Raw genomic sequence first — 92,203 nt, 5'->3', positions numbered from 1 at the left:
TGCAAAAGCATCATTGGCCCTAAAAAAGTTGCTTTTGACTTTAAAAAATCACTTCAAAAATCAATTTTTTGAAATATCACTACCAAAAACCTGCTTTAAGTCTAATTCATTTTTTGTAACATTAAATACCATTTAAAAACTGATAAAAAAAAGCTGCCCTCTTTTAGGACAGCTTCTTCTGTACAGTACCTGAGGCCGGAATCGAACCGGCACACCTTGCGGTACACGATTTTGAGTCGTGCGCGTCTACCAGTTCCGCCACTCAGGCATCAAAATCGGGTTGCAAAAATAGTAGTCCTTTTCATTTACACTAAAATTTTATTGCAAAATCTTGCGACTTTCGCTGTACTTTTGTTTTTTAATCAAGTGCGTATGAAAAAACTTTTATATATTGTTATATCTTCAGTTTTGCTGCCTTTTGCATATGCGCAGTCTTTGCAGATAGTTAGTTTTGATTCTGTTGTCATGGGCAATGCTTTTACCAGCGATGATATTTATGCCAAGGCAGCTGTAAAAAATGTTTCTTCCTCGGCTAAGATGGTAAAGGTAAAGCGGTACTACAATGCTAGCAATGCACTGGTAGACAGCAACGCAATATGCTGGGGATTTTGTTTTGAGCCGAAAGTGAGTGTGAGTCCGAACGCAATAAACATAGCGGCCGGTGCTACCAACAGCGTGGATTTCTCAGGTCATGTGTATCCAGATAAGGATGGTGTGGCTCGCTCAGGCCAGATCATGTATACTTTTTTTGTAGACGAAAGTCCGAATGATTCGGTATCAATTGTAGTAACATATGAGGTGACTCCTACCTTTAGGGTTGCTAAGTTTCAGAACGGTAACAGAGTGGGTAGCCTGTTTCCAAATCCGGCTGGTGATGTAGTGGAATTACACTTGGAGCTTAAGGGAAATGAACAGGGTAGAATCGCTTTTATGGATATAACTGGAAGGATCATAAAATCAGTTCAGTTGTCAAATATTGATGCTGTACACAGAATAAATGTGCATGATCTTAAACCCGGTGTATATCTGTATACGGTGTACATCAATGAAAGGGCAGAAGTAACTCGTCGATTGACTGTAAGGAGGTAAAAAGACGGACTCTGGGAGAAAATTTTACTAATTATCAAGCCTGCCTTTCCATAAAAGTTTGAACAGAATTTATCTCTCCTACAATTTATGAAGAGATAATTTAAAAACTTCAGGCAATTGTTTGCCTAATATTCAGTTTTAGCTTTGGTAGACGAAGGCTACTTTGCAAGGTGAAAGAATAAATGATAAAACTTTTCAACTGATCTAAGGTCATTTCTACCTTAGGGTAGAAACCATGAGTTCATAATCCGACCTTGTGTAAGCTCAACAGCTCACTACCAGCGAGACGTCAAAAAAACAACTGCCAAAATTTGAAAAGTTTAAAGGGTGCCATCTTTTGCTACTTTGCGAATAAGGGTTAGGAGTTTGTCTTCGTCTCCGGGTATGTAGCCTGTGTGTTGCCAGAGCACTTCGCCTTTGCCATTGAGCAGAAAGGTATGAGGGATGTTGTTCACGTTCATGGCACGGCGCAAATCAGAATTTTCGTCGATGTAGATGTCGTATTCCCACATTTGGCCTTTAATAAAGGGCTTTACTCGAGCGGCATTTCGGGGGTCGTCGATAGAGATGGCTATCAGCTTGACGCCGGTTTCGGCTTGCCACTCTTCATATACTTCTTTGATAGCATTCAGCTCAGTGACACAGGGTTTACACCACGTAGCCCAGAAACTGAGTACGATGGGAGCTTCGCCGTTTTGGATTACATCGGTAGATGTTACAGTTTGACCGTTGAGGTTTTTGATTTCAACGGCGGGTATTTTCTTGAAGTTGCCCGATTGAGCAATGGCTGTGAAGGCAAATAGAAGGGCGATGGCTGAGAGAAGGTGTTTCATCTTTGGTTAAGATATCGGATTGAGTACGACACTGTAAATGGTGATAGAGTTTGGATCGCGGCCGTAGTAGAGTTTTTCGATAGCTTCGAGTATGTCTTTAGCGCGGAAGTAGGAGGTGTGCAGTTCGTTTTCGCCGGTTACTGCCCACTGAATGGTATAGGAATTTTCTTTAGTGCGGTAGTTTTTTACGTAGTCAAGCATTTTCACCAGGCAGTCCTTTTTGTCGATGCCTTCGGTGCTGTGAAAAAGGAAGCTCTGGTTATGACGGGGATTGATGGTGATGACGTATAGTTTAACATGACCGTTGCGCTCTTTGTATTCGAAAATAATACTTGTATTGCCGAGATTCAGATAGCTTTCTATTTCTTTTTGTAATCTGGCTACTTCCAGATTGATGTCTTCCATAGTCAAATAAAATTTTTAGGATTAAAACAACAAAAGTATACCAAGGAAAAATACCACTAGGCCGATAAGCATGATAAAAAATGTGTAGCCTATCAGGTCAGAGGCCTTAATGCGGGTGATGTAGAGCAATGGTATGGCCCAGAAGGGCTGTAGCATATTGGTGAGCTGATCGCCATAGGCAAAGCTAAGAATGGTTTGTTCGGGCGATATACCGAGTAGCGACCCTGCCTCAAGAATGATAGGCCCTTGTACTGCCCACTGTCCACCTCCGCTAGGTATTAATAAATTGACGATGGAAGAGCTCAAAAAAACGAATATCGGGAAGAGTCTTTGGTCAGCAAGCGAAACGAACCACTGTGTGATGTCATGCGTAAGACCACTGTAGCGCAGTAATCCGATAATGCCGAAATAAAATGGAAAGAGCAGTAAAACGCCAGAAGCACTTTGTATAGCGCGGTCGATAGAGAGCATATAAGCTCTAAGGCTGCCATGGAGTAAAAGACCAAAAGCCAGCAAAAAAGTAATAACAACATTGGGGTTAAAAAAATTGAGGCTTGCTTCGGTGACAATTCTGCTCGCCAGGTAAAAGATGAGCAAAACGGCTACGGTGTGTGCAGGCCAGCGTTTGAATTCGAGCACTTCGGCGCCCGAGGCTCGCTCTGCACGCAGATCAATATCCGGATGTAGGGGTGGGATATCAAATGAAGTAGAATCTTTGGGAAAGCGAAGGGCTAAAAGCGCTACGAGAGCAAGTACGCTAATGCAAGCCAAAAGGGTAATCAACGAGTTGGAGAGGCTAAAAATGGTATCTGACACGGCTACTGCGTCAGGTAAAGAGAGATTTGTTGATACTAAGCTTTTGAGATGTCCGCTTTCTGCTGCCTTTAGCGTGGCTGAGCCCGAGAGGCCTCCATGCCATATCATCATGCCAGAGTACCCGGCTGCACCGAGCAGTGGATAGTTAAAGGTAATTTGTCGGCGCTGCAGGGAATGGCCTAACAGGCGTACAAAGATGGCGCCGGCCACAAGGCCCAAACCCCAATTGAGCCACGAAGCAGCCATCGACACTGTGCCCGCCAAAAGGGCTGCTTGGAGACCAGATGATGGAATCTCAGCCATCTTTTTTAAATACTTGTACACAATAGGGCTTATAGCTATGGAATAGCCGAAGACTAAAATCAAGATCATTTGCAAGGTAAAAATCATGAGATTGCCGTCCCAAAAGCCCCTTTGCCAGTGTTCCAATGTGGTGATGAAACCGGTGATACTTAGTCCGTTCTTGCTTAAATCAGCGATAAAAGCTACCGCTGTAATGACGAAAGCTAATCCGAATTGACCTGGTATTATTTTGTGAAAAAGTCTTTCAGCCAACACATTCGACCGCATCGCAGCTAAGGTTGTTGTGTTAATTTTCTGCAAAACAAATTATTATCATGGTTTAGAAAAAAAAATCATCGCTTCTTGAGGCCACAAAAAGTAACTTGATGAAACCTTATCAGGCTGATATTGGCGAAATTTTCAAAGAGTTTGGTACAAATGAGCAAGGTTTATCGCATGCTGAGGTAATCGAACGGTTAGAAAAATTTGGATACAACGAATTGCCTGAAAAAGATCGCGTACCGGTGTGGAAGCGCTTTTTGGCCCAATTTCACAATTCGCTGATTTACGTATTGCTTGCTTCATCGGTACTTACTGCATTGCTACAAGATTGGCTGGATACAGGTATCATTTTAGGTGTAGTCATCATCAATGCCATTGTGGGCTTTGCTCAGGAGGGCAAAGCAGAAAAGGCTCTTGAATCCATTCGAAAAATGGTGAAATACGAAGCTACTGTGGTGCGCGGGAGGCTCATAATAAATGTAGATAGCAGAGAATTAGTACCCGGCGATGTAGTGATACTGAAATCAGGCCAGCGAGCAACAGCTGATATCCGATTGTTTGAGAGCCACTCCCTCAAGATGGAAGAAGCTATTCTGACCGGTGAATCAGTACCAGTAGAAAAGCATACACGCCCCCTTGAAGGAGATTTGTTGCCCGGCGACCAAAAGAATATGGTTTTTTCGGGCACTTATGCCACCTATGGAAGGGGTAGGGGGGTGGTGGTGGCTACGGGCACCAATACGCAGTTGGGTCAAATCAGCACTTTGCTCACCGATATTTCAAAAAGCTCCACTCCATTACTTCAAAAGATTGAGGATTTTTCAAAAAAATTGTCCTTCTTCATTTTGGCTGTATCTGTCTTGTTTGGGGTTGTATCTTGGTACTTGCATCGCTTTGGTTTTCAAGATATTTTGGTTAATACGATTGGAATAATTGTAGCTGCCATTCCCGAGGGTTTGCCTGCTATTATTACCATCACCCTTGCTCTTGGGGTACAACAAATGGCGCTGAACAAAGCCATTGTGCGCAAACTGCCCGCTGTAGAGACCTTAGGCTCGGTGACCGACATATGCTCTGATAAAACCGGCACGCTTACCAAAAATGAAATGACCGTATTAGAAGTAGTCACCGATGCAGAAACCATTACTTTCGACGGATCGGGTTACGACATTACAGGAACTGTAACCGGCAATATTGATCATCCGGTAGTGCGCAATGTGTTCATGATTTTCGATCAATGCAACGATGCACAAATTCGCTTTGAATCGGATCAAACCCTTCTTAATGGAGATCCTACAGAACTCGCCCTTAAAGTGATGGTGTTAAAAGCAGGGATACATCAGTCCACCTTAGAACGTTTGGCCACCATTCCCTTTGATTCAGCTCATAAGTACATGGCTGTGAAGGTGAAAGACGGAGATTCAATCAAGCTGCTCGTAAAAGGGGCACCTGAAAAAATTTTGGAGCTTTCGGATCTTTCGGTGGAAGCAAAAGCAAAACTTAGAGCGTTGTTTAATCATAAAGCGTCGAATGGCTATCGGCTGATAGCAGCTGCATGGAAGGAACTCAAGGACAAGAGTCGCACACTTACAGAGGCGGATGTAACAAATCTCAACTTTGCCGGGATAGCTTGCATTATTGACCCACCTCGGCCAGAAGCTGCAGAAGCAATTGCCAAATGCCATCGAGCGGGGATCACAGTAAAAATGATTACCGGTGATCACATAGAAACCGCTGGAGCCATTGCTAAAAGCCTTGGCTTGAAAAATCCGGAGCAAAAAATCGACGGCCAAAGTCTCGAAAAACTCACGGATGAAGAATGGAAGAAAGTGGCCTTGGAATATAACATTTTTGCTCGTACTACTCCTCTGCACAAGCTTAAGTTGGTAGAAGCCCTGCAGTCACAACAGAGAATTGTAGCCATGACAGGTGACGGCGTGAACGACGCCCCTGCGCTCAAGAAAGCAGATATCGGCATAGCTATGGGCATTAAAGGAACTCAAGTAACCAAAGATGTTTCAGACATTATTCTTACTGACGACAACTTTGTGACCATCTCAAATGCAGTAAGGCTAGGCAGAGGCATTTTTGACAACATCCGAAAAGCCATAATCTTTATACTGCCTACCAATGCAGCTGAAGCACTTTCGATTCTAGTGGCACTTGTAGTAGGGGGCACTTTGCCGATATCGGCTCCTCAAATATTATGGATAAATATGGTAACAGCCGTTACACTGGCTATATCTCTAGCCTTCGAACCCGCTGAGGAGAACGTGATGAAACGTCCGCCTCGCAAACCCACTAAGCCAATTCTCGATACTTATCTGGTGTGGCGCATCCTTTTTGTGGGAGCTGTGTTGGCTGTTATAGTCTATACCTTGTTTTATTACGCAATGTATACCTACAATTCACTCGAATTAGGACGTACCATAGCCGTGAATGCCTTAGTAGCAGGCGAAGTGTTTTATTTGCTCAACTGCAAACACATTCGACACAATGTGTTTTCGCGCGATTTTTTTAACAACAAGCACATTTTTCGAGCCATTGGCACACTGGTGCTTTTGCAAATAGCATTTACCTATCTGCCCGTTTTTCAGCAAATCTTTCGCACGGTGCCATTAGAAATGTATCACTTTGCTCTGGTTTTGGCCGGCGGTCTATTGTTGTTTTTAATTGTAGAGCTTGAAAAATTTATCGTAATTCGAGCTTTTAGAATAAGTAAATAGTTTCCACAAAGCTTTTTAATACTGTTCTTTACAATGTTGAAAAATAAGCTTTTTAAGATTCAATCAATTGTAGCTTACTTTGAAGCTGGGAAAGTGCCAAGATGATAGACACCGAACGCCATAAAGGAAAACGAAGACTTCTGCTCGATTCTTTGAGAGAGAAAGGTATCTGGTGCGAGCGAACGCTCGAGGCAATGATGAAGGTGCCCCGTCACGTTTTTCTCGACTCTAGCCTTGAAGACCTTGCCTACAGTGACCAAGCACTGCCCATCGCTGCCGGGCAAACCATCAGCCAGCCATACACAGTTGCTTTTCAAACGATGCACCTCGACATACAGCCGGGCGATAAAGTACTCGAAATTGGAACAGGTTCAGGTTATCAGGCTGCTGTGCTCTTTTACATGGGGGCTAAAGTCTTTACCATTGAGCGCCAACTCGAGTTGTTTAATTTTTCAAAACTCATTCTAACCAAACTCGGCATCAGATATACAGGTAAGTATGGCGATGGCAACGAGGGTATGCCGGCTTACGCGCCTTTTGACAAGATTATCGTAACAGCCGGTGCATCGCGCATCCCTCCGCAACTACTTCACCAGCTTAAACCCGGTGGAAGGCTCATTATTCCCATTGGCGAAGGCGTACAGAAAATGACCTTGATATACAAAAAGTCGGATAAAATCTTTACTGCAAAGGCCTTGGGCGATTTCAAATTCGTGCCTCTGTTAGAAGATAAAACCGTTTAAAAGCCTTTTTTTTATTTCACAAATAAGTACAGAAGTACGCTGAAGAGTAGGATACTGACTGCATTGAGCAAGAGTCCTAACCTCATCATTGTCATCATCCGAATTTGGCCGGAGCCAAATGCCACAGCATTCGGTGGGGTAGCGATTGGCAACATGAATGCACAGCTCGACGCCATAGCAACTGACATTCCGGTGTAAAAAAATACGTGTATATCGCCGGAGGCCAAAGCTGCCACAGCTGGCATCATTAGACCTGTAAGCGCTACGTTTGACATAAATTCCGTGGAAAATACTGTAAAAGCTACTATTAAAACCGCCAATAAAACTTTTGAAGAACCCGATTGCTTAAAAAAGTCGCTTATCATAGCCGAAAGTCCTGTTTTTTCGAACATCGACGCCATGGTAAGTCCGGCACCGAAAAGAAGCAAAATTCCCCAGGATAAGTCTTTTGTGTCTTGCCACTCAAGTAATCTCGGCGATGACTCTTGACCCGATGGCAGCATAAACAGCACAACAGCACCAGCCATAGCTATGGATGTGTCGTTTAATACAGCTACTTCTATAAATGGAGCGGTGAACCAAAGTAAGGCAACGATCGAAAAAACTATCAACACACGCTTCTGAGCACTACTCATTTTAGGTAAACGTCTATATTCAGCCCTAATCCGTTCTCGAATGTCTTCTTGAAAAAGCTTTTTATCTTTAGGTACTAATACAATAAACAATAAGAGCAGAAGCAGAACGCTTATAGGAAAACCAACAATAAACCAGTCGATGAAACGGATGGATTGATGAAACGTTTCATTCAAAAACCCTGAGAAAACCAGATTCGGCGGAGTACCTATTATAGTAGCTATACCGCCTATGTTCGCCGAGAATGCGATGGTTAAAAACATTTTTTCTACATCGCGATCTGCGATGGGTATTTGTGAGCGAATGGTTGTAACCAGAGCCGTAGCTAAAGGCAGCATCATAATGGCGGTGGCTGTATTGCTCATCCACATACTTAGGAAGTATGACGATATGGTAATGGCCATAAAGACAGAAGGTAGATTTTTGTTGAAATTCAACAGGAGCCAAAGAGCGAGTCTTTTGTGAATATCCCATTTTTCAACGGCTAATGCTAACAGAAAGCCACCAAAAAACAAGTAAATCACTGGATTAGAGTAATTCGTTGTCACCTCTTTAAGCGAAGCTACTTCAAATAGAGGAAGAACCACGATGGGCAGTAGAGCAGTGACGGAGTAATGAACCACTTGATTCGTCCACCAAATAAGCATCCACGCAAATAAGGAAACAACCACTGACTGTGCCGATGAAAGGTGGCCCTGAAGGAGGACATAAACAACTCCAAAACCCAAAAAACCAGCTCCAATATTTAACAAATTCTTCATCGTAAAAGATAATTAATCAACATTGCAAGATTGCGCTAAAACCCTGATTTAAAAAAAGACAACCAATTTGTTTAGACTGATTTTAAATTGTAAAAGCCAAATTAAACCTGCAACGAAAAAAAATAGTTAAGAATATAAATTTGCCAGCAGAGTATTAATGTACCGAAAGACATTATGAAAATTATGAAAACAAGTTTTAACAGGCTCAATATGTTGCTGTTGGTAGCAATGATGCTGTGGAGTAGCCTGTCTTTGTTTGCACAAGACGGCGCAGCAAATTTGCCTGGCGATCCGGAGTTAGGAAAGAAGCTTTTTAATGCTCAGTGTGCCGCCTGTCATAAGCTTGATAAGAAGTTGGTAGGTCCGGCAATGGCTGGAGTGACAGAGCGCAGATCACAAGAGTGGCTTATCAAATGGATCAGAAACAACGCAGAACTTCGGGCAAGTGGCGATAGAGATGCGATAGCCATCTACGAAGAGTACAACAGATCAGCAATGCCCGCCTTCCCGTTGCTGTCAGATCAAGATATTCTCAACATTCTGGCATACACCATAGTTGGCGACAAGCCAGCTGCAGCTCCTGCCGCTGATCAGGGCGCGCCTGCAACTGGTGTGGCTCAGCCAAAAGAAGGATTAAACATTTGGGTATTGGTAGCCCTTTCCTCTTTCCTTCTTGTTTTGCTGCTCATTCTTGTTAAAGTTAAGAACACCCTTAAAGTTATAAAAGGTGAAGAACCCACCAGCGTTTTGGAGGATTTTTCAAAAGGTGTTCAAGTAGCGGTCAAGAATCAAAAGCTAATAGTTTTCCTCACCATTGTTGTCTCTGTATTTCTTTTAAAAGAGCTGTACTGGGGGCTGATGTCTATCGGTGTAGAGCAAGGATATATGCCTGAGCAGCCAATAGCCTTCTCTCACAAGATTCACGCCGGCGACAATGGCATTGATTGTAAGTATTGCCACTACGGCGCTGAAAAGGGCAAGCATTCGAATATTCCTTCAGCCATGCTGTGCATGAACTGCCATACATACATTCAAGAAGGTCCTAAATACGGTACAAAAGAGATCGATAAAATCTACGCGGCTGTAGGATTCGACAGAGAATCAAACTCTTACATTCCAGGCTACGAGCAAAAGCCTGTAAAATGGGTGCGCGTTCACAATCTTCCCGACCTTGCCTATTTTAATCACGCTCAGCATGTAAATGTTGCCGGGCTTGAATGCCAGACATGTCACGGACCCGTGCAGGAAATGGAGGTACTTTATCAATATTCAGAGCTCACTATGGGCTGGTGCATAAATTGTCACAGAGAAACAGAAATCAATGTTGAAAACGGTTACTACAAAGACTTACACGACAAGCTGAAGGAAAAATACAAGTCTAAAAAGGTAACCGCTGAAATGATTGGCGGTCTGGAATGTGGTAAGTGTCATTACTAAAAAATTTAAGGCTACATCATGGCATCTAATAAAAAGTACTGGAAATCAGAAGAAGAGCTTCATAATCCCTCACTTGTAGAAAATCTTGCGGCCAATGAATTTCCGAATAGCACAGAATCCCTCTTTGCCGCTTCAGAAAAATTGTTGAATGCTACAACCACCACAAGGCGTGACTTTTTAAAATATCTTGGTTTTAGTACCGCTGCTGCTACACTTGCTGCTTGTGAAGCGCCTGTGATTGAATCTATTCCCTACGTCACAGCTCCCGATAAACTCGTTCCGGGTATAGCTACATATTTTGCTTCGCTCTACGACGATGGAAATGACTATGCAGCTATACTGGTGAAAACCCGAGAGGGAAGACCTATAAAATTCGAACCCAATAAGGACGCCAAGATAAATTCAGGTACTAACGCCCGCGTGCAGGCGGCCGTACTCAACCTGTACGACGGCACACGTCTTAGAAATCCAAAAAAAGACGGCAACGACATCGATTGGGATCAGTTTGACAGAGAGATAGTTGATGGCATTAAAAAAGCCGCTGACGCCGGAAGGATCTTTGCATTAGTCACACCTACCATCAATAGCCCTGCTACCCGTTCATTAATTGAAAAGTACAGAAGCTCATATAACAATTTTACACATATTGAAATCGATGCCTTCTCGGCGTCAAAAGCTCTAGATGCATGGGAGCAAGCAACCGGTGTACGCAAATTCCCATTGTATCATCTCGACAAGGCAGATGTAATTGTTTCTTTTGGCTGCGATTTTCTCAACGGAATTCATGGACAGTCAGTGGAATCTGACTACGCATCCAGAAGAGTTCCCGGCCCTGAGATGTCAAAGCACATCCAAATTGAAGCCAACATGTCGCTTAGTGGGGCTAATGCTGATAAGCGCATCAAGCTCAAAGCTTCAGAAAACACTGCAGCCTTACTAGCGCTATACAACGCCATTGCGAAAAAAATCGGTGCCGAGAGCGCCAAGACCGTTTCTACATCCATCGACGGTGAGATTGTCAAAATTGCTGAACTACTTGTTTCTAAGAAAGGCAAGTCTTTAGTATTAAACGGATACAACGATAAAGACGCTGAAATGGTGGCAATAGCCATCAATTTGCTTCTTGAAAATTTTGGTTCTACTATTTCAAAGTCGCAATACAACAACCTCCGCACGGGCGATGACAAGAAGTTCATCCAGCTGGTTGAAAATATGGAAAAAGGCCAGGTCGGTGCGGTGATTTTTGCTGGAGTTAACCCCGCATATAACAAGGTAAATGCAGAAAGGCTTAAAAACGCATTAGCAAAAGTGCCAACCACCGTCTGCTTTGCTGATAAAATGCACGAAACCGCCTCAATCGTGCAGTACGTAGGCGCAGCCAATCACATGTGCGAATCGTGGGGAGATGGTTCACCATGTACCGGCGTTACGCACTTTATGCAACCTACCATCAGCAATTTGTTTAATACTCGTCAGTGGCAGCAGTGCCTTTTGAGCTGGATGGGACAAGACCCAAATTACTATGCGTATCTCAAGTCTTTTTATTCCAACTACAACTTTAACGAAGTTCTGCACGACGGCTATTACATTTCAAGTGAAACTGCTTCAATAAATATTAATCTTACTCCCGCGGCATTGGCGTCAGTAGTTTTGCCAAAAGACGCTTCTAATGGTTTGGAATTAGTTGTTTATCAAAAAACTTCGCTTGGAACTGGCGAACTCGCCAACAACCCATGGCTTCAGGAAATGCCTGACCCCATCACGCGTGCATCATGGGACAATTATGTGACTATGAGCCGCACAGATGCAGAAAAGTTGGGCGTTATTAACCGAAATGTTTCGAATGGTGCCCTTAATGGCAGTTATGTGACCTTAACATACGGCGATGTAAAACTTGAAAAAGTGCCTGTGATCATTCAGCCCGGTCAGGCCGAAGGTACAATCGGATTAGCCGTAGGTTATGGTCGCTCAGGCATGGGCAAGGTGGCTGATGGTGTGGGAGTAAATGCCTATGCTCTGACTGGAACTGAGCATTATCTTACAGGTGTAATTATAGAAAAAGCTGAAGGCGAGCATGAATTTGCATGTGTGCAGCTACATCATACTATGATGGGCCGCAACATTGTAAAAGAAGTTTCTCTTGAAGATTACATCAATAAACCCGCTCAAGACGGAGGCAACGGTTGGAATGAAAAGCCAAAATTTGAAACTTATAAAGGCCCGTTAACCGCTAAAGAGACCAGTCTTTGGACAGAATTTGACCATGAAACCGGTCATTTCTGGAACATGTCGATCGACCTAAACCTGTGTACAGGATGTGGTGCATGCGTTATCGCCTGTCATGCCGAAAATAATGTGCCCGTTGTAGGTAAAAAAGAGGTTCGGGTATCTCGCGACATGCACTGGCTGCGCATTGACAGATACTATTCGAGCGATATGACTGAGGAACTTGCAGAGGAGAAAGGTCTCTCTGCTATTAAGAAGTTTGAGGAAATGGAAAAACCCTCAGACAATCCTCAGGTAGTTTTCCAACCTGTGATGTGCCAGCACTGTAACCATGCACCTTGCGAAACCGTTTGCCCGGTAGCCGCCACAACCCACAGTGCCGAAGGTCTGAACCACATGACTTACAACAGATGTATAGGTACGCGCTACTGTGCTAACAACTGTCCGTATAAAGTTCGTCGCTTTAACTGGTTCTTGTACAGCGAAAATCCTGAACAATTTGAAATAAACTACGCAATGAACGACGATCTGGGTAAGATGGTACTCAATCCAGATGTTACCCTTCGTTCACGTGGTGTAATGGAGAAGTGCTCTTTCTGCATTCAAAGAATTCAGCTTGGCAAGCTGCAGGCAAAGAAAGAAGGCAGAAAAATTATGGACGGCGAAATTCAAACAGCTTGTATGAGCGCTTGCAGCACTGGTGCCATTGTATTTGGTGATGCCAACGACAAAGAAAGCCATGTAGCTGCACTCAAAGCTGATAAGAGAATGTACTACCTTCTCGAAGAGGTTGGAACCAATCCATCAGTCTTCTATCAGACTAAAGTCAGAAATCTTGTTTAACAATTGTAACGCGAAGAGGAAATATGCACTACGAATCATCCATTAGAGAACCTCTTATCTTAGGTGATAAGACCTATCACGATATTACAGTAGAGGTTGCTCGTCCAGTAGAAACGAAAGCTCCAAAATCCTGGTGGATCGTTTTTTCAATTTCTTTGTTTGCCTTCCTGTGGGGCGTCGGATGCATTCTCTACACCATTGGTACAGGTATCGGTGTATGGGGGCTCAATAAAACGGTAGGTTGGGCCTGGGACATCACCAACTTCGTATGGTGGGTTGGTATTGGTCACGCAGGTACGTTGATTTCTGCAGTTCTGTTGTTATTCCGCCAGAAATGGAGAATGTCTATTAACCGTTCAGCTGAGGCTATGACAATTTTTTCAGTCATACAGGCTGCGCTCTTCCCTGGAATCCACATGGGTAGAATATGGTTAGCCTATTTTGTATTCCCCATTCCTAACCAGTTTGGACCGCTCTGGGTGAATTTCAATTCACCACTTCTTTGGGATGTATTTGCAATTTCTACCTATTTTACAGTTTCGCTTGTCTTCTGGTACACAGGATTGATTCCAGATTTTGCGATGCTGAGAGATAGAGCTGTTCGTCCAGTTCAAAAGCATATTTACAGCATCCTGAGCTTCGGATGGGGCGGAACGGCAAAGAGCTGGCAACGTTTTGAGGAGGTTTCGCTTGTACTTGCCGGTCTTGCTACCCCTCTTGTGCTTTCAGTACACACCATAGTGTCGATGGACTTCGCCACCTCCGTAATTCCGGGTTGGCACACCACCATCTTCCCACCCTATTTCGTAGCCGGTGCTATTTTCTCAGGTTTTGCAATGGTGCAAACACTGCTCATCATTATGCGTAAGATGTTCAAAATGGAGCACTACATTACTATTCAGCATATCGAGCTCATGAACATCATCATAATGATCACAGGCTCTATCGTGGGTATAGCTTACATCACAGAGCTCTTTATCGCCTGGTACTCAGGGGTTGAATACGAACAATATGCCTTCTTAAACCGCGCTACCGGCCCTTATTGGTGGGCATATTGGAGCATGATGACATGCAATGTGATCTCTCCACAAGTAATGTGGTTCAAAAAAATCAGAACGAGCCTGATTGCTTCTTTCATCATTTCAATAGTTGTAAATATCGGGATGTGGTTTGAGCGCTTTGTAATTATTGTAACGTCTCTGCACAGAGACTACTTACCCTCCTCTTGGACCATGTTTAGCCCCACATTTGTCGATATTGGTATATTTATAGGCACAATTGGATTCTTTTTCGTTCTATTTTTATTATACGCCCGTACATTCCCCGTAATTGCTCAGGCAGAATTGAAAACTATTTTGAAATCTTCATCTGAAAAGTATAAAAAATCTCACCTGAAGTATGAGCACAGCCACACAGACACACACTAAAACAATCGTATCAGCTTTGTTTGACGATGACGATGTTCTGCTTCATGCCGTAAAAAAGCTGAGAGGCAAGGGCTATTACATCAGAGAAGCATATACACCCTTCCCAGTTCATGGCCTTGATCATGCTATGGGATTAAAGCCTACAAATATTGGTACAGCAGCCTTCTTCTATGGATTATTGGGTTTGTCGCTGGCTATTTGGCTTACCTATTATACCATGATCCATGACTGGCCAATGAATATTGGTGGAAAGCCTAGTTTTACATGGGGCAAAAACATGCCAGCTTTTGTACCGGTAATGTTTGAGCTTACTGTGTTTTTCGCTTCGCATCTCATGGTGTGGACATTCTTTGCTGTAAATGGATTATTTCCCGGACGTAAAGCCATTAACCCAGATCCACGCACCACTGACGATAAATTTATGATTGAAGTGGAAGCTAATGGAGATACCGATGCAATTATTGAGCTTTTGAAAAATGAAGGTGCTATTGAAATCAATAAAAAGGAAGAAGAAACCAATGGAAATCACCACTAATATTATTTTGAAGACTGCATTCAAACTTTTGATTGCAGGTGGACTATTAATAGCTGTTTCTTGTAAAAGAGACCCTTCTCAACCAGGAAGAGAATACATGCCTAATATGTATAGAGTGGCCTCATACAAGACCTATGAACCAAATCCAAACTTTAAAGATAGTTTAGGTGCTCGACCCATAGTACAAGGTACTGTTCCACGCGGTTATTTTGCGTACGACGCGCCAAATACACCTGAAGCCTACGAGGCCTCTTTGAAAATTGCTGAATTTCCAGAAAGATACAAAACCATTTCTGAGAAAGATTTTGAAGAGGGCAAGAGACAATTCAATATTTACTGTGCTGTTTGCCATGGCGAAAAGGGCGATGGCAATGGAGTTCTTGTTGAAAAAGGCAAGTTTGCTGGTGTGCCCTCATACTCTTCGGCGAGCAGACCCGGCCTTACGCCCATGTCTATTTATCACGTGATAACTTATGGCAAAGGTGTTATGGGTTCTCATGCGGCTCAGGTACTTCCGCACGACCGCTGGAAAGTGGTTCACTATGTTTTGCATCTGAGAAACGAACTTGATAACAAAAATTAATTCAAGGTCAAATGAATTTTAAATTACATCCTACCCTCCGAAATACTGGCATAGCACTGCTATTAGTTGGGATAATCTCTCTGGTTTATGCTTTCTTCATAGATGATTACAGTCATGCTGCGCATCACGAGAGCATGGCACATGCTGCAGGCGCACACGGCAGTGAACATGCAGATCACAGTGCTCACAACCGTCCATGGGCAGCACTTATGGTCAATACCTTCTTTTTCTTAGCTATTTCCTTAGGCGCGCTCTTTTTCTTAGCTATACAATATGCAGCTCAGGCAGGTTGGTCTGTGGGAATTAAAAGAGTGCTAGAAGCTATTGCCGGATTTTTACCGGTTCCAGGTATTGTTATGCTTATTATTGTTTTATCTGGAGTACTCCTACACAAGCACCACATTTGGCATTGGACTGTGGAGGGGATTTCTGATCCCAATAGTCCAAATTATGATGCCATTATTGCTGGTAAGACGCCTTATCTAAATGCTCCTTTTTACTTAATCAGAACCATTGTATATATTGTCGGTTGGTATATTTTCTTACATTTTCTGAAGAAGAATTCTTACCTCGGCGATCAATCCAATGACTGGAATTGGTGGCGTAAAAACTGGAAATTGTCTGCTGGCTTCTTGGTTTTCTTTGCTGTTACTTCCTCTACATCAGCCTGGGATTGGATCATGAGTATTGATACTCACTGGTTTAGTACACTTTTTGGCTGGTATGTATTTGCAGGTTTGTTTGTAACTTCTGTTACCGTTGTCACCCTCACAGTTCTGTACCTTAAGAGCCAAAATTATTTGAGCTGGGTTAACGAAAATCATTTACAGGATTTGGCAAAGTTCATGTTTGCTTTTTCTATTTTCTGGACATATCTGTGGTTTAGCCAATATATGCTCATTTGGTATTCTAACATTCCGGAAGAAGTAACTTACTACATGCCCCGCTTCACAGTTTATAAAGTACCTTTCATTACAATGCTTGCGTTGAATTTTGCTTTCCCGATTCTTGTAATTATGTCCAGAACTACCAAGCGCATCGGAGCATTTGTGGTAATTGCGGGTATTTCAATTTTGATAGGTCACTGGCTTGATACCTTTAACATGATCATGCCTGGTACAGTTGGCGAGAACTACTCATTTGGTATTGCAGAAATAGGAATCTTTTTAGGATACGCAGGTGCTTTTATCCTCGTGGTAGGCCGAAATCTGGAAAAAGCACCGTTGCTCATGAAGAATCATCCAATGCTGTTGGAAAGTAAACATCATCACATATAAAATAATCGTTGCTAAAATGACACTACTAGCTATACTTACCGTTCTATTGGTCATTCTGGTTGCCTGGCAGCTTATCCGAATAAGTGAATTATCTGCAGCAATTAAGAAAGAAGACGTTACAGGGCTTCCCGATCACAAGGAAAACGATATACAAGGCAAACTCCTACTAGGTTTTCTGGTGCTTTTTATCATTGGATTTGTTTATACCGTGGTTGAATGGGGACCTAGAGTATTGCCCAAACCTGCTAGTGTTCACGGAGAAAAAACAGATTTTCTTTTCTACCTTTCGCTGGGTATCATCACCCTTGCCTTTTTAATAACCCAGCCATTGCTGTTTTATTTCTCTTATAAATATCGCGGAATCAAAGGGCAAAAAGCTTCTTATATGGAGCACAACAACAAACTCGAACTTATCTGGACGCTGGTCCCTGGCTTTGTACTCGTGGTTCTTATTTCTTATGGATTATCAACTTGGGTAAAAATTATGAATCCCAAGTTTGAGGAAGATCCGATAGTAATAGAACTCTACGCAAAACAATTTGGTTGGACAGCCCGCATAGCCGGTGAAGACAACAAACTTGGTTATGCTAACGTTCGTTATATCGAAGATGTAAACATATTGGGTATTGATAAAAATGACCCTAACGGCCTAGATGATATAGTGGTTCAAAACCTGATCAAAATACCGGTAAATAAGCCTATCAAGTTAAAAATGAGATCTCAGGATGTAATCCACTCAGCTTATTTGCCTCACTTCAGAGTTCAAATGAACTGTGTACCTGGCGCTGTTACCGAGTTTTCATTTATACCTACCAAGACGACTGCAGAAATGCGTCAGGATCCGAAAGTGATTAAACAAGTAGAGCACATCAATAAGCTACGTGAAGCTAAAGGAGAAGATAAATACGAATTCAATTATGTACTCCTTTGCAATAAAATTTGTGGTTCTGCTCACTACAATATGCAAATGATTTTCGAAGTAGTTTCAGAAGACGAATACAAAAACTGGCTCAAAGAACAAAAGACTTTTGCTCAAAGTTTATAATGTAAAATTCTAAATAGATTACTATGGCTCATGAAGTAATGACACCCGAAGTAGCTCACCACGAGGAGCACCACCATCACAAGGAGACATTTCTGACAAAGTATGTCTTCTCCATGGATCACAAGATGATTGCTAAGCAATTCTTGATCACTGGTATGGTGATGGGGACAATCGGAATGCTGATGTCGATTTTATTCCGTTTACAACTTGCTTGGCCCGAACAGCCTTTTCCAATTCTCAAATTCTTTTTAGGAAAATGGGCCAGTGAAGGTGTGATGGATCCGTCGATGTATCTCGCCCTTGTAACTATACATGGTACCATCATGGTATTCTTTGTATTGACTGCCGGCCTCAGTGGTACTTTTTCCAATCTATTAATCCCCTTGCAGATCGGTGCGAGAGATATGGCTTCTGGCTTCTTGAACATGCTTTCTTACTGGTTCTTCTTTGCCAGCAGCCTTGTTATGGTTATTTCTCTTTTTGTGCCTGACGGACCTGCTGCAGCTGGTTGGACGGTATACCCTCCTCTAAGTGCCCTGCCACAGGCTATGCCTGGATCAGGAATAGGTATGACCCTATGGCTCGTGTCGATGACCTTGTTCATCGTTTCATCTCTGTTGGGCGGCATTAATTACATAGTTACAGTGCTCAACATGAGAACTGAAGGTATGTCTATGACTAGATTACCTCTAACCATTTGGGCATTTTTAGTAACAGCTATCCTTGGCGTTTTGTCTTTCCCTGTGTTGCTCTCTGCGGCTCTTCTTCTCCTGTTTGACAGAAGCCTTGGTACAAGCTTCTACCTCTCAGACATCATGATTCAGGGCGAAGTCCTATCCAATACAGGTGGAAGCCCCATTTTGTATGAGCACTTATTCTGGTTCCTCGGTCACCCTGAGGTATATATCATCTTATTGCCTGCATTGGGTATCACTTCAGAAGTAATCTCAACCAACGCTCGCAAACCAATCTTCGGATACAGAGCGATGGTGGGTTCTATCATGGCTATTGCCTTTTTGTCTTTTATTGTCTGGGGCCACCACATGTTCGTAACTGGTATGAATCCTTTCTTGGGTTCTGTTTTCACCTTTACAACTCTTTTGATTGCTATTCCATCCGCAGTTAAAGCGTTTAATTACCTCACAACTCTTTGGAAAGGCAACTTACAGTTTACTCCAGCCATGTTGTTTTCTATTGGTTTGGTTTCAACTTTCATCACCGGTGGTTTAACGGGTATCATCTTAGGTAATTCTGCTTTGGATATCAATGTGCACGATACCTATTTTGTTGTTGCTCACTTCCACATTGTGATGGGTCTATCGGCTATCTTCGGAATGTTTGCCGGTATTTATCACTGGTTTCCTAAGCTCTTTACAAGAATGATGAACCGCAAGCTTGGATACTGGCACTTCTGGCTCACTTTCATTTCTGCCTATGGTGTATTTTTCCCAATGCATTTCCTCGGCATGAGCGGCCTGCCTAGAAGATATTACACAAACACTGCCTTCCCGATGTTTGATAACTTAGCAGATATCAACGTTGTGATATCAGTATTTGCAATAGCCGGTGGAATTGCTCAGTTGATTTTCTTCTACAACTTTATTTACAGCGCTATCAGGGGGCCGAAAGCTCCTCAAAATCCTTGGAGATCAAATACTCTTGAATGGACTACCCCTGTGGAGCACATTCATGGCAACTGGCCAGGTGAAATACCCAAAGTTCACCGCTGGGCTTATGACTACAGCAAACCTGGAGCACCCGAGGATTTTGTTCCTCAAACTGTGCCAATGAGTGAAGAGGAGAAAAATACCTTCCATCATTAAAAAAGTCTGAACGAAATTTAAACCCGCCTTTTGGCGGGTTTTTTTATTGTCACATTTTTATGTACGGAAGCGATTTTAATATTGAATTATTAAGCAGGGGATTTAAAGGCGAAGTTTACGATGATATACTGCGCAGGGCTCTTTATGCTACTGACGCGAGTATCTATAAAGAGTATCCACTGGCTGTGGTTTATCCACGCGATGAGCAAGATGTAAAAATTTTGGTAGATACCTGTAGAGAGAAAAGCATATCAATCATTCCTCGTACTGCTGGAACTTCACTTGCAGGTCAGTGTGTCGGCAGTGGAGTGGTGGCCGATATGTCAAAATATATGACTCGAGTGTTGCACCTTGATTTGAAAAATGGAATAGTGAAGGTTCAACCTGGAGTGATACGCGATTCACTAAATGAAATGCTCAAACCATATGGTTGGTTTTTCGGTCCAAATACTTCTACATCTAACAGGTGTATGCTCGGTGGTATGGTGGCCAATAATTCTTCAGGCTCCACTTCTATTAAGTACGGTGTGACGCGCGATAAAGTATTGTCTATCAGAGGTGTTCTTTCTAATGGGGAGGTAATTGAACTTTCAGAGGGTAAAGCTCCCCATTCCATTCAGAGTTCAATGATTGAACTTCTATCTGATACAGCCTTGGTAGATGATGTTCAAAAAAATTTTCCAAAAAGAACAATTCATCGCAGAAATACTGGATACGCATTGGATGTTTTGATCGATCAACTAGACTTTGGAAAAGGAACAGATCGGCTAAATCTCGCAAAACTGATCTCAGGATCAGAGGGCACCTTACTATTAATGACAGAAATTACTCTGAAGCTGGATCGGCTTCCACCAAAAGAAGTTGCTGTGATTTGTGCGCATTTTACTACCATTCGGCAGAGCATGGAGGCAGCCAAAGAGGTGATGAAAGTAAGCCCATATGCCTGTGAATTGGTTGATAAAATCATTCTTGATTGCACAAAAGAAAATTTAGAACAACGCGAAAACCGATTTTTTATAGAGGGCGATCCTGAAGCGATTTTGGCCGTTGAGCTAAGAGCGGATGAAATGGGGGAACTGCAAAAAGCAGCAGAAACGACTATCGCGCGCCTCAAAGAAGCAAATCTCGGCTATGCCTTTCCGGTATTATGGAATGAAGATGCTGAAAAAATCTGGTCGCTAAGAGCTGCGGGACTCGGACTACTTTCAAACATCCCTGGACCGGCAAAGGCCATAGCTTGTATTGAGGACACTGCTGTTGATATCGAAGACCTGCCTGACTATATCGACGAATTCGACCAAATGATGGAAAAATTTGGCCAACGTTCGGTTCATTATGCACACGCCGGGGCTGGAGAAATTCACTTAAGACCTATTCTCAATCTGCGAGAACTCCAGGGATATAAACATTTGCGGCAGATCAGTACAGAATCAGCTAGATTGGTGAAAAAATACAACGGATCCCTCTCCGGTGAGCACGGTGATGGCCGTGTAAGGGCTGAGTTTATCGAAGAGTTTTATGGCTCTCGGATCTATGAAGCTTTCTTGAAAGTAAAGCAAATTTTTGATCCATACAATTTATTTAATCCCGGCAAAATAGTAAATGCCCCACCTATGGATACCTCGCTACGCGAGGATCCATCAACTCCACTCCAGACCATCGACACCTTTTTTGATTACGGAAATGAGGGGGGATTTCTGGCAGCGGTAGAAAAATGTAATGGGTCGGGAGATTGTCGAAAGCCCTTTTCGACGGGAGGCACGATGTGCCCTTCGTATCAAGCCACACTCGATGAAAAGGATACAACCCGAGCTAGAGCAAACGCACTCCGCGAATTTGTTTCAGGTGCTGCTAACGGCAAAAAGGGTTTTGCACATCCGGAATTGAAAGAGGTGATGGACTTGTGTTTGGCGTGCAAAGGGTGCACGCGCGAATGCCCGAGCAATGTGGATATGGCCTCTATGAAGAGTGAATGGCTCTATCAGTATCAGAGCGTTCATGGCAAATCGCTAAGCACTTTGTTTTTTGGGCATTTTGACCTTCTAGCGCGCTGGGCATCGCTGTTGCCTAGCTTTTCAAATGCTCTACTTGAGAACCGAATTACCGGTGATTTGATTAAGAGGTTGGTTGGAATAGCCACGCAAAGGAAATTACCCACATTTGCTAAAACACCTCTCCAGAAACAGATCAACAAAACACTGCAGAAAAATCCAAAGGATCCGGTAGGTTCAGTTTACTTTTTTCTAGATGAATTTATTAATTACAATGAGCCACGTATTGGTATAAAGGCCATTGAACTTCTGCAGCGATATGGGTATGAAGTAAAATTTGTGAGACACGCGTCGAGTGGTAGAGCGATGATTTCCAAAGGGCTACTCCCAGAGGCTAGAAAAGTGGCAGAACGAAATGTGAAAATATTCTCAGAGATTGTGAATGAAAATGTTCCGCTTGTAGGCATAGAACCATCGGCCATTTTGTCTTTTAGAGATGAATATCCGAGGATTGTTCGCCAACGATTATGGGAAAAGGCAAAAAGATTGGCACAAAATGTTTTGCTTTTGGATGAATTTTTCGCACGAGAGATTAAGGCGGGCAGATTAAAAAAGCTGTATGAGGAAAAGGACGTAAAAACGGTGCATGTGCATGGCCATTGTCATCAGAAGGCGTTGAGCTCGTTGCGTTATACGCGTGAAGTTTTGGAGTTTTTTGGTTATAAGGTAAAAATTATTCCGAGTGGATGCTGCGGAATGGCTGGCAGCTTTGGGTATGAAAAAGAACACTTCGATTTGAGCATGAAGATCGGCGAAATGGTATTATTCCCATATCTGCGTAGTTTGAATGATATGGAGCTTGTAGTGGCAGTGGGGACCTCGTGCCGGCATCAGATCGCTGATGGGGTGGGTAGAAAGGCTCTACACTGGGTGGAGATTGTGAATTAATCTCTGCGCATCGGCAGTTAAAGATCGTGGTAAAATGTTGTGATTCGAAATTGACTTTAATAACAAACTTGAGAATGTACAATAACTTCTTAAAATATGGTGATCAAATGGGCCATTATCACTTAGTTTTTTGGATGAAGTTAATTTATAGAACATAGAATTTCTTGATCTTTTATGGCTACAAAATGAAAATCTGATCGGTGTCAATTCCATAAAAATTTGTGTTTATCTGTGTTCTTTTAATGTGGTCCATGGCCAATGACGAGTGAGGCATTGGAATGGGTATTCACAAATGAAGTCAAATTTCGATGCTTTGTTTGGCCAAGCACGAACTACTGGGCAAGGCAAAGAAGTCAGGAGCCCCCAAATAAATAAAATCAAAAGAATAAAACTACTGGGGCAGAAAGGATTAAAGAGGACTCTGCTAAGGTTTAGAGACTGATTCGGGCGCGGAGATTATTGAAAAATTCATACAACACTATGCCAGCGCATACGGAAATGTTGAGCGAGTGCTTAGTGCCGTATTGCGGCAATTCGAGGCAATAGTCGCACTGGTCGATGGCTTCTTGGCTTACGCCCAAAACTTCGTGACCGAAGATGAGAGCGAATTTCTGATGCTGAAGGCAGATATGCGGTACATCAGCTGGAGTAATGGCATCGGTGGCCTGCTCGATGGCTATAAGTGTATAGCCAGCTTTTTTTAAATTACCTAGGGTCTGTAGGATGTCAGGATAGTAAGCCCATTCAACCGATTCAGTAGCACCAAGCGCGGTTTTGTGTATTTCGCGATGGGGTGGGGTGGGGGTAGTACCGCAAAGCAGAATTTTTTCGATGCGATAGGCATCGGCCGTGCGGAAGATGGAGCCTACATTGTGCATAGAGCGCACGCTGTCTAATACGATGGTCAGTGGTATTTTTGGAGCCTGTTTGAATGTTTCTACATCAAGCCTGCCCAGGGCTTCGTTTGGAATCTTCTGCATACTGAAAACGCTGAAACATTGAGCAAAGGAGCTGACACCCCGCTGATGAAGCAATATTACAGCATTAAGGCAAAATACCCGGATGCGATATTGCTCTTTAGAATAGGCGATTTTTATGAGACGTTTGGCGAAGATGCCATTAAAACGGCACGAGCGCTCGACATAGTGCTGACCAAGCGGTCGAACGGGGCAGCAGCGGAGGTGGAGTTGGCTGGTTTTCCGCACCATTCGTTGGAGGTTTATTTGCCACGACTGGTGCGCGCAGGCTATCGCGTGGCAGTGTGCGACCAACTAGAAGATCCCAAGATGGCCAAAAAAATTGTGAAGCGGGGCGTAACTGAGCTCGTAACTCCTGGTCTTGCGCTTAGCGATAATCTACTTCCCTCGCGGTCAAACAATTTTTTGGCTTCGATCGTTGCCGGCGAAACAGAAATAGGCTTAGCCTTGGTCGATATATCGACTGGGGAATTTTACTATGCACAAGGCAGCGCTACTGATATAGAAAAAATTCTCTCTTCAACAAAGCCGGGGGAGATCTTGTATCCAAAAAAAGCCTTCGAAAAACTAGAACCGCTGATTTCGTTGGTAGGCTTTCAGTACTGTCTTGACGATTGGATCTATAGAGGCACTTATGCCGAAGAGCAGGTACTGCAGCAGTTTAAGGTAAGTACTTTAAAAGGCTTTGGACTCGATCAATATCAAGCAGCTGCTGTGGCGGCTGGTGCAGCATTACACTACATGCGCGAAGCACAGCAGAAAGATCTATCACACATTTCATCTATTCAGCGCATCGGAAATGAAGATCACCTGTGGCTCGATCGCTTTACGTTTCGCAATCTGGAGGTTTTTCAATCCCTCTCGCCAGACGGCACTTGCCTGCTCGATGTAATCGACCGCACGCACACCCCAATGGGTTCGCGCATGCTAAAGCGCTGGGTTTCGTTTCCGCTCAAAAATTCAGACAAAATCAACGAGCGGCTCGACATGGTAGAGTGGTTTGTAAACCATGTGGACAGCTTGCGGCAGTTGGGAGAGAAACTTTCGCAGCTCATTGATATCGAGAGGATCGCTTCAAAAATTGCCACTCAAAAAGCCACCCCAAAAGAGCTGATGATCTTAGCCCGTAGCTTAGCTGTGGCTGAAGAAATCACTTCTCTTCTCTCTGTAGAGGGGGCAGCTACTCAACGCCTGGCAAGGAGAATGCCACACACATCGGGTGTGCGGCAGTTGTTGTTGAGCCGCCTGCACGAAGACGCTCCTGTAGCTGTGAACAAGGGCAATGTGATAAAAGAGGGTGTAGATGCTCAGCTCGATGAACTGCGAAGGCTTCGCGAAAATGCCCAGAACTTCTTACTCGACTTGCAGCAGCGCGAAAGTGCATCTACTGGAATATCGAATCTAAAAGTGGCTTTCAACAATGTGTTTGGCTACTACATTGAGGTGCGAAATACGCATAAAGACAAAGTGCCTGCGCATTGGATTCGAAAGCAAACCTTAGTAAACGCCGAGCGATACATCACAGAAGAGCTGAAAATCTTCGAAGAAAAGATTCTAACAGCTGAGGAAAAAATTGCAGCCATTGAAACTCAGCTCTTTTCTGAGTTGATCGAGCAATTGATGCTCTCGTTGCCAGCATTGCAACAGTGTGCACGGGTATTGGCTGAAACAGATATTTATGTGGCTCTGGCCCAGCTGGCACTAGAAATGAACTATGCCCGACCTGTGTTGACGGAGAACACAGTAATCGACATTAAGGCGGGTCGCCATCCGGTAATTGAGCAAAAACTACCACCCGGCAAAGATTATATTCCTAACGATGTTCTTCTCGACAAAGAAAATTGCCAGGTGATGATGATTACCGGACCGAACATGTCGGGCAAATCAGCCTTGCTTAGGCAAACTGCCTTAATTTGTCTCCTTGCACAGATTGGCAGCTTCGTTCCCGCTGAAAGTGCGACACTTACACCTCTTGACAGAATATTTGTGCGTGTGGGTGCCTCTGACAACATTTCGCAGGGCGAGTCCACCTTTATGGTAGAAATGATTGAGACATCGCTCATTCTAAACAATATATCTGAAAAATCGCTTGTACTGCTCGATGAAATAGGACGCGGTACAAGTACCTACGACGGCATATCAATTGCTTGGTCTATTGCCCGCTACCTACATGATCATCCTCACAGGCCTTTCACCTTATTTGCCACTCATTACCACGAGATGAATGAGATGGAGAGCCAGTTTGAGCGCATCAAAAATTTTTCTATCAGCGTAAAAGAAGCAAAAAATACCATCGTATTTCTTCGCAAGCTAGTACCTGGTGGTAGCGAACATTCTTTTGGAATCCATGTGGCCCAGATGGCTGGTTTACCAGCACTTGTCATACAGCATGCCCGCCAGATGCTTGAAAAGCTCGAAGAGCGATCTAAAGAACACACTAAACAGATGCCCCGCGAAATACAGCTTTCCCTCTTTCAGCTCGAGGATACCGTGCTCGAAGAAATACGAGCCTCACTGCGCAACCTTGACCTCAATGCTATCACACCTATAGAAGCACTTATAAAGTTGAATGAAATCAAAGGTGTTGTACTAAAAAAATCATAATATAGAACTATTCTAAATAAAAGATTTTAATAGGCTTCTAAGTCATTAAAAAGTACCTTTGACCTAAAATCAAAAAATTATGGAAAATCTGAATATTATTGGAATAGAAAAGGAAAAAGCAAAAGTTTTAGCAGAAAAACTCAATAAGTTGTTGGCCAATTACTCTGTTTTTTACATGAATGTTCGCGGATATCATTGGAATATTCGTGGTGAAAAATTTTTCGAATTGCATATGAAATTTGAAGAATTATACAACGATTTAATTGTGAAAATTGATGAAGTAGCAGAGCGCATTCTTACCCTGGGGCAAACACCCTATCATTCTTATGCTACTATTCTAAAAAATGCTACTATTAAACCAGATGAAAACGTGTTCGATGGAAGAGAATGTGTAAAAGGAATACTTGAAGCATTTAAAATACTTATTTCCAGCCAGCGTGAATTGCTCGACCTCTCTGCCGATGCCAACGATGAAGGCACCAATGCGCTTATGAGTGACTATATTCGCGAGCAGGAAAAACTTAGCTGGATGTATTCAGCTTTCTTAAATAAGTAATGCCCCCTCATAACGCAAATTATTATGGAAAATAACGATATTTTTGGTATCGTACGCGAGCTAAAAACAGCTTCGGGTACATTTAAATATTATTCTCTTAAGGCATTGGAGCAAGCAGGCCACAAAGTTTCTCACTTGCCGTATTCGATCCGAATTTTATTGGAAAATGCCCTGCGCAATTTCGACGATTTCGGGATTACACGCGAGAACATCGAAACTATCCTGCATTGGCAGCCCACACCGCCGGATAAGGAAATTCCCTTCAAACCCGGTCGTGTTCTGATGCAAGATTTCACCGGTGTGCCGGCGGTAGTGGATATCGCTTCTATTCGCGATGAAGTTGCCCGTCGTGGCAAGTCGCCTGACACCATAAACCCGCTTATTCCTGTTGATTTAGTCATTGACCACTCCGTAATCGTTGACTTTTTTGGTACAAGCTACGCATACAAGAAAAACGTCGAAGTAGAGTACGAGCGTAACCGCGAGCGCTATCAGCTGCTCAAGTGGGCACAGAAGTCTTTTAAAAACTTCTCGGTTGTGCCTCCGGGCATGGGTATATGCCACCAGGTAAATCTGGAATACTTGGCTACCGGCGTAATTGTGCGCGATGGTGTAGCCTTCCCCGACACCCTGGTAGGTACAGATTCACATACCCCGATGGTGAATGGTATTGGCGTTGTTGCCTGGGGTGTAGGCGGTATCGAAGCCGAAGCAGCATTGCTCGGTCAGCCGATTTACTTTATTACGCCTGAAGTAGTGGGTCTTAAACTCACAGGTAGCCTACCCGTAGGCACTACAGCTACTGATTTGGTGCTTACCATTACTGAGCTGCTCCGTCGACATAAGGTAGTCGGCAAGTTTGTAGAGGTGTTTGGACCTGGCTTGGCCAATCTTTCAGTACCTGACCGCGCTACAATCTCTAACATGTCGCCCGAGTTTGGCTGTACCATTACCTATTTCCCCATCGACGATCGCACGCTCGAATACATGCGCACTACCAACCGTAGCGAAGAAACGGTAAAGCTGGTTGAAGACTATTGCAAAGCCAACCTCCTCTGGCGCGACGACAACGCTCAAATCCAATACTCGCAACTCATCGAGCTCGACCTCTCCACTATTGAACCTACTGTTTCCGGACCGAAGCGTCCGCAAGACAAAATCTTGCTCAAAGAATTTAAGAGTAAATTCATTTCACTTCTTGAAACCAACTACGGCCGCAGGTATCTGCCAGTAGAAGAGCGCGGTGAGCTTGTGGAAGTAGATGCAGATATAGCAGTGACTGAGGATGTGAAAACCCTCCGCACGGCTGCAGTGAGAATTGGCACGGAAACCGAACAAATATCCGACGGCAGCGTGGTGATAGCAGCCATCACATCGTGTACCAATACTTCGAACCCTTCCGTAATGATCGGTGCTGGTATTCTCGCGCGCAAAGCTCGCGAGCGTGGTTTGAATGTAAAGCCCTGGGTAAAGACTTCTTTAGCACCCGGCTCTAAAGTAGTAACCGACTACCTCGAGCGCTCAGGTTTGCTCACTGACCTGGAAGCACTTCGATTCCACGTAGTCGGTTATGGCTGTACTTCTTGCATCGGAAACTCCGGTCCACTTCCAGCTCCAATTGCTAAAGCCATTGACGAGAACGACCTTGTCGTAGCCTCAGTGCTCTCAGGTAACCGCAACTTTGAAGCCCGGGTACACCCTCAGGTCAAGATGAACTTCCTTATGTCGCCCATACTGGTAGTTGCGTATGCTATTGCCGGTAGAGTGGATATTGACTTACTTAATGAACCCATTGGGTATGATCCCAATCTCGAGCCCGTCTATTTGCGCGACATCTGGCCCTCAGAAGAGGAAATTCGCGCTACCATTACCCGCGTTATTACACCAGAGGATTTCAAGCGCAGCTATTCAACCATCTTCGAAGGCGATGAGCAATGGCAAGCCCTCGATGCACCCACAGGAAAAACCTTCCAATGGGATAGTTCATCTACCTACATCAAAGAAGCACCCTTCTTCAAAAATCTACCCGACACACCTTCTACTCCCACAGATATCGAAGGTGCACGTGTTCTTCTCTGGCTCGGCGATAGCGTCACTACCGACCATATTTCGCCTGCCGGTTCTTTTAAAGAAGATTCTGCCGCCGGCAAGTACCTTATTTCTCGCGGGGTAGAGAAAAAAGACTTCAACTCCTATGGATCACGTCGCGGTAACGACGAAGTGATGGTGCGCGGTACTTTTGCCAACGTTCGAATCAAAAACCGCATTGCAACTCGTGAGGGAGGGTACTCCGTACACATACCCTCAGGCGTGGAAGACACAGTGTATGACACAGCCATGCGTTATAAAGCTGAAAATACACCCCTTATCGTACTTGCTGGCAAGGAGTACGGTTCTGGTTCTTCCCGCGACTGGGCGGCAAAAGGCACCTATTTACTCGGTATTCGCGCCGTAATTGCAGAGAGCTATGAGCGAATCCATCGCTCAAACTTGGTAGGAATGGGTGTAATGCCACTTCAGTTCCTCGATGGTCAGAATGCTGACTCCCTTGGCCTCACCGGTCGTGAAACGTTTACTATATCTGGAATAACTGAGGGTCTTACACCGGGTAAACTGCTCACCGTAACGGCTACTGACCACGCTGGTGCCCAAAAGATTTTCCAGGTCATGTGCCGCCTCGACTCAAAAATCGAAATTGCCTACTATACACACGGTGGTATCTTACAATACGTTCTCCGTCAGTTCTTGGCAAATTAATTCACTCATATTGTTCTCAAATAAAGCCGCCTTGCGAGGTTTCGCAAGGCGGTTTTTTTAATTTTGATATCTCACGTATGTACTTACCAGGTTTCAGCTTCTGTGTAATTCAATCCACATACAGTGGCTCGTTAGCATCCTCTTACCAGTAAACTATCGATTCAGTGTTTTGTTGTGGAGCAAAATTTTAATCGTATGTATTTAATGAATTAAAAAATTCAAAAAAGCTATAATCAGTAATGACTTTTGGCTGACAATTTTTAATTATAAGAAAATCAATTTTTTAAAAGGTTTAGAAAAGATACTTTATTGGCATTTCTGCCAAAAGCATACATTTTTTAAGCGATTTATTTAAAAAGGAAAAGTTTTAAAATGAAAAAGGTGCCCGAAAAATATCGGACACCCTTTAAATAACTGTGTTTTTCTTTGAATTACATTACCACAAACTTGCCCTTCATCATGCTGTAATGACCGGGGAAGGTGCAGATAAAGTCGTAAATACCCTTTTCAGGAGCATCAAACTCAATAGTAGTTTCTTGACCACCGCCGATCATTTCAGTTTTTACGATTACTTGATCAGCCTTGGCAGGGTCGATGTATCCGTTGTCTTTGTGGTTGATAGCAGCTGTTGCAAATTCAGCCACATCAGTACCTTGCTTTAGCAATACCCAGTTGTGACCCATTGACTCTACGGGTAATTGTCCTACGTGCTTTAGGGTCAATTTTACCTTTTGACCGGCTTTCACATCGATGCGGTCGAGGTTATACTTCATTTGGTCGTTGGCCTCGATTACCACTTCTACGACAGCCGGTACTTCTTCTTGTACAGCTTGTTCTTCTTGAGCAGTAGCTGCTTCTTTCTCTGCACCTCCACCACATGCAGCTGCAAGGGCTAAGAGTAAAATAGCTAAACGATTGGTCTTCATTTTTCGGTGTTCTAATTTATAGATTTTATGGTTAAAATTTAATTTGAGGCAATATGTTTAGGTATTTCGCCGGTTAGGCTGCGCAAAAATGCAACGATGGCATCAGTCTGTTCGTTACTCAGGTCACGACCTAACTGAGTAGTGGCCATAATTCGAACAGCTTTGCTCAAGTCAGCCACACTGCCGTCGTGGAAGTAAGGCCAAGTTTTCTCTACATTGCGAAGTGAAGGTACTTTAAATACATACATATCAGCCTCATTTTTTGTTACTGCATAGCGACCTACATCTTGGCGCTCAGAACCGGTGTATTCCCAGTAGGGGCCTTTTACCAAACCAAATTTTTGGTACATGTGTCCACCTAGATTTACGCCAGTATGGCAGGTGATGCATCCTGTTTCGATAAAAGTCTTTAGACCTTCGCGCTGTTTGGCATCGAGAGCAGCATAGTTGCCCTTGAGGTATTCATCAAAAGGCGAAGGAGTCATCAGTGATTTCTCATATTCAGAAATGGCCAAAGCGATGTTGTGATATGTGATAGGATCCTTTTCGCCCGGAAAAGCAGCTTCAAACAATTCCTTGTACTCTGGTATTGCTTTAATTTTGGCTACAGCTTCTTTCTCGTTTTTCAATCCCATTTCTACCGGATTCAGGATAGGTCCTTTGGCTTGCTCTACGAGGTCAGCAGCTCTACCATCCCAAAACTGGGCAATGTGCAAACTCGCATTATAAGAAGAAGGACTGTTGCGCTCGCCACGAGCCTTCTTGTCAAAGCTTGGAGATGTTGGCTCGTTGTCAACACCATAATTGGCTACCTGATGGCAAGTGTTGCAGCTCATTTGGTTGTTGGCTGAGAGGGCAGTTTCGTGGTAAAGCTTTTCACCCAATTTGAACAGTGGGGATTCTAAATTCACCTCAATTGGAGGTAGAGGCTTGAAAATGTTTGAAGCAGTTTTCCAAAGCGTTGAATCTTCGGCTGTGAAGGAAGCTTCTGTTTCGGCAGCGTTCTCTTTTTCGGCTGATTGATTACAAGCCTGGCTTGCAATGAGAGCTGTTAGAACTGCAGCTGATACAATTAGTGTGTGCTTTTTCATAGGCATTTTGTTTTGAACAAAGATAGTGAAAGCATATAAATTATTAAAATCTAACAATGTTTATTTTTAATAGAAAAATACTATAATCCGAATCACCTTTTTATCTGATGTAAATCATTTAGCAAGCTTACCGCTAAAGTACCTTTGTAGAGAAATTTTAATATCAATGAACGTCTTAACAGCCAAGGACTTTGTGAGTGATCAGGAGGTAAGATGGTGTCCTGGTTGCGGTGATTACTCTATATTAAAGCAAGTTCAGAGCGTACTTCCCGAAACAGGTTTGAGGCCAGAAGAGATTGTCTTTGTGAGTGGTATCGGTTGCTCATCGCGCTTCCCTTATTACATGAATACCTATGGGATGCACGGCATACATGGCAGGGCTGCTACCATTGCGACCGGCCTCAAAATGACCCGTCCTGAGCTCAGCGTTTGGATCATTACCGGCGACGGCGACGGACTCTCTATCGGTGGAAATCATACCATGCACCTGCTTCGAAGAAATTTGGACGTTCAAGTGTTACTCTTTAACAATGAGATTTATGGACTCACAAAAGGCCAGTATTCGCCTACTTCAGAGTTCGGGAAGAAGACAAAATCTTCGCCTTACGGAACTATTGATCATCCTGTAAATCCAATTGCATTGGCTCTTGGTTCGCAAGGCACATTTGTGGCACGCACCATCGATCGAGATCCTCAGCATCTGCGTTATGTACTGCGCGAGGCCATAGCTCATAAAGGCACATCATTTATTGAAATTTATCAAAATTGCAACGTCTTTAACGACGGTGCTTTTGAGATTTTTTCAGATAAAGCACACAAAGCTGACAATACAATCAATCTCGTGCCGGGTCAACCTTTAATCTTCGGTGCACAGCAAGATAAAGGAATTCGATTAGATGGCTGTACACCTCAAATTGTCACTTTGGGAGATCAATTTACGGCCGACGATCTCTGGATTCACGATCCAAAAGATTTGACAAAAGCGTGGATTTTGGCTAACTTTTTTGAAATGCCGGGCGATGAAAACTTTTTCCCACGTCCATTCGGAATTTTCTATCAGATTAATCGCCCAACATATGAGTCGCTGGCCAATGAACAAATCGCTCAAGCTAAGGCAACGAAAAAAGATCTTTCGCTCGATAAGCTGATAGCCGGTTCGCAAACCTGGGTGGTGAACTGAAATAACAAAACATTGTGGATAATACTTGTTGCCGCGCATTTTATTAACGGCCTTAGTTTCTTTTATTTGTATCATTCAAATGAAAAAAGCACTTAACAGCCTCCGAATGCTTTTAAACCATCCTTCGCTTGGTTGGATGAGAAATCGCTATGTGCTCTCGGGCGTGCTTTTTTTGATTTGGATGCTCTTTTTAGATACCCATTCGCTTAAAATTCACTACAAGCTTTACAAAGAAATTCGGCAAACACGCAAAGCCATCGAATTTTACAAATCAGAAATTGAGAAAGATAAAAAGTTGATCGAGCAGTTGGAAAGCAATCCAGATATGCTAGAGCGCTTTGCCAGAGAACAGTACTACTTTAAAAAACCTACTGAGGCGATTTTTATCGTCGAACTCGAAGAGTAATTTTCTAATAACTTTTTAAGTAATTGATTTTCAATATCTACCTACTTTTGCTAAGATTTTAAAATACCAAATAAAAAATCCCTGAGGAGAACTAACCTTCAAATATTTCTCATCGTTTATAAAGCATATCTGACAAGATCTATTTCCCATGTATTTAGAAGAAATTCCGTTACCTTCAGTTACTAAAGCTTCTGATTCTGATTTTCAGAAGATTATCAAGTCAGTGAATTACCATGAATTGCCCTTAGATATTCGAATTTTACTAGAAGCATATAAAAATCAAGCAACTTTAGGCGACAATCCTAATCCAAGGCCTGAGCGATATTCCATGGTAATGGAGACATTGCTACACGACGCTTGGGCTCGTCTTAAAGGCATGCCTAAAGGCGTTGCGCAAAAAGAATTTATCCGCCTTTTAAAATCTGTTCAGCACTGAACCTTCTGTGATTCTTCAACAATCGCCTTTGCTTTATTAGCCCAGCTAATAGCGAGCTCGAGTTGTTCCTGTTGAGAGAGGTTACTGTTGTCGAGTACTATAGCGTCTTCAGTTTTTATTAGTGGGCTATCAGCACGTGTCGTATCTAAATGATCGCGATGGTTTAAATTTTCTCTTACTTCTTCAATAGTGGTGTTGTACCCTTTGTCTTTTAGTTCTTTCCAACGTCTTAATACGCGTACATCCTCGTCAGCAGTCATAAAGATTTTCAGCTCGGCATCTGGAAAAACAACTGAGCCAATATCTCTGCCGTCCATTACTACGCCTCCTGTTTTTCCCATATTTTTTTGCAAGTACACCAAATGACGACGCACTTCAGGAATTGCTGCAACTTCACTTACTACAGCGCTTACCGCGGTTGAGCGAATTTTATCTTCTACATTTCGACCATTCAAAAAAGTTTCGCTCTTTTTATTAGTAGGATTGAACTGGAAGGCAATATGAATGTCGTCAAGTTTCTTTACTAGTTCAGGACTTATCTGTCCATCGTGAACCAAATTGTTTTCGAGGGCATATAGAGCCACTGCTCGGTACATCGCCCCTGAGTCGATGTAGTTTAATCCCAAAGCCACTGCCAGGTCTTTGGCAAGTGTCGATTTGCCTGTTGAGGAAAATCCGTCGATGGCTATAGTGAGCTGTTTGGGATTCATGGATTTTTTGTGAGTTCGTATTCGTACTGAAAGTTGACCATTCCGAGATTTTCAATGTTTTCAGCTTGTTCAAAAGAGATTTTAAGCTGATTATCTGATTGTCTAACCACTTGTACAACTATGGTGTTTGGGTTGCTTTCACCCACTCGCACCATTTCAAAAGAGTTTACTTCAGCTGTGGTGATTTGATAATTTGAGTTTTGCTGCGAATAGCTAAAAAGCTGATCCATTGTTTGCAGATTTTGTCCTGCTACTCGAATTGTAGTTTCAAATGTGCCTTGACCTTCGAAGTAGAGGCGATCAAAAGCTGCATTTATAACACAGTTTATTTCACCGTTTTTTACAGATCTGATCAATTCGTATTCGACACCTGAAAGGGTTATACGCGCTGAAGCTTTGTAAGTAATTGATCTCCAAGAGCCAGGTAGAAGTTCTTTAAGCGGTTTAATTGGGGGTTCTGGGTCAGTTTTGCTCTTTTTCTTACAAGAAATGGTTGTGGCTATTAACAGAGATAGAAATAGATACCTAAAAGCGCGAGACATTTAATTGCGTTTCAGCAAAGGTACAATTTTACATGAGTATTCGCAAGAAGAAGAACATTCAACCAACTTGACTGTTTTTATCGACTTATTGGTTTCGTGATTTATGATAAGTGAGGGAAATAACTCCGGGCTGAATTGAATTTTATTTCGCTAAACTTTGTAAATTAATTTCTCTTTGAAACTACCATATTGGTGAGCTTACAGTGTGAGATTAACTTGCCTTCAGTGTCACGAACTTCGATTTCCCAGAGATGTGTGCTTCTTCCCAAATGAATAGCTTTGGCGGTTGCTACGACTTTGCCTTCAGAAATGGAGCGCAAGTGATTGCAACTGATTTCAATGCCATACACTTGCTGAGTATTTCGATCGATGTGTAAAGCTGAAGCTGCACTACCTACGCTCTCTGCAAGAGCTGCGGTGGCACCACCGTGCAAAACCCCATATGGCTGATGGACTTGAGGGCCTACAGGCATTTCAGCTACCAAATAGTCTGGTCCTACATCCGTGTATTGAATGTGTAGTGTATCCATCAATGTAGTGCGTGAGCGCTCATTGAACTTGCGTAGCAATTCTTCCTTGCTGATCTCCATGTAATTGATTGATTTTTCTGTTCATTACATAAAACCAAAGCGGAGGAATGAGCGTAAGCAGCATCATTCCTGGGTATCCTGTGGGCATTTGTGGACTTTGGTCGTAGTGTTTTAAAATTTGATATTTACGGTAAGGATTTTCATGGTGATCGCTGTGTCTTGAGAGTTCAAAGAGCACGCTGCGGCCGATGATATGATCAGAGTTCCACGAGTGGGTTACGTTTACATCTTCATACCTGCGGTCGCTTACTTTTCTGCGGGTAAGTCCGTAATGTTCAATGTAATTTACAGTTTCGAGCAATAGAAATCCGGTAGTGGCAGAGAGGAGAAAAGCGAGTAATACAGTTTTGCCAAAAATTGCGTAAACACCTATTAAGAGTGCAGTCTGCACCAGCATGAGTATTAAAAAAAGATTGTGAACACTGAACACGGGCAGTTTCTTCCGTTGGAGTCGATTTTTTTCAATGTTGTACGCTGAAATAATGCCCTGGCTAACTGCCCGCAGCCAAAAGCTATATATCGGTTCGTTTAAGCGGGCAGAAGAGGGATCGTGCGGAGTGCCTACATTTTTGTGATGTCCGAAATTGTGCTCTATGAAAAAGTGTGCATAAAGCGAGGTGGAAAGAAGCCCCATGGCGATGCGCTGCATCCATTTTTCGACTCTATGGCCCAACTCATGTCCTACGTTAATTCCCATAACTCCAGTATGCACTCCGAAGGAAAGCGACCTGCCCCAAAATGTAAGCTGTGAAGGATCGACCGTTGCAATATTGAGCAAGAAATATCCAAAAAGGACGAATTGACTAGCTGCTGCAGCCAGAATAAAAAAATCAAAAAGCTTGTCTTTAGCTAAAATTGTTTCCTCGCTATCAGAAAAATTAGATGGGTCTGCCGGGAGTACTAATTCAAGTAAGGGCAAAATACCAAAGGCATACATCACTGTAGCAAAGGATAACCAACCATCTGACTGAAAAGCTAATATGGTAGAAAACGTGATAGTAAAAGAAAGCAGATAGCGATACTTTCTCATTGATTGTCTAATCCATCTACATCAATCATATACATTACCAATGTGCGCAAGTTCACGCTTATTGAGTAATTTTATTTTTCGGCCTTTGTTTTCAATGAGATTTTCGTCTTTGAATTCTGAGAGCAGTCGAATCACAGTTTCAGTAGCTGTACCCACCATGTTTGCAATTTCTTCGCGCGTTATGCTTACGTTCAGACATCCATCTTCATCAGTACCAAAGGAATTGTCGATAATCAGCAACACTTCGGCAAGTCGCTCGCGCACAGATTTTTGAGCGAGGTTAGTGATGATTTTACCTGCATCGCCAAGATCTTTACATGCTAACTTCATAAGGTCGAGCGTGAATGCAGGATTGCTCTGTATGAAGTGAAAGAGCACGTGTTTTGGAATAAAACAGGCATGTGTTTCATCCATTGCATATACAGAGGCACTAACGGGCTCACCGCTAAGTAACGAGCGGTATCCGATCAGATCCCCTTCTTTTCCAAAACGTATGATTTGCTCGCGTCCTTCAGCACCCATTCTGGTAATTTTCACTTTTCCTTTGTGAATGCAATACACGCCATTGTTGCGGCTGCCTTCTACCAGCAAGGTTTGGCCTTTTTTGAAGAAGGCACAACCTTTTTCGCGCTCTACATAGTCCAATTCTCCATTGTGCAAAGAACGCAGCTGTGAAATTTTGAATGTAACACAAGAGTTACATGACAGTGGAATGTCTGATTTCATGGTGTGCAATTTATCATGACAAATATAGTAAACTTTTATGACTTTTGGGATGTATTAATGAGTTTAGTCATACTTAAAAAAGCCATTTGATTAAACATTTGCAGCCAATCTAAAAACAATGGCTGAAACCTGTTTCCATTGTGGAGAACCTATTGATAAAGAGCGAGTTGAGTATGATGGGAAGGTATTTTGCTGTCATGGATGTAAGGAGGTGTACCACATTCTGAAAGAGAATGCCCTCGAAGACTTTTATAAACTGAATCCCTCTAGTGGAGTTAGCAAAAAAAAGAACGCACAAAGCAAAGATTTTTCTTTTTTAAATAATCCTGAAATAGCTGAAAAAATTCTACAATTTAGAGATGGAGGTATAGCAGTAGTGCGATGGAGTTTACCGCAGATTCACTGCAGCTCGTGCATATGGCTTCTTGAAAATCTGCCTAAGCTACAGAAAGGCATCATTTCGGTAATAGTCAATTTTCCGAAGGGAACCGCTCAAATCACTTTTCGAGAGGCTGATATTACGTTAGCCCAGGTAGCAGCTGTACTCGATCACATCGGGTATCCTCCTGCTCTTTCGCAAAGTAGCCTTACAGAGGCAAAGAAAGAAGAAAAATCCTATGATCGCACCTTGATTTATCAACTTGCCGTTGCCGGATTTGCCTTTGGCAATATTATGCTGCTTTCGATTCCGGAATATTTCGGAATGAATAACATAGGTGATGAAAATTTTGCTTACTACTTCCGATTTGTCAGTATAGCTCTTTCATTACCTGTTCTACTGTATTCTTCTCAAGAGTATTACAAAAGTGCATGGGCAGGCTTACGCAGCGGAGTCATCAACATCGATGTTCCGATAGTCTTGGGTATTTTTATTATCTTTTTCAGAAGTATTTACGAAGTTTTTGTACTTCATGAACCCGGCTTTTTCGATTCTTTAGCCGGATTGTTATTTTTCTTGCTTATCGGCAAATATTTTCAGCGTCGTACGTACGAGCGCATGTCGTTTGATAGAGATTATTCCTCCTACTTTCCAATTGCAGTTACCCGAATATTGACAGATGGATCAAAGGAACTAATACCTATAAGCAAAATAGCTAAAGATGATCTTTTATTGATTCACAGCGATGAGCTGATTCCTGTGGATGCCGAGCTAGTGGAAGGGCGGGCGTATATCGACAACTCTTTTGTCACTGGCGAGGCCATGCCAGTAACAAAAAATCCTGGTGAGAAAATTTATGCCGGCGGACGGCAAAAGGGTGAAAAGATTGTAGTCAAAGCTCTTAGGCCCCTCGACCAGAGCTATTTGACCAGCATTTGGAATCAGCCAACCCACCGAAAAGATGTTAAAATCATCAAAGACCTTACTGATAAAATCAGCAAGCGATTTACCATTTGGCTTCTAATTGTTGCAATACTTGGTTTTTTGGCATGGCTGCCATTTGATGCCAATACAGCTATCAATGTGCTAACAGCTGTACTCATTGTAGCCTGTCCTTGTGCCTTGGCTCTGGCAGCTCCCTTCGCTGAGAGCAATATGATGCTCCACTTAGGCCGAAATGGTTTGTATCTGAAAGACGCCCCAACGGTGGAGCAACTCGCCGACGTGCAGCATTATGTATTTGACAAAACCGGCACACTCACTGTAGCCTCTGATGGCGAAGCAACTTATCAAGGCATTCCTCTTACGGATGAAGAGCAAATACTAGTGCATGCACTTGTGTCAAACTCCCTTCATCCATTGAGTAGAATCCTAAGTAAAAAATTGCTTTCTGGAAGCGCTGAAATTACTGAATTTATAGAAGAAAAAGGTGCAGGTCTCACTGGAGTAGTGAATGGAACTAAATTGAAAATTGGAAGCCGTTCTTTTGTGCTACCTACTACCGAACAAAGCGAGGAGGAAGTGCAGAATTCTGAAGTACATATCGAAATCGACGGTCGCTATCGCGGTTTTTTTACTATTCAAAACAAATACCGCGAAAATCTCAAGGACTTGTTTGATGCTCTTAAGGACAAGCCTATCACCATACTCAGTGGCGACAATGATCGAGAATTACCAAATCTGAGGAAATTTCTCCCTGAGAAAGCTGAAATTCGCTTTTTTCAAAAACCGACCGATAAGCTTCAGTACATTGAAGATTTGGAATCAAAAGGTGTAAAAACCCTTATGGCTGGCGATGGGCTGAACGATGCCGGTGCCCTTATGCGCAGTCACATGGGCATTAGTGTGGCAGAAGATGTGTACACCTTTTCACCGGCTTGCGATGCCATACTCGAGGCTTCACATCTCTACAAGCTGCCGAAATATGTAGATGCAGCAAAATCGACTGTGAAAATAATTCAAGAAAGCTTTTTAATAAGCCTGCTGTACAACCTGGGGGGATTAAGCTTTGCCCTGGCAGGAGTGCTTGAGCCCATAGTATGCGCTATTTTGATGCCCATCAGTTCCATTACTGTGGTAGTGTACGTAGTTCTTCGCACACAGGCTGCAGCAAAACGCATATTTAATTCATCTGACAATCAACTCGACATTTTTTCATACCAGCCGGTTACAAAAGAAGCTCACCTGGAGGAAGTTCGATAGGAGATTGATCCTTGCGAAAAATTCGGGCAGTAATAGAGCCTCTTAGCTCTACCTTATTACCTTCGATTCGAAGCCAACTGCCTTCGCGTAAGCCAACAACAGGCTGTGTATTAAAATGATGAAACTCCAAAATGCGCTGCTCGCGGGTCTCGCCCATATGGGTGCTGTCTGGAACAGGATCGAGGTAATGCGGATTGATGTTGAAGGGGACGAAACCAAATGCTTCAAAAGTAGGTGGATATACAATAGGCATATCGTTGGTAGTGCCGATGGTTAATCCAGCAACATTAGAGCCGGCACTGCTGCCCATGTAGGGTGTTCCGCTGCGCACAGCAGTGGCTATTGGTTCAAAATGTCCGGTTTCTTTTAGCGTTTTCAACAGCACAAAAGTGTTTCCGCCACCGATAAAAATTCCGTCAGCTTTGGGTAATTCCAAAGAAACATTTTTCAGCGTATGAATACCTAAAACCTCTATGTTTAAAGGCTCGAAACCCTTGCGCGCAATTTCAGTATATGCATCCCAACCGATTCCTCCCGGTCGTGCATACGGAACAAACACAATTTGCTCAGCACCTTTAAAAAAATCTCTTAGTTCCTCGATCAAATATTCTAAATACCCTTGACCATATAATCGAGAAGTGCTGGCTAATAAAAGTTTCATCACTAGAATTCCTTTTCTATTGCCCAAACTTACTGCAATCCTACAAAGTGTTTTTACTTGAAAAAAGAAAGAATACAATTTAATGAAATTTCTTGATTTTCAATTCGGAAAAAGTTTATTTTTGAAATAACTTTAGTGTAATAACCTGAGTAGTTATGCGAAATACAATACTTGTGTGCTTTTTTTCGGTTCAACTTGTATCTGCACAATCAGGCACATTTTTTCATTCGTTCCAGGCTCATTTTGGTGGAATGAATTATTATCGCATTTCGGATATGATTTATGAAAATTCTGATTCTTACCTGTATGTATTTAATGAAAAATTTACAGTAAGGTATCAAGAGATAAATCCCCTCTTAGTCATCTATGATAAAAAGGGAATTTACAAAGAATCCTACTGGATCGATGAGAGTGGTGTAAACAAATATTCAAATCTCAATTATGCACTTCCTATTGATATAGAAAAGCGAGATTTTTTAATGGCTTTTACTATTTACAAAAAATATATTTTCAGGAGAAAATTTGATAGCATCGGAGGACTTTTATGGGAATATAACTATCCATATTCAGTGGGAACACTTTTTATCAGTGATAAGATTTACGATGATAAAGTAAAAATTATTTATTTGAATAATCAAAAACAACTTTTGCTCACAACTGTGCGCGTAAGCGATGGAAAAATGGATACAATAGGAGACCTTTTCGATTCTTATCTATCTGTACACAAAAGTATGTTTAAGCAAATTTATAATTTCTTTGAAAACGATACTTATTTAATTATTCAATTTACCCGATATGACGGTGCTGAGTATGTGCTTTGCATCAATAAGACAAACCAGACATCTCAGATTTTTCCGAGTAACGATTACGGCAATTTAGTGTTGAGTTCTGATGATGCTACTTTATTATTTATGAAACAGGATGATGTCAATCCTCATGCATTAACTATCATCAATTTATCTATGAATTCTGTCAAAACAGTTGATTACAAAAAAATTGATTCGACAACTAAATACGTGGTGATTACCAGATACGATCGAGAAGACAAACTTTTTGAAATTAAGTTTTCAAACAGAGGAAGATACACGCATTATTTCGACCATTTGGTTTATATGGATACCACTGGTAATGTTATAAAAAAATATTCGTATGATATAACAGTTGATCCATATCAGTATTCGGTAAATAGTTTGGCTATGAAAAAATTGAAATTAGAACCTGGTTTTATAGGAGTAATGTATGTTGGTGGAACAAATCAAATTTTTAAAACCGATAGCTGTGGACAAATCTTTGCAGATGTACCTGGTTTTAAATATACATTTACACAACCAACCTGCGGAAAATTTGTGTCTGAATCGGATACTTCTAATACAGACAATGGATGGCAATTTTCAGTATTTCCCAACCCGAATAATGGTAATTTTACCCTTATAACACCCGATATTGGTCTTATTGACATTTTATCACCCACTGGTCAAGTAATTAAAAGTTATGAGATTTTAGAAAAAATGAATGAATTTCATGTAAGTAATCTTAGTGTAGGACTTTACTTTCTCAGATACACTACCCCCAAAGGAAAAGTCCATGTAAAGAAATTCGTGATTTATTAATGTTTTTTAATTAAATCACCTCTGTTGCGGCTCTTTGTAATCGGTCGTTTATAGCTGGTCCTAATCCTTTGTCAGGTGCCTTTTCCGCTACGATTAGGTCTATCTCTGACATTTCGTCGAGCTCTCTTAAAAAATAAAACAGATTAGCTGCTGCTTCGGCATCTGATCCATTGGGCGAAAGTATGCGCTGTATCGGATGCTGTTTGATAGGCGTGCGGTAACGAAGAAATGCTATGTTATTTTTATTGTGGTAATAGCTAAATACACTTTTTTGATCAGTAAGTATGAGCTTTTTGCGAGGGGCATAATGGCTCGATAACATTCCTGGCGCCTTCGGATTGTCTGTAGAATGTGATAGTACATCGGGCTGATATCCTAAAGCTTCAGCGATTTTTTCTACTGAAATACCACCTTTGCGTAGGATACGTGCTGGGGTCACAGTACAATCTACTATGGTGCTTTCAAGTCCTATCTGGCAACGACCACCGTCGAGAATATATGGTACCTGATCGCCCAGCTGCCGAGCTACATGTTCAGCTGTGACCGGACTGATGTAGCCAAACGGATTGGCACTGGGTGCCGCAAGCGGTAGATTACACAACCGCAACAGTTGTTGGGCCATAGGATGTGCCGGCATGCGAATACCAACGGTACTGAGCCCTGATGTGACTATGTCGGGCACTGCATCCGACTTTTCGACGACAAGAGTAAGAGGTCCAGGCCAAAATCTATTGGCTAACACATAGAAACTCTCTGAAAGAGAGGACTTTGACAAAAGCTCAATTTGACTGAGATCAAAGATGTGAACTATGAGAGGATCAAATGTCGGCCGTTTTTTAATGGCGAAGATTTTAGCTACAGCTTGTGCATTTAGTGCATTACCTGCTAGACCGTACACCGTCTCGGTAGGCATGCCGATCACTTCGCCAGCTTGCAAAAGTGCTGCAGCTTTTTGAATATCCGTCCCGATCATTAGCGAATTCTATCGGCTGAACGCACTTTTTCCTCGTCTCTTAAGATAGCCTTATTGGCCAATGCTACCAATACGATGAAAACAAGGGGCATCCACATTCCGATATTCGAAACGTGAGCCAAGGTTTTCTGAACAGTGAGAAACGTGTATAGCATTTTGACAACAGCAATCATAGCCGTGAGGATAGCAATACGGCCAATGAAAACTTGAAGTTTCCGTTTTTTAAAAAGAAAAATGGATAAAAAAGCATCGATTGTGCTAATTAGAATTAAAATAAAAAAAAGCATGTCGTCTTTTGCATATACTACTTTTGAATCAGTTGCTGTCATAATTGGCAAGCCGCTCATCAACAGTATATTAGCTAAAACAGCAAGAGAAAGATAAACAGTTTGAATGCGTTGCCACATGTTTAAAATGAATTTTGTGCAAAGGTGCAGCAGATTTTTTTTGAAAATCGAAGTGGGGTTGTATTATTGCAGCATCTTTTGTGGAAGAATATTTCTTTAAACTTTCTTAATCTATTGACCCTCATTGGTCCTTAAGTGCTTTTTACCTTTCTTAACAAGATTTAAAATCTATCCAAATACATGACATTTACGGAAGATCGCCTTCAAGAGCTCAAACTAGTTGAATTGCAAGAAATAGCGGCTGCCATTGACATTCCAAAGTTTCGTTATTTGCGCAAGCCCGAATTGATTAAGGCCATACTCAGCAAGCAGAATGAATTTGAACGAACGACGATGGCCGAAACGGCTGAGACTACTGATATTGACAACGTCGAAACACAAACCACACAACCCGAAAAGAGACCAAGACGAGGCCGAAAAAGCCAGCTTGTAAAAGACCTGGAAGCAGAGCAGTTGGTAATGTCGGGAGTATTTGATCCTGAACCGGAGATACAGGCACCTGAGCTTCCTCTTTTTAGCGAGATTGTAGCTAAACCTGAAGAAACCGAAACTGTTACCCAAATTCTGCAGCCCACTGAAGACGGAACTGAGAAAGAGCTTTCAAATTCAAATTCCTTTATAGATCCCTCTACATCAAACGAATTACCTACGTCTACTCAACAACAACAGCCTAATGTAGAAGCCAGACGACAGCCTGATCAGCGCCCTCAGTACAGGCATGAGCGGCAAACTTTAGGTACAACGGAATACGACTTCGACGGCATCGTACAACACGAAGGCGTGCTGGAAATAATGAACGACGGATACGGCTTTTTGCGCTCCAGCGATTTTAATTACCTAAATTCACCTGACGACGTATATGTGTCTCAATCACAGATTCGCAGCTATGGTTTAAAAACCGGCGACACGATTTTGGGCTATGTAAAGCCGCCAAGAGAAGGAGAGAAATACTTCCCCTTGGTGAAAATCGAAGAAATCAATGGCCGTAAGCCTGACTATGTTCGCGATCGAGTATCCTTTGAGCATCTTACGCCTCTTTTTCCGACCGAAAAATTTAACCTCACCGGAAAAAATGCTACGCTCAGCACCCGCATTATTGATCTCTTTTCACCTATAGGCAAAGGTCAACGTGGACTAATTGTAGCGCAGCCTAAAACAGGTAAAACTACCTTGTTAAAGGAAATAGCAAACGTAATAGCAGCCAATCACCCAGAGTGTTACCTCATCATCTTACTCATCGATGAGCGACCCGAAGAAGTAACCGATATGGCGCGATCTGTAAATGCAGAAGTGATTTCCTCAACCTTCGACGAGCCGGCCGAGCGCCACACTAAAGTGGCTAACATAGTGCTTGAGAAGGCAAAGCGCATGGTAGAATGCGGCCACGATGTTGTGATTCTGCTCGACTCAATTACACGTCTGGCGCGCGCCTACAATACCGTTCAACCAGCTAGTGGCAAAGTACTCTCAGGTGGTGTTGATGCCCACGCATTGCACAAGCCCAAGCGCTTTTTCGGAGCAGCCCGCAACATTGAAAATGGAGGGTCGCTTACCATCATTGCCACAGCGCTGATCGATACTGGCTCTAAGATGGATGAGGTGATTTATGAAGAATTTAAAGGAACCGGAAACATGGAGATGCAGCTTGACCGCCGTATCGCCAATCGTCGAATATGGCCAGCCATCGACCTGATGGCCAGTGGCACGCGTCGTGAAGACCTGCTCCTTGAAAAAGATGTGCTTCAGCGCATGTGGATCCTGCGTCGTCATTTGAGCGATATGACACCAGTTGAGGCTATGGAATTTCTCCATGATCGCATTAGCCGCACTAAAGACAATGAGGAATTTCTCATCAGCATGAACAGTTGATTTTACACTAAAAGCACCTTAACATTTTTATAAACAAAAAATCCCGGCCTCAGACCGGGATTTTTAATTGAATAGCATATTTTAATTAGAAACTTCAAGCATTTTGGTTCTGCTTACTTCGCGTACGAAATAGTATTTTTTTCCATTAATGGTAGCCCCTTGTATTTTATATGGGAGCACTTGTACCAATTGTAAACCCGTGCCTACATCTTTCATATCATCAGCACTAAATTCACAAGAGGTTGCATTTCCAGGTCTGGTTTTTACTTTTCCTCCTATCTGAAACATAACTGAATCTGCACCTGTCACTGAAGCAACGTTAATAGTGCAACCGCTCTTTGACAAGGTTCCGGTTGTAGTAATTTGTCCGACTGTGGGCATCGATCCCGATATCGTGTGATTAAAGGCTTGTACTGCACTGCTGCCAGATACAGACCACTGAATCTGAGATCCATATTCGATACCGGTAGGGTTAGAGGCCGTCTGTTCATAAAAGTAATAGTTTTCCATTGCACCTGTTTGCTTTTTGAGTTTGTGGGTACCATCAACAGTTACTTCACCGGCATCCTGAAATTTGCCATTGGCATCCAGAAAATAGGCCGCAGCACCTCCAAATTCAATTTCTATATTTCCAACAGGAGTGCTTTGAGTATTAAAGAGCTTAAGATTTACCAATACTCCATTTGCGTCTGATGGCGTAGGTGTAGGGGTCGAATTCTGTTGCTGATCCGGATTTTCATTTTTATCATCCTTTTCGCAGCTCATGGCTTGTGTGAGCAGTAGTAAAATCAGCATTGCGCTTAAAAATTGAATTTTAGTTTTCATACTAATTTAATTTGAATTCAAATTTTTGATAAATACAAGCTATTAAAAAATAATACATATGTTGTAAAATAATGATAAAAAATTGAATATTAGATAATTAAATAAATTACATCATTTGTATTAGATAATGAAAATTTAGATTATAAAATTTTTGTCGAACAAAAATCACAAAAACATGAAAAATTCAGTACTTTCTCTGGTATTCGTAGCCAGCATAATCGCAGCTACCAGTTTACCATCGTCGGCTCAATATGCAGCCGGAGACAAACTCTTAAATGTAGGTGTAGGACTTGGCGCTTTTACATCTGGTAAATCTACCCTTCCACCGTTAAGTGTATCATATGAACATGGATTTACTGATAAGATATCTGCCGGCGGTATTCTGGGATATTCGGGCAGCACTTTCGATGGAGGATTTTACAAGGTAAATTACTCTTATATTATTGTAGGTGCAAGAGGTTCATACCATTTTTACCTGAACGACAATATTGATGCTTATGGAGGGGTTACTCTTGGTTATAATATTGTCAGTTCAAAGCTCGATCCCGACCCCGGTTTTCCGGTGGCTACTTCGAGTAGTGGCTTATTGTACGGATTTCACTTGGGTGGTAGGTACTACTTTACCGAAAAGTTAGGCGCATTTGCCGAACTCGGTTACGGTATTGCCTGGATTACTGTTGGATTAGCAGTTAAACTTTAGCACTTAAATCAACAAAAGGAATAAAGTTTAGATATTGGAAATATTAACAGGATTTGTAAAAAGCAAAAAGACCCTATGTATCAGACACATAGGGTCTTTTAATTTTTAAGCTATAACCTTTCAAGCAGCTAGAACCTTTGCCTTTGAAAGATCATCGATAGCGATGTTATACACCACTAGTCCAAATCCAATTTTATTTATAGCATCGGCTATGTTATAGAATAAATCAACAGCACTAGGCTGCCAGCCAAATGCGATATTGAGCCAGCCACCAGGCATACACATGTATCCAATTGGATAGATAGCCCAACCAACTAAAATAAACCATGATAATGTGCGGATACCTCTTATAATAGTGGGATTGTTCGTTTTTTCGGCCAGCTGTTTTACTTCGCCCATCCAGGCCAAGTATAAAATGTAAACGTATCCTAAGGTTGAAAGCACTCCATAAGTAACGGAATGACTTGTACTTCCTCCTTCCGGATTAAAGGCCTCGCCAATATATCCAAATACAAGCATCCATACGGCAGCGATGATTAATCGCCACATAAGTCCTTTAGTAGCTCCAGCTGGTTTGGTCAATAAATAAAATTCTACACACATCAGAGGTACAGTAAGTGTCCAATCGATGTAGCGCAAGGCTGTTGGATTGCTTCCCGTGCTGGCGTAGTAATCGCGCATGTAGTAGTAGTGTACGGCAGCAATACCAGTGATCAATCCAGATACCAGCAGCGAAGTTTTCCACTTCTCTGGTACTCTCGAACGCTCAAAAAAGAAAAAGACCGAAGCGGCAAACATTGACATGTAGCCGGTAAAGAAAGTGAAAGCCACCGGATCATCTACCGGAATGGTGACGACATCAAGTAAATTTGTTTTCATAATGTTTAACGTTTTATATGCAAACATTAAACATAAAAAATACTAAAAAAGTTTACTTGGGTAAAATAATTTCAATTGATAATTTTTAGAATATTGATATATAGATGATAAAATCAAATTTGCCACAATAAATAAGCTTAAATACTTTTATTCGGCTGTCGATGTTGTTTAATTATGAATGTCGATGTTGTTTAATTATGAATATTATATTTTTAAACAAAAAAAGCACCTGAAAATTCAGATGCTCTTCAATAGAGTGCCATACTGAAACGCCTTCGCCAGACTTTTGTCAGTTCATGTTGTTCACCTAAATGATGGAAAATGGCAATACAGGCTTTACGGGCCAACTCGTCGTGGGCGTGTTTGTCATACATTATGCTATCGACCAACTTACGGAGTGCCCCTTCAATGTCGTTTGATCTTAAGTGTGCAGCAGCTTCACTGAGCATATCGTCTACTTTTGTTTTTCCTTCGGGATTAAAAGTCATTAGACGTGCCAGTGCCTCAATGTCTTGTACCAGATCAGTATGAGCCCCCAGGTCTTTCCATTCACGTAAATGGTTTAATGCTTTCTGAGGTTCATGCCAAACTACAGATCTCAACCATAAAATTCTAGCTTCCTGATGTGACGGAAAGCGTGAAATAAATTCTTCCAAAAGTTTTTTGCCTTCTTGTTCGTTTACTGAACTTAAGCGCTGTGATAGAGCAGTCCATTCTTTTTTTTCGGGCGTGGGGATAAGTGATTCGATCCAGCGCTTTAGTTCGTGTTTTGGCAGTGCGCCTACCTGCTCGCCAATTACCTGACGATTGTAAAACATTTTCATCGTTGGGATACCCTGAATGTGGTATTTGTGCATAAACTCAGGCTGCTCGTCGGTATTCACCTTCACCAGCTGCCAAAGACCATTGGCTTCTCGGGCTAATTCTTCGATAATTGGCCCTAAGAATCGGCAAGGTCCACACCAAGGTGCCCAAAAGTCTACTAATACAGGTACTTGCTCACTTTTTTTCAGTATATCTACCTCTTCGTTCACCATAATTTGAAGCAACTTTTTTTGGGGTGCAAAGTTCAAAAAATCACTCTCTATTGAGATGTAATATACATCACTGGTAACTATTGTAAGAAATTTTGTATTTTTTCTTTAATTTGTTCTTGTTTTTTGATTTTATAGAAAATTAAATGGAGACAATAAAATTATAAAAAAAATCTACTTGTTTTTGTAAAACAATGAAATAGACGATTTTATATAAATTTTTATTCCTAAAAAAGATCAGTTGCCTGTGCAAGTAGTATTCCAAAATGCAAGTATCCTGTTTTCTATCCTTGAGTTATAAGGGAAAAATTTGTGAGACGCTTTATTTCTGTAATCAACTCTATCAATAATTTTATTAATCATAGAAAGCTCAAATAGAGCGATTTCGAGTGCATTGAAAAATGTTTTAACGATATTCAAATAAAATCTGAAACTGTTTCAACAGGTTTTGTTTTCAATCTTTGTTTTAGTTGTAAAATTTGATCAATCAATTCGCTTACAATCAACATACCATAACCTATGAAAATTTTTAAATTTTTCTTTTGTGTTCTACTGAGTTCACAGGTATTCGGTCAAACGATTGTTGATCTCTCGCCAGGGGCTGCTACCATTGGTACTACTACTACGGTGATAATCAGGGGCATTAATTCCAACTTTAAAAACGGGCAAACAGTTGCAGATTTTGGAGAAGGAATTTTGGTGCAAAACCCAATCAATGTACAAACGCCTACTATGGCAGCTGCTGTAATCACAGTACTTCAGACAGCAGCACCTGGTTTCAGAAATGTAACTGTGACCACTGGCAGCGAGGTAATTACTAAACCTAATGGTTTTGAGGTATTTACAATATCAGGAAATTTCAAGGCATTGCTTGAGATAGTCCCTTATGAAACCTACAACGCTGCTGATTTTGACGTAACCAATATTTCCAGCTTACCTATACTCTTTTTTGTTAACTTAATAAATGATAACCAAAGCAGGGAAGTAAACATCGAGGTATCACTTTCCACTCAAAACTATGGAAAAGTAGCCACGCTATCGGTCAAAAAAAATCTTCAACCCAATCAACAAGAACGAATTAGCAACCGAAATTTTGAAAAAATCACAATTAGTGGTAGCCAAGGTAGTGGGGGGTATGCTTTTGCTGATGAGGTTCGTCGATTAGGTCAATTCCCCCCGGACAATTATGAAGTAGAACTGGTTGTAAAAGACAAAGACGGTTCTGTAATATCTACAGACAAAGGCAACTCCGTGGTTTCAAATCCATTTTTTAATCCTGAACTGATCGCTCCGGGTAATGAATTTTGGATGAATCCAGCCATTATTTATACAGAATTTCCTCTTTTTCAGTGGTTTGGACAGAATGAACGCTATGATTTTGTCCTTTATAAAGTATTACCTGGCCAAACTGCCGAAGAAGTGGTTAGAAACATCCATGTATTTAAACAAGAAAATATTACCGGTAACAGCTTTCAATATCCAGCATATGCCGAGCAGCTTATAGACGGTCAGGTATATGCCTGGCAAATAACAGGTAAAGTAATTACCTCAAGAGGTGTAATTCAATTACCAAGTCAAGTCTTTCGATTTATCTATCAAAAGCCAGCCGATCAAACAGGTAGGGGGCGTCGTGTGGCGCGTATTGAGGTGGTCCCCTCACAAGCACAAATTCCAGCAGGCAGCCAGTTTCAGTTTGCCGTTAACATGTTTGATCAAGACAATTTACCCATTGGAAATCGACAACCACAATGGCGAGTAGTGCCTGCAAATATGGGTACTATCAATATAAACGGTGTTTTTACTGCTGGTATCAATAATGGTACAGCTGCCGTGATAGCGATGGACAGTGGCTTACAAGACTTCGCCACAGTTACAATTACCGGTGGTGCCGTATCTGGCGGAGGAGGACGCATACCCGACTGGAAGGTCGAATTACTCATGAAACAACTCTTTGGAATTCAAAACAGATAAGCAGTAAGCTCTTAAAAAAACCACAGCCTATGAAAAACTTTTTCAACTTCCTGGCGATATACCTGAGCGTATTATCATTTGTAACCAGCGTCTGCGCACAAGATAAACCTGCACAAGGGCAAGGCAACAATCCTAATGTGATTCAGCCTTTTGGAGTGCCAAAAAACCAAATTTTACTTGTGAGCAAACAAACCGGGCAGGCCACAACCCTTAACGGTCAATTCAAAAAACAAACAGACCAGTTTGAAAACGGAAAAGTAACCCTTAGAACAGAAGGACCTGTTACTATTCAGGTAAATCCATCTCAGGCCTCATTGAGCGACCCTGGCTCCATAGAGCTCAGTATCGGCACAAACCAGACCATAACCTGGCAAGGTACTTTGAGTGCAAAAGTAGCTGATGCTCCTGAGCCCGGGTTTTCTACCCCGGCCAAAATCACCGGAACTTATCAAATCGAATATGCCAAAACCCTGCAGCCCGGTGAATTTGCTGATTCTACATGGACAACCGTTGACGAAAACGGCAACACGCGCTATCACGGTCTCATACGCCAATCGGGTATGGAAGAAATGAATCTGACTGTGGTGAGCATGAAGGTGGATTTGCCCGAAATTTTGTGTTTGGGTGCTGCAGGATCAAAAGTGATCAATGCTGCACAGGCAGTTTATCCCCAAAATTTTCCTGGAGCCAATTATCGATGGAGGGCTCTTCATCCAAAAGTGCGGATAACCAATGCCCAAACTCTGACACCAACCATTACCTTGCTTGATACTTCTATCAAGAATGCACAAGTAGAACTCGAATACAGCATCGGAAATGTGAGTTATACCTACCGAAGTATAGTGAACAATTGTGAATGTCTTTGTACACCCATTGCCGGAAGCGTACTTGTCGGTCCTATAGAAATCGCAGTAAATGTGAATCCCATGACACCTGTACCAGATGCCAATGGACATTGTACCTATCAGGCTAATAATGCTGCAATGAGGCTAAAAATGGATGAAATGGGAGGAGTTGTACGTATGGCTGAGGTACAAGGTGTGACAGTCGGCATCAAAAGAGTTTGCGATACGCGTGCTGTGATCGGAGGGGTACTTTCCTGGGAAGGTAATGCAGAAGTGCCGGCATTGGAGTTTCAGTTGCCTACAGGCCAAAAAGTCAAAGCATTAGACTTGGCATTGAAAAAGTTTGCCTTAGAAGTAGATATCAACGGCAATCTGAAAGGCTCAGTACAGGTCAAGGCTACCAATCCCGAAGACAGAGACCTCTCAGCCGGCCGTGGAGTCATTCTTCTCAGAAAAGGAACAAATTCAACAGTTACCTTCAATTTTTCCAATACAAATTCTTTTACGGGTACCTGGAACTGGAGCGGAATTCAGGGCATTGCCATCGACATTGTTAAAAAAGATGGAAATAAGGATAAAGTAATTGCTGACTTTAAGGGCGACTTTTCAAATCAAGGAGTGTTGAAAGGCACTTTAAAAGCTAAACCAAATGCCAGGTACAAGACCAATGCCTTTACTGTATCACTTGATGAATTAAGTTTAGGACTTGAAGCCAGTATACCTGATGGCACCTTTCACTTGACCAATGGAAGTGGGAAAGCCACTGTTTCTGATCTGAAAGCTGTAAAAGGAACTTTTGTGCTTGTGCTGAACTTTCCTCAAGGGGGAGGTTGCAATGCAGAAGTACAAGCCAATAAGGTAAAAGCATTTTCGATGGATCTGGATGAGCTAAATGTAAATGCTGATTTTGATAGGTATTTTGACCTGACCAAAATTCAGGGCTCTTTAAAAGCAAAACATTCAAAATTCAATGCCAAAATCACTGTGGCAACCTTCTTAGTGGAAGAGGGTGGCCTTAAAGAATTTAACTGTAACGGAAAGGTTAAATATTCAAAATTTTCATTTGATCTGAACAAAGCTGAATACAAAGACGAAATACTAAAAATCAACGCAAGTGTTGAACTCAGTGCCACTGGAGTAAAAGCTGCGGCCAATATTCGGGATTTTACCATTGACCAGGCTGGCGAAATTGCCGTGGGCGGGGTATCAGGGCGTCTTAAACGAGGCTTCTGCGAACTCGAGGTAGATATGACCTTTAAAAACAATGGCTTTAAAGGCTCATTCAGAGGCGAGTTTGCTAAAATTGGCCTTGACGGATCACTGGACTACGGAGTTGTAGATGAGCCGGAGGAGTACCACTATGTTTACTTCAGTGTAGCAGCAAAAACACCTGGAATTCCTATAGGAAACACTGGGTTAAAACTCACACAAGTAGGAGGATCTGTGGGATATAATTACTCCTTTACAGGAATCGATGGACCGGGTCAGCCGCAGAAAGATACCTATTTGATAGGAATACTAGCCGGTATAAGCGATGTGGCTGAAATGTGTGAGGTGGTTGGCAAAATCGAATTAGCACTTACCACCGAAAACGCAACTGTTACTATAAAAGGTAATGTAAAAGTACTGAAAAATACACCCTATTTTAAAGGTGAAGTGGTAGCAGCTTATGCTATACCAGCTAATACCATAAGTGGCCACGTAGGGGCTGATTTAAATTTTCCAACAAATGGATCAATCCTTCAATCAAAGAATTTAAAAATTCATTACTTTTTCGGAAACAACCAGTTTAAAGCCAATGGAAACAACATGGGTGGTGATATGTTTGGTGGTTTGGTGAAACTTCACAACGGATATTTTAATCTGCAGGGCAATCTCGATGACGTTAACAGTTTTACAGGTAGTATCGGTGGCAAATTGACCTCTGAGTTTAATTACAGAGATTCATGGCTTAAGGGAGTGGTTACCTTTACAGCAAGACTCCAGCTGAACTCGCACGCAGATATGAACCTTGACATAAATGGTTTAAGTGGTAGTTTTGGTATTTATGTTCAAGGAATTGCGCAGGTTAGGGTAGAAACCTTCTTTTACGATTTTAATACAGGAGCCTCAGCTGAAGTGTGGGGAGATGCTTCGTACATGAACAACACCCTGACTGTTTCCGGAAGAGCAAGAATTACCTTGCCGGCAAGCATTCCTGGCTATGGAAACCAGATCGAAAGTCCAAATATTTCATTTTCTATTTAAAGAGCTTGACATGAAACAGTTGATTTTGCTCCTAATATTTTGCAAGAGCTTGATTTTGAGTGCACAAAATGAATCTTTCGTGCTTACAGCTGGGAGCCCCGATGGGCTACGCTGGTCATTTTTCTGGATGCCAAAAACAGTTCCAGCCAATTTAAACGGATTTATTTTAAAAAAACGCCGTGAAAAAGAGCGTCAATGGTCTGTTGTGGCAGGTCCAATATCGTTTGAACTTTCTTCAGCTAAGTCGTATGAAAATTTAGGTTTGACAAATGAAACGCTTTTGTCTTTTCGTGAAGAAATCGATTCGCTCTTTCAATCAGGCAAATTAAAGCAGATAGATAATTCTAAACTTGTAAGTGAGCTGCAAGATTCTGAAAAGTTACAGGAATTTAAATTTGGAATAAGCATTAACTACAATGTGGCAAGGGCAGCAGGTCTGGGTTGCGACGATTCAGATGTACAAATGGGCATAGCATACGAATACGGTCTGTTTCTGATGATTAATCAGAAGGAACAGAGTAGACCTGTTGCAACCTTTCGCCTCGTTGGCGGAGAAAAGTTTTTTTTCAATCGAATTTATGACTTTAATGTGCGACTGTTTACGAACAAAAGAAACGTGCAGTTGCTCTGGCGTGCCGATCAGCAAACTCTTAACCTTTTTGCACACAGAGGTTTTAATGTCTATCGGCGCAATGGTGATGAGTGGATCAAAATCAACCCAACACCTGTGATCCAACGTAATCCTGATGGATTTTACTCGGTTTACGATAGCAGCGCATCTCCCACAGAGGTCAATGAATATTCCATTCGCCTGATTTCCTTTTTTAATTTCGAAGACAGCGAAAACTTTTTTAAATACGATCCAAACGAGATCATTGAAACCTATGAAAAACCTGAAATACTTCAAATCATCGGGAATCTGTCTTATGACCAAGGTATTCTGCTAAATTTTAAAATAGCTGAAAGTGTTCAACGTCATATCGATCGCTTTGAAATATGGCGGGCATTGCCTCCTGGCCCTTTTACCAAGATAGGGGTGATCTCTGATCCAAATACCTATTCTTATAACGACAAAGGGCCATTAATACCGAAAGAATACTACGCATATCGGATCAAAGCAGTGTATAAAGACCAAACAGAGATCTCAAGCGACGAGGTAATGTTTTATTACTTGCCTAAAATCGTCCCACCACGCCCTAAAAATTTAAGAGCTACGGTGCGTACCCAAAACATGCGCACTTTCATTACACTCGAGTGGGAAAAGGGAAATCAACAAGACACCATTACTCAGGAATTTTACATATACGCATCTCACCCTCTGTCAAACGACCTTCGGTGGATCAATTTTGAAGAAGCAATTCGCGAAACCCGCTTCGTCTATGAAGTGCCTATGGATCAGGGAGCAACTTATCGCTTTTGTGTATCGTCTTTAGGTAAGTACATGTACGAAAGCGAACCAAGTGATACCATTACAGTAAAAGTGGCCTCGAAAGTGCTCCCGGTACCGATTATAAAGCGCTGGGAAGTAGACTCAAATACAGCCATGATTTATTGGGAATATCCAGATGTGTCTGATTTAAAGGGGTTTCGGATCTATCGCGATGGCATGCTAATCATTACAGAAAATGATTTATCCGCTGATAGGCGGTCATTTTACACAGGCCCAATGCGCTATTTTAGTCAGTACCGGTTTGAAATCGAAGCAATTAGTCACGACGGCATGGCGAGCATGCGATCTGTACCCGTTGAGATAGTAACAGAGAAGAAGAAAAAACAAGTTTCATCCAACTAACTGAGAATCGTTCATGCCGGCATCATGTAATTTATTGGCTTTTTGTCAGGTGCTATTTTGGGCAATTTTTGTTATTACCTCAATGAATGCTCAGGAGTTGAGATACCAAATTCTTGCACCCGAGCCTGAGGGGGTAGTGCCGGCAGAAAACCTGTTTGTGTCCATAATGCTGGATGACCAAAGAACTTTTGTACCCGGGAAAGTGCGCATTTTTCTAAATAAGAAACCCATCTATCCGGAAATAAAAATTCAACAACATACTTTGTCTTTTATTCACTACGAGCTCCTTCGCAATGGAAGAAACTATTTGAGGATTTTTTTTAAAGTACAAGGTTTATCTGGGTGGCAAGAGGTGGAGTGGCATTTTTTTGTAAATGAACGAACACCTGAGAATGCTAAGGAAGGCCAACGTAATAAAGAGTACTCATTTGGAGGCACAATATCTTTTGACAACAGAGAGCAGTTTCTTACAGGACCGGGCGCAGCGCTCAGGCAAGAACCACCTTTTACCCGCACGCTTACTGCCAATACGCGTTTGGTGCTCGATAGAGTAACGATACCCTTTCAAATGTTTGCTACCAGCGATAATCGACCTTTTCTTCAGAGCAGAAATTTTTTTCAAACTGGCTTACAAACCTCCTGGTTTGAAGCTTTGGTAGGAGATCTAAATCCGGCGTTTGACCGACTGGTGCTCTCAGGTGTGCGCATTACGGGCTTCAGCACTCATGTGAAGGTTGGGGGCTCAGGCCTGCACATAGTGCATGGCCAACTGAATAGACCCGTAGAAGGCCGGCTGGAGCGATGGGACGAAAAATTTGGGACAATTCCGCAGAATATGATAAACGATTCTCAATTGGTGGTGCCAGGCACTTACCAGAGGAATTTGACTGCCGTACGAATGTATGTAGGCAACAAAAAGAAAACTTGGATGCTGGCTTTGCAAGGTCTCAAAGCAAAAGACGATACTTCTTCAATTCAATATGGATTGGCTCCTAAAGACAATCTGGTAGGTGGTGCTGAATTTCAGGCCCGCCTCTTTCGTCGAAGGGTTCTCCTTCAATCAGGTATTTCACTCAGCGCCATAACCAACGATATTTCACTCGGGGTTTTATCAAACCAGGAACTCGATACCAATTACAATGTAAAACTTCCCTTCGATCCATCAGCATTTCAGCGGATTTTTGTAATAAATTCATCTACTAAGCCTACACAAATTTCCACAGATTTTGTCAGTTATTTTATTAACATTAATTGGAGTACAAGCTGGCACCAAATGACGGCTGATTACAGCCGTATTGGTCCACAGTATTTTTCTCTCAGCAATCCCTTTTTGAGAAACAATACAGATAATTTGCTCTTTCAAGAGCGATTGTTTTTGTTCAAGAAAAAACTCACCATCACAGGCATATATCAAGCTTATACAAATAATCTGAACAACGCCCTGCTTTCAACTTTAAAAACAGAAAACTATGGTGCTGGTGTACAAGTAAATATTTCGGCAAAATATCCGACTATTTTTTTTCAGTACAACCGACAAAGCCGTTTGAGTACAAGAAGTGTAATACCTGGTGCTGAGGTTGATGATTATCTCACAATGTTCAATGGCATCATTTCCTACAATGTACAGCGGGGCAGGTGGAATACAACGTTCAGACTAAGTGGATTTTTAAATGAAAGAACAGACCGTATTCGCCCTGGTTCGAGCAACACGTTTTACAATGTAATGATCGGCCTGGGCGAGCGATTCGGGAGCAGAACTTACCTGTCCTTGGATTTTGGTAAAACATTGCTATACAGTAATGTACAAGAAAAATTGAGTGATGTGAACGCTTTTAATGTAAACCTTTTGTACGACCTTATAGAAAACAAACTGCAGGTAAGTGCATCGGCGGGTAATAATCGATCGCTTTCATCGGCATGGAACTTACCACAGATTCGCAATTCGTTCATTATGAGAGTGAGATATGTGGTAGTTAAAGGGCTTACAATCGATCTGGAGGGTGGATGGCAGCCCTTTGAAGACCGAAACACACCCATTAACAATTATCAGGATGGCTACGCATATGCCCGGGTAAGCTATGACTTCTTTGTGTCGAACAGGTCGTTGGCCCGCTGACATATATTTCTATTTTGCTTTGTATTTGTCGTACAGTCCTTTGCCTTGGAGAATCAAGGGAATACACTTTTCAATCCTTCGCAATCGGGCCTCAGGTGTTTTAGGCTCGGCGAAATACAGCAGATATGCCTTTTGCCGGCCAGGTGTGAGTTGATAGAAGGCTTTTTTTAAGCCTGATACCGATTCAAGTTTTTGTGTGAATTCCTCTACTTCAGGTGGTGAATTTTGTTTGAAGGTGACTTTTTTTACGGAGCTCTCAAGTTGGATGGCCTGGGCTATCAGGTAAAGAATGTCTTCTCTATGCTGTTCAACCTGCGTCGTATCAGTAAATCGTATAACTCTGCCAACCTGTGTATTTTCACCTGGCTTTACAAGTAGACCTTTCGGGTCGTGAAGTAGAGCTCCTTTAAAAAAACTTAGCACGCAGTAATCTCTAAAAGCTCCAACGATTGCTACATTTTTGCCATTGTAGGTATAGCAGGGGGCATTCCACTTAATTTCTTCTTTTAAGGTGGTGCTTCGCAACAGGTTGATCAGTGCTAAAAGCACAGAATTGTGGATGATTACACTGCAATTTGCTGTATTCCAGCGTTCGCAACGACCACAGCCGCTTTGTAAATAGTGCGTTACGTTTTCAGGTTTGCGATTCATACAAAAAAAATCCCCCAAAGGTAAACTTGGGGGATTTGAAAGGATGTGTATTGGATTGCTATTGTTTAGAAACCTATTTTTAATCCGAAAGCTACACCTGCATTGGTAAAGGTACCGAGCATGTACTGTGCCTGAAGGTAAAAGATGCCGAGATTGATAAAAAGGCCACCGCCGTAGTTGATCATAGTGTTGTTTGTCTTGATGTCAACAGGATCTTGAAAATCAAGTTTGATCTGGTCTCTTATCGGGCCTGGAACACCTGTGAAATCTTCGAAATCATAGGTAAATCTACCGGATAGGAGCAACTCGTTGCTGTAAGTAATTCTCGAAATCTGTAGATAAGGTTTGATGATCCACAAGTATTTACCAATGGTGAGGTCAAAGGAGCGGGAAGTAGAATTGAAGGTAAACTTGTTGGGGTTTGGATTGTCCTGGATGGGGTTGTTGATAGCGATGTCTAACTTTTGGTAGCTAAAGCCTGCCTTGATTTCGAGCGGCAACTTAAACCAGCCGGCTATATCGTGAATTACGCCTATACCCAGTAATCCAATTTGACCTGTTTCCTGAATGTTTGTATTAGGGACATAACGAAGGGCTAAACCGGTATGTATTGGTGTCCAAATTCCGAGCTGTGCTCCAGCTGCTGGGGTGATTTGTATCGGCAGGTTTAGACCCTCAAGGGCATCGATATCCACAGTTACGTAATCGTTTTTAATCGGGTCGAAGAGGCGATTGCCATTGTCATCGGTTATGAAATAGCGCATGGTGTTTGTCGTCTGGCCGCCGGTGAGGGTAGGCAGAATGTTGTCGTTTGGATTTACCAGTTCGAAATTGACTTTGTTGAGCGTATTAAAGTCAAAGGACTTGTAAGTATCTGGCAGCAGGCTACCTGTGACGAAGGTAGAAATGTTGATGTTGAACTTTGCACCAGCTTTATGGGGTATTTGCCACATGAGGCCGTTTGCAGCACCGAAAGACTCGGTGAAAGGACGTAGGTATGCACCGAAGTAGCTGTTGAAATTTGTTTTAATTTCATTTGAAAGTCGCTGATTATCAAACGTCTGAGCATATGACTGTACGATGCACGACATCAGCATAAAAAGAAATAACTTTTTCATTTTACTTTATTTTTATTACAAATGTATTTTATCAAAATTCTTTAATTTATGATACAAATGATGTAAAAAATTATTTTTGTGTAGTTTCTGTAAATTTTGTTAAGTTTTGATCTTTTCTTATCGAAGGGTAAGAATTTTTAGATAGTTTTACTTTGAAATCGCCCGGGGAGAAGTGTTTATAAAAAAGGATATTTGAAGGGGGATTCAAAGAGGGAATAAATTTCGACTTAAATTGGTACCACGCTGGTTTTGAAAAGTATGCGGTTGGGTTTTTAAAATTATATTCTTTTTAGAAAAATTGCTTTTGAGAAGCGGAAAAGTTTAATAGCTTTGCAGCCCCTTTTCTAGAGAAAGTTCTTTGTAAACGACGGGATGTAGCGCAGTTGGTAGCGCACTACGTTCGGGACGTAGGGGTCGCTGGTTCGAGTCCAGTCATCCCGACTTTCTGCGGCTATGCCCCGGGCTGATGTGCTGCGTATTGTAAAGAGCTAAATTGCCCCAATGATATAATCCATCGGGATGTAGCGCAGTTGGTAGCGCACCTGGTTTGGGACCAGGGGGTCCCAGGTTCGAGTCCTGGTATCCCGACCTTGGTGAGTAGAAGAGGCGTTGGTTTTATGCCAATGCCTCTTTGTTTTGAAGAGGATGTTTCGGGATGTAGCTCAGGTGGTAGAGTACACGTCTGGGGGGCGTGTGGTCGCTGGTTCGAGTCCAGTCATCCCGACTTTTGAATAATTGAAGAAGCAGGTGTGAAAGCCTGCTTTTTTTTTGCCCTTTGATGAGTGCGCTGCAGGCTGTGCAATGAAAGGCGAGCGGAGCGAGCCTCGCGTGAGGGATACGGCGGGCGCGCGTAAGCGCGGTGCGCAGGTGAGGCGAAGCCGAGCCGGAGCACGGGAGCGAAGCGTACCCCAGAGTAGCCCGGCCTGAGCAGCTGCCCGATAGGGCAACCTGCGAGGGACACGCCCAAATACTAAAAGAAAAAGAAAAATGTGTTTCAGCTTTTATAAACTATGCTTTTTGGTAAGAAGAAAAAGATAGAGGATGCCGAGATGAGTTTTCTGGGGCATCTGGAGCAGCTGAGGGTGCACATCATTCGCTCGGTGGTGGCCGCTGTGATGGCTGCTGCTGTGGTGTTTGGGTTTAAAAACTTTTTCTTTGATGTGGTGCTGCTGAGTCCGACCAAGGCGCATTTTGTCACATATGAGCTTTTTTGCGCGTTCAGCAAACTCTGGGAGGGTGAGGTGTTTTGTATGGAGGAGATGCCCTTTCGGATAGTAAATCTGAAAATGGCCGGGCAGTTTGCGATGCATTTATGGGTTTCGCTGGTGGGGGGTGTGATTTTGGCCTTTCCGTATATTGTGCTGCAAATATGGCTTTTTGTGGCACCGGGGTTGAAGCCTGAAGAAAGGAAATATGCCGGTGTTTTGATTGGGTCGAGCAGTATTTTGTTCTTTTTAGGGGTTTTGTTCGGATACTTTTTGATTGTTCCGCTTACGGTGCAGTTTCTGGGTACTTATCAGGTCAGTGATTCGGTGGCAAATCAGATCGATTTATCGTCGTACATCTCAACGGTAACGAGTGTACTGCTGGCATGTGGGGTGATGTTTCAGCTACCTGTGCTGGTGTATGTAGGTTCGAAACTTGGACTGCTTACCCCGGAGTGGATGCGAAAGTACCGCAAGCACGCCTTTGTGGTAGTGCTCATTGTGGCGGCTGTGATCACTCCGCCTGATGTAGCCAGTCAGATTTTGGTGACAATACCTGTAATGATCTTATATGAAATCAGCATCTTGATCGCCTCCCGAATATCAAAAAGACAAACGTTGCGGTAAGGTTGGTGAGAATATTTATCAACACCTATGGCTATAAAATGATTTTTTAGGACTTTTACTCAGCGAGCTTCGGGACGCTAAGATGTAAAAAACATTGACCTGCTATGGAACAAATCAGCCAGATAAAACTGCCTAAAAAGCAAGATGAGGCTAAAGACTTTTATTTGAGTCAAGGCAAAGTGCCTCCACACGACCTAGGGCTGGAAGAAGCTGTACTTGGCGCCCTTCTAATCGACAACAGAGCAATTGGAGAGGTGCTTGAAATCTTACAGCCTGAGCACTTCTATAATCCAAAGCACGGAATCATCTTCGAATGCGTCAAGGAGCTCTTTAGCCGTAGTGAGCCGGTGGATTTACTGACTGTAAGTGCTGAGCTGAAGAAGAACGGAAAGATTAAAGAAGTAGGGGGCGATGCATATCTGGTGTATTTGAGTCAGCGCGTGTTTTCGTCAGCACACGTTGAATATCATGCTCGAATCATATTAGAGAAGTACCTGCTGAGAGAAATCATATATATATCAGGGCAGTTAGAGAAAAAAGCTTTTTTGGATGAAACAGATCCGATCGAGCTGCTCGATGAAACGGAACAAAGGCTCTTTGAACTCACTGCAGGTAACCTTAAGCGAAACTTTACCACTGCTGGCGACCTGGTTAAGGATGCTTTGAAGCAGATGGAGGAGATTAGCAAAAAGGAGGGATTGAGCGGTGTACCGAGTGGCTTCAGAGCTCTTGACAGCATCACGGGTGGTTGGCAGCGTTCTGATTTGATCATTTTAGCCGCGCGACCATCGATGGGTAAAACGGCTTTTGTGCTTTCGCTGGCGCGCAACATGGCAATTGAAAACAACATTCCGGTTGCTTTCTTTTCACTGGAGATGTCGGCTGTGCAGTTGATTATGCGACTGATATCGTCTGAAACAGGGATCCCTAACCAAGCCTTGCGCAATGGTCGGCTAACTCCTGATCAATGGAACATGCTCTACACTAAGTCGAGCAAACTGGAAAAGGCACCTCTATTCATAGATGATACGCCGTCGATATCCATCTTTGACTTAAGGGCTAAATGTAGGAGGCTAAAGGCGATTCACGACATTCAATGCGTGATCATCGACTACCTACAGTTGATGACCGCTGGCAATCAGAAAAATGGTACTCGAGAGCAGGAAATTTCGAGCATTTCGCGAGCCCTGAAGGTCATAGCAAAGGAACTCAATATTCCGGTGATCGCTCTGGCACAGGTAAACAGAGCGGTGGAATCGCGTGGAGGCAGCGACAAGCGACCTATGCTGAGCGACCTGCGCGAATCGGGCGCCATAGAGCAAGATGCTGACATCGTCAGCTTCCTGTATCGACCTGAATACTACAAATACGAAACCTGGGAAGATGGTACGCCATGCGCCAACCAGGCGGAGTTGATCATTGCCAAGCACCGTAACGGTGCATTGAAAAATGTGCGCTTTCGCTTTGAAAATGAAACGACTTCTTTTGTTGAAATGGGCATACCCGGCGAAATGGACACCTCAGAGTATGGAGAAATTATCTTAGAATCTAAGTTGAACCGCGGAGGAGGCATCGCTGCAGACGATTCAGGAGGGCAGAGCAATATCCCAACGTTTAATCCCTTTGGCGGACCATCCTTTACGCCTTATAGAAATCCGGCAAGCGGAAGTACATTTGTAGATGACTTTGCCAGCGATTCGGACGAGGATGATACGCCGTTTTAATAACATCACTCTATTTGCGATTATTTGGTTAACATCTTCAACTGTCTGGGGAGACTATCTTCTCATCCCGATGGATGAACTCAGCCAAAGGAATCACTTAAAAAGCTATGGAATTGCATACTGGACGATAAAGAATCACACCCCAATTGAATGGCTTCTCAACTACAGAGGAGGCTCTTTTTTGATTCCAGCACGCGATGCTGTGGTGCGGGAGTGCAGAATCAGAGGGGTGTCGTTTGAAATACTGTCATCTGCTCAAGCCGAACAAATTCGAACAGAAATTTCGAGCCCGGCAGTAAATATGGATGTGGTGAAGCTGGAAGTAGTTCCGAAAATAGCCGTGTATACCCCTCCTGGTAGTCAGCCCTGGGACGACGCGGTGACGCTGGCTATGGAATATGCCGAGATTCCCTACGACAAAATTTACGACCGCGAAATTCTGGAAGGCAAGCTAAAAGACTACAACTGGATACACCTGCATCACGAAGACTTCACCGGACAATACGGTAAATTTTATGCCGCATACCGCAATGCTCCCTGGTATATCCGTCAAAAAAATGAGCTGGAGTCGCTGGCGCGAAGCCTGGGTTTTGCCAAGGTGTCGCAGCTGAAGCTCGCAGTAGTAGTAAAGCTGAAAGAATTTATTGAAAATGGAGGATACCTATTTGCCATGTGCTCAGCTACAGATTCATACGATATTGCTTTGGCTGCTGCTGGTATTGATATCTGCGAAAGCATGTTTGACGGTGATCCGGCAGAACCCAACTACAATTCCAAATTAAACTTTGGAAACACCTTGGCCTTTCGGAATTTTACTCTAAGTACAAACCCTTACGAATACGAATATTCGGATATAGACATGACCAATGTGCGCAGGGTAGAAGTGGAAAACGACTACTTCGGGCTTTTTGAATTCTCTGCCAAATGGGATGTGATCCCTACCATCCTAACCCAAAATCACACTCGTGTAATTAAGGGATTTATGGGACAAACTACGGCATTTAATCGAAAATTGATTAAACCGGGTATTGTCATTCTGGGAGAGAACAAACAGCTCAACGAAGTGCGCTATTTATATGGTGTACACGGCAAGGGATTTTTCACCTTCTACGGTGGACATGACCCGGAGGACTATCAGCATCGAGTAGGTGATAAGCCTACTGATCTGGATGAGCATCCAAATTCTCCAGGCTACCGCTTGATTCTTAACAATATACTTTTGCCGGCAGCTCAACGCAAAAAACAAAAGACTTAATGAATGACTATCTCAAGGGAAAAGTACTTTGGATCACTGGTGCATCCTCGGGCATTGGCAAAGGTTTAGCATTGGAACTCAATAAAATTGGGGGTTGCACTTTAATTCTAAGTGCCAGAAGGAGCGAATTACTCGAAGAGTTGGCCCAACAGTGCACTCAGGTAAAAGCACACATCTTGCCGCTGGATTTAGAAGACTACGGAAAAGCCAGCCAATGGACGGAAGAGGCATTAAAATTTGCCGGTCGAATCGATGTTTTAATCAATAATGCGGGAATTGGTCAGCTAGGCAACTCGCTCGATACACTCGACGAAGTGGAAGAGAAAATCATGCGCATCAACTACTTCGGCAACGTAGCGCTCGCAAAGGCCGTAGTCCGCAAGATGATGGAGCAAGGTGGAGGTCAAATCGTGGTAATATCAAGCGTTTTAGGTCAATTTAGTCAGCCGAGACTTGCCACCTATGCCGCATCGAAACACGCTCTTTATGGCTATTACGAAGGCTTCAGAGAAGAAGTGAGGAAAAAGGGCATAAAAGTTCAGATCGTAAGTCCGGGATTTATTAATACGGAGGTCACGCTTAATTCGCTAAAAGGCGACGGCACAAAGCTGATGAAAAACAGTCCGGCACAAGAGAAAGGCATGCGTACCGACGTGTTTGCAAGAAAGCTAATCAAAGTGATGCAGTCGGGCAGAGAGCATGCCTACATCGGCGGTCTGGAAATCATGGCTGCTTATTTTAAACGATGGTTTCCAGGGCTATTCTATTGGCTCATGCGCAAGTTCGTTTTCAAAACTTAACAACACATCACAGCTCACAGACCTGCATAGATTTGCACTTTAATTCTCACCAATGGCCGATACACAGGTATTGCTTCATTTCGATCGTTTTGTCGATAAATTTTCGAAAGCAGAACTTATCGATATATACAAAAAAATCCTTTTGCCCCGCTTGATAGAGGAAAAAATGCTCATTTTGCTTCGGCAGGGCAGAATTTCCAAATGGTTCAGCGGATGGGGCCAGGAGGCTATTTCGGTAGGGGTAGCCTATGCTATGGAGAGCGATGAATATTTGTTGCCTATGCATCGCAATTTGGGGCTTTTTACGACTCGCGGCATTCCTTTGCATCGACTTTTTGCGCAGTTTCAGGGCAAACCTTTGGGCTTTACTAAGGGTCGTGATCGCTCATTCCATTTTGGAAGCAAAGAACATCGAATCGTGGGGATGATCAGCCATCTTGGCCCACAAATGGGCATTGCTGACGGAATTGCTTTGGGTAATGTGCTGAAAGACAACAAAAAAGTAGTTGCTGTTTTCACCGGCGACGGTGGTGCTAGCGAAGGCGATTTCCATGAATCGGTGAATGTAGCAGCGGTGTGGAATCTGCCGGTCATTTTCGTGATTGAAAACAATCAATGGGGGCTCAGTACACCGAGCAACGAGCAGTTTCGCTGTGCGCGCTTTTCTGATAAAGGCATAGGCTATGGCATTGAAGCAGAAACCATCGATGGCAACAACATACTGGAAGTGATCGATGCTGTGCGCTACTGGAGGCAGAAGCTCAGTCAGGGCAGTGGTCCAGTGCTGCTGGAGTGCATTACTTTCCGCATGCGCGGCCACGAAGAGGCCTCTGGAACAAAGTACTATCCGCCGGGCATACAAGATGAGTGGGCTAAAAAAGACCCAGTAGCACAGTATGAGCATTTTCTGCTGGAGGAGGGAGTACTGACAGAGGAGCTTGTCAATGAGATACGTTCTGAGATCAAAGCACGTATAAACGAAGAGCTAGAAGTGGCTTTTTCAGCACCCAATGCCACCTTCGACCGCGAAAAGGAATTGGCCGATGTCTATGCTCCGTTTGATTACAAAATCACACAGCCCAAGGGTGCAAGCCGAGAGATGCGCTTGCTTGACGCCATCACCGATGCGATGGATCAGGCCATGCAGCGCCATCCGAATTTGATTTTAATGGGGCAGGACATTGCCGAATATGGCGGGGTATTTAAGGCTACAGAAGGCTTTGTGCACAAGTATGGAAAGGCGCGCGTGCGCAATACCCCCCTGTGCGAAAGTGCCATCATCGGCGCAGGTCTTGGGCTTTCAATCAATGGCTTTAAGGCCATGGTCGAGATGCAGTTTGCCGACTTTGTGACCGAAGGCTTTACACAAATCGTAAATAACCTAGCAAAAATACACTACCGTTGGGGTCAAAATGCTGACGTAGTTGTGCGCATGCCTACTGGTGCAGGTGTAGCCGCCGGTCCGTTTCATAGCCAGAGCAATGAGTCCTGGTTTGCCCATGTGCCTGGTCTTAAGATTGTTTATCCAGCCTTCCCGGCTGATGCTAAGGGGCTACTTCTTACAGCCTTCGAAGACCCTAACCCGGTTATGTTCTTTGAGCACAAGGCACTTTATCGCTCGGTCACTGGTCAGGTGCCTGAGGGGTATTACACGTTGCCCTTTGGACAGGCCAATGTGGTGTCTGAAGGTAAAGACCTTACACTGGTAACATACGGTTTTGGTGTTCATTGGGCCCTGGAATATCAGAAAAACCATCCTGAATTCAGCATTGAAATCATCGATTTGCGCACCCTTATACCCCTCGATGAAGAGACCATTTATCAATCTGTAAAAAAGACCGGAAGAGCGCTGGTACTGTATGAAGATACCTATACAGGTGCCTTCGGAGCAGAAATTGGAGCTCGCATTGCTGAGGTGTGTTTCCGTTGGCTTGATGCTCCGGTAGGCAGAGTAGGCTCTTTAGATACACCAGTGCCTTTTAATTCAGTGCTCGAAGAGGGTTTCTTGGCCAAGAGCCAAATGGACGAAGCTATTCGGCGGGTGCTGGAGTTTTAAAAAAGTATCTTACTTACCTCTGCCTTGCAATACGATGAGGATAGTATAAAAGAGGATTTTGATATCGTTCAGTAGATTGGCATTTTCCAGATATACCAGATCGTATTTAAGTCGTTGAATCATTTCATCCACATTTTCGGCATACCCAAATTTTACCATGCCCCAGGAGGTGATGCCTGGTTTGAGCTTGTGTAGCTGGCGATAGTATGGAGCTTTTTTGACGATTTGATTGATGTAATATTCCCTTTCAGGTCGGGGGCCAACCACCGACATTTCACCTTTTAAAACATTGAGAAATTGGGGTAGTTCGTCGATTCTGTATTTACGCATGATCCGGCCCCAAGGTGTAATGCGCGGGTCGTCTTCGCAGCTGAGTTGTGGGCCATTGGTTTCAGCGTTAGCGATCATCGACCGAAATTTGATGATTTTAAACTTTCGCCCTTTGTAGCCGATGCGCTCTTGAACAAAGAAAATCGGCCCCGGTCCCGACGCCTTCACCAAAAGCATAGAAAGCAGAAATACCGGAGAAAAAATCACTAGAACTAGGACTGAAACCACAATATCAAATGCGCGTTTTACAAAAGCTTGAGTAACACTTAGCGGTTGTGTAGGAATTTCAACGAGAGGTTCGCCATACGACTCGAGCTTTACCTTTCCGCTGAGAATGTCATAAGTGTCAGGAATCATTTTAACCTTCACATCCTCATCTTCCAGCAGGGTAAGGATACTTTGCACCTTGCTGTGCTCGCGCGATTCCACGGCTATAATGACTTCTTCTACATCGATTTCTCTGAGAATGCGTTCTAATTCGGTATAATTTCCTAAATACTTTAAGCGCTTTTCGAGCAGAAATTTTATGTTGTTGTCCACACTCACAAAGCCAATGAAGCGATGACCTGTGGAAAAACTCTTACCGACAATATTATTGTATAAATCCACAGCATTTTGATTGCTACCCACTATGATGGTATTGTAATAAATTTTTCCTTTCTGAATGAGGTGATTTGTGCGCGATGAAATGATGAATCGGAACAGATAGGTGAGCAAGAAATGGTAAGAAAAAAAGATAAAAAACGATTTGTAATAATCGCGGTAATCTGATACAAAATCATCGAGAAAAAAGAGGAAAAATAAGAGAATAGAACCAAAAAGAGATTGATTAAAAGTTTGAAAAAATTCTCTGAGTCTCGAACGGCGAAAAATATCGTTGTAAAATCCTGAAATTTGATAAATTGCCAACCAGATACCAGTAAATACAAGCGCTCCCAACAAATAATTTATGTCAAAATCAAAAGATGTATTGATCTGAAAAATACGGGTTTCAATATATTTTTTACGATAATAAAAAAGTACGGAATACGATAAGATCGACGCCAGTGAATCGAAGGTAACGTAAATAGCTTTTTGTATGAATTCTTTTTTCTTCCTTTCGTTTGAAATCATATAATAATGTTCGATTCTACTGCAGATAGACCAGTTTGAGATTATCAATCAGAAATTCGGTGGCGGGTGAGTTGGTTTCAGGTTTTACAGCACCCATAAAAATTTGATAGTCCAAAGCATTTGGATTACCGGAGACTTCAGGAGTAAGGTCAATGTATATTTTGCGCCATTCACCTGGGGTTGGTCGCACTTGTACCACCGGAGCTTGTACTACTCGATCAAACAAATTGGCGAAAATGCCTACTGTAAAAGGTTGATTGCCGCTAAAGTTCATTTCCAGATACACTTTTTGTCCGTTTTTTGGCAACACATAACGGTTGGAAGTAGCTATCTCTACCAAAGTCTGGCCTGGTTTAAGGGGAACCCTTCCTGAAGCTACATTTATTTCAGGCTTTTGTGTATTAAAAAATATCGAATCCGGATGGGTTACTTTTACAATATCTGTATCTGATTTTTCGGTGCGCTGCAGAGATATTCCCAGTCCATCAAAATCTTCAACGATGATCACCTTGGCATTTTCCCTGTACAGGGCTTTTGGGATAGAATCGTTGGAAGCTTCGAAGTAATAGGACTTGCCCTGCTGGAAATTAAAGGTTTCATTCACAGGCTGCAGCATGCTGTACACATCTCGCATAGAGCGAATGCCATTGGCTGAAATTCCATATCTCAAGGTTATGCTTTGCTCACCTTCTACAGGGATTAGTACTCGGGCTGGAAGTTCGTAAACACCTAATTCCCTGTTTTCCAAAGTTACCCATACGCTATTGATGCCGTGTGAGGCTGTTCCTTGGGTTACATAATCGGTTACCATCTCTACATCTGGTATGTAGAGATAAGCCGGTATGGGTGCTTTTTCAAAAGAACACGAGAGTAGGTAGATGGAAAATAAAAGGTAGAGTAGTAGTCTTCGCGTCATTGAATCATTGAGAGATTTACACGTATTTTCTGAAGAATCTCATGAGCAACCTCTAGTGAGCTAACGCCGTCATCAAGTGGTACTTCTTCAGTAGTTTTATTTACAATCGAGTAATAAAACGATTTTAATTCTTCTTCTATTGCGTTTAGAGGCTTGATTTCTGGTTTACTGTATTCGAGTTCTTTAGTTTCGCCGGCAGCATTGGTGAGCGTAAGAGCAAAAGGATTCTTTCCTCGTTCATTTTCAGGCACTAAGGAAATCACTTCGCTTTCTTTGGTCAGAAAATCAACACTGATATAGGCATCCCGCTGAAAGATGCGCATTTTGCGCATTTTTTTCATGCTAATGCGGCTGGCTGTGAGATTAGCTACAGTACCGTTTAGGAATTCAATCCGTGCATTGGTGATGTCAGGTGTATCGCTGATCACGGCCACTCCGCTGGCGCTGATTTTTTTCACCGGTGATTGTACGGCAGCTAGTACTACATCGATATCGTGTATCATCAGGTCAAGCACCACTGGCACGTCGGTACCTCGCGGGTTAAACTCGGCAAGTCGGTGTGCTTCAATGAACATGGGATTTTTGATCTGGTCTTTTACGGCTAAAAAAGCCGGATTAAAGCGCTCTACATGACCGACTTGCACCTTTACTTCAGCTTCGGCATAGAGCTTTTGAAGCTTGCGAGCCTCTTGAAGCGTATGTGTTACAGGTTTTTCAATGAAGAGGTGTTTGCGGCTTTTGAGTACCTGGCGCGCCAGTTCGAAGTGGGTGGTAGTGGGCGTTACCAGATCAACAGCATCGGATGCCTCTAGCAATTCATTGAATGAGGAAAAGACATGAACTCCATATTCTTCACCTACTTTTTTAGCATTTTCAGCATCGGCATCATAAATACCACTAACAGTCCATTCAGGTATATTCAGCAAACATTTGAGATGAATTTTGCCTAAATGGCCAACGCCCGCAAGTCCGATTTTCATTTTTTTTCTATTGTGTCGGGCAAAAATATCATTGCACACAAGTTTCAATCTCTTAATAATCTGTTTTCGTGATTTTCAACATTGAATCGCCTCTTAGCAATGGCGATTGTTTACTTTCAAAAAATGCCAACCCATGCTTGAATGTACTTTTGTGCTTTGTTTTATAGCGTCCGATGGATTTTGAAAAAATCAAAAAAGATATTCAAAACCAGCAGTTTTCTAATTTTTATCTCCTGCATGGTGAAGAGCCTTATTTCGTTGATCAGCTCACCCATTTTATTGAGCACACTATTCTTCAGACAGATGAACGAGACTTTAACCAAATAGTGTTGTATGGCGCAGATACTACAGTACAACGTGTAATTGAAGAGGCAAGGCAGTTTCCATTTGGTGCTCCGTATCGGGTAGTGATCGTAAAAGAAGCCCAAGACCTTTCAAACATCGAACAGCTAAAAATCTATCTCGAAAATCCCAATCCGCAGGCGATATTGGTAATAAGTGCCAAAGGTGAAAAAATCGATGGACGATTGGCTATTGTACAAATAGCCAAAAAGAAGTTTGTCGAATTTTATTCTCCGAAAATTAAAGACTACCAAATGCCTGCCTTTATACAAGAGTATTTAAAAAGTCATGGCATACTGGCTGATAAGCATGTGTGCGACATGATCTACGAAGGGGTGGGCACCGAACTGTCGATTTTGGCCAATGAGGTTCGAAAAATTCAGTTGTATTTCGGCAAAGAAAACTTCCAGCTGAAGGCTGAAGACGTAGAAAAGCTGATTGGCGTAAATCGGGAGTTTAATGCCTTTGAGCTGTCGAATGCCGTGATGCAGAAAAATTTTGAAAAGGCAGCCCGAATCGTGCACTTTTTTAAGAAAAATCCGAAACAGCATCCGGCTATTCCCATAGCGGCCGGCATTTTTAATTCCTTCTATCAGCTTTATGCTGTGTACATGGGCAACATTCAAACCGAACAACAGGCCGCTGAAGTATTGAAACTGCACCCATACGTCGCGAAGAATTTGATGGGATACAAGCGCAACTTTTCGCTGGAAGATTGTGAGATGGCCTTGCTCTACTGCACCCGATGCGATGCGCGCATAAAGGGAGTAAACAGTCATTCGACCGATGCCTTCGATGAGATTTTTGACTTGATTTACCGACTTACACACAAATACTGGTGGTGACTGCCGATACCATAGCTGCCATAGCCACTCCTTATGGTCAGGGGGCCATTGGGGTAATCCGATTATCTGGAAAAGATGCTTTTTCGATTGTAAAGCAGTATTTTAGACCTGCAAAAGGCTCCTTTGAGCCAAAACTGGTCAGAGGATATACCCTTCGATACGGTGAATGGTGGTATCAGAGGGAGTTGATCGATGAGGTGCTGATTTCCTTTTTTGTGCAACCGCACTCCTACACCGGCGAAGATGTGGTGGAGATCAGCTGTCACGGCTCGCCTTACATACTAAATCGTACTCTGGAAAGCTGTTTGGATGCCGGTGCTCGACTGGCCGAGCCGGGAGAGTTTACCCTAAGGGCATTTCGAAATGGCAAGCTAGATTTGGGCCAGGCTGAGGCTGTAGCCGACCTGATAGCCTCGGAGAGCAAGGCTGCCCACCAAATAGCCATGCACCAGCTCAAGGGACACTTCAGCCGCGAATTGGATGAGATGCGCACACAGCTGATTGAATTCACCGGTCTGCTGGAGCTGGAACTCGACTTTGCTGAAGAAGATGTGGAATTTGCCGACAGGAGTCGTTTTTTTGAACTTCTGGACCGGATTAAACATCGGCTGCGCACACTAATCGAGTCTTTTTCGCTTGGCAATGCTATAAAAAACGGTGTGCCGGTGGCTATACTCGGTGCACCAAACGCTGGAAAATCAACCTTACTGAATGCACTTTTAGGCGAAGAAAAAGCCATCGTATCGCACATAGCCGGTACTACACGCGATGTGATCGAAGATGTGATCACCATTGATGGGATTCAATTTCGCTTCATTGACACTGCCGGGCTACGAAAAACATCGGATGAGATTGAAGAAATTGGTATTCGAAAGGCATTGGAACGCGCCTCGAAGGCACGGATTATTCTTTACGTATTCGATGTACATGCGAGTTCGCAAAGCGAAGTGCATGCTACGTATGAACTGATTAAAGAGCATGCTCCTGATGCGACCATTCTAAAGGTGGGAAATAAGGCTGATTTAGTGCAAGATGTTGAATTTTTAGACGGTGACATTCTCTACATCTCAGCAAAAGAAAAAGTCGGAATTGATGTACTGAAAAAGGCTCTTGTAAAAGAGATTTTGCGCGAAAAGCGGATTGATAATCAGGTAATCATCACAAATGTGCGCCATCTGGATGCGCTTAAGAAGTCGATTACTGCTCTTGAAGAAGCAGAAAGGGGCCTACGTTCGGGTTTAAGTGGTGAGCTGGTGGCTATTGATTTGAGGCAGGCGCTATACCACATGGGGTCTATCACCGGCCAGGTAGTAGCGGACGATATTTTGGGGTACATTTTCGCGAATTTTTGTATTGGGAAATAAGAGAAGCCTTTTCTCCGCAGATTTCGCTAATGGGTGTTGAAGGGGTGTGGGTTTTGGGTAGGTTTATCGTTTTGGACTATGTGAATGCGCTGTCGCGCGGGCGTTCCTTTTTGTCTTGACACAAAAAGGAACCAAAAAGGTCAAGCCTGAAAACCTTTTCGCCACGACAGCTACGGCCGGCATTCTTTGCAGCGAAGCCGGAATGTCGGCCGGCAGACGTGTGTGTACCTGATAGCTAATGTTTATGGCGGCCTCGCCGGCTTCTTCCCTTGCCCCACAGCGGGGAATGCCTGCCTTGTGTCGTAGGGCGAAAATGTTTTAAGGGCTTTTTTTTTGCTCATTACCCCTCCCTGCCCCTACCGACGAAAGCTCAGAGGAGATTTGTCGGGATTTGCGGCTCTACTTCCATTGGATTTATTTGGGGGGGGGAGTTATTGCCTGCAGGACTCGCTAATGGGTTTCGAAGGGGTGTGGGTTTTGGTTAGGTTTAATGTTTACGACTATGTGAATGCGCTGCCGCGCGGGCGTTCCTTTTTGTTTTGACACAAAAAGGAACCAAAAAGGTCAAGCCTTAAAACCTTTTCGCCACGACAGCTACGGCCGGCATTCTTTGCAGCGAAGCCGGAATGTCGGCCGGCAGACGTGTGTGTACCTGATAGCTAGTGTTTATGGCGGCCTCGCCGGCTTCTTTCTTTGCCCCACAGCGGGGAATGCCTGCCTTGTGTCGTAGGGCGAAAATGTTTTAAGGGCTTTTTTTTTGCTCATTACCCCTCCCTGCCCCTACCGACGAAAGCTCAGGGGAGATTTGTCGGGATCTGTGGATCTCTGTTGCCTTTGGCAACAAAGAGGGATTTGGGGTGAGTAAAAATTTATCGGCAAAAATTCGCAGCATAATCTGCGCAAATCAGTCTTTCAAAAACTGGTTTTAGTCAAAGTAATTAAAAGCGGCCGAAGGCTGCTGCCGCGTGAGGTGCCTGGAGGGTGACGGCGAAGCCGGCAGTGCGCAGCGCAGCGTAGCACCGAGCGAAGAGCGAGCCCGGAAGGGACCGACCCCCGGCGAAGGTGCTGAAAGCACCGTGCCGGGGGGCACGCCCAAATAATAAAAAAAATAAAAAAAATCCCGAACGTGAAAAACGCTCGGGAAGGAGGAATCAATATATGACACTTTAAATTACATGTGGAGGGCGCGCTTGCCGGTGGCATCGAGGGCGGCTTCTTTAATGGCTTCGGCAAAGGTGGGGTGGGCGTGTGAGATGCGTGCGAGGTCTTCGGCGGAAGCGCGGAATTCCATAGCTACTACACCTTCGGCCACGAGGTCGGCTGCACGGGCACCGATGACGTGGAAACCGAGGATTTCGTCGGTTTCGGCATGAGCGAGGATTTTGACGAGGCCGTCGATATCGCCACTGGCGCGGGCACGACCGAGGGCGCGCATGGGGAAGCTGCCGCTGCGATAGGGGATGCCGGCGGCTTTGAGTTCTTCTTCGCTGCGGCCTACGGAGGCTACTTCAGGCCATGTGTAAACGACGTTTGGGATGAGATTGTAGTCGATGTGGGGCTTTTGGCCGGCGATGTACTCAGCTACAAATACGCCTTCCTCTTCGGCCTTATGGGCGAGCATGGCTCCGCGTACCACGTCGCCAATGGCATAGATGTGTGGCACGGCGGTTTGTAAATGATCGTTTACCGGAATGCGGCCGCGCTCGTCGGTACTAAGGCCGGCTGCTTCGAGATTGAGTCCTTCGGTGTAAGGTCGACGGCCGATGCTGATAAGGCAGTAGTCGCCGGTGAGTTGTACCTCTTTGCCGTCAGGGGCTGTGGCAGTGACAGTGACTTCATCGCCCTTTCGCTCCACTGCGGTAACCTTGTGGGATAGGTAGAAGTCCATTCCCTGCTTTTTGAGCACTTTGTAGAGTTCTTTGCTCAGTGCGCTGTCGAAGGCGGGGATGATGCGGTCGAGGTATTCGACTACGCTTACTTTGGCGCCGAGGCGTTTGTACACGGAGCCAAGCTCTACGCCGATGACCCCACCACCGATTACAATCAGGTGCTTGGGTACTTCTTGCAACTCAAGGGCTTCGGTGCTGGTGATGATGCGCTCTTTGTCGATTTTGACAAAGGGCAGCGAAGATGGCTTGCTGCCGGTGGCGATGACGATGTGTTTGGCAGTGAGGTTTTCTTCTTTTTCGCCAGTGATTTTGATGGTATGGGGATCGACAAAGGAACCTACACCATGATAAACGTCGATTTTATTTTTTTTCATCAGAAAGCGAATGCCGTCCACAGTTTGGGCGACGACTTTGCGCTTGCGCTCAATCATTTGAGGCATATTTACTCGGGGGGAATCGATTTCGATACCGTGAGCCTTGAAATTTTCGAGCGCATTGTGGTAGTGCTCGGATGAGTCCAGTAGGGCTTTTGAGGGGATGCAGCCTACATTGAGGCAGGTGCCGCCGAGGGAGTTGTACTTTTCGATAAGGGCTGTTTTAAAGCCAAGTTGGGCAGCGCGGATGGCGCAAACATAGCCGCCTGGGCCTGAGCCTATAATTGCGATGTCGTATGAATTCATTGTAAAAGAGGGATTTAAGGGGATTAATATTCATCAGGGTCTATTTCGTGAAAACCTTCTCCGAAGTCTTCTTCGTCAAAGAATTCGTCATCAGCGTCGGAAAAGAGATAGTCGTCGTCGAAGGAATTTTTGCGGTGTGGGTCGGTTTCGCTTTCAAAAAATCTGGCAGGTGCTTCTGCAGGGAGCACGCCTATACTATGAATTAAGCCTACGGGAAGGGCTGGTCCCTGGGATTTTTTCTCTACGTAGAAAGTCCATAAATTCAAAAAATCATATACATAGAGCAGGCGCTGGTTGTTGGTGAAGTAAGCTCCTACACTGATTTCGCTCATAGGGAGAGGCGCATTCTCGCCTTCGCCAAGTGGCACGAGTGGAATTTCGTCGAGTTGTTCCCACTTTTCATTGGTGCGATAGAAGGAAGCGAGTTCTCCCGGAGTAAGCCCAAAGCTTTGTACAATTAGATGGTGTAGGTCTTCGAGAGTTTTATTGGATTCGATGCCAATTTCGCGGATTACGTTTGATTTATCGTCGTCGAGAGTTACGAGAAAAGTAAAGTTTTCCATTGAAGCCATGTGATTACACGGCAAAGGTAGTTTACAGGGTGTAAGCCTTACATGTGTTTGTGATATCTCAATCTAAGACTGCTCATTACCACACTGACGCTGCTGAAGGCCATAGCAGCACCTGCCCAATGGGGCTGCAACAAAATGCCATAAGTAGGATAGAAGATGCCGGCAGCAATAGGTATGGCGATGATGTTGTATATAAATGCCCAAAAGAGGTTTTGATAGATAATGGAGCGCACTCTACGTGCAAAGCGAAGCATTCGGGCTATGAGCAGGGGGGAGTCGTTTTTGATGACGATTTGTGCCGATTCGATGGCCAGGTGAGCTCCACTACCCATTGCGATGCCAAGGTCAGCAGCAGCCAGAGCGGCTCCATCATTGATGCCGTCGCCTGCCATGGCTACAATGTGGCCTTCGGCTTTCTTCTGATGGATGACTTCGAGCTTTTGCTCTGGGGAGCATTGGCTGTGAAATTCAGATATACCCGCATCACGCGCTATGGATTCTACAGCTTTGTCTGCATCACCTGAAAGGATAGCGACATTTATTTTAAGCTCATTCAGCTCTTTAATAGCCTCAACGGCTTGTGGTCTTAGGGTGTCGTGAAAGCTAATGGTGGCTAGTCGCTCGCTACTAGTAAACAGGTAGAAGTGCGTGCCTGCAAGAGCGTCAGTATTTGAAGATGAAGTGTTTAAAATTTCTTTCATCCATTGTTCACTACCCAGATAGTAGCGCTGACCGTTGTATACGGATTCGATACCTCGCCCGGGATGATAGGTCCACTCATCGAAGTTGAGCAGCTGAACTTTATTGCTTAAGTGCTGAACGATGGCTTTGGCCAGGGGATGATTAGAGCGCGATTCCATGCTTAGAAGTAGGGAATGGATGAAATCTTTGGGAGCGTCGGTGTGGTAGTAGATGGTATCGATGGCTGGAGTTCCAGAGGTAAGTGTGCCTGTTTTGTCCAGAAAAATGTGTGATACCCGTGAGGCGATTTCAAAGGTTTCAGCATTTTTAACCAGTATGCCCCATTTGGCAGTAGTGCCTATGGCATTTACGATAGCCGTGGGCGTGGCAAGCCCTAAGGCACAAGGACAAGCAACAACGAGCACGGCTAAGGAAGTAGTGAGGGCAATGGAAAAAGCATCAGAACCACCAAAAAACCACCATCCTAAGAAAGTGAGCAGTGTAATGCTCAATACTATGGGGACAAAAATGGCCGAAATGCGGTCGGCAAGACGCTGAACTGATGGCTTGGACGAGCGAGCAGCTTCGACCAGTGCAATGATTTTGGCAAAGCGAGATTCAGAGCCAGTCTGAGTAGCGCGATATTGTAGTATCCCATCAGTATTGATAGTGCCGGCGAATACAAGATCACCTGTCTTTTTTGAGACGGGTAGTGATTCACCGGTGAGGATGCTTTCGTCGATCCAAGCCTGACCATCTGTGACTTGACCATCCACAGCAATGCGGTCGCCCATGCGGGCCATGAGCACATCGCCAGGCTGTACAAGGTGTACGGGAATTTCTTCCCAAGTTTCGCCGGTGAGGCGAAGGGCAGTTTCGGGCAGGTTGGAGGTAAGAGTGTCGAGAAAATCAGTGGCGCGAAGGCGAGAGCGTTCTTCCAAATACTTGCCGAGCAGCACGAAGGCGATGACCATAGCTGCCGGTTCGTAGTAGGTGTGATGTCCTAAAAATTCAGCGAAGTGAGAAGGAAAAAATGTGACTAGAGTGCTTAACACATAAGCTGTACCCGTGCTGATGGCTACGAGAGTATCCATACCTGACTGGCGGCTTAGGGTCATCTTCCAAGCATTGGTGAAGATTCGACGGCCAAACCAGATGACACCAGTTGTGAGGGGCCAAAGGACATAATTGGCCCATGTATCGTGCATCCAAATCATGGCAATGACCATGACTGGGGCTGCAAGGATGAGGCTCGCAAAAGTGCGCTGGCGAAGATTTTTATAGGCTTTAAGTTCTGCTTCGCGATGTTTTCGGCGGTTGTATTCGCCGGTGTCCATATCGTAGCCAAGCGCCCTTACGGCGATGCGTAGTTGGTCGGGATTGGTTTTTTCTTCGTCAAATTCTACTACTGCACAGCCGCTGGCATATGAAACAGTAGCTGATTTTACACCTGGCTGATTGCGCAGTTCTTTTTCGACAGTGGCAGCACATGCTGCACACGACATATCGAGTACCGGAAAAGTATTTTTTGTTGTTTTCACCTAATTAAAAAATTAATGTAAAGGACTTTCAAACCTTGTTAATCAATCTTGTTTGAAAATCAGTTTGAATTGGGTGCCTTTTCCCTCTTCTGAAGAGGCATAGATGTTGGCGCCGATAGATTTTGCCAGATCGAGGCACATGCGTAAGCCAAAGCCAGTGCCCTTTTCGCCGTGGGTACCTGGAGTGGAGAGGAATTGGCCGATTTGATGATTGATAGCCTGAAGTTGAGCGGGCGTCATCCCCTTGCCTGTGTCGGTCACACTGATGCAACGAAAACTGTCATTGTCGTTAACGCTGACCTTTACGGTGCCGTTTTCCGTATATTTTATAGAATTTTGAATGAAATTTCTCAAGATGATTTCCACGGATTCAGGATCGGAATACAAGATGTAATCTTCTGGTACATTGTTGAAGAAAAGAATGTGTTTAGACTTCAGAAGAAATTTGTAAAGGTCTTTTATTTCTTCGATCATAGTGTGGAGGTGGATAGGTTCAAGTACGAGTTCTTTGCGAATGTTTAGCAATCCCCATCTCAGTGTGTCATTTACCATTTGAAGGGTAGAGTCTATGCTATTGGAGAGGTCTTTAAAGATTTGGGTGGCTTCGTTGGGCTGGAGGTGTCCATCGAGGATGAGGTCAAGACCACCTTTAATGGAGGTGAGTGGGCTTTTGATGTCGTGCGCTAAGAGCTTAATAAGGCGGGAGTTGAATTCGTTTTGGGCTTTAAGTTCTTCTTTTTGCTTGTCTAAAAGGGTGATGAGTTCTTTCTGGCGATTGTTCGTAAGGCGGAGTTCCATGAGGTTTACCACTTGTCGGCCAAGAATTTCGAGAGCTCGTTTCTGACTTGTTCTCAGGATTTTAGGCTCGTGATCGATCACACATAGGGTACCAAGGTTTTTTCCGTTACGCGTTTTAATAGGCATGCCTGCATAAAAGCGGATGCCATCGTTTACTACGTATGGATTGTCAAAAAACCGGATGTCTTCAAGGGCATTTTCGACGATAAAGACTTCGTCTTGCAAAATGGCGTGCGCGCAGAAAGCTACATCTCGAGAGGTTTCGTCGATGTCGAGGCCTTTTTTAGCTTTGAACCATTGGCGGTCTCGATCGATGAGGGATACAAGAGAGATGGGTACTTCGCAAATTGCAGAAGCTAACTCGACCAGCTGGTCGAAGTCTTCTTCAGGGTTGGTGTCGAGTATTTCGTATTTATATAGTTCGGCTAGGCGTTCTTCTTCATCTAAGGGCTTTGATGGAACTACCATTCAAGGGATTTTTTTCAAATGTAATTGAATCTAACAATATTTGAAAAAACCTTAGATTACTTAACCTGATTTTTATCATATTTTTTGCTTGATTTTGATGCCAGAGACTTGAGCTTGAACATGGTATAAAGACGGGTAGGTGTGAAACAGTGAATTTAATTAAGACTTTATCAAAGCTTTGAGCCTGTACACTTAACTCAAAAAAATTATTCACCACATTGTCCTCGATCAAGAAGGTCTGACAATCTTTTTCGGCATCAGCGACTCTCTAAGACCTGAGGAAGCAAAGTGGGGTAGGCGGAAGTTCCTCTTTAATCCGCTTGACGGATTAAGAGAGATCTAGGGTGAGCAATACTACATCCGCTCAATTCTGTAACTAACATCTGCAATTAACTGTATTCATTCTAAAAGTAGTTCTTGGCTGCTTCCGCGAGAAGTATCCAGACGAACGTTTTAAAATTTGTCTGCATCCTAAGGTCCGGCTGTAGCGCGCAGCGAAGGTAAAGCTATGCAGAGCTGGAGCACGGGAGCGAAGCATATCCCAGAGGAAACGGTAGCAGACGAGGTGGCTTGAGCCCCCTGTTTGTACAAACTTAAATGAATGGACTAAGTGAGGGTTTTAGGGGCACATACGATAAAGAAAATACAAAAAAATTATCCGCGGTTGGTAAACCAACGGACGAGGTCGCTGAGGGTATAGCGTTTGCCGTACATAAGGATACCAACCTGATAAATACGCCCGGCAATCCAAGTGGCCAACACAAAAAAGAGTATGAGCAGTAACATGGAGACAATTGTTTCCCACCAAGGTACGCCAAAGGGTATACGTGTCATCATCACGACGGGGGAGGTAAGTGGTATGAAGGATAGTACTTTGGCAAGAGCGGAATCGGGGTTGTCTAAAATGGCTGTCATAGCAATAATGGCAACGATGAGTGGTATGCTGATGGGCAGTACGAGTTGTTGAGAGTCGGTTTCGTTATCGACCATAGAGCCTACTATAGCAAACAGAGCACCATAGGCCAGGTAGCCGAAGATGAAATAAAAGAGGAACAGAGAGAGTATAAGAGGGAAGTCGATGGTTTGGATGGCATTGATGATTTCGAGAGAACGGTCGATATCCATCGGAATTGCACTCCCTTCTGCGCGCAGCTGCTCTTGCTGAAGGGCGAGCTCTCGAGCGGCTTCAAATTTTTCGCGGAAGAAGATTTGCGACGCCAGTGCATACACGGCAGTGCTGAGGAGCACCCAGATGGCAAATTGGAGCAGGCCCGTAAGGGCAATGCCAATAATCTTGCCCATCATAAGTTGAAAGGGTTTTACCGATGTTATGATGATCTCAACTATACGGTTAGCTTTCTCTTCGATGATGCCGCGCATTACCATGCTACCATAGAGGAAGATGAAGAGATAGATGAGCAAACTACCGATGTAGGCAAGCACAAACTTCAGTTCAGTGGCCGATTGTTTTTCGGCGCGGTCAGTATCTTCGAGGTAAAAGGTACGCAGGCGTACGTTGGTTTCCGATTGTTTTACTACGGCAGGGTCAACGCCCAAGAGCTTTAGTTTTTCCTCCTGTATTTTGGATTTTAAAAGGCTCTCGATATAGGATTGAACTTTGAGAGAGATGTCGCCTTGGCTATACATGGATATGCCCGCGGAGATGAAATCGGGATCCCAGGTTTCGCCGGTTGGGATGTAGAGCAGCGCATAAAATTCAGGTTTTTCTTTCAGCAGCTGTTTAGCTTGCTGGAGGTTGTAGCGCGATGGGTCGATGTAGGTGAAGGCGATATCTTCATTGCCCGGATGAAAGTCGAGAACAGTGGCGCGATCGTGTACTAAGATGGTGCGCTTTTCGAGCTGAATGTTTGAGAGCATGGCTGGGGCAGTAATGAGCGCCCCAAAGAGCAGAGGACCAATCAGGGTAATAACGATAAAAGAGCGCTTGCGCACGCGATGGAAAAATTCGCGTTGTATAATAAGCCAAATTTTGTTCATACTGCTGAGGTATTGTTTTTAGCTACATTTATGAAGATGTCTTTCACGGCCGGGAGCACTTCGCGAATAGAGTGAAGCTGTAATCCCGGCTGTGCCACAAGCCATTGCAAAAGTGGATTAATACCTTGATTACGGATGTCTTGGACAAGGAGACGAGTAGAATGTTCGGTGGTGAAATGGCTGATGAGCTGAAAATCATCTGGAAGTGTCAGCGTATTTGCATTTACAGGATCAAGTACAACCTCCCATTGATGAAGAGCATTCTGCCGCTTTATGTAGTGAAGTGGTCCGCTGAGCACCAGACGCGAGCGATCGATCATGGCAATGTCTTGGCAGAGTTCTTCGACGGTATCCATCCGATGGGTTGAAAAGATAATGGTGGCACCCTGTCGATGAAGCTCGAGCAGTTCGTCGCGAATAATGCCTTCGTTCAGAGGGTCGAAGCCCGAGAAGGGCTCGTCAAGAATGAGTAGCTCCGGCTTGTGAAGTACGGTAATGACAAACTGAACCTTCTGCGACATGCCTTTAGAGAGTTCTTCCACCTTCTTGTCCCACCAATCAGTAATGTCGAGGCGCTCAAACCAGTAGCGCAGCGCTTTTTTAGCTTCAGTTGTAGGCATACCTTTTAATCCGGACAGGTAGAGGGCTTGTTCACCCACTTTCATGGAGCGGTACAAACCGCGCTCTTCCGGCAGATACCCAATACGAAATTGATGATTCGGGCTCAAAGGTTCTCCGTCGAAATAAACTGTTCCGCTATCGGGCGATATGATTTGGTTGATGATACGGATAAGTGTTGTTTTGCCGGCGCCATTTGGTCCTAATAGACCGAAGATGGTTCCTTTTTCGACCTGAAGCGATACTTCTGACAGGGCTTGGTGATTTCCGTATTTTTTTGAAATGTTATGTGTTTCGAGCAAGATGGACATCGATGTGCAAGCTGACGCGTAAAAGTAGTAAATCTTGGCTATTTTAATCGTGAATTAAAATGTTTTAATTGATCTACAATCACTTGTTTAATTTTTTTAAATCTTCGCGTGTGTTTTTGAGCTTTGTACAACTTAATAATTCATTGAAAGATAGATTGCCATAACCACCTGGTTTAGCGGTTTTAATACTTTTAATTTTATACTTAATCAGAATTATTAAATGCAGTGTTAATCCTATATAGGGATCTGTGTCGATTAAGTTTTTAGTAAATCCTTAGAATTTATGTGATGTGATGAAAGAGAATGTTTTGAAATCATAATTCTTCGGACAAAATCCGAAAATGCCATAAAAATTTTAAAGATTTTAGAAATAATATGGTTCAATCGGTTATCAAGTAGATTTGAAATTTTCTTGCACATAGTTTAATAAACGCAATTTTTAACCTGGATTGTATTAAGTTTTTTCAATAAGAATGCAGTGCTGTATTTAAGAAGGAATAACAGGAGGAAGAACTTTTTTTCAGCAGTAAAAAAAAAGAAATCCAAAATCGTTCAGAAATTCTTTAATTGCTAATAAGCACATAAGCCCCTTTTTCCATCTATAATGACATTTCTTATCATATGAATTTTTTTGATTAGCAGATTGGAATTTAGAAGTGTATTTTGTAAGATTTTGTCTGAATGTCTAAAATTGTTGTAAAAAACTCTCTACTCTACCAGCGGATAAAACACTTTAAAAAAGCGATCTATTAACCTTTCGGGTACTTATTCAGTATATTTCAATTGAAGTTACCCACACTATACAGTTATTCCTTCTTAAAGGGTTGCATAATGATTGAACAGTTTTTACTTTCCAGAGGAAGTAGTCATTCTCGAAAAGCATTTAAAAGTAATACGTTGATGGTTAAAAATGTGTTTTCCTTTTTGAAACATGTCTTTAAAAAGTTTTCGATTTTTATTTTTCAAAAATCATTGAAGATGAGTTGTATAAAACAAAAAACCGCCCAGTTAGGACGGTTTTTGCACTTTTTAATTTCCAAATTAGGCTTTAATAACCTTGTAGCCGAGTTTTTCTACTTCAGCAATTTTCTCTTGAGCGATAGCATCGTAGCGAGCTTGAATTTCTGCTTCAATGTCAGCCTTTAAAGCTTCTAACTGCTCTAAATCGAATTTTGAAAGGAATTGGGAAGCGAATACGCTTTTAAGGCCACCTCTATTGCTGAAATTTGATTTTAGATAGTTGGCTACGGTTTTTGGAGTCATTTTTACTTCTTCCATCGTATTTAAAATTATAAATTGCATGACAAAAATAAACAAAAATTATTTATATTGTGAAAAAATATTTTTTTAACAGTTTATATAAAAATCAGCAGAATAATCACTGATAGTATTCTTTCACGAAGTTTAGCTTGAATTCTTTCGATGTTTTCATCAAGGCTCGATGTTGCGTAATTTGATCACATGACCGGTTTTGCAATCACATGACAGAAAATATCTCAAATTTTTTAAGTGAGATTTGATGCTCAAAAGGGCGCAAAGGCGTACTATTCTATTTCCAAGTGAATTGCTCTACTATTCTAGAAGTCTATTATCAGCATTAGTTGTAAAAAATTGAATTATTTGAAATTTACATGTGCCAATAAGTGCATAAAAAAACCGGTAATCGAATAGATTACCGGTTTTCAATGTGTAAGGTTAAAAGGATTCCGGAATTACTTTTTCGTTTCGCATGTATTAATGCCAAAAAGCGTGTAAGCAGGGCAAAAATTTACAAGCGAAGTGAATGCCAGTAGGCCAGCTACGACAAGAGCAACAATACCTACAGTTCCGGTCAAAACTTTAGTAAAATAGAGCACTAAGGCTACTACTGCAATCGTTAATCGGATACCTTTGTCCAACTTTCCAACGTTAGCTTTCATAGGTTTATGAATTTTACCAAATATAATTTGATTACTGCCTTTTTTGTTGTAACTGGAGTTCAATTTTTTTCAAAATTGTATGCACAACCTGAATTGGGCACTTGTGAGCAACCTTGTGCTGAAAAAGCAGTTGCTCAAATTGAAAAGTGGAATAAAGCATGGCGGGCCAAGAACTATCAAGAAATGAGAAGGTATGCCGATTTAATGATGAATTTTGATCGCAATTGCCCGCATGCTTTGTATTTATTTGGTGAGACAGCTGTGCGCGGTGGACGCACACGTGAGGCAGAGGCTGCCTGGATGCGTCTTCTGGAGCTATGTCCTGACTACAAGGCTGATGTATTGTTTTATGCTGGAGTGGTTTTGATTGAAAATGGACAGTCTGCAAAAGGCGTTGAATTATTGAAAAAATACACTCAGCATCCCGATCGAGAACCGCAGTTTGACCGTGAAGCCCGCTCTATACTTACTAGTTTAGACATGGAGCGAAGACTGCGTGAAAATCCGGTAGCTTTCCAGCCCAGGCCATTAGAAGACATTTGTACTGCAGCAGATGAATACCTCGCCACCATATCGCCTGATGGCTCTTGGTGCTTTTTCACCCGGAGAGGCAAAGAGATTGACCGAAAATCAGGACCAGTGCCTGTGGAGCGCGTAGTTGAGAAGTTTTCCTATGCCCGACGCTTATCTGATGATAAATTTGAACGTGGGCAGCCATTGCCAGCACCATTTAATCAAAAATACAACGAAGGCGGACCGTCTATTACTGCTGACAATAAAGAGCTATACTTTACCATTTGCGAATTGCTTCCCTCTGGATATCAGAACTGCGATATATACTATTCAATTTTTTCTAACGACCGATGGACAGAACCACAAAGTGTAGGAGAACAGATTAACAGACCTGATTCGTGGGAGTCTCAACCTTCTGTGACAGCTAATGGCGATTGGCTGTACTTTGCCTCCAATCGCAAAGGAGGCCAAGGAGGCCTTGATTTGTACCGATGCTATCGATTGCCTAATGGCAGCTGGAGTGCACCAGAAAATTTAGGGCCCACGATTAATACATCCAAAGACGAGAAATCGCCCTATATCCATTCTGACGGTGTTACACTGTACTTTTCGTCTAACGGACATGGAGGCATCGGAGGACTTGATATTTTTTATTCTCAACTTGATCCTCAAACACAAAAATGGAGTATCCCTCAAAATATTGGCTATCCGATTAATACCGAATCTGATGAAGTAGGGCTTTTTGTAAGCCTCGATGGCACAAAAGGGTACATTTCGACAGATAAAATAAAAGGTAAAGGGGGCTGGGATATTTTCTACTTTGAATTACCCCAGAACGCCAGACCTAACTTTACTAGATTAATTACTGGCAGATTAATGGATGAAAACGGACGATCGCCCGGAAATGTACAAGTAAAAATTAAAAAAGTGCAATCAGCCCAAGAATCAACTGTGCGAATCGATACTGTTACAGGCGACTTTGCCGTAGCTGTGCAAGCTCAGCAGAATGAAGATTTATTGCTGGTGGCTGAGAAGGAGGGAACTGCCTTTACCTCGCGCTACATCGCTGCTGAAGACATCAATGCATCGCGAGAGTCTGTAATAAAACAACAGACCATTGAAGTCAAAAAACTCAAGCGGGGTGAGGAATACCGATTACACGATATCAATTTCGAAACGAATTCATATGCTTTAGACAAAAGAGCTATTCGAATCTTGGAAGAATTTTACGAGTTTTTAAAAACCAATAAGAACATTCGAATTGAAATTCAAGGTCATACCGACAATGTGGGTACCCGCAAAGAAAATCTGGTACTTTCGAACAACAGAGCAAAAGTGGTTTATGAATACTTAGTAAATAAAGGTATATCGCCTTCGCGCATGTCGTACAAAGGATTTGGCTCCGACAAACCGATCGCCACCAATCAAACCGAGCAAGGCAGAGCACTTAACAGAAGAACTGTTTTTGTAATCAAAGATTTTTAAAAAAGTCTTCCATCCCTCTAATTTTGACATAATCCATTTCAAAAGCTATTTTCAAATGAAAATTTACACAAAATCAGGTGATGGAGGTCAGACATCGCTGCTCGGTGGCAGTAGAGTAGAGAAGTACCACATTCGCATCGAAGCATATGGAACGTTAGATGAGCTAAACTCATGGGTGGGTTTGGTTGCTGACGAGTACATGCATCCTGATATCATTAAACAACTTCATCAAATACAGAATTTGCTCTTTTTAGCTGGCAGTCATCTTGCAGCTGAAAATGAACAGGCAAAGTCGTATCTCACACCTTGGCCTGAAAATTCAACAGAAGCTTTAGAAGGCTATATTGACGAAATGACCAAACACCTTAAGCCTCTAAAAAACTTCATATTACCGGGAGGTCACCCAGTAGCATCGTATTGTCACCTTGCGCGCTGTGTATGCCGTAGAGCCGAGCGAATTGTTGTATTACTTGCCTCTGAAGAGCAAGTTGAGCCAGGAATTATCAAATTTCTTAACAGGCTTTCAGACTACCTCTTTACGTTGGCAAGATTTACCTTATTTCTCACCGGCTCTCAAGAAACACCCTGGAAATCAATACAATAAATACAAGAGCTTTGTGTTTATTCCACTTTGAAATATTCCATAAGTTATTTATACTTTTGCAAAAAATTTAAAAACCCCGGACGATGTACTGGACGCTTGAATTAGCATCTTACCTTAGTGATGCACCGTGGCCGGCCACAAAGGATGAGCTCATCGATTACGCGATTCGTACTGGTGCGCCATTAGAGGTAATCGAAAACCTACAGGCCATAGAAGATGATGAAGGCGAGATCTATGAGTCGATAGAAGACATATGGCCAGATTATCCTACTCAGGAAGACTTCCTCTGGAACGAAGACGAGTATTAACCATCAACATCTGAAAAAAACCTCCCATTCGGGAGGTTTTTTTGTTTAACAACAATTTTTTGATAAACTATCCTTCTCATTAACGGTGTAATTTGTTTTATTTGCAAACATTAAAAATTCATTAACAATGAATCAGCCTACAAGACTTTTTGACTTCCCAAAATACCAGCTCGAAAAAAAGCCATTGTCCGTTTCTTTAGCATCTAAACGAAATGGAAAATGGATTGAAATCTCTACGAAAGAATATGTAGAAACTGCAGAAAATATTGCACTCGGCTTAATGGAACTGGGCATTAAGCCCGATGACAAAGTTGTCTTAATCAGCACTAACAACCGCTTTGAATGGAACTTCTGCGATATCGGTATTATGCAATGTGGTGCCATCAATGTGCCCGTATATCCTACCGCCTCTGAAGATGATTACATCTACATTTTCAACGATGCTGAGGTAAGAATCTGTTTTGTGTCTGACCGTGCGCTTTATGAGAAAGTAATGCGTATAAAACCACAAGTACCTACTCTCTCAAAAGTCTATGTATTTGATGAGGAACCCGACCTTCCCAACTTTAAGGAAGTAATAGAACTGGGAAAAAGTTCCAACAAGCGGGCTGAGTTAGAGTCCATTATGCAAAGCATCAAGCCTGAACAACTGGCTACTCTTATTTATACCTCAGGTACTACAGGTAGGCCTAAGGGCGTGATGCTCAGCCATCGAAACATTGCTAGTAATGTAATGAACTGCCAAGACCGTCTCCCTATCACCGATGGCGGGGTGGCTCTCAGCTTTTTGCCTATGTGTCACATTTACGAGCGCATGCTCAACTATTTGTACTGTTACAACTTTATCTCGGTATATTATGCCGAAAGTATGGATACCATAGGCGACAATTTGCGCGAAGTACGTCCGACCATTTTCACTGCCGTTCCTAGACTCTTGGAAAAGGTTTTTGATAAAATAATGGACAAAGGCGCAGCTCTTACAGGTATCAAAAAGGCGCTGTTTTACTGGGCAGTAGCACTTGCTGAAGAATACGACATAAAAGGCAAAAGTCTTTTTTACAAAATCAAACTCGCAATTGCTCGCAAGCTGATCTTCAAGAAATGGCAAGAGGCTCTTGGCGGAAGGGTTTTGGCCGTAGCTTCGGGTGCAGCTGCCCTAAATCCTCGACTTTGTCGAATTTTTCTGGCCGCTGGAATCAATATTCAAGAGGGATATGGACTTACGGAAACTTCTCCCGTTATAGCGGTTAACTGTCCGAAAAACGATGGTACTAGAATTGGCACTGTAGGCCGTCCCATAAATGAATGTATTGTAAAAATCGCCGATGACGGAGAAATTCTTGTTAAGGGTCCTAACGTAATGATGGGATATTACAAAAAGCCTGAATTGACCGCTGAAGTGATCGATGCTGACGGATTTTTCCATACAGGCGATATCGGCGAAATGGTTGAAGGACAGTTTTTAAAAATCACCGACCGCAAAAAAGAGATTTTCAAAACATCTGGCGGTAAGTATATCGCGCCTCAAATCATGGAAAACAAGTTCAAAGAAAGCCGATTCATTGAGCAAATTATGGTCATTGGCGAAAATGAAAAACACCCAGCAGCTTTTATTCAGCCAGATTTTGTCTTCTTGAGGCAATGGTGTGAAAGAAAGGGAATTCCTTACACCTCAAACGAGGAAATCATTAAAAATCCGAAAGTAATTGAAAGAATACAGAAAGAAGTGGACCGCTACAACGAAGAATTTGGAAATTGGGAAAAAATTAAAAAATTCGAGCTTACCCCTGACGTTTGGTCTATAGAAGCTGGTCATCTTACTCCTACCATGAAATTGCGAAGGAAAGTTATACTTAAAAAGTACGAAGATCTCTACAAAAAAATCTACTCATAAAGAAAAGGGGCAGAAGCCCCTTTTTTTAATGCTCTCTTTGCATGAGAGAGTCGGCCAATGTGAGCAGGGGTTTGATGCGTTCTCTCTGAAAATCGGCACTTTTCAATAGATTTACACCAATGTGATAGTAATCTTCTGCCTTCTTATAGAGGTATTTGTCTGAACCAGTTACCTTAAAAAGCTCTCGAGCCGCGAGTACTTTTTCAGCATTCGATTTCGACGTTCGATTTTCATAGATCGAAAGCAATTCGTTTTTCGATTGTTCATCAGCATGGCGATAACAATGAAGAAAAAGAAGCGTCTTCTTTCCATTTAACACATCACCGCCTTCTACTTTTCCAGTTTTTTCTGATTGACCGAATACATCTAAGTAATCATCCAACATTTGAAAGGCAAGGCCAATATTAACACCAAATTCATACAGCAATCCTGCTTCTGAGGCGTCAGCACCAGCGCGTAGCGCACCTATTTGTATAGCTGCGCCTATGAGCACAGAGGTTTTTTTGCGAATCATATCGATGTATTCCTCTTCGCTTACATCGGTTCGCTGTTCAAAATCCATATCCATTTGCTGACCTTCACAAACTTCAGTGGCCATAGTGTTAAAAGCTTGAAGCATTGGCGGCAGCAATTGTGGTGGAGCATCGCAAAGCAGTTCATATGCCTTGATGAGCATTAGATCGCCAGAGAGTATGGCAGTTGGTTCGCTCCACTTTTTATGAACAGTGAGATGGCCCCTGCGCAAATCCGCTCTATCCATTATGTCGTCGTGTATCAAAGTGAAGTTGTGAAATAGCTCGATTGCAAGGGCTTGATGCAAGGCACGCTCTACATGGTCATTAAATACACCATATCCCATGAGTACGAGTATCGGTCTTATACGTTTTCCGCCCAAGTTGAGTATGTATCGAATGGAATTGTGTAAATTTTCAGGTTCAGTGCCTGATGAATATTTTGTTATAGAGTCTTCGATCAATCTTTTATATTCTTCGAGCGAATTCATAAAGTAGAAAAATCATGTTTAACTGAAACAAATGTATGCTACCTTTTGACATAGGATTATTAAGAATAATCCATAAGAAAGAATATAATTCAAAATGATTAAAAAAGCAACCGATGTTAAAATCTTATTAAAACATTCTGTATTTCAAGTGAAAACACATTTTCAGTATTGTACAAAGAAAAAAAATGCTACTACTTTTGTAGCAGTTTATTAATCACTTTAAAATTACGCGTCATGAAAAAAATCAATTTGTTTCTTGCTGCCCTTGCTATGGTAGCTTTTGTAGCTTGCAACAACGCTAAAGAAGAAACTGCTCAGGAAGAAACTCAAACTACTGAGGAAGTTGCTACTGAAGAGCCAGCTCAAGAAGAAGCTGCTGAAACTGCTGAAGCTGATAGCGCTGCTGAAGCTGAAACTCCTGCTGCCGAGCAAAAGTAATTGGCAAAACGCATCAAAAAAGACCGCCTATTTCGGCGGTTTTTTTTATTGTTTTGAGATAAAAAAAGCCGACTTTTTAGTCGGCTTTTTGCTTACTTTCTACATTAATAGCGGTAATATTCTGGTTTAAACGGACCGTTTACATCTACACCTATATATTCAGCTTGTTTGGGTGTAAGTTCGTCGAGTTCAACGCCGATTTTTTCCAAGTGTAGTCTTGCCACCATCTCATCGAGGTGTTTTGGCAGAGTGTAAACTTTGTTTTCGTATTTGTTGTAGTTATTCCACAATTCGATTTGGGCAAGCACTTGGTTGGTAAAGGAATTAGACATCACAAAGGAAGGATGCCCGGTAGCACAACCGAGGTTTACAAGACGGCCTTCAGCCAGTAATATGATGTCTTTTCCATCTACGTTGTAAAGATCTACCTGTGGCTTGATGTTGATGCGCGTATGGCCGTAGTTTTTCTTCAGCCAGGCTACGTCGATTTCGTTATCGAAGTGACCGATGTTGCACACAATAGTCTTGTCTTTCATCAATCGGAAGTGCTCTTCGCGTATAATGTCGCAGTTGCCCGTTGCGGTGATTACGATATCGGCCAGAGGCACAGCGTTGATCATCTTCTTCACTTCGTAACCATCCATAGCCGCCTGTAGGGCACAGATGGGGTCAATTTCGGTCACTATTACGCGAGCACCAGCACCTCTGAAGGAGGCAGCAGTTCCTTTTCCCACGTCGCCGTAACCGGCTACTACTACTACTTTACCGGCAATCATTACATCAGTAGCACGTCGCACGGCATCTACTGCTGATTCACGACAGCCGTATTTATTGTCGAATTTTGATTTGGTAACTGAGTCATTGATGTTAATAGCTGGAAGTGGCAAGGTGCCTTTTTTCATGCGTTCATACAAGCGGTGTACACCGGTAGTGGTTTCTTCTGAAATACCGCGAATACCAGGTACGAGTTCAGGATAGCGATCCAATACCATATTAGTGAGGTCGCCACCGTCGTCGAGGATCATATTGAGGGGCTTGCGCTCGGGACCAAAGAAGAGGGTTTGCTCGATGCACCAATCAAATTCTTCTTCGGTCATTCCTTTCCAGGCATACACTGAAATGCCACGAGCAGCAATAGCTGCAGCTGCATGATCTTGGGTTGAGAAGATGTTGCAAGACGACCAGGTAACCTCAGCTCCGAGTTCTACCAGTGTTTCGATTAAAACGGCAGTTTGTATGGTCATGTGCAAACAGCCAGCTATGCGAGCACCTTTCAGGGGTTTACTTTCTCCGTATTTTTTGCGCAGCGCCATCAATCCCGGCATTTCAGCCTCAGCGAGCTGAATCTCTTTCCGTCCCCATTCGGCTAGTGAGATGTCTTTTACTTTGTAAGGAATGTAAGTTGTTTCTG

The 92,203-nt window shown here is 43.0% G+C and carries 71 protein-coding genes and 4 tRNA genes (1 of these 75 running past the window's edge); 41 read left to right on the top strand and 34 right to left on the bottom strand.

The annotated features are described in order from the left end of the window. Positions 1–186 precede the first annotated feature (186 nt). Positions 187–268: transfer RNA gene (locus tag EIP89_RS03440), tRNA-Leu, on the bottom strand. 104 nt (positions 269–372) lie between these two features. On the opposite strand from EIP89_RS03440, the gene EIP89_RS03435 reads away from it, so the two are divergent. Continuing rightward, positions 373–1,089: a T9SS type A sorting domain-containing protein gene (locus EIP89_RS03435; RefSeq protein WP_124397253.1), complete on the top strand. Its 717-nt coding sequence runs from the start codon at positions 373–375 to the stop codon at positions 1,087–1,089. A gap of 320 nt (positions 1,090–1,409) precedes the next feature. Here the strand turns inward: EIP89_RS03435 and EIP89_RS03430 are convergent, their stop codons facing one another. The 3 genes from EIP89_RS03430 to EIP89_RS03420 are packed head-to-tail and all read right to left on the bottom strand — an operon-like array spanning position 1,410 to position 3,713. Continuing rightward, positions 1,410–1,922 (bottom strand): TlpA family protein disulfide reductase, encoded by a 513-nt coding sequence (locus EIP89_RS03430; protein ID WP_124397252.1) that lies wholly within the window; start codon positions 1,920–1,922, stop codon positions 1,410–1,412. A gap of 6 nt (positions 1,923–1,928) precedes the next feature. After that, on the bottom strand, positions 1,929–2,327 hold the full coding sequence (locus tag EIP89_RS03425) for a hypothetical protein (protein ID WP_124397251.1): 399 nt from the start codon (positions 2,325–2,327) through the stop codon (positions 1,929–1,931). 21 nt (positions 2,328–2,348) lie between these two features. After that, on the bottom strand, positions 2,349–3,713 hold the full coding sequence (locus EIP89_RS03420; RefSeq protein ID WP_148086784.1) for a TIGR00366 family protein: 1,365 nt from the start codon (positions 3,711–3,713) through the stop codon (positions 2,349–2,351). 98 nt (positions 3,714–3,811) lie between these two features. Here EIP89_RS03420 and EIP89_RS03415 point away from each other — a divergent pair, with 98 nt between their 5' ends. Together EIP89_RS03415 and EIP89_RS03410 are read left to right on the top strand one after the other, a co-directional pair. Then, a complete protein-coding gene (locus tag EIP89_RS03415; protein WP_124397249.1) occupies positions 3,812–6,433 on the top strand; it encodes a cation-translocating P-type ATPase in 2,622 nt (873 codons plus the stop codon). 101 nt (positions 6,434–6,534) lie between these two features. After that, positions 6,535–7,176 carry a protein-L-isoaspartate(D-aspartate) O-methyltransferase gene (locus EIP89_RS03410; protein ID WP_124397248.1) on the top strand — a complete coding sequence of 214 codons (642 nt, stop codon included), beginning with the start codon at positions 6,535–6,537 and terminating at the stop codon, positions 7,174–7,176. Positions 7,177–7,187: 11 nt separating this feature from the next. Here EIP89_RS03410 and EIP89_RS03405 read toward each other — a convergent pair whose 3' ends face one another. Continuing rightward, a complete protein-coding gene (locus EIP89_RS03405) occupies positions 7,188–8,570 on the bottom strand; it encodes an SLC13 family permease (protein ID WP_124397247.1) in 1,383 nt (460 codons plus the stop codon). A gap of 183 nt (positions 8,571–8,753) precedes the next feature. Between EIP89_RS03405 and EIP89_RS03400 the strand changes: the two genes are divergently transcribed. Genes EIP89_RS03400 through EIP89_RS03360 form a run of 9 tightly spaced genes read left to right on the top strand, consistent with a single transcriptional unit; the run spans position 8,754 to position 22,705 of the window. After that, entirely contained in the window at positions 8,754–10,007 is a 1,254-nt protein-coding gene (locus EIP89_RS03400; RefSeq protein ID WP_307718667.1) for a c-type cytochrome, read from the top strand. Positions 10,008–10,025: 18 nt separating this feature from the next. Further along, positions 10,026–13,076, top strand: coding sequence for a TAT-variant-translocated molybdopterin oxidoreductase (locus EIP89_RS03395; protein ID WP_124397245.1), 3,051 nt, complete (start codon positions 10,026–10,028; stop codon positions 13,074–13,076). Positions 13,077–13,099: 23 nt separating this feature from the next. Next, positions 13,100–14,503, top strand: a complete 1,404-nt coding sequence (nrfD, locus tag EIP89_RS03390; protein WP_124397244.1) for an NrfD/PsrC family molybdoenzyme membrane anchor subunit — start codon at positions 13,100–13,102, stop codon at positions 14,501–14,503. Then, positions 14,475–15,038, top strand: a complete 564-nt coding sequence (locus EIP89_RS03385; RefSeq protein ID WP_124397243.1) for a DUF3341 domain-containing protein — start codon at positions 14,475–14,477, stop codon at positions 15,036–15,038. Before nrfD ends, EIP89_RS03385 begins: the two co-directional genes overlap by 29 nt. Beyond that, entirely contained in the window at positions 15,022–15,621 is a 600-nt protein-coding gene (locus tag EIP89_RS03380) for a c-type cytochrome (RefSeq protein WP_160160505.1), read from the top strand. Before EIP89_RS03385 ends, EIP89_RS03380 begins: the two co-directional genes overlap by 17 nt. Before the next feature lie 11 nt (positions 15,622–15,632). Beyond that, on the top strand, positions 15,633–16,898 hold the full coding sequence (locus EIP89_RS03375; protein ID WP_124397241.1) for a quinol:cytochrome C oxidoreductase: 1,266 nt from the start codon (positions 15,633–15,635) through the stop codon (positions 16,896–16,898). 16 nt (positions 16,899–16,914) lie between these two features. Then, on the top strand, positions 16,915–17,943 hold the full coding sequence (locus tag EIP89_RS03370; RefSeq protein ID WP_124397240.1) for a cytochrome c oxidase subunit II: 1,029 nt from the start codon (positions 16,915–16,917) through the stop codon (positions 17,941–17,943). Between the two features lie 23 nt (positions 17,944–17,966). Beyond that, positions 17,967–19,766 carry a cytochrome c oxidase subunit I gene (locus tag EIP89_RS03365; RefSeq protein ID WP_245966091.1) on the top strand — a complete coding sequence of 600 codons (1,800 nt, stop codon included), beginning with the start codon at positions 17,967–17,969 and terminating at the stop codon, positions 19,764–19,766. A gap of 59 nt (positions 19,767–19,825) precedes the next feature. Further along, positions 19,826–22,705: an FAD-binding and (Fe-S)-binding domain-containing protein gene (locus EIP89_RS03360; RefSeq protein ID WP_124397239.1), complete on the top strand. Its 2,880-nt coding sequence runs from the start codon at positions 19,826–19,828 to the stop codon at positions 22,703–22,705. A gap of 431 nt (positions 22,706–23,136) precedes the next feature. Here EIP89_RS03360 and EIP89_RS03355 read toward each other — a convergent pair whose 3' ends face one another. Then, positions 23,137–23,685: an RNA methyltransferase gene (locus tag EIP89_RS03355; protein ID WP_124397238.1), complete on the bottom strand. Its 549-nt coding sequence runs from the start codon at positions 23,683–23,685 to the stop codon at positions 23,137–23,139. A gap of 45 nt (positions 23,686–23,730) precedes the next feature. On the opposite strand from EIP89_RS03355, the gene mutS reads away from it, so the two are divergent. From mutS to acnA, 3 genes are all read left to right on the top strand, one after another. Then, complete coding sequence (gene mutS, locus EIP89_RS03350) at positions 23,731–26,286, top strand: DNA mismatch repair protein MutS (RefSeq protein WP_124397259.1); 2,556 nt, start codon at positions 23,731–23,733, stop codon at positions 26,284–26,286. A 79-nt stretch (positions 26,287–26,365) separates the two neighbouring features. Continuing rightward, positions 26,366–26,842: a Dps family protein gene (locus tag EIP89_RS03345; protein WP_124397237.1), complete on the top strand. Its 477-nt coding sequence runs from the start codon at positions 26,366–26,368 to the stop codon at positions 26,840–26,842. Positions 26,843–26,866: 24 nt separating this feature from the next. Continuing rightward, positions 26,867–29,599, top strand: a complete 2,733-nt coding sequence (gene acnA / locus EIP89_RS03340) for an aconitate hydratase AcnA (protein ID WP_124397236.1) — start codon at positions 26,867–26,869, stop codon at positions 29,597–29,599. 431 nt (positions 29,600–30,030) lie between these two features. Here acnA and azu read toward each other — a convergent pair whose 3' ends face one another. Next, positions 30,031–30,525, bottom strand: a complete 495-nt coding sequence (azu, locus tag EIP89_RS03335) for an azurin (protein ID WP_124397235.1) — start codon at positions 30,523–30,525, stop codon at positions 30,031–30,033. Between the two features lie 38 nt (positions 30,526–30,563). Further along, positions 30,564–31,616 (bottom strand): cytochrome-c peroxidase, encoded by a 1,053-nt coding sequence (locus tag EIP89_RS03330; RefSeq protein ID WP_124397234.1) that lies wholly within the window; start codon positions 31,614–31,616, stop codon positions 30,564–30,566. A gap of 166 nt (positions 31,617–31,782) precedes the next feature. Between EIP89_RS03330 and EIP89_RS03325 the strand changes: the two genes are divergently transcribed. The 3 genes from EIP89_RS03325 (at position 31,783) to EIP89_RS03315 (ending at position 33,638) form a co-directional block, all read left to right on the top strand. Continuing rightward, positions 31,783–32,796 (top strand): 2-oxoacid:ferredoxin oxidoreductase subunit beta, encoded by a 1,014-nt coding sequence (locus EIP89_RS03325; protein ID WP_124397233.1) that lies wholly within the window; start codon positions 31,783–31,785, stop codon positions 32,794–32,796. A gap of 79 nt (positions 32,797–32,875) precedes the next feature. Beyond that, complete coding sequence (locus EIP89_RS03320; RefSeq protein ID WP_245966090.1) at positions 32,876–33,202, top strand: FtsB family cell division protein; 327 nt, start codon at positions 32,876–32,878, stop codon at positions 33,200–33,202. Positions 33,203–33,350: 148 nt separating this feature from the next. After that, complete coding sequence (locus EIP89_RS03315) at positions 33,351–33,638, top strand: acyl-CoA-binding domain-containing protein (protein ID WP_124397232.1); 288 nt, start codon at positions 33,351–33,353, stop codon at positions 33,636–33,638. Here EIP89_RS03315 and cmk read toward each other — a convergent pair. The 5 genes from cmk to EIP89_RS03290 form a co-directional block, all read right to left on the bottom strand. Further along, on the bottom strand, positions 33,629–34,348 hold the full coding sequence (cmk, locus tag EIP89_RS03310; RefSeq protein WP_124397231.1) for a (d)CMP kinase: 720 nt from the start codon (positions 34,346–34,348) through the stop codon (positions 33,629–33,631). The genes EIP89_RS03315 and cmk overlap by 10 nt on opposite strands. Then, complete coding sequence (locus tag EIP89_RS03305) at positions 34,345–34,890, bottom strand: hypothetical protein (protein ID WP_124397230.1); 546 nt, start codon at positions 34,888–34,890, stop codon at positions 34,345–34,347. The genes cmk and EIP89_RS03305 overlap by 4 nt, the downstream gene beginning before the upstream one ends. Before the next feature lie 164 nt (positions 34,891–35,054). Continuing rightward, positions 35,055–35,480, bottom strand: coding sequence for a PaaI family thioesterase (locus tag EIP89_RS03300; RefSeq protein ID WP_124397229.1), 426 nt, complete (start codon positions 35,478–35,480; stop codon positions 35,055–35,057). Beyond that, positions 35,440–36,510, bottom strand: a complete 1,071-nt coding sequence (locus EIP89_RS03295; RefSeq protein ID WP_124397228.1) for an alkane 1-monooxygenase — start codon at positions 36,508–36,510, stop codon at positions 35,440–35,442. Before EIP89_RS03295 ends, EIP89_RS03300 begins: the two co-directional genes overlap by 41 nt. 21 nt (positions 36,511–36,531) lie before the next feature. Beyond that, positions 36,532–37,236, bottom strand: a complete 705-nt coding sequence (locus EIP89_RS03290; RefSeq protein WP_124397227.1) for a Crp/Fnr family transcriptional regulator — start codon at positions 37,234–37,236, stop codon at positions 36,532–36,534. 118 nt (positions 37,237–37,354) lie between these two features. On the opposite strand from EIP89_RS03290, the gene EIP89_RS03285 reads away from it, so the two are divergent. After that, a complete protein-coding gene (locus tag EIP89_RS03285; protein ID WP_124397226.1) occupies positions 37,355–39,817 on the top strand; it encodes a heavy metal translocating P-type ATPase in 2,463 nt (820 codons plus the stop codon). On the opposite strand, the gene pepE is transcribed toward EIP89_RS03285, so the two are convergent. Beyond that, the gene (gene pepE / locus EIP89_RS03280) at positions 39,783–40,478 is read right to left on the bottom strand and encodes a dipeptidase PepE (RefSeq protein WP_307718666.1); all 696 of its coding nucleotides are present in this window, start codon (positions 40,476–40,478) and stop codon (positions 39,783–39,785) included. The genes EIP89_RS03285 and pepE overlap by 35 nt on opposite strands. A 155-nt stretch (positions 40,479–40,633) precedes the next feature. On the opposite strand from pepE, the gene EIP89_RS03275 reads away from it, so the two are divergent. Then, positions 40,634–42,088, top strand: a complete 1,455-nt coding sequence (locus tag EIP89_RS03275) for a T9SS type A sorting domain-containing protein (protein ID WP_124397224.1) — start codon at positions 40,634–40,636, stop codon at positions 42,086–42,088. A 10-nt stretch (positions 42,089–42,098) separates the two neighbouring features. Here EIP89_RS03275 and EIP89_RS03270 read toward each other — a convergent pair whose 3' ends face one another. Continuing rightward, entirely contained in the window at positions 42,099–43,061 is a 963-nt protein-coding gene (locus EIP89_RS03270; RefSeq protein WP_124397223.1) for an L-threonylcarbamoyladenylate synthase, read from the bottom strand. After that, the gene (locus EIP89_RS03265) at positions 43,061–43,468 is read right to left on the bottom strand and encodes a DUF4293 domain-containing protein (protein WP_124397222.1); all 408 of its coding nucleotides are present in this window, start codon (positions 43,466–43,468) and stop codon (positions 43,061–43,063) included. Before EIP89_RS03265 ends, EIP89_RS03270 begins: the two co-directional genes overlap by 1 nt. 180 nt (positions 43,469–43,648) lie before the next feature. On the opposite strand from EIP89_RS03265, the gene rho reads away from it, so the two are divergent. After that, positions 43,649–45,337: a transcription termination factor Rho gene (gene rho / locus EIP89_RS03260; protein WP_124397221.1), complete on the top strand. Its 1,689-nt coding sequence runs from the start codon at positions 43,649–43,651 to the stop codon at positions 45,335–45,337. Positions 45,338–45,418: 81 nt separating this feature from the next. Here rho and EIP89_RS03255 read toward each other — a convergent pair whose 3' ends face one another. Continuing rightward, complete coding sequence (locus EIP89_RS03255; RefSeq protein ID WP_124397220.1) at positions 45,419–46,162, bottom strand: hypothetical protein; 744 nt, start codon at positions 46,160–46,162, stop codon at positions 45,419–45,421. A gap of 175 nt (positions 46,163–46,337) precedes the next feature. Between EIP89_RS03255 and EIP89_RS03250 the strand changes: the two genes are divergently transcribed. Further along, positions 46,338–46,862, top strand: a complete 525-nt coding sequence (locus tag EIP89_RS03250) for a putative outer membrane beta-barrel protein (protein WP_124397219.1) — start codon at positions 46,338–46,340, stop codon at positions 46,860–46,862. A 120-nt stretch (positions 46,863–46,982) separates the two neighbouring features. Here the strand turns inward: EIP89_RS03250 and EIP89_RS03245 are convergent, their stop codons facing one another. Further along, entirely contained in the window at positions 46,983–47,741 is a 759-nt protein-coding gene (locus EIP89_RS03245) for a bacteriorhodopsin-like (protein WP_124397218.1), read from the bottom strand. Positions 47,742–47,989: 248 nt separating this feature from the next. After that, entirely contained in the window at positions 47,990–48,778 is a 789-nt protein-coding gene (gene trxA / locus EIP89_RS11715) for a thioredoxin (protein ID WP_124397217.1), read from the bottom strand. A 516-nt stretch (positions 48,779–49,294) separates the two neighbouring features. Between trxA and EIP89_RS03235 the strand changes: the two genes are divergently transcribed. From EIP89_RS03235 to EIP89_RS03220, 4 genes are all read left to right on the top strand, one after another. Then, positions 49,295–50,746, top strand: a complete 1,452-nt coding sequence (locus EIP89_RS03235; RefSeq protein WP_124397216.1) for a hypothetical protein — start codon at positions 49,295–49,297, stop codon at positions 50,744–50,746. A 29-nt stretch (positions 50,747–50,775) separates the two neighbouring features. Beyond that, positions 50,776–53,838, top strand: coding sequence for a hypothetical protein (locus EIP89_RS03230; protein WP_124397215.1), 3,063 nt, complete (start codon positions 50,776–50,778; stop codon positions 53,836–53,838). A gap of 79 nt (positions 53,839–53,917) precedes the next feature. Continuing rightward, complete coding sequence (locus EIP89_RS03225) at positions 53,918–55,630, top strand: fibronectin type III domain-containing protein (protein ID WP_124397214.1); 1,713 nt, start codon at positions 53,918–53,920, stop codon at positions 55,628–55,630. Positions 55,631–55,712: 82 nt separating this feature from the next. Beyond that, positions 55,713–57,746, top strand: coding sequence for a hypothetical protein (locus EIP89_RS03220; RefSeq protein ID WP_124397213.1), 2,034 nt, complete (start codon positions 55,713–55,715; stop codon positions 57,744–57,746). 9 nt (positions 57,747–57,755) lie between these two features. Here EIP89_RS03220 and EIP89_RS03215 read toward each other — a convergent pair whose 3' ends face one another. After that, entirely contained in the window at positions 57,756–58,397 is a 642-nt protein-coding gene (locus tag EIP89_RS03215; protein WP_124397212.1) for a YdeI/OmpD-associated family protein, read from the bottom strand. Between the two features lie 65 nt (positions 58,398–58,462). Next, positions 58,463–59,515, bottom strand: coding sequence for a DUF6588 family protein (locus EIP89_RS03210; protein ID WP_124397211.1), 1,053 nt, complete (start codon positions 59,513–59,515; stop codon positions 58,463–58,465). A gap of 368 nt (positions 59,516–59,883) precedes the next feature. Here EIP89_RS03210 and EIP89_RS03205 point away from each other — a divergent pair. The 8 genes from EIP89_RS03205 to EIP89_RS03170 all read left to right on the top strand — a co-directional run bounded on the left by EIP89_RS03205 (position 59,884) and on the right by EIP89_RS03170 (position 67,182). After that, positions 59,884–59,956: transfer RNA gene (locus tag EIP89_RS03205), tRNA-Pro, on the top strand. 74 nt (positions 59,957–60,030) lie between these two features. Then, positions 60,031–60,103: transfer RNA gene (locus EIP89_RS03200), tRNA-Pro, on the top strand. Between the two features lie 63 nt (positions 60,104–60,166). Beyond that, positions 60,167–60,239: transfer RNA gene (locus EIP89_RS03195), tRNA-Pro, on the top strand. 286 nt (positions 60,240–60,525) lie between these two features. Then, a complete protein-coding gene (gene tatC, locus EIP89_RS03190; protein WP_124397210.1) occupies positions 60,526–61,347 on the top strand; it encodes a twin-arginine translocase subunit TatC in 822 nt (273 codons plus the stop codon). Between the two features lie 104 nt (positions 61,348–61,451). Continuing rightward, a complete protein-coding gene (dnaB, locus tag EIP89_RS03185) occupies positions 61,452–63,071 on the top strand; it encodes a replicative DNA helicase (protein WP_124397209.1) in 1,620 nt (539 codons plus the stop codon). Further along, positions 63,028–64,326, top strand: a complete 1,299-nt coding sequence (locus EIP89_RS03180) for an asparagine synthetase B (protein ID WP_371851057.1) — start codon at positions 63,028–63,030, stop codon at positions 64,324–64,326. The genes dnaB and EIP89_RS03180 overlap by 44 nt, the downstream gene beginning before the upstream one ends. Beyond that, positions 64,326–65,126: an SDR family NAD(P)-dependent oxidoreductase gene (locus EIP89_RS03175; protein ID WP_124397207.1), complete on the top strand. Its 801-nt coding sequence runs from the start codon at positions 64,326–64,328 to the stop codon at positions 65,124–65,126. The genes EIP89_RS03180 and EIP89_RS03175 overlap by 1 nt, the downstream gene beginning before the upstream one ends. A 52-nt stretch (positions 65,127–65,178) precedes the next feature. After that, the gene (locus tag EIP89_RS03170) at positions 65,179–67,182 is read left to right on the top strand and encodes an alpha-ketoacid dehydrogenase subunit alpha/beta (protein ID WP_124397206.1); all 2,004 of its coding nucleotides are present in this window, start codon (positions 65,179–65,181) and stop codon (positions 67,180–67,182) included. Positions 67,183–67,191: 9 nt separating this feature from the next. Here EIP89_RS03170 and EIP89_RS03165 read toward each other — a convergent pair whose 3' ends face one another. Genes EIP89_RS03165 through EIP89_RS03155 form a run of 3 tightly spaced genes read right to left on the bottom strand, consistent with a single transcriptional unit; the run spans position 67,192 to position 70,521 of the window. Then, complete coding sequence (locus EIP89_RS03165; RefSeq protein WP_124397205.1) at positions 67,192–68,625, bottom strand: sugar transferase; 1,434 nt, start codon at positions 68,623–68,625, stop codon at positions 67,192–67,194. 16 nt (positions 68,626–68,641) lie between these two features. Then, positions 68,642–69,541 (bottom strand): hypothetical protein, encoded by a 900-nt coding sequence (locus EIP89_RS03160; RefSeq protein ID WP_124397204.1) that lies wholly within the window; start codon positions 69,539–69,541, stop codon positions 68,642–68,644. Next, positions 69,538–70,521, bottom strand: a complete 984-nt coding sequence (locus EIP89_RS03155; protein ID WP_124397203.1) for a Gfo/Idh/MocA family protein — start codon at positions 70,519–70,521, stop codon at positions 69,538–69,540. The genes EIP89_RS03160 and EIP89_RS03155 overlap by 4 nt, the downstream gene beginning before the upstream one ends. Before the next feature lie 173 nt (positions 70,522–70,694). Between EIP89_RS03155 and holA the strand changes: the two genes are divergently transcribed. Next, on the top strand, positions 70,695–71,708 hold the full coding sequence (holA, locus tag EIP89_RS03150) for a DNA polymerase III subunit delta (RefSeq protein ID WP_124397202.1): 1,014 nt from the start codon (positions 70,695–70,697) through the stop codon (positions 71,706–71,708). Further along, positions 71,702–73,072 carry a tRNA uridine-5-carboxymethylaminomethyl(34) synthesis GTPase MnmE gene (mnmE, locus tag EIP89_RS03145; RefSeq protein WP_124397201.1) on the top strand — a complete coding sequence of 457 codons (1,371 nt, stop codon included), beginning with the start codon at positions 71,702–71,704 and terminating at the stop codon, positions 73,070–73,072. Before holA ends, mnmE begins: the two co-directional genes overlap by 7 nt. A 1,171-nt stretch (positions 73,073–74,243) precedes the next feature. Here the strand turns inward: mnmE and lpdA are convergent. From lpdA to EIP89_RS03105, 8 genes are all read right to left on the bottom strand, one after another. After that, positions 74,244–75,641 (bottom strand): dihydrolipoyl dehydrogenase, encoded by a 1,398-nt coding sequence (gene lpdA, locus EIP89_RS03140; protein WP_124397200.1) that lies wholly within the window; start codon positions 75,639–75,641, stop codon positions 74,244–74,246. A 23-nt stretch (positions 75,642–75,664) separates the two neighbouring features. Continuing rightward, complete coding sequence (locus tag EIP89_RS03135; RefSeq protein ID WP_124397199.1) at positions 75,665–76,213, bottom strand: IS1096 element passenger TnpR family protein; 549 nt, start codon at positions 76,211–76,213, stop codon at positions 75,665–75,667. 38 nt (positions 76,214–76,251) lie between these two features. Continuing rightward, complete coding sequence (locus EIP89_RS03130; protein ID WP_124397198.1) at positions 76,252–78,435, bottom strand: heavy metal translocating P-type ATPase; 2,184 nt, start codon at positions 78,433–78,435, stop codon at positions 76,252–76,254. 42 nt (positions 78,436–78,477) lie between these two features. Next, positions 78,478–79,701, bottom strand: coding sequence for a sensor histidine kinase (locus tag EIP89_RS03125; RefSeq protein WP_124397197.1), 1,224 nt, complete (start codon positions 79,699–79,701; stop codon positions 78,478–78,480). Between the two features lie 654 nt (positions 79,702–80,355). Continuing rightward, the gene (locus EIP89_RS03120) at positions 80,356–81,699 is read right to left on the bottom strand and encodes an ABC transporter permease (RefSeq protein WP_124397196.1); all 1,344 of its coding nucleotides are present in this window, start codon (positions 81,697–81,699) and stop codon (positions 80,356–80,358) included. Further along, complete coding sequence (locus EIP89_RS03115; RefSeq protein ID WP_174706043.1) at positions 81,696–82,628, bottom strand: ABC transporter ATP-binding protein; 933 nt, start codon at positions 82,626–82,628, stop codon at positions 81,696–81,698. Before EIP89_RS03115 ends, EIP89_RS03120 begins: the two co-directional genes overlap by 4 nt. A gap of 1,041 nt (positions 82,629–83,669) precedes the next feature. Beyond that, entirely contained in the window at positions 83,670–83,906 is a 237-nt protein-coding gene (locus EIP89_RS03110) for a hypothetical protein (RefSeq protein ID WP_124397195.1), read from the bottom strand. Positions 83,907–84,340: 434 nt separating this feature from the next. Further along, on the bottom strand, positions 84,341–84,547 hold the full coding sequence (locus EIP89_RS03105) for a YgaP family membrane protein (RefSeq protein ID WP_124397194.1): 207 nt from the start codon (positions 84,545–84,547) through the stop codon (positions 84,341–84,343). Positions 84,548–84,730: 183 nt separating this feature from the next. Between EIP89_RS03105 and EIP89_RS03100 the strand changes: the two genes are divergently transcribed. From EIP89_RS03100 to EIP89_RS03085, 4 genes are all read left to right on the top strand, one after another. Next, the gene (locus tag EIP89_RS03100; protein ID WP_218019314.1) at positions 84,731–86,545 is read left to right on the top strand and encodes an OmpA family protein; all 1,815 of its coding nucleotides are present in this window, start codon (positions 84,731–84,733) and stop codon (positions 86,543–86,545) included. Between the two features lie 55 nt (positions 86,546–86,600). Continuing rightward, positions 86,601–87,149 carry a cob(I)yrinic acid a,c-diamide adenosyltransferase gene (locus EIP89_RS03095; RefSeq protein WP_124397192.1) on the top strand — a complete coding sequence of 183 codons (549 nt, stop codon included), beginning with the start codon at positions 86,601–86,603 and terminating at the stop codon, positions 87,147–87,149. Positions 87,150–87,232: 83 nt separating this feature from the next. Continuing rightward, positions 87,233–87,457, top strand: coding sequence for a DUF2795 domain-containing protein (locus EIP89_RS03090; protein WP_037357876.1), 225 nt, complete (start codon positions 87,233–87,235; stop codon positions 87,455–87,457). A 127-nt stretch (positions 87,458–87,584) separates the two neighbouring features. Continuing rightward, on the top strand, positions 87,585–89,351 hold the full coding sequence (locus EIP89_RS03085) for an AMP-dependent synthetase/ligase (RefSeq protein WP_124397191.1): 1,767 nt from the start codon (positions 87,585–87,587) through the stop codon (positions 89,349–89,351). A 25-nt stretch (positions 89,352–89,376) separates the two neighbouring features. Here the strand turns inward: EIP89_RS03085 and EIP89_RS03080 are convergent, their stop codons facing one another. After that, positions 89,377–90,354: a polyprenyl synthetase family protein gene (locus tag EIP89_RS03080; RefSeq protein WP_124397190.1), complete on the bottom strand. Its 978-nt coding sequence runs from the start codon at positions 90,352–90,354 to the stop codon at positions 89,377–89,379. A 234-nt stretch (positions 90,355–90,588) separates the two neighbouring features. Between EIP89_RS03080 and EIP89_RS03075 the strand changes: the two genes are divergently transcribed. Continuing rightward, positions 90,589–90,792: a hypothetical protein gene (locus tag EIP89_RS03075; protein WP_124397189.1), complete on the top strand. Its 204-nt coding sequence runs from the start codon at positions 90,589–90,591 to the stop codon at positions 90,790–90,792. A 104-nt stretch (positions 90,793–90,896) separates the two neighbouring features. Here the strand turns inward: EIP89_RS03075 and ahcY are convergent, their stop codons facing one another. Then, a protein-coding gene (gene ahcY, locus EIP89_RS03070) for an adenosylhomocysteinase (RefSeq protein ID WP_124397188.1) crosses the window boundary here: on the bottom strand, positions 90,897–92,203 show its 3' portion. The gene runs 10 nt beyond the window's last position; 1,307 of the gene's 1,317 nt are visible here — the last part of the coding sequence; the start codon falls outside the window, past its right edge — the gene reads right to left on this strand; its stop codon occupies positions 90,897–90,899.

Origin of the sequence: Thermaurantimonas aggregans (assembly GCF_003851885.1) — a bacterium.
GTDB classification, from domain to species: domain Bacteria; phylum Bacteroidota; class Bacteroidia; order Flavobacteriales; family Schleiferiaceae; genus Thermaurantimonas; species Thermaurantimonas aggregans.
Note: the sequence above shows the minus strand (reverse complement) of the source record. Positions and strands in the feature narration are given on the sequence as shown.

Excerpts from the sequence above, each read along its gene's own strand:
- EIP89_RS03435 (WP_124397253.1), top strand. The coding sequence starts at position 373 with ATGAAAAAACTTTTATATATTGTTATATCTTCAGTTTTGCTGCCTTTT.
- EIP89_RS03430 (WP_124397252.1), bottom strand. The coding sequence starts at position 1,922 with ATGAAACACCTTCTCTCAGCCATCGCCCTTCTATTTGCCTTCACAGCC.
- EIP89_RS03425 (WP_124397251.1), bottom strand. The coding sequence starts at position 2,327 with ATGGAAGACATCAATCTGGAAGTAGCCAGATTACAAAAAGAAATAGAA.
- EIP89_RS03420 (WP_148086784.1), bottom strand. The coding sequence starts at position 3,713 with ATGCGGTCGAATGTGTTGGCTGAAAGACTTTTTCACAAAATAATACCA.
- EIP89_RS03415 (WP_124397249.1), top strand. The coding sequence starts at position 3,812 with ATGAAACCTTATCAGGCTGATATTGGCGAAATTTTCAAAGAGTTTGGT.
- EIP89_RS03410 (WP_124397248.1), top strand. The coding sequence starts at position 6,535 with ATGATAGACACCGAACGCCATAAAGGAAAACGAAGACTTCTGCTCGAT.
- EIP89_RS03405 (WP_124397247.1), bottom strand. The coding sequence starts at position 8,570 with ATGAAGAATTTGTTAAATATTGGAGCTGGTTTTTTGGGTTTTGGAGTT.
- EIP89_RS03400 (WP_307718667.1), top strand. The coding sequence starts at position 8,754 with ATGAAAACAAGTTTTAACAGGCTCAATATGTTGCTGTTGGTAGCAATG.
- EIP89_RS03395 (WP_124397245.1), top strand. The coding sequence starts at position 10,026 with ATGGCATCTAATAAAAAGTACTGGAAATCAGAAGAAGAGCTTCATAAT.
- nrfD (WP_124397244.1), top strand. The coding sequence starts at position 13,100 with ATGCACTACGAATCATCCATTAGAGAACCTCTTATCTTAGGTGATAAG.
- EIP89_RS03385 (WP_124397243.1), top strand. The coding sequence starts at position 14,475 with ATGAGCACAGCCACACAGACACACACTAAAACAATCGTATCAGCTTTG.
- EIP89_RS03380 (WP_160160505.1), top strand. The coding sequence starts at position 15,022 with ATGGAAATCACCACTAATATTATTTTGAAGACTGCATTCAAACTTTTG.
- EIP89_RS03375 (WP_124397241.1), top strand. The coding sequence starts at position 15,633 with ATGAATTTTAAATTACATCCTACCCTCCGAAATACTGGCATAGCACTG.
- EIP89_RS03370 (WP_124397240.1), top strand. The coding sequence starts at position 16,915 with ATGACACTACTAGCTATACTTACCGTTCTATTGGTCATTCTGGTTGCC.
- EIP89_RS03365 (WP_245966091.1), top strand. The coding sequence starts at position 17,967 with ATGGCTCATGAAGTAATGACACCCGAAGTAGCTCACCACGAGGAGCAC.
- EIP89_RS03360 (WP_124397239.1), top strand. The coding sequence starts at position 19,826 with ATGTACGGAAGCGATTTTAATATTGAATTATTAAGCAGGGGATTTAAA.
- EIP89_RS03355 (WP_124397238.1), bottom strand. The coding sequence starts at position 23,685 with ATGCAGAAGATTCCAAACGAAGCCCTGGGCAGGCTTGATGTAGAAACA.
- mutS (WP_124397259.1), top strand. The coding sequence starts at position 23,731 with ATGAAGCAATATTACAGCATTAAGGCAAAATACCCGGATGCGATATTG.
- EIP89_RS03345 (WP_124397237.1), top strand. The coding sequence starts at position 26,366 with ATGGAAAATCTGAATATTATTGGAATAGAAAAGGAAAAAGCAAAAGTT.
- acnA (WP_124397236.1), top strand. The coding sequence starts at position 26,867 with ATGGAAAATAACGATATTTTTGGTATCGTACGCGAGCTAAAAACAGCT.
- azu (WP_124397235.1), bottom strand. The coding sequence starts at position 30,525 with ATGAAGACCAATCGTTTAGCTATTTTACTCTTAGCCCTTGCAGCTGCA.
- EIP89_RS03330 (WP_124397234.1), bottom strand. The coding sequence starts at position 31,616 with ATGAAAAAGCACACACTAATTGTATCAGCTGCAGTTCTAACAGCTCTC.
- EIP89_RS03325 (WP_124397233.1), top strand. The coding sequence starts at position 31,783 with ATGAACGTCTTAACAGCCAAGGACTTTGTGAGTGATCAGGAGGTAAGA.
- EIP89_RS03320 (WP_245966090.1), top strand. The coding sequence starts at position 32,876 with ATGAAAAAAGCACTTAACAGCCTCCGAATGCTTTTAAACCATCCTTCG.
- EIP89_RS03315 (WP_124397232.1), top strand. The coding sequence starts at position 33,351 with ATGTATTTAGAAGAAATTCCGTTACCTTCAGTTACTAAAGCTTCTGAT.
- cmk (WP_124397231.1), bottom strand. The coding sequence starts at position 34,348 with ATGAATCCCAAACAGCTCACTATAGCCATCGACGGATTTTCCTCAACA.
- EIP89_RS03305 (WP_124397230.1), bottom strand. The coding sequence starts at position 34,890 with ATGTCTCGCGCTTTTAGGTATCTATTTCTATCTCTGTTAATAGCCACA.
- EIP89_RS03300 (WP_124397229.1), bottom strand. The coding sequence starts at position 35,480 with ATGGAGATCAGCAAGGAAGAATTGCTACGCAAGTTCAATGAGCGCTCA.
- EIP89_RS03295 (WP_124397228.1), bottom strand. The coding sequence starts at position 36,510 with ATGAGAAAGTATCGCTATCTGCTTTCTTTTACTATCACGTTTTCTACC.
- EIP89_RS03290 (WP_124397227.1), bottom strand. The coding sequence starts at position 37,236 with ATGAAATCAGACATTCCACTGTCATGTAACTCTTGTGTTACATTCAAA.
- EIP89_RS03285 (WP_124397226.1), top strand. The coding sequence starts at position 37,355 with ATGGCTGAAACCTGTTTCCATTGTGGAGAACCTATTGATAAAGAGCGA.
- pepE (WP_307718666.1), bottom strand. The coding sequence starts at position 40,478 with ATGAAACTTTTATTAGCCAGCACTTCTCGATTATATGGTCAAGGGTAT.
- EIP89_RS03275 (WP_124397224.1), top strand. The coding sequence starts at position 40,634 with ATGCGAAATACAATACTTGTGTGCTTTTTTTCGGTTCAACTTGTATCT.
- EIP89_RS03270 (WP_124397223.1), bottom strand. The coding sequence starts at position 43,061 with ATGATCGGGACGGATATTCAAAAAGCTGCAGCACTTTTGCAAGCTGGC.
- EIP89_RS03265 (WP_124397222.1), bottom strand. The coding sequence starts at position 43,468 with ATGTGGCAACGCATTCAAACTGTTTATCTTTCTCTTGCTGTTTTAGCT.
- rho (WP_124397221.1), top strand. The coding sequence starts at position 43,649 with ATGACATTTACGGAAGATCGCCTTCAAGAGCTCAAACTAGTTGAATTG.
- EIP89_RS03255 (WP_124397220.1), bottom strand. The coding sequence starts at position 46,162 with ATGAAAACTAAAATTCAATTTTTAAGCGCAATGCTGATTTTACTACTG.
- EIP89_RS03250 (WP_124397219.1), top strand. The coding sequence starts at position 46,338 with ATGAAAAATTCAGTACTTTCTCTGGTATTCGTAGCCAGCATAATCGCA.
- EIP89_RS03245 (WP_124397218.1), bottom strand. The coding sequence starts at position 47,741 with ATGAAAACAAATTTACTTGATGTCGTCACCATTCCGGTAGATGATCCG.
- trxA (WP_124397217.1), bottom strand. The coding sequence starts at position 48,778 with ATGGTGAACGAAGAGGTAGATATACTGAAAAAAAGTGAGCAAGTACCT.
- EIP89_RS03235 (WP_124397216.1), top strand. The coding sequence starts at position 49,295 with ATGAAAATTTTTAAATTTTTCTTTTGTGTTCTACTGAGTTCACAGGTA.
- EIP89_RS03230 (WP_124397215.1), top strand. The coding sequence starts at position 50,776 with ATGAAAAACTTTTTCAACTTCCTGGCGATATACCTGAGCGTATTATCA.
- EIP89_RS03220 (WP_124397213.1), top strand. The coding sequence starts at position 55,713 with ATGAATGCTCAGGAGTTGAGATACCAAATTCTTGCACCCGAGCCTGAG.
- EIP89_RS03215 (WP_124397212.1), bottom strand. The coding sequence starts at position 58,397 with ATGAATCGCAAACCTGAAAACGTAACGCACTATTTACAAAGCGGCTGT.
- EIP89_RS03210 (WP_124397211.1), bottom strand. The coding sequence starts at position 59,515 with ATGAAAAAGTTATTTCTTTTTATGCTGATGTCGTGCATCGTACAGTCA.
- tatC (WP_124397210.1), top strand. The coding sequence starts at position 60,526 with ATGCTTTTTGGTAAGAAGAAAAAGATAGAGGATGCCGAGATGAGTTTT.
- dnaB (WP_124397209.1), top strand. The coding sequence starts at position 61,452 with ATGGAACAAATCAGCCAGATAAAACTGCCTAAAAAGCAAGATGAGGCT.
- EIP89_RS03180 (WP_371851057.1), top strand. The coding sequence starts at position 63,028 with ATGACTTTGCCAGCGATTCGGACGAGGATGATACGCCGTTTTAATAAC.
- EIP89_RS03175 (WP_124397207.1), top strand. The coding sequence starts at position 64,326 with ATGAATGACTATCTCAAGGGAAAAGTACTTTGGATCACTGGTGCATCC.
- EIP89_RS03170 (WP_124397206.1), top strand. The coding sequence starts at position 65,179 with ATGGCCGATACACAGGTATTGCTTCATTTCGATCGTTTTGTCGATAAA.
- EIP89_RS03165 (WP_124397205.1), bottom strand. The coding sequence starts at position 68,625 with ATGATTTCAAACGAAAGGAAGAAAAAAGAATTCATACAAAAAGCTATT.
- EIP89_RS03160 (WP_124397204.1), bottom strand. The coding sequence starts at position 69,541 with ATGACGCGAAGACTACTACTCTACCTTTTATTTTCCATCTACCTACTC.
- EIP89_RS03155 (WP_124397203.1), bottom strand. The coding sequence starts at position 70,521 with ATGAAAATCGGACTTGCGGGCGTTGGCCATTTAGGCAAAATTCATCTC.
- holA (WP_124397202.1), top strand. The coding sequence starts at position 70,695 with ATGGATTTTGAAAAAATCAAAAAAGATATTCAAAACCAGCAGTTTTCT.
- lpdA (WP_124397200.1), bottom strand. The coding sequence starts at position 75,641 with ATGAATTCATACGACATCGCAATTATAGGCTCAGGCCCAGGCGGCTAT.
- EIP89_RS03135 (WP_124397199.1), bottom strand. The coding sequence starts at position 76,213 with ATGGCTTCAATGGAAAACTTTACTTTTCTCGTAACTCTCGACGACGAT.
- EIP89_RS03125 (WP_124397197.1), bottom strand. The coding sequence starts at position 79,701 with ATGGTAGTTCCATCAAAGCCCTTAGATGAAGAAGAACGCCTAGCCGAA.
- EIP89_RS03120 (WP_124397196.1), bottom strand. The coding sequence starts at position 81,699 with ATGAACAAAATTTGGCTTATTATACAACGCGAATTTTTCCATCGCGTG.
- EIP89_RS03115 (WP_174706043.1), bottom strand. The coding sequence starts at position 82,628 with ATGTCCATCTTGCTCGAAACACATAACATTTCAAAAAAATACGGAAAT.
- EIP89_RS03110 (WP_124397195.1), bottom strand. The coding sequence starts at position 83,906 with ATGGAAGAAGTAAAAATGACTCCAAAAACCGTAGCCAACTATCTAAAA.
- EIP89_RS03105 (WP_124397194.1), bottom strand. The coding sequence starts at position 84,547 with ATGAAAGCTAACGTTGGAAAGTTGGACAAAGGTATCCGATTAACGATT.
- EIP89_RS03100 (WP_218019314.1), top strand. The coding sequence starts at position 84,731 with ATGAGAAGGTATGCCGATTTAATGATGAATTTTGATCGCAATTGCCCG.
- EIP89_RS03095 (WP_124397192.1), top strand. The coding sequence starts at position 86,601 with ATGAAAATTTACACAAAATCAGGTGATGGAGGTCAGACATCGCTGCTC.
- EIP89_RS03090 (WP_037357876.1), top strand. The coding sequence starts at position 87,233 with ATGTACTGGACGCTTGAATTAGCATCTTACCTTAGTGATGCACCGTGG.
- EIP89_RS03085 (WP_124397191.1), top strand. The coding sequence starts at position 87,585 with ATGAATCAGCCTACAAGACTTTTTGACTTCCCAAAATACCAGCTCGAA.
- EIP89_RS03080 (WP_124397190.1), bottom strand. The coding sequence starts at position 90,354 with ATGAATTCGCTCGAAGAATATAAAAGATTGATCGAAGACTCTATAACA.
- EIP89_RS03075 (WP_124397189.1), top strand. The coding sequence starts at position 90,589 with ATGAAAAAAATCAATTTGTTTCTTGCTGCCCTTGCTATGGTAGCTTTT.